98 protein-coding genes, 2 tRNA genes, 3 rRNA genes and 6 pseudogenes (2 of these 109 only partly in view) are annotated in these 114,873 nt (G+C 53.8%); 60 read left to right on the top strand and 49 right to left on the bottom strand.

Annotated elements, in window-relative coordinates; genetic code table 11:
- Positions 1–583: the 3' portion of an ArsR/SmtB family transcription factor gene (locus ACYZT4_RS17755; protein WP_461981782.1), read on the top strand. Its footprint begins 152 nt before the window's first position; 583 of the gene's 735 nt are visible here — the last part of the coding sequence; the start codon falls outside the window, past its left edge; its stop codon occupies positions 581–583.
- Between the two features lie 123 nt (positions 584–706).
- Here the strand turns inward: ACYZT4_RS17755 and ACYZT4_RS17750 are convergent, their stop codons facing one another.
- From ACYZT4_RS17750 to ACYZT4_RS17740, 3 genes are all read right to left on the bottom strand, one after another.
- Positions 707–1,660: an adenosine deaminase gene (locus ACYZT4_RS17750; protein ID WP_461981780.1), complete on the bottom strand. Its 954-nt coding sequence runs from the start codon at positions 1,658–1,660 to the stop codon at positions 707–709.
- 80 nt (positions 1,661–1,740) lie between these two features.
- Positions 1,741–2,706, bottom strand: coding sequence for an isopenicillin N synthase family dioxygenase (locus tag ACYZT4_RS17745; protein WP_461981778.1), 966 nt, complete (start codon positions 2,704–2,706; stop codon positions 1,741–1,743).
- A 143-nt stretch (positions 2,707–2,849) separates the two neighbouring features.
- Complete coding sequence (locus ACYZT4_RS17740) at positions 2,850–3,932, bottom strand: BMP family ABC transporter substrate-binding protein (protein WP_461981776.1); 1,083 nt, start codon at positions 3,930–3,932, stop codon at positions 2,850–2,852.
- Between the two features lie 311 nt (positions 3,933–4,243).
- On the opposite strand from ACYZT4_RS17740, the pseudogene ACYZT4_RS17735 reads away from it, so the two are divergent.
- Positions 4,244–5,089: pseudogene (locus ACYZT4_RS17735) on the top strand (calcium:cation antiporter); the annotation flags it as partial.
- A 425-nt stretch (positions 5,090–5,514) separates the two neighbouring features.
- Positions 5,515–5,793, top strand: a complete 279-nt coding sequence (locus ACYZT4_RS17730; RefSeq protein WP_461981774.1) for a hypothetical protein — start codon at positions 5,515–5,517, stop codon at positions 5,791–5,793.
- A gap of 401 nt (positions 5,794–6,194) precedes the next feature.
- Here ACYZT4_RS17730 and ACYZT4_RS17725 read toward each other — a convergent pair whose 3' ends face one another.
- The 3 genes from ACYZT4_RS17725 to ACYZT4_RS17715 are packed head-to-tail and all read right to left on the bottom strand — an operon-like array spanning position 6,195 to position 9,951.
- The gene (locus tag ACYZT4_RS17725) at positions 6,195–8,168 is read right to left on the bottom strand and encodes an AAA family ATPase (protein ID WP_461981772.1); all 1,974 of its coding nucleotides are present in this window, start codon (positions 8,166–8,168) and stop codon (positions 6,195–6,197) included.
- 2 nt (positions 8,169–8,170) lie between these two features.
- Complete coding sequence (locus tag ACYZT4_RS17720; protein ID WP_461981770.1) at positions 8,171–8,743, bottom strand: ABC-three component system middle component 4; 573 nt, start codon at positions 8,741–8,743, stop codon at positions 8,171–8,173.
- The gene (locus tag ACYZT4_RS17715; RefSeq protein ID WP_461981768.1) at positions 8,740–9,951 is read right to left on the bottom strand and encodes an ABC-three component system protein; all 1,212 of its coding nucleotides are present in this window, start codon (positions 9,949–9,951) and stop codon (positions 8,740–8,742) included. Before ACYZT4_RS17715 ends, ACYZT4_RS17720 begins: the two co-directional genes overlap by 4 nt.
- A 561-nt stretch (positions 9,952–10,512) precedes the next feature.
- Between ACYZT4_RS17715 and tnpA the strand changes: the two genes are divergently transcribed.
- From tnpA to tnpC, 4 genes are all read left to right on the top strand, one after another.
- Positions 10,513–10,830 carry an IS66-like element accessory protein TnpA gene (tnpA, locus tag ACYZT4_RS17710; protein WP_461981766.1) on the top strand — a complete coding sequence of 106 codons (318 nt, stop codon included), beginning with the start codon at positions 10,513–10,515 and terminating at the stop codon, positions 10,828–10,830.
- The gene (gene tnpB, locus ACYZT4_RS17705; protein ID WP_461981764.1) at positions 10,827–11,027 is read left to right on the top strand and encodes an IS66 family insertion sequence element accessory protein TnpB; all 201 of its coding nucleotides are present in this window, start codon (positions 10,827–10,829) and stop codon (positions 11,025–11,027) included. The genes tnpA and tnpB overlap by 4 nt, the downstream gene beginning before the upstream one ends.
- The gene (locus tag ACYZT4_RS17700; RefSeq protein WP_461981762.1) at positions 11,024–11,161 is read left to right on the top strand and encodes a transposase family protein; all 138 of its coding nucleotides are present in this window, start codon (positions 11,024–11,026) and stop codon (positions 11,159–11,161) included. Before tnpB ends, ACYZT4_RS17700 begins: the two co-directional genes overlap by 4 nt.
- Positions 11,162–11,223: 62 nt before the next feature.
- Complete coding sequence (gene tnpC, locus ACYZT4_RS17695) at positions 11,224–12,771, top strand: IS66 family transposase (RefSeq protein ID WP_461981760.1); 1,548 nt, start codon at positions 11,224–11,226, stop codon at positions 12,769–12,771.
- Between the two features lie 332 nt (positions 12,772–13,103).
- Here the strand turns inward: tnpC and ACYZT4_RS17690 are convergent, their stop codons facing one another.
- Positions 13,104–16,199 (bottom strand): TrlF family AAA-like ATPase, encoded by a 3,096-nt coding sequence (locus ACYZT4_RS17690; RefSeq protein ID WP_461981758.1) that lies wholly within the window; start codon positions 16,197–16,199, stop codon positions 13,104–13,106.
- Between the two features lie 297 nt (positions 16,200–16,496).
- On the opposite strand from ACYZT4_RS17690, the gene ACYZT4_RS17685 reads away from it, so the two are divergent.
- Complete coding sequence (locus ACYZT4_RS17685; RefSeq protein ID WP_461981756.1) at positions 16,497–17,054, top strand: lipocalin family protein; 558 nt, start codon at positions 16,497–16,499, stop codon at positions 17,052–17,054.
- Between the two features lie 337 nt (positions 17,055–17,391).
- Positions 17,392–18,150, top strand: a complete 759-nt coding sequence (locus ACYZT4_RS17680; RefSeq protein WP_461981754.1) for a restriction endonuclease — start codon at positions 17,392–17,394, stop codon at positions 18,148–18,150.
- Between the two features lie 157 nt (positions 18,151–18,307).
- Here the strand turns inward: ACYZT4_RS17680 and ACYZT4_RS17675 are convergent, their stop codons facing one another.
- From ACYZT4_RS17675 to ACYZT4_RS17660, 4 genes are all read right to left on the bottom strand, one after another.
- Positions 18,308–19,240, bottom strand: a complete 933-nt coding sequence (locus ACYZT4_RS17675; RefSeq protein WP_461981752.1) for a hypothetical protein — start codon at positions 19,238–19,240, stop codon at positions 18,308–18,310.
- Complete coding sequence (locus ACYZT4_RS17670; RefSeq protein WP_461981750.1) at positions 19,156–19,776, bottom strand: hypothetical protein; 621 nt, start codon at positions 19,774–19,776, stop codon at positions 19,156–19,158. The genes ACYZT4_RS17675 and ACYZT4_RS17670 overlap by 85 nt, the downstream gene beginning before the upstream one ends.
- 11 nt (positions 19,777–19,787) lie before the next feature.
- Positions 19,788–20,066 (bottom strand): hypothetical protein, encoded by a 279-nt coding sequence (locus tag ACYZT4_RS17665; RefSeq protein ID WP_461981748.1) that lies wholly within the window; start codon positions 20,064–20,066, stop codon positions 19,788–19,790.
- Between the two features lie 285 nt (positions 20,067–20,351).
- Entirely contained in the window at positions 20,352–21,344 is a 993-nt protein-coding gene (locus ACYZT4_RS17660; RefSeq protein ID WP_461981746.1) for an abortive infection family protein, read from the bottom strand.
- Positions 21,345–21,823: 479 nt separating this feature from the next.
- On the opposite strand from ACYZT4_RS17660, the gene ACYZT4_RS17655 reads away from it, so the two are divergent.
- Both ACYZT4_RS17655 and ACYZT4_RS17650 read left to right on the top strand, forming a co-directional pair.
- Complete coding sequence (locus ACYZT4_RS17655) at positions 21,824–22,894, top strand: hypothetical protein (protein WP_461981744.1); 1,071 nt, start codon at positions 21,824–21,826, stop codon at positions 22,892–22,894.
- 49 nt (positions 22,895–22,943) lie between these two features.
- Entirely contained in the window at positions 22,944–24,101 is a 1,158-nt protein-coding gene (locus ACYZT4_RS17650) for a hypothetical protein (RefSeq protein WP_461981742.1), read from the top strand.
- 174 nt (positions 24,102–24,275) lie between these two features.
- On the opposite strand, the gene ACYZT4_RS17645 is transcribed toward ACYZT4_RS17650, so the two are convergent.
- Complete coding sequence (locus ACYZT4_RS17645; RefSeq protein WP_461981740.1) at positions 24,276–24,971, bottom strand: SOS response-associated peptidase family protein; 696 nt, start codon at positions 24,969–24,971, stop codon at positions 24,276–24,278.
- 97 nt (positions 24,972–25,068) lie between these two features.
- Here ACYZT4_RS17645 and ACYZT4_RS17640 point away from each other — a divergent pair, with 97 nt between their 5' ends.
- Positions 25,069–25,500: a LexA family protein gene (locus ACYZT4_RS17640; protein ID WP_461981738.1), complete on the top strand. Its 432-nt coding sequence runs from the start codon at positions 25,069–25,071 to the stop codon at positions 25,498–25,500.
- On the top strand, positions 25,487–26,767 hold the full coding sequence (locus ACYZT4_RS17635) for a Y-family DNA polymerase (protein WP_461981736.1): 1,281 nt from the start codon (positions 25,487–25,489) through the stop codon (positions 26,765–26,767). Before ACYZT4_RS17640 ends, ACYZT4_RS17635 begins: the two co-directional genes overlap by 14 nt.
- A gap of 53 nt (positions 26,768–26,820) precedes the next feature.
- Here the strand turns inward: ACYZT4_RS17635 and ACYZT4_RS17630 are convergent, their stop codons facing one another.
- Complete coding sequence (locus ACYZT4_RS17630; RefSeq protein ID WP_461981734.1) at positions 26,821–28,002, bottom strand: hypothetical protein; 1,182 nt, start codon at positions 28,000–28,002, stop codon at positions 26,821–26,823.
- 630 nt (positions 28,003–28,632) lie between these two features.
- On the opposite strand from ACYZT4_RS17630, the gene ACYZT4_RS17625 reads away from it, so the two are divergent.
- Complete coding sequence (locus tag ACYZT4_RS17625; protein WP_461981732.1) at positions 28,633–29,187, top strand: hypothetical protein; 555 nt, start codon at positions 28,633–28,635, stop codon at positions 29,185–29,187.
- A gap of 659 nt (positions 29,188–29,846) precedes the next feature.
- On the opposite strand, the gene ACYZT4_RS17620 is transcribed toward ACYZT4_RS17625, so the two are convergent.
- Positions 29,847–30,050, bottom strand: coding sequence for a DUF3606 domain-containing protein (locus tag ACYZT4_RS17620; protein ID WP_461981730.1), 204 nt, complete (start codon positions 30,048–30,050; stop codon positions 29,847–29,849).
- A gap of 294 nt (positions 30,051–30,344) precedes the next feature.
- Complete coding sequence (locus tag ACYZT4_RS17615) at positions 30,345–30,737, bottom strand: nuclear transport factor 2 family protein (protein WP_461981728.1); 393 nt, start codon at positions 30,735–30,737, stop codon at positions 30,345–30,347.
- Between the two features lie 348 nt (positions 30,738–31,085).
- Between ACYZT4_RS17615 and ACYZT4_RS17610 the strand changes: the two genes are divergently transcribed.
- A complete protein-coding gene (locus ACYZT4_RS17610; RefSeq protein ID WP_461981726.1) occupies positions 31,086–31,835 on the top strand; it encodes an SDR family NAD(P)-dependent oxidoreductase in 750 nt (249 codons plus the stop codon).
- Positions 31,836–31,912: 77 nt separating this feature from the next.
- Positions 31,913–32,542, top strand: a complete 630-nt coding sequence (locus ACYZT4_RS17605; RefSeq protein ID WP_461981724.1) for a glutathione S-transferase family protein — start codon at positions 31,913–31,915, stop codon at positions 32,540–32,542.
- Positions 32,543–32,557: 15 nt separating this feature from the next.
- Here ACYZT4_RS17605 and ACYZT4_RS17600 read toward each other — a convergent pair whose 3' ends face one another.
- Positions 32,558–33,457 carry a LysR family transcriptional regulator gene (locus ACYZT4_RS17600; protein WP_461981722.1) on the bottom strand — a complete coding sequence of 300 codons (900 nt, stop codon included), beginning with the start codon at positions 33,455–33,457 and terminating at the stop codon, positions 32,558–32,560.
- A 316-nt stretch (positions 33,458–33,773) separates the two neighbouring features.
- Here ACYZT4_RS17600 and ACYZT4_RS17595 point away from each other — a divergent pair, with 316 nt between their 5' ends.
- Positions 33,774–34,988 carry an MFS transporter gene (locus ACYZT4_RS17595; protein ID WP_461981720.1) on the top strand — a complete coding sequence of 405 codons (1,215 nt, stop codon included), beginning with the start codon at positions 33,774–33,776 and terminating at the stop codon, positions 34,986–34,988.
- A gap of 47 nt (positions 34,989–35,035) precedes the next feature.
- Positions 35,036–35,717, top strand: a pseudogene (locus ACYZT4_RS17590) (dienelactone hydrolase family protein).
- Between the two features lie 158 nt (positions 35,718–35,875).
- Here the strand turns inward: ACYZT4_RS17590 and ACYZT4_RS17585 are convergent.
- Positions 35,876–36,652, bottom strand: a complete 777-nt coding sequence (locus ACYZT4_RS17585) for an alpha/beta fold hydrolase (protein WP_461981718.1) — start codon at positions 36,650–36,652, stop codon at positions 35,876–35,878.
- Between the two features lie 299 nt (positions 36,653–36,951).
- Between ACYZT4_RS17585 and ACYZT4_RS17580 the strand changes: the two genes are divergently transcribed.
- The 3 genes from ACYZT4_RS17580 (at position 36,952) to ACYZT4_RS17570 (ending at position 37,726) form a co-directional block, all read left to right on the top strand.
- Positions 36,952–37,215, top strand: a complete 264-nt coding sequence (locus ACYZT4_RS17580) for a hypothetical protein (protein WP_461981717.1) — start codon at positions 36,952–36,954, stop codon at positions 37,213–37,215.
- Positions 37,216–37,328: 113 nt separating this feature from the next.
- Complete coding sequence (locus ACYZT4_RS17575) at positions 37,329–37,514, top strand: peptide-methionine (S)-S-oxide reductase (protein WP_461981715.1); 186 nt, start codon at positions 37,329–37,331, stop codon at positions 37,512–37,514.
- Complete coding sequence (locus tag ACYZT4_RS17570; RefSeq protein ID WP_461981713.1) at positions 37,511–37,726, top strand: peptide-methionine (S)-S-oxide reductase; 216 nt, start codon at positions 37,511–37,513, stop codon at positions 37,724–37,726. Before ACYZT4_RS17575 ends, ACYZT4_RS17570 begins: the two co-directional genes overlap by 4 nt.
- A 194-nt stretch (positions 37,727–37,920) precedes the next feature.
- Here the strand turns inward: ACYZT4_RS17570 and ACYZT4_RS17565 are convergent, their stop codons facing one another.
- The gene (locus ACYZT4_RS17565; protein ID WP_461981711.1) at positions 37,921–38,853 is read right to left on the bottom strand and encodes a LysR family transcriptional regulator; all 933 of its coding nucleotides are present in this window, start codon (positions 38,851–38,853) and stop codon (positions 37,921–37,923) included.
- A gap of 107 nt (positions 38,854–38,960) precedes the next feature.
- Here ACYZT4_RS17565 and ACYZT4_RS17560 point away from each other — a divergent pair, with 107 nt between their 5' ends.
- Together ACYZT4_RS17560 and ACYZT4_RS17555 are read left to right on the top strand one after the other, a co-directional pair.
- Positions 38,961–39,836, top strand: coding sequence for an NmrA family NAD(P)-binding protein (locus tag ACYZT4_RS17560; RefSeq protein WP_461981709.1), 876 nt, complete (start codon positions 38,961–38,963; stop codon positions 39,834–39,836).
- A gap of 82 nt (positions 39,837–39,918) precedes the next feature.
- Positions 39,919–40,116 (top strand): hypothetical protein, encoded by a 198-nt coding sequence (locus tag ACYZT4_RS17555; RefSeq protein ID WP_461981707.1) that lies wholly within the window; start codon positions 39,919–39,921, stop codon positions 40,114–40,116.
- 100 nt (positions 40,117–40,216) lie between these two features.
- Here the strand turns inward: ACYZT4_RS17555 and ACYZT4_RS17550 are convergent, their stop codons facing one another.
- Together ACYZT4_RS17550 and ACYZT4_RS17545 are read right to left on the bottom strand one after the other, a co-directional pair.
- Positions 40,217–40,993 carry an alpha/beta fold hydrolase gene (locus ACYZT4_RS17550; RefSeq protein WP_461981705.1) on the bottom strand — a complete coding sequence of 259 codons (777 nt, stop codon included), beginning with the start codon at positions 40,991–40,993 and terminating at the stop codon, positions 40,217–40,219.
- Between the two features lie 160 nt (positions 40,994–41,153).
- Positions 41,154–41,405 (bottom strand): NmrA family NAD(P)-binding protein, encoded by a 252-nt coding sequence (locus ACYZT4_RS17545; protein ID WP_461981703.1) that lies wholly within the window; start codon positions 41,403–41,405, stop codon positions 41,154–41,156.
- Between the two features lie 208 nt (positions 41,406–41,613).
- Between ACYZT4_RS17545 and ACYZT4_RS17540 the strand changes: the two genes are divergently transcribed.
- The 3 genes from ACYZT4_RS17540 to ACYZT4_RS17530 all read left to right on the top strand — a co-directional run bounded on the left by ACYZT4_RS17540 (position 41,614) and on the right by ACYZT4_RS17530 (position 44,303).
- Positions 41,614–42,366: an SDR family NAD(P)-dependent oxidoreductase gene (locus tag ACYZT4_RS17540; protein ID WP_461981701.1), complete on the top strand. Its 753-nt coding sequence runs from the start codon at positions 41,614–41,616 to the stop codon at positions 42,364–42,366.
- 296 nt (positions 42,367–42,662) lie between these two features.
- Entirely contained in the window at positions 42,663–43,673 is a 1,011-nt protein-coding gene (locus ACYZT4_RS17535; RefSeq protein ID WP_461981699.1) for an alpha/beta fold hydrolase, read from the top strand.
- A gap of 87 nt (positions 43,674–43,760) precedes the next feature.
- Positions 43,761–44,303 carry a cytochrome P460 family protein gene (locus tag ACYZT4_RS17530; protein ID WP_461981697.1) on the top strand — a complete coding sequence of 181 codons (543 nt, stop codon included), beginning with the start codon at positions 43,761–43,763 and terminating at the stop codon, positions 44,301–44,303.
- Positions 44,304–44,873: 570 nt separating this feature from the next.
- Here ACYZT4_RS17530 and ACYZT4_RS17525 read toward each other — a convergent pair.
- Complete coding sequence (locus tag ACYZT4_RS17525; RefSeq protein ID WP_461981696.1) at positions 44,874–45,137, bottom strand: DUF2790 domain-containing protein; 264 nt, start codon at positions 45,135–45,137, stop codon at positions 44,874–44,876.
- A 225-nt stretch (positions 45,138–45,362) separates the two neighbouring features.
- Between ACYZT4_RS17525 and ACYZT4_RS17520 the strand changes: the two genes are divergently transcribed.
- From ACYZT4_RS17520 to ACYZT4_RS17470, 11 genes are all read left to right on the top strand, one after another.
- Positions 45,363–46,097, top strand: coding sequence for a response regulator (locus ACYZT4_RS17520; protein ID WP_461981694.1), 735 nt, complete (start codon positions 45,363–45,365; stop codon positions 46,095–46,097).
- Between the two features lie 227 nt (positions 46,098–46,324).
- Positions 46,325–46,849 (top strand): DUF3833 domain-containing protein, encoded by a 525-nt coding sequence (locus ACYZT4_RS17515; protein WP_461981692.1) that lies wholly within the window; start codon positions 46,325–46,327, stop codon positions 46,847–46,849.
- A 141-nt stretch (positions 46,850–46,990) separates the two neighbouring features.
- The gene (locus ACYZT4_RS17510; protein ID WP_461981689.1) at positions 46,991–47,386 is read left to right on the top strand and encodes a YfeK family protein; all 396 of its coding nucleotides are present in this window, start codon (positions 46,991–46,993) and stop codon (positions 47,384–47,386) included.
- 114 nt (positions 47,387–47,500) lie between these two features.
- On the top strand, positions 47,501–48,682 hold the full coding sequence (locus ACYZT4_RS17505) for an MFS transporter (RefSeq protein ID WP_461981687.1): 1,182 nt from the start codon (positions 47,501–47,503) through the stop codon (positions 48,680–48,682).
- A 608-nt stretch (positions 48,683–49,290) separates the two neighbouring features.
- Positions 49,291–51,327: a bifunctional DedA family/phosphatase PAP2 family protein gene (locus tag ACYZT4_RS17500; RefSeq protein ID WP_461981685.1), complete on the top strand. Its 2,037-nt coding sequence runs from the start codon at positions 49,291–49,293 to the stop codon at positions 51,325–51,327.
- Between the two features lie 291 nt (positions 51,328–51,618).
- A complete protein-coding gene (locus ACYZT4_RS17495) occupies positions 51,619–51,960 on the top strand; it encodes a hypothetical protein (protein WP_461981683.1) in 342 nt (113 codons plus the stop codon).
- Positions 51,961–52,059: 99 nt separating this feature from the next.
- Complete coding sequence (locus tag ACYZT4_RS17490; protein ID WP_461981681.1) at positions 52,060–53,316, top strand: TolC family protein; 1,257 nt, start codon at positions 52,060–52,062, stop codon at positions 53,314–53,316.
- Positions 53,313–54,797: an efflux RND transporter periplasmic adaptor subunit gene (locus ACYZT4_RS17485; RefSeq protein WP_461981679.1), complete on the top strand. Its 1,485-nt coding sequence runs from the start codon at positions 53,313–53,315 to the stop codon at positions 54,795–54,797. The genes ACYZT4_RS17490 and ACYZT4_RS17485 overlap by 4 nt, the downstream gene beginning before the upstream one ends.
- Positions 54,794–57,952 (top strand): efflux RND transporter permease subunit, encoded by a 3,159-nt coding sequence (locus ACYZT4_RS17480; RefSeq protein WP_461981677.1) that lies wholly within the window; start codon positions 54,794–54,796, stop codon positions 57,950–57,952. The genes ACYZT4_RS17485 and ACYZT4_RS17480 overlap by 4 nt, the downstream gene beginning before the upstream one ends.
- Positions 57,949–58,299 (top strand): copper-binding protein, encoded by a 351-nt coding sequence (locus ACYZT4_RS17475; RefSeq protein WP_461981675.1) that lies wholly within the window; start codon positions 57,949–57,951, stop codon positions 58,297–58,299. The genes ACYZT4_RS17480 and ACYZT4_RS17475 overlap by 4 nt, the downstream gene beginning before the upstream one ends.
- A 450-nt stretch (positions 58,300–58,749) precedes the next feature.
- Entirely contained in the window at positions 58,750–59,115 is a 366-nt protein-coding gene (locus ACYZT4_RS17470; protein WP_461981673.1) for a histone-like nucleoid-structuring protein, MvaT/MvaU family, read from the top strand.
- 398 nt (positions 59,116–59,513) lie between these two features.
- On the opposite strand, the gene ACYZT4_RS17465 is transcribed toward ACYZT4_RS17470, so the two are convergent.
- From ACYZT4_RS17465 to ACYZT4_RS17455, 3 genes and pseudogenes are all read right to left on the bottom strand, one after another.
- Positions 59,514–59,642 (bottom strand): hypothetical protein, encoded by a 129-nt coding sequence (locus tag ACYZT4_RS17465; protein ID WP_256214295.1) that lies wholly within the window; start codon positions 59,640–59,642, stop codon positions 59,514–59,516.
- Between the two features lie 1,356 nt (positions 59,643–60,998).
- A pseudogene (locus ACYZT4_RS17460) lies at positions 60,999–61,244 on the bottom strand (type II toxin-antitoxin system CcdA family antitoxin).
- Positions 61,245–61,366: 122 nt separating this feature from the next.
- The gene (locus ACYZT4_RS17455; protein WP_461988718.1) at positions 61,367–61,639 is read right to left on the bottom strand and encodes a helix-turn-helix transcriptional regulator; all 273 of its coding nucleotides are present in this window, start codon (positions 61,637–61,639) and stop codon (positions 61,367–61,369) included.
- Positions 61,640–61,772: 133 nt separating this feature from the next.
- Between ACYZT4_RS17455 and ACYZT4_RS17450 the strand changes: the two genes are divergently transcribed.
- The 3 genes from ACYZT4_RS17450 to ACYZT4_RS17440 are packed head-to-tail and all read left to right on the top strand — an operon-like array spanning position 61,773 to position 63,275.
- Entirely contained in the window at positions 61,773–62,186 is a 414-nt protein-coding gene (locus ACYZT4_RS17450) for a hypothetical protein (protein ID WP_461981671.1), read from the top strand.
- Positions 62,179–62,775 carry an MbcA/ParS/Xre antitoxin family protein gene (locus ACYZT4_RS17445; RefSeq protein ID WP_461981669.1) on the top strand — a complete coding sequence of 199 codons (597 nt, stop codon included), beginning with the start codon at positions 62,179–62,181 and terminating at the stop codon, positions 62,773–62,775. The genes ACYZT4_RS17450 and ACYZT4_RS17445 overlap by 8 nt, the downstream gene beginning before the upstream one ends.
- On the top strand, positions 62,772–63,275 hold the full coding sequence (locus ACYZT4_RS17440; protein ID WP_461981667.1) for a hypothetical protein: 504 nt from the start codon (positions 62,772–62,774) through the stop codon (positions 63,273–63,275). The genes ACYZT4_RS17445 and ACYZT4_RS17440 overlap by 4 nt, the downstream gene beginning before the upstream one ends.
- 318 nt (positions 63,276–63,593) lie before the next feature.
- Here ACYZT4_RS17440 and ACYZT4_RS17435 read toward each other — a convergent pair whose 3' ends face one another.
- The 5 genes and pseudogenes from ACYZT4_RS17435 to ACYZT4_RS17415 all read right to left on the bottom strand — a co-directional run bounded on the left by ACYZT4_RS17435 (position 63,594) and on the right by ACYZT4_RS17415 (position 66,023).
- On the bottom strand, positions 63,594–63,734 hold the full coding sequence (locus ACYZT4_RS17435; RefSeq protein WP_461981665.1) for a DUF2256 domain-containing protein: 141 nt from the start codon (positions 63,732–63,734) through the stop codon (positions 63,594–63,596).
- Between the two features lie 55 nt (positions 63,735–63,789).
- Entirely contained in the window at positions 63,790–64,095 is a 306-nt protein-coding gene (locus ACYZT4_RS17430) for a DUF6482 family protein (protein ID WP_461981663.1), read from the bottom strand.
- Between the two features lie 14 nt (positions 64,096–64,109).
- The gene (locus ACYZT4_RS17425; protein WP_461981661.1) at positions 64,110–64,820 is read right to left on the bottom strand and encodes an SDR family NAD(P)-dependent oxidoreductase; all 711 of its coding nucleotides are present in this window, start codon (positions 64,818–64,820) and stop codon (positions 64,110–64,112) included.
- Positions 64,821–64,856: 36 nt separating this feature from the next.
- Complete coding sequence (folE, locus tag ACYZT4_RS17420) at positions 64,857–65,417, bottom strand: GTP cyclohydrolase I FolE (RefSeq protein ID WP_461981659.1); 561 nt, start codon at positions 65,415–65,417, stop codon at positions 64,857–64,859.
- 169 nt (positions 65,418–65,586) lie between these two features.
- Positions 65,587–66,023, bottom strand: a pseudogene (locus ACYZT4_RS17415) (thiol-disulfide oxidoreductase DCC family protein).
- A 504-nt stretch (positions 66,024–66,527) separates the two neighbouring features.
- Here ACYZT4_RS17415 and ACYZT4_RS17410 point away from each other — a divergent pair.
- On the top strand, positions 66,528–66,992 hold the full coding sequence (locus ACYZT4_RS17410) for a DUF3429 domain-containing protein (RefSeq protein ID WP_461981657.1): 465 nt from the start codon (positions 66,528–66,530) through the stop codon (positions 66,990–66,992).
- Positions 66,989–68,308 carry an ABC1 kinase family protein gene (locus ACYZT4_RS17405; RefSeq protein ID WP_461981655.1) on the top strand — a complete coding sequence of 440 codons (1,320 nt, stop codon included), beginning with the start codon at positions 66,989–66,991 and terminating at the stop codon, positions 68,306–68,308. Before ACYZT4_RS17410 ends, ACYZT4_RS17405 begins: the two co-directional genes overlap by 4 nt.
- A 745-nt stretch (positions 68,309–69,053) precedes the next feature.
- Here the strand turns inward: ACYZT4_RS17405 and ACYZT4_RS17400 are convergent.
- The 3 genes from ACYZT4_RS17400 to ACYZT4_RS17390 all read right to left on the bottom strand — a co-directional run bounded on the left by ACYZT4_RS17400 (position 69,054) and on the right by ACYZT4_RS17390 (position 71,300).
- Complete coding sequence (locus tag ACYZT4_RS17400) at positions 69,054–69,653, bottom strand: hypothetical protein (protein ID WP_461981653.1); 600 nt, start codon at positions 69,651–69,653, stop codon at positions 69,054–69,056.
- A gap of 145 nt (positions 69,654–69,798) precedes the next feature.
- Positions 69,799–70,677, bottom strand: a complete 879-nt coding sequence (locus ACYZT4_RS17395) for a hypothetical protein (RefSeq protein ID WP_461981651.1) — start codon at positions 70,675–70,677, stop codon at positions 69,799–69,801.
- Positions 70,678–70,679: 2 nt separating this feature from the next.
- The gene (locus ACYZT4_RS17390) at positions 70,680–71,300 is read right to left on the bottom strand and encodes a hypothetical protein (RefSeq protein WP_461981649.1); all 621 of its coding nucleotides are present in this window, start codon (positions 71,298–71,300) and stop codon (positions 70,680–70,682) included.
- 336 nt (positions 71,301–71,636) lie between these two features.
- Here ACYZT4_RS17390 and ACYZT4_RS17385 point away from each other — a divergent pair, with 336 nt between their 5' ends.
- Complete coding sequence (locus ACYZT4_RS17385; protein ID WP_461981647.1) at positions 71,637–72,542, top strand: DUF808 domain-containing protein; 906 nt, start codon at positions 71,637–71,639, stop codon at positions 72,540–72,542.
- Positions 72,543–72,577: 35 nt separating this feature from the next.
- Here ACYZT4_RS17385 and ACYZT4_RS17380 read toward each other — a convergent pair whose 3' ends face one another.
- From ACYZT4_RS17380 to ACYZT4_RS17365, 4 genes are read right to left on the bottom strand one after another with little or no spacing between them, the layout of a single operon-like run.
- A complete protein-coding gene (locus ACYZT4_RS17380) occupies positions 72,578–74,005 on the bottom strand; it encodes a tyrosine-type recombinase/integrase (protein ID WP_461981645.1) in 1,428 nt (475 codons plus the stop codon).
- Complete coding sequence (locus tag ACYZT4_RS17375) at positions 74,005–74,565, bottom strand: hypothetical protein (protein ID WP_461981643.1); 561 nt, start codon at positions 74,563–74,565, stop codon at positions 74,005–74,007. The genes ACYZT4_RS17380 and ACYZT4_RS17375 overlap by 1 nt, the downstream gene beginning before the upstream one ends.
- 1 nt (position 74,566) lies before the next feature.
- Complete coding sequence (locus tag ACYZT4_RS17370) at positions 74,567–76,765, bottom strand: hypothetical protein (RefSeq protein ID WP_461981641.1); 2,199 nt, start codon at positions 76,763–76,765, stop codon at positions 74,567–74,569.
- A 2-nt stretch (positions 76,766–76,767) separates the two neighbouring features.
- Positions 76,768–78,882 carry a hypothetical protein gene (locus ACYZT4_RS17365; protein ID WP_461981639.1) on the bottom strand — a complete coding sequence of 705 codons (2,115 nt, stop codon included), beginning with the start codon at positions 78,880–78,882 and terminating at the stop codon, positions 76,768–76,770.
- 136 nt (positions 78,883–79,018) lie between these two features.
- Here ACYZT4_RS17365 and ACYZT4_RS17360 point away from each other — a divergent pair.
- Positions 79,019–79,264 (top strand): annotated as a pseudogene (locus ACYZT4_RS17360) (calcium:proton antiporter); the annotation flags it as partial.
- A gap of 78 nt (positions 79,265–79,342) precedes the next feature.
- On the opposite strand, the gene ACYZT4_RS17355 reads toward ACYZT4_RS17360, so the two are convergent.
- The 5 genes from ACYZT4_RS17355 to ACYZT4_RS17335 form a co-directional block, all read right to left on the bottom strand.
- Positions 79,343–80,701 carry an 8-oxoguanine deaminase gene (locus tag ACYZT4_RS17355; protein WP_461981637.1) on the bottom strand — a complete coding sequence of 453 codons (1,359 nt, stop codon included), beginning with the start codon at positions 80,699–80,701 and terminating at the stop codon, positions 79,343–79,345.
- A gap of 165 nt (positions 80,702–80,866) precedes the next feature.
- Positions 80,867–81,553, bottom strand: a complete 687-nt coding sequence (locus ACYZT4_RS17350) for an SDR family oxidoreductase (protein WP_461981635.1) — start codon at positions 81,551–81,553, stop codon at positions 80,867–80,869.
- A 124-nt stretch (positions 81,554–81,677) separates the two neighbouring features.
- On the bottom strand, positions 81,678–82,604 hold the full coding sequence (locus ACYZT4_RS17345; protein ID WP_461981633.1) for an ABC transporter permease: 927 nt from the start codon (positions 82,602–82,604) through the stop codon (positions 81,678–81,680).
- Positions 82,604–83,710, bottom strand: coding sequence for an ABC transporter permease (locus ACYZT4_RS17340; RefSeq protein ID WP_461981631.1), 1,107 nt, complete (start codon positions 83,708–83,710; stop codon positions 82,604–82,606). Before ACYZT4_RS17340 ends, ACYZT4_RS17345 begins: the two co-directional genes overlap by 1 nt.
- Before the next feature lie 11 nt (positions 83,711–83,721).
- Complete coding sequence (locus tag ACYZT4_RS17335; protein WP_461981629.1) at positions 83,722–85,299, bottom strand: ABC transporter ATP-binding protein; 1,578 nt, start codon at positions 85,297–85,299, stop codon at positions 83,722–83,724.
- Between the two features lie 24 nt (positions 85,300–85,323).
- Between ACYZT4_RS17335 and ACYZT4_RS17330 the strand changes: the two genes are divergently transcribed.
- Positions 85,324–85,605 carry a hypothetical protein gene (locus ACYZT4_RS17330; RefSeq protein ID WP_461981627.1) on the top strand — a complete coding sequence of 94 codons (282 nt, stop codon included), beginning with the start codon at positions 85,324–85,326 and terminating at the stop codon, positions 85,603–85,605.
- 226 nt (positions 85,606–85,831) lie between these two features.
- On the opposite strand, the gene ACYZT4_RS17325 is transcribed toward ACYZT4_RS17330, so the two are convergent.
- The 3 genes from ACYZT4_RS17325 to ACYZT4_RS17315 form a co-directional block, all read right to left on the bottom strand.
- On the bottom strand, positions 85,832–86,413 hold the full coding sequence (locus ACYZT4_RS17325) for an IMPACT family protein (RefSeq protein ID WP_461981625.1): 582 nt from the start codon (positions 86,411–86,413) through the stop codon (positions 85,832–85,834).
- Positions 86,414–86,420: 7 nt separating this feature from the next.
- Positions 86,421–87,071: a TetR/AcrR family transcriptional regulator gene (locus ACYZT4_RS17320; RefSeq protein ID WP_461981623.1), complete on the bottom strand. Its 651-nt coding sequence runs from the start codon at positions 87,069–87,071 to the stop codon at positions 86,421–86,423.
- An 81-nt stretch (positions 87,072–87,152) separates the two neighbouring features.
- A complete protein-coding gene (locus tag ACYZT4_RS17315) occupies positions 87,153–88,073 on the bottom strand; it encodes a LysR family transcriptional regulator (RefSeq protein WP_461981621.1) in 921 nt (306 codons plus the stop codon).
- Positions 88,074–88,196: 123 nt separating this feature from the next.
- Between ACYZT4_RS17315 and aptA the strand changes: the two genes are divergently transcribed.
- From aptA to ACYZT4_RS17250, 13 genes are all read left to right on the top strand, one after another.
- Entirely contained in the window at positions 88,197–89,546 is a 1,350-nt protein-coding gene (gene aptA, locus ACYZT4_RS17310; protein ID WP_461981619.1) for an omega-aminotransferase AptA, read from the top strand.
- A gap of 65 nt (positions 89,547–89,611) precedes the next feature.
- On the top strand, positions 89,612–91,105 hold the full coding sequence (locus ACYZT4_RS17305; protein WP_461981617.1) for a CoA-acylating methylmalonate-semialdehyde dehydrogenase: 1,494 nt from the start codon (positions 89,612–89,614) through the stop codon (positions 91,103–91,105).
- A 570-nt stretch (positions 91,106–91,675) separates the two neighbouring features.
- A 16S ribosomal RNA gene (locus ACYZT4_RS17300) occupies positions 91,676–93,212 on the top strand.
- A gap of 81 nt (positions 93,213–93,293) precedes the next feature.
- Positions 93,294–93,370 (top strand) — tRNA-Ile (locus ACYZT4_RS17295).
- 28 nt (positions 93,371–93,398) lie between these two features.
- Positions 93,399–93,474, top strand: a tRNA-Ala gene (locus ACYZT4_RS17290).
- Positions 93,475–93,722: 248 nt separating this feature from the next.
- Positions 93,723–96,614 (top strand): 23S ribosomal RNA (locus tag ACYZT4_RS17285).
- 151 nt (positions 96,615–96,765) lie between these two features.
- Positions 96,766–96,881, top strand: a 5S ribosomal RNA gene (gene rrf / locus ACYZT4_RS17280).
- The 16S, 23S and 5S rRNA genes sit together here with 2 tRNA genes alongside, the layout of an rRNA operon.
- A gap of 154 nt (positions 96,882–97,035) precedes the next feature.
- Positions 97,036–100,488: an exodeoxyribonuclease V subunit gamma gene (gene recC, locus ACYZT4_RS17275; RefSeq protein ID WP_461981615.1), complete on the top strand. Its 3,453-nt coding sequence runs from the start codon at positions 97,036–97,038 to the stop codon at positions 100,486–100,488.
- Positions 100,485–104,177 carry an exodeoxyribonuclease V subunit beta gene (gene recB, locus ACYZT4_RS17270; RefSeq protein WP_461981613.1) on the top strand — a complete coding sequence of 1,231 codons (3,693 nt, stop codon included), beginning with the start codon at positions 100,485–100,487 and terminating at the stop codon, positions 104,175–104,177. The genes recC and recB overlap by 4 nt, the downstream gene beginning before the upstream one ends.
- A complete protein-coding gene (gene recD / locus ACYZT4_RS17265; RefSeq protein ID WP_461981611.1) occupies positions 104,174–106,282 on the top strand; it encodes an exodeoxyribonuclease V subunit alpha in 2,109 nt (702 codons plus the stop codon). Before recB ends, recD begins: the two co-directional genes overlap by 4 nt.
- 118 nt (positions 106,283–106,400) lie before the next feature.
- The gene (locus tag ACYZT4_RS17260; RefSeq protein WP_461981609.1) at positions 106,401–106,976 is read left to right on the top strand and encodes a YfiR family protein; all 576 of its coding nucleotides are present in this window, start codon (positions 106,401–106,403) and stop codon (positions 106,974–106,976) included.
- Entirely contained in the window at positions 106,973–108,241 is a 1,269-nt protein-coding gene (locus tag ACYZT4_RS17255) for a diguanylate cyclase domain-containing protein (protein ID WP_461981607.1), read from the top strand. Before ACYZT4_RS17260 ends, ACYZT4_RS17255 begins: the two co-directional genes overlap by 4 nt.
- A gap of 46 nt (positions 108,242–108,287) precedes the next feature.
- Positions 108,288–108,740, top strand: a complete 453-nt coding sequence (locus ACYZT4_RS17250; protein ID WP_461988716.1) for an OmpA family protein — start codon at positions 108,288–108,290, stop codon at positions 108,738–108,740.
- Positions 108,741–108,856: 116 nt separating this feature from the next.
- Here ACYZT4_RS17250 and ACYZT4_RS17245 read toward each other — a convergent pair whose 3' ends face one another.
- The 4 genes and pseudogenes from ACYZT4_RS17245 to ACYZT4_RS17230 all read right to left on the bottom strand — a co-directional run bounded on the left by ACYZT4_RS17245 (position 108,857) and on the right by ACYZT4_RS17230 (position 112,051).
- Positions 108,857–109,333, bottom strand: a complete 477-nt coding sequence (locus tag ACYZT4_RS17245; RefSeq protein ID WP_461981605.1) for a hypothetical protein — start codon at positions 109,331–109,333, stop codon at positions 108,857–108,859.
- Between the two features lie 22 nt (positions 109,334–109,355).
- Positions 109,356–109,628: a bacteriocin immunity protein gene (locus tag ACYZT4_RS17240; RefSeq protein WP_461981604.1), complete on the bottom strand. Its 273-nt coding sequence runs from the start codon at positions 109,626–109,628 to the stop codon at positions 109,356–109,358.
- A 7-nt stretch (positions 109,629–109,635) separates the two neighbouring features.
- Positions 109,636–110,979: pseudogene (locus tag ACYZT4_RS17235) on the bottom strand (S-type pyocin domain-containing protein).
- Between the two features lie 124 nt (positions 110,980–111,103).
- The gene (locus ACYZT4_RS17230; RefSeq protein ID WP_461981602.1) at positions 111,104–112,051 is read right to left on the bottom strand and encodes a LysR family transcriptional regulator; all 948 of its coding nucleotides are present in this window, start codon (positions 112,049–112,051) and stop codon (positions 111,104–111,106) included.
- Between the two features lie 187 nt (positions 112,052–112,238).
- On the opposite strand from ACYZT4_RS17230, the gene ACYZT4_RS17225 reads away from it, so the two are divergent.
- Positions 112,239–113,783: a CoA-acylating methylmalonate-semialdehyde dehydrogenase gene (locus tag ACYZT4_RS17225; RefSeq protein WP_461981600.1), complete on the top strand. Its 1,545-nt coding sequence runs from the start codon at positions 112,239–112,241 to the stop codon at positions 113,781–113,783.
- Between the two features lie 10 nt (positions 113,784–113,793).
- Positions 113,794–114,681 (top strand): 3-hydroxyisobutyrate dehydrogenase, encoded by an 888-nt coding sequence (mmsB, locus tag ACYZT4_RS17220; protein ID WP_461981598.1) that lies wholly within the window; start codon positions 113,794–113,796, stop codon positions 114,679–114,681.
- 76 nt (positions 114,682–114,757) lie between these two features.
- Here mmsB and ACYZT4_RS17215 read toward each other — a convergent pair whose 3' ends face one another.
- Positions 114,758–114,873 carry the final stretch of a cupin domain-containing protein gene (locus tag ACYZT4_RS17215; RefSeq protein WP_461981596.1) on the bottom strand. It continues 229 nt past the right edge of the window, so the window shows 116 of its 345 coding nt (coding positions 230–345); the start codon falls outside the window, past its right edge — the gene reads right to left on this strand; the stop codon is at positions 114,758–114,760.

Raw genomic sequence — 114,873 nt, 5'->3', positions numbered from 1 at the left:
TTTGGGGCGTTTGTCCGCCGGAGGTCTGTTGAAAGTCGAAACCCGCGGTCGCAAGCGATTCTTCCGCCTGGCCGCACCTGAAATCGGCGCCGCGATAGAAGCGCTGGCCAGTGCGACGATTGCCAGCACACCCCGGGATATTCCCGATATTTTCAAACGCTCCGCACCCATCCCCAAACCACAGGCCGCGCCTTCGTCGTTGTTGCGCGCCCGACTCTGCGACGATCACCTGGGCGGCACGCTGGCCGCCGATCTGTATCAGCGGCTGCTGGATGCCGGCTGGATCGAACAGTTCGATCATCGGGTGTCGATCACGCACAAGGGCGCCACGCAACTGGCGGCACGCGGCGTGTTTGTCCAGGCGCTGGCGCACAGTACCAGCCGAGCCGCCTGTGCCTGCCCCGACTGGAGTGAAAGACGTTCGCACATGGGTGGTTCACTGGGGGCGGCGTTGCTGCAATTGTTCATGCAGTCCAACTGGCTGAGCCTGCCGAACGATTCCCGCGCTTTGCACATCACGGCGACGGGGCAGCGAGAGATTCAGCGGTTTGCCAGGGAGGCTGAGTTGGAGATGGCGTTGTAGGCGACTAAACGCGGGCCCTTTGTAGAAGCTGGCTTGCCAGCGATTAAGCCATCACATTCAAAGTTGAATGTGAGCCTGCCATCGCAGGCAAGCCAGCTCCTACAAAGGATATCGCGGTGAGACTTATGGTTTGACCAACCGCGCATCCAGGCTGTTTTGCGCCAGGCGCTTGGCCTGATCCTGAGTCATGCCCAGATCGGTATACAGCGCGTGGAAGTTCTCGGTCACGTAACCGCCAAAGTACGCCGGGTCATCCGAGTTCACGGTGACTTTCACGCCGCGTTCCAGCATGTCGAGAATGTTGTGCTGGGACATGTGATCGAACACGCAGAGCTTGGTGTTGGATAACGGGCACACGGTCAGCGGGATCTGCTCGTCGATGATCCGCTGCATCAAACGCTCATCTTCTATGGCGCGAACGCCATGGTCGATGCGCTGGATTTTCAGCAGGTCGAGGGCTTCCCAGATGTACTCGGGCGGGCCTTCTTCACCGGCATGGGCGACGGTCAGGAAGCCTTCGTGACGGGCACGGTCAAACACGCGCTGGAACTTGCTCGGCGGGTGACCCATTTCCGAGCTGTCGAGACCGACGGCTACAAACGCGTCGCGGAACGGCAGGGCCTGGTCCAGGGTTTTCTGTGCTTCGTCTTCGCTCAAGTGGCGCAGGAAACTCAGGATCAAACCGCTGCTGATGCCCAGTTGCTGCTCGCCATCCTTCAACGCGGCGGCGATGCCGTTGAGCACCACTTCGAACGGAATGCCACGGTCGGTGTGGGTTTGCGGATCGAAGAACGGTTCGGTGTGAATCACGTTCTGCGCCTTGCAACGCAACAGGTACGCCCAGGTCAGGTCGTAGAAATCCTGGGAGGTACGCAGCACGTCGGCGCCCTGGTAATACAGGTCGAGAAACTCTTGCAGATTGTTGAAGGCGTACGCCTTGCGCAAGGTTTCGACGTCGTTCCACGGCAAGGCGATCTTGTTGCGTTCAGCCAGGGCGAACAGCAGTTCCGGCTCCAGCGAACCCTCCAGGTGCAAGTGCAGTTCTGCCTTGGGCAGGGCGTTCAGCCAATCGTACATGTTCAAATCTCATCAGGTGCAATGGCGGCATTCTACAGATGCTGACTGCAACAATTGGTAAAACCTGACCAAGAGGTTCATCAACCCGCCTCCTGCTCCCGCCGGTAGGCGTAGGTATCGGCGAAGCGCGAGAGCAGGAATTCGGCGCAGGTGGTCGCTGGGTATTTCGCGGTGTGCAGGGCATCCTGGCAACCGGGCAGGCATTCGATGCGGGTGTCGGGATGCGGCTCGGCGAAGAACGGCATCGAGTAGCGATCAACTCCCAACGGGCTGATCACCCGGTGCGGCGTCGACAGGTAACGGTCGTTGCTCCAGCGCGCCATCATGTCGCCGAGGTTCACCACGAACGTGCCGTCGATAGGCGGCGCGTCGATCCATTCGCCCTTGACGTTGCGCACTTGCAGGCCACCGGCATTGTCCTGGTAGAGCAGGGTGATGCAGCCGTAATCGGTGTGGGCGCCGGCGCCTTGCTGTTCGGCGGAGCTGGCGGTGTGGCGCGGCGGGTAGTGAATCATGCGCAGCACGCTGACCGGCTCACGGAACCGGGTGTCGAAGAAATCGCGTTCAATGCCCAGCGCCATTGTCATCGCGCGCAACAGCGTTTGGGCGAGGGCCTGCATGTCGACGTAGTGCTGTTCCATCAGCGCTGCCCAGCCGTGCATCGACGGATGCCGGTTGGGGCCGCGCAGCGGTTTTTCCGCGAGCACTTCGGGGTGATCGGCCGGCAAGTGCAGGCCCATGTCGAAGGTTTCTTTGAGATCGCTGGGGGTGTTGGGGTCGAGTTGTTCGGTGGCGATGGCGCCGTAGCCACGATGGTGTCGGGTCTGGGTGATGTCGATGCTGAGCTTTTCGGCGGTGGGCAGGGCGAAGAAGCGTCGAGCGTGATCGAGTACTTCGTGGATGCGCTCGGCCGAAATCGGATGGCCCTTGATATAGAAAAAGCCCCATTCGCGGCAGGCGCGGTCGATCCGGGTGGCGACGGATTGCCAGGCGGTTTGATCGTCGGTGTAGAGCGGGCTGATGTCGATGATGGGAAGGCTATTCATGCGCAGTCCTTGATAACGCTGAGGTTCCTTTGTAGGCGTGAGCCTGCTCGCGAAAGCGGTGCGTCAGTCAGCGAGGATGTTGAATGCGCCGACGCCATCGCGAGCAGGCTCGCTCCTACAGGGTTTTGGGTAGGGCTTGGGGGTTACTTCGGAATCTCGGCCTTCATGCCTTCAACGTAGTAATTCATCGACGCCAGTTCCGCATTCGTCGCCATCACCCCCGCCGGAATTTTCTCGACACCGGCCTGATCCTTGATTGGCCCGGTGAACGGATGCAGCGCGCCGCTCTTGATGTCCGCAATGATCTGCTCGGCTTCGGCTTTCACCGGCGCGGGCACCAGATCGCTGATCGGCAATTCCACCGTACCTTCCTTCAAACCGCCCCAGTAATCCTGCGATTTCCACGCGTGGTCGATTACGCTTTGGGTCGCCTGAATGTAATGCGGCGCCCAGTCGTTGACGATCGACGTCAGCACGGCTTTGGGCCCGAAGTGTGCCATGTCCGAAGCGTAGCCGACGGCATACACCCCGCGACGTTCGGCGGCCTGAATCGGCGCCGGGCTGTCGGTGTGCTGGAACACCACGTCCACGCCCTGGTCGATCAGCGCGTTGGCGGCGTCGGCTTCCTTGCCCGGATCGAACCATGAGTTGACCCACACCACTTTGATCTCGGTGCCGGGGTTGTATTTGTTCAGGGCCAGTTGAATGGCGTTGATGTCACGGATCACTTCCGGGATCGGGAACGAAGCGACGTAGCCGATCTTCTTGGTCTTGGTCATTTTCGCCGCGAGGAAACCGCCAACGTAGCGACCTTCATAAGTGCGCGCGAGGTAGGTGCCGAGGTTCTTGTCCTGCTTGTAGCCCGTGGCGTGCTCGAAGGTCACTTTTGGAAATTGCTTGGCAACTTTCAGCGTCGGGTTCATGTAGCCGAAGGACGTGGTGAAGATCAGGTCGTAGTTGTCCTTGGCCATGTTGCGGATCACCCGCTCGGCGTCGGCGCCCTCGGCGACGTTTTCCACGTAGTTGGTGGTGATCTGGTTGCCGAATTTTTCCGCCAGCGCCTTGCGCCCCTGCTCATGCTGATACGTCCAGCCGTGGTCGCCGATCGGGCCGATGTAGACGAAGCCAACTTTCAGCGGGTCGGCGGCACTGGCGCTCAGGCCAGCGCCCAAACCGATGGCCGCGGCAACGGCGCACAGCAGCTTCTTCAACGGACGTTTATGCATGAATTCCAACTCCATTTTGTTTTGAGGTTGGAAGGGCTAATGCAAATTGCTGACCAACAGGACAATAAAATGACGGGTTTAAGGATTTGTGGTGATTGGAAGTGCGCCATCGCCGGCAAGCCGGCGCCTACGGGAGCGGGGTGATCATGCTTTTGTAGGAGCCGGCTTGAACGGCGATGGCGCACTGCGGTGCGCCGCCCAATCTTCCTGCCTACCCGTGGTGCGCTAAGGTGTAACGAAACGTTAGCGCCGCCCCGCAGTCAGTAGCTCATCACACTGATTTCGCTCCACTCGGCAAAAAAAGGCCCGCAATGCTCACTATCCTCAAGCAAGAAAAGTTTTTGCTGCTGGCCCTGATCGCCGCGTTCATCGCTTACCCGATGGAACACTGGATGCTGCACAGCGGCCAGACCATCGCGCTGATCTCCGGTCTCGTGCTGATCGCCTTCATCGTCGTCGCGTCCATGCGCGTCGCCCATCACGCTGAACTGCTGGCGGAAAAAGTCGGCGATCCTTACGGCACGATGATCCTGACCCTCGCCGCGGTGCTGGTGGAGGTGGTGATCCTGGCGATCATGATGAGCAACGAAGCGTCGTCGACGCTGGTGCGCGACACGATCTATTCGGCGGTGATGCTCGACATCAACGGCATCCTCGGCCTCGCCGCGTTGATGGGCGGGATCAAGCACGGTGAACAGTCCTACAACGATGACTCGGCGCGCAGCTACAGCGTGATGATCCTCACCGCCATGGGCGTTTCGATGGTGGTGCCGGAATTTATTCCAGAGGCCAACTGGAAGATTTATTCGGGTTTCACCATAGGTGCGATGGTTGTGCTCTACGCACTGTTCCTGCGCATGCAGGTCGGGCCGCACAGTTATTTCTTCAGCTACAGCTACCCTGAAAAACGCCGCAAGAAAGTCCCGGAGGAAGAACCCGAACCGGTCAATCTGGGACTGAGTATCGGCACATTAGTGTTTGGTGTAGTGGTCATCGGCGCATTGGCCGAGGTGATGTCCAAGACCCTTGACCTGGGCCTTGAAGGGACGGGCGCGCCGCCGGTGATCACAGCGATTCTGGTGGCGGCGATTTCCGCGGCGCCGGAGATTCTCACCGCATTACGCGCGGCACTGGCCAACCGCATGCAGTCAGTGGTCATTTTCCAGACAGACCCTTTTTCAGTGTCAAATTCCATAAGGCTCTGACGCTCTTGATCTGCCTTGGGAAACCTTAGAAAAGGGCTTGTGATTGGGAGTGCTCTAGGCTTGATCGTCCTGACAAAACACCAGCTTAAGCATTCTGGAGCGCCGGTTCAGTCCATTGATTCCCGGCGTGCCGTTTTCTTTATGAACGCTTATCTCTGGTGGAAACGTCGCACGGTGTGAAGGCACGGATGCATAGGCTTGGAAGCTTTAACACTCCACCTCGCGCATCAGACCGAGCTTTATACGGTGACCTACGTTCATCGAATCGAGCGGAAAGCGCTTGCGCCTGACGGTGCAGGAACGGGGACGGGTTCGGCTCGACTACCCAGACATGGCTCGCTAGCCTCTGCCGTAAATATTATCAACTAAATGGTGAAATGATGATTAAACAAAATGTGAACGTTAACCACATAAGTACCTATTCCTTTCGCGCTGAATGCCGCGACGATGTACTTAGCTTTCTAGCGTTGCTTGAAGCCAATTCGCTGAATAAAATCACGATAATCCCAGATCCTACTTTTCCAGACGTGGAAGTCGAAATTGAAACCAAACTCACCGTGCAGGAAGTTATTCGCGCACTCGAAATGGTTGTAGATGGTCATGTGATGGTCGAGACATTGAAAGCGTGTGCGCTAATCTCAAATGGCCTAGATTAAGATCCACGTTGCGGATGGCAGAATTTCATTATTCAAGAAAGGACCAGTTCAGCGTTTCGGCTCTGCCAATACTACCAGCGCTCAGCTTCATTCGCGTTGCAAACCGCACTAAGACTTAAATGCATGAAACAGATTGGTTAATCGCACTAGCTGGCGAGTTGTTTGCATGCAATCAGACTGTTGTGAATATCTAGGTGAATTGCGTGCTTAGGTTGGATCGGCAAAGATCGGCAATAAGCAGTCGGTGAAATTTTATTTCCTCAAACCGTCCCCCCTCCCGCCGAATTAGGAGAAACTTGGTCTGGACCGACGAGTGCAGTCGACCCTGATGAGATGGAAAAAAGGGGAGAATATATTATCATTGAGAAATAAATCCGCCCCTTCATCCTTAAGTCAATTTTTTATTGTTCAATATCGTCGATCAGCCCCACGCTTAGCCCGTTTTCTCCAGTGGAACTGTAGTGAGCAACGATATAAGCCTTATACCGATTAATAAATGTATCAGGCACGTCGTTGTCTACCAAAATAATCTGGCATGGGACTTCTTTTTCTTCGGCTCTGGTCGCCACACTGAGCAGATACTCATAGATGTTTTGGTATTTCAATGGGTCGGAAATACCTTCGCGGGTATCCTCCTGTACATTAGTCTGATCCTGATATTTCTCTTTGGTCGTTTTTCCTAGATACTTACCTACGGTGTCGATCATCAGTAATCTAGGATGGTTTATTTCTGAATCAACCGCATATTCTAGGAGAGAAATCATAAAGCCAACAGAGGATATTGTTCTAAGTCCTCCCGAAGTTATGTTTAGGTAGTCGCGATCTCGGATTATAGGCGCGAAGCTTTTAGGGCTGATACTGATCCCTTCTTGTCTTTTAATGTTTACTTTTTTGAGATATTTGCTCAGGTAATCTCCGAGCGTCTCTAAAACCTCTGCAACACTGGGTGCTGTCTCCCGAAGTTCAGCTAGGCGTTCGTTTAATTGCCTGATTATGAGGTTTAAGTTTTCGTAAGCATCATGGATTTTTTGCTGTTGATTTCTAACTCGGATGTTATTAACTAGAAAGTCACGAGCTTTTTTGTTGGATGCTATTTCCTTAACTAGAGTATCTCGTTGCGTGAGATACGGCGTGATCATTGCCTGACTTTCGGTGTCTAACATTTCTCTGGCGCGCGACAGGTCCGAATTGGATGCTGCATGATCTTTAGACAAATCACGCGATTTAGAAGATAGTTGATCAATGAGCGACTGTATGCTTTTCTTCTTTTTCTGAATGGAGTTTAGCTCATCTGACAAGGTGTCTCTGTTAACTGCTTGGAAACTATTCGTTGCTTGCGTTGGCTCTATGGGCGCGTCGCAGACAGGACAAGGGTTAGCGTGCGATGTGATTTGTCCAATTCTAGTTTGCGCATGAATAATGCCATTTATTTTCTCAATGTCATTTTCGTAATCATTTTTCAATCGTGAGTATTTTTCTATTTGCGCTCTCGTCTTGATAATTTCTTGTGTTGCATGTTTTTCATTCAATGATAGTTCATTGAAAATAGCTTTAAGTTCAGTATGGTTTTGAGAGCTGGCGACCATAGATTTGTTGATTTTTGTAAATTCGATTTCTAATGTATCAATTGTTTTATCTATTGTTGTAATCGAGTCGTCAATGGAGGTTTGACTGTCGTAGCCTGTCTCTCTCAAAAACTCAGAAACAGATGTATATTTGTTGAGAAGTTTCTTACTTTCGCGAGTATGTTCTGCAATTTGGACCTCTAGCTCTGCTATGCTTGAGTCCAGAACATTGAAAATGTATTTAATGACTTCACGATTTGTACTGGATTTTATCCAGTTATTCAAATCTAAGAAGCTTTTGCTTCCGACATCGTCTTGGTTGACATACACATATTTAAATAGGTTTCGAAAGCTGAGCCGTTTTACTTCAGAATCTGCTTTTGATGGTGAAACTTTAATTTTTACTTTCGGGAAGCCTAAGCTATCCAGCAAGAAATCGGAAAAAAAACCATCAGGGGATTGTGTGTCTGTGAAATTAGGTGAATATTTTTTTGGAAAGAAGTCTTCGCATTTTTCAAATACACATGGATAGACTTCTATGTATTCTTTTGGATCATAAATGTTCCGCTTTATAGTGAGAGAGGTTCCATTTATTTCCAGCTCCAGAGCGGCATATTCAATGGACGCCTTAACTTCATCTGAGAGTTCGATGCTGCTGGCGCCAAGTAAATAGTTAATAAACTCTAAAATACTCGACTTACCGGTATCTGAATCACCATAAATAATGTTTACACCTGGAAAAAAAGGTATCGAATATGTTTTTCGATAGCCGACTAGATTCAGGCCGCTAATGCTGATGTGAGATTTCAATTTCAATTCCTTTTGAAAGCTTCATTGAGAAATGAATAAAGTTTGCTATTTGTTTGCGTTCGCAAAGCTGAGAGACTTTCTATTAATTCTTGAACTGAAGAGAAGTAGGTTTGGCTATCTTGACTGACTGAGGTCGATTGCGACTTTGCTGCTGCCTCGTAGAGGGTTGGGCTAATCAAGCTTTCTACAAAAGAACTTCCTGTCGGGCTCAGTAAATATTTAATTGCACCCGGATCTGTTTTGTCATCACATGCTAACATTCCACGTGCCGCTAATTCTTTGATTAGAGCTTTAAGCTTTGACCGGTCGAAGAGTATATCAACATTTGTTGATAGGCTCTCAATGGTGTAGGTGTATTGAGAGTTTATTGGTGAAAATTTTTTTCCTGCTAACCGCAGTACATCATTTATCTTTGATGGGTTTTTTGTAAGATATATAAATACTTGTATTTTTTCAAAGTCTAGTACTGCATTTTTCTTAGAGGATAGTCCTAATTTGTAAATTATAAGTGCAAGCAAAGTGTAGTTTAACGAAAAATCATCGTCTATCAGTATGTATGGTAGTGTTTCGTTCATTGTGATGATCCTCGTTTAGCTAGAACATCCTCAATGCACGTATTCGCTGACCATACAACATCAATGTCCTCTTTGTTGGCAAGTTGGTGGATCATACCTTTTTTGTGAACGCCATCTAACTCGGCTAACAAAGTTTTGAGGTATGAACCATCTTCGCTCATTATTTTGGCATGAACTCTTTGCACAAACTGATCTGGAGTGGTCTTGTTCGCAATATGGTGTTCGTGTTCTTGACGATAAATTTCTCTTACTTTTCCGTATAGTACACTTAGAAGCTTTTTGTCATGGTCGCTGGTAAACAGTTTTCTGGCTTCTTCCGCGTTGAAGAAATATCCCTTTGCGTTGCCTGTAATGCCCTCATGAACGTCTGCTATGACCATCTTAAGAACAAAAAAATGATCATCATATTGATTGTTGTCTTTAAAGTCCTGCACCGCGAGTGGAGCTTTGTATGCCGCTTCAAATTCCAGAATATACTTAACTACCGCTTTATAGACTGTTTCTTCTTTACTTTTAGGTTTGCAAATGCTTGTGTGATCTTCATCCACCGCTCTAGAGTCTTTTTTTAGACTTTCAATTGCTAGTGCGCTTTTTTTGTCAACAAATTTATCATGGGCACCGTAGATGTATTTCGTAGGGGGCGGGGTGGACGTATTAATCCAGTCGCGGCTGAATTGGTAGACCGCATCACTCAAAACATTTAGATCACTAAGTTGTACGTTCGAGGATATAAAGGACGCCATGTTTGCGATTTTCGCCCCCGTGTGGGGGACTGCCAGAGAAATGAACCCCTTAACAGCCGTTGATTGGGTTTCCTCTAGCTGGCCAAGGATGCATGCTTTAGATATCAGGCCGCCCATGCTGTGTGCTATGACCATAACTTTCTCGTAATCACCGAGATTGACTTCAAATTCTGTGCGCAGCAGTTGAGCAATTTCAGTGATCGGAAGATTTGTTCTGATGCTTTTTCGTGAGCTAAACAGACGTGCAAATAAGCCTTTGGTAACACCGTACGATGAGGTGAATGTGGTGAAGTAATTGAAACAACCGATATCGTAACGGTCGATAAGCTGTGGGTCGGCCGCTAAAAGACTTGGAAATGAGACGTTATCGTCAAAAGACCATGTTTCTTGTCCACCTTTTAGCCCGTGTACGAAAATCACCGCGTTGGGTTTGTTCTCTTTTTTTACCCATGTGATCATGCTCATCTGGATGTCCTTTTCCTGAGTGGACGATGGCCGTAGCCACGAATATTGATGGGAGTCGACAGATAAATAGTTTCGGGAGGCGGTGTTGGCGAGTTCCCCATAACACGTTACCGGCCATACGAAGGCACGAGCATAGTGCTCTTTGGGGGAGAATTGCCATCAGAGAGTCGAGTCGACATCTAGATTTTTATCCCTAAGACCACTTCGACTCGTTACGAGTCTCTAATTGGTTGAGCATCCAATCTTTCATGCTATTGATTATCGCACGCGCTTCAGTTGAGCCCATGTAGCCATTGGGACCAGGATTTTTATCAGACCTGACTCGTAGGGTTGATGTCGAGCTGCTCGACTCGCATTGCGAGCTACAGGGTCATCGCCGCCAAGCAACCAGTGGGTCAATCAGTTCTGACTCCTGATTCCCCACTTTTTGCACCTCCTTACCAACCGGATACCAGCCGACGGTAAGCGTCCAGCCAACACACCTTCCGAACTCCAGCATTAAGGGCGATGGTGTCCGCGTATTTTTAAGCGGACGCGATCGCCCTTAACGTCAGGATTTCCATGCGCCAACGAAGCTCTTACCCGAAACCCTTCAAGGCCCAGGTTGTTCAGGAATGCCTGCAACCGGGCGCAACCCTATCCAGCGTCGCCATCAGCCACGGCATCAACGCCAACGTGATCCGCAAGTGGCTACCGCTTTACCGAGATCAGTCACCAGCGGCGTTGCCAGCTTTCGTTCCGTTGAGAACTACGCCCAAACGGCAGACGGAAGCATTGGCGATCATCGAGCTGTCGCTTGGCGAGCAATCGATCACAGTGAAATGGCCAACGTCCGATCCTGACGGCTGCGCCCGCTTTGTCCGTGGACTCACGCAATGATTCGCATCGAGGCCATCTGGCTTGCCACCGAGCCCATGGACATGCGTGCCGGCACTGAAACGGCGCTGGCCAGGGTGATCGCGGTGTTCGGTGCGGCGAAGCCGCACTGCGCTTATCTGTTCGCCAACCTCCGCGCCACTCGTATGAAAGTGCTGGTGCATGATGGATTGGCGTCTGGCTGGCTGCTCGCCGGTTGAACCAAGGCAAGTTTCACTGGCCCGGCATTCGTAATGGCTACGAGATAGAGCTGGATGCTGAGCAACTTCAAGCGTTGGTGCTCGGCCTACCTTGGCAGCGCGTTGGGGCTGGCGGTGCAATCACACTGCTTTAAAAAGCTGTAATTAGCTCCTTGGCCTACTGCCGCAAGCGACCTGCTTTGGTAAAATCCAGTGCATGACTTCCTCGCCCAACCTCGATCAGATGACCCCCGACCAACTGCGTGTATTCGCGGCGCAGTTGCTGTCGCAGGTTGATTCTCTCGGGCTGCAAGTCGCCAGGATGGGCAAGAAGAACGACCGCGACCAAACCATCATCGAGCAACTCACCCACGAAATCGCCTGGTTCAAACGTAACAAGTTTGCCAAGCGCAGTGAGCAATTGAGCCCTGCTCAAGGCAGCCTGCTCGATGATCTGCTCGACACCGACATCGCGGCCATTGAAGCCGAGCTGAAGGCGTTGAATCCGCCGGCTGCGTCGGCCGAGCCACGCAAGCAGCCCAAGCGTGTTCCTTTGCCTGCGCAGTTTCCGCGTACCGTGATTTATCACGAACCCGACAACACCCAATGCCCCTGCGGCTGCCAGCTCCAGCGGATCGGCGAGGACGTCAGCGAGAAGCTGGATTACACGCCGGGCGTGTTCACCGTGGAGCAGCATGTGCGCGGGAAATGGGTCTGCCGCGAGTGTGAAACTCTGACTCAGGCCCCGGTTCCGGCCCAGGTAATCGACAAGGGTATACCGACCGCAGGGCTGCCGGCTCACGTGATGGTGGCCAAATTCGCCGACCATTTGCCGCTGTATCGCCAAGAGAAAATCTTTGGCCGCGCTGGCCTGGCTATCGCCCGCTCGACACTGGCGCAATGGGTCGGCCAGACCGGCGTGCAGCTCCAGCCGTTGGTCGATGTGCTACGCGAAACGGTACTTGCCCAAAGCGTGATCCACGCCGACGAAACGCCAGTGCAGATGCTCGCGCCGGGCCAGAAGAAGACCCACCGTGCTTACGTCTGGGCCTACTGTACTACGCCGTTTTCGGCGGTCAGGGCAGTCGTTTACGACTTCAGCCCGAGCCGTGCGGGCGAGCATGCACGCAACTTCCTTGGCCAGTGGGATGGCAAGCTGGTGTGCGACGATTTCGCCGGCTACAAGGCAAGCTTCCAGCAAGGCATCACCGAAATTGGCTGCATGGCCCATGCGCGCCGCAAGTTCTTCGATCTGCACGCGACGAACAAAAGCCAACTGGCCGAACAGGCGCTGCACTCAATTGGCGGCTTGTACGAAATCGAACGGCAAGCGCGGGAAATGACCGACGAAGATCGCTGGCGAATACGTCAGGCAAAAGCGGCACCCATTATCGACGCACTACATACCTGGATGATGGCCCAGCGCGATCTTGTGCCCGAAGGATCGGCTATTGCCAAAGCTCTGGATTACAGCCTCAGGCGCTGGACGGCACTGGCTCGATATCTCGAGGACGGCGCTGTGCCCATCGATAATAACGCGGTCGAAAATCAGATAAGGCCATGGGCACTTGGACGCTCGAACTGGTTGTTCGCCGGGTCACTACGCAGCGGTAAGCGGGCAGCCGCGATCATGAGCTTGATCCAGTCGGCACGCATGAATGGGCATGATCCGTACGCCTATCTCAAAGATGTACTGACGCGTCTGCCGACGCAGCGTGCCAGTGAGATTGATCAACTGCTGCCGCATCGGTGGATGCCCGCCTGAGTCACGCAAGGTGACTTCGGCGGACGCTTACAGCCGACGTTCCCAACCTTCCGACAGCACTGCGAGTGCTAGCTCCGAAGCTCGTAGCGGTGAGGCATTCGGATCAACTTACTCCGAGCATGCTCTGCGCTCAGTACGACGGGATGGCGGTCATGAATGTTGACCATCCATTGGTCGCTGTCAAAGGGGCAATACTGTTAGAGACTCCACCGTTGATCAAAACATGCACCGAGCATTACGTCGCTGAGTCGGCAGTAATGCCGGGTAGATTCCAGTGAAGGAAGCACCCGGCACAGTTTGCATCGGTATCGATACATTATGCCGGGCGCTCATCAATGATATTTGAACCTGCGATTATCGAAGGCAGGCTTCGTCCCCTCAAGCACCTTCACCACATGCCCGTTGATAGCAGGGCTCTCAATGGCTCCTGCGGTGTAGGAGATTTTTTGGCTGTTCGCTCGATCAAAATGAGACCAGATGATTTGCTCCGCGTCGCAGACAACGGCAAGGTTCGGGTTGTGCGTGACCATAATGATTTGCCGACGCTTCTTAGCCTCGGTGAGCACTGGCACAAGAAGACTCACCACAGTTTCGTTATCGAGGTTTTCTTCCGGCTGATCCAGAATGATCGGGTTGCGCCCCCTGTCCACCAGCAGATAGAAGATCAAGAGCAGAGCACCCCGCTGACCGGGTGAGAGCTGCTCGATCTCAGCATCTTGAAACGTCAGTGAATACCGGGGTTCTAGGTAGGAAAGATCAAATAGGAGGTCATAAACCTCATTCGCACTTTTGTCCTTACGCAGCATTGAGTCGATGCCGTATTCAACCCTGTCGCCAATCGTAGCGGCCGCAGCCGAGATCCTGTCGTGCAGCGCTTGAGCAAAAGCAACAGCCTCTTCACGGTTGTCGAAATCAGCAGCTTCACCCAATCGGCGCACTGTGTTGAGGCTCTCGTCCTCGCCTCGAAACTCGCCGACGTTTTGCTTCAGCAGAGTGAAAAGGCTGGTGGCAAAAGCGTCAATTGAGCCGCCGAGCTTCGCCTTGAATTGGAGCTTGTACTCCTCGCGAATCAGACTGTTTCCCTGGATTAGTTCTTGAACCGGCTTGAACAGCGCCTCCCTAGCTCGTCGCTGAGCATCGAGGATGTCGTAGACCTCGCCTGCCAACGCCAGTCGAGCGCTTCGATGAGCTTTCAACAACTCTGGCAGAGCATCTATTTGAGCGATCCTGGCCTCCAGTCCTTTCACTGTTTCTGGAGAGTCACTAGAGCCAATAAGCTCCAGATACTTCCTCTGCCAATCTTGAACTGCGAGCAGATGATTCTGATAAAACAGCTGAGGTTGATCCAACTTCGCTTTAGCTTCGACTTGCTTCCCTAAGAGTTCCTGGCGTTCACCTTCCGCTGCGGTGGCTCTAATACCAATGGTCGTTTGCTCAGCTAGAAACGCTTCTTCGAACTGGACCAACGTACCAAGATTTAAGTCGATTTTCGCCACGTCGGTGACAGCCAGGCCCAATAGTTTGAGATCTCTACTGGTGTCGTTCACGAACTGGTCGTAGGTACGCTGGAGCAACCGGACTTGCTCCTTCACGTCCTTGACGGCCTTGCTCTTGGCCGCTAGCTGTGAGGCCTTCTCATTAGATTTGTTGTGTTCATCTTCCAAACGTTTGAGATTTGCGGCGATTGCCTCAATGGCCTCGGCCGTCCTTTTTTGCTCAGGTGACAGCTCAGCAGAAGGCTTTTCAATCGCCGCTGGCCTCACGGCCTCATGCTCCGTAAGCTGCCGTCGCTTGAGGGTGAGTTGTTCCGTTAAGCTCTTTCTGACTAAAGGATGGAGTTGGTTTTCGTAGGTGGCGATTTCAAGATTGACCCGTTTCAGATCCTTACGAAACTCGTTCAACTGAAGACGGTACGTGCTCTCCTGCTGCTCAATTAACTGGTCAAAATCCAGAGCACCTAAACGGATTGCATCATCGGTATGGGAGAAAATGACCGCCCTAAGCTCATTTTCAAAGGCGTTAGATTGGCCCGTAACATGCGCGTTGCATAGATCTTCGAAGTGTCCTTGAGGGATATACCTCACCATCTCAACCATCTCGGCGGGCGGGTCGGCGTTGAGATTGCAGGTGTTAATGGTTCCATCATGCCAGATGATGAAACCCTCGAACTGTCGAGCAGGCTCTCCAGCCTTTCCCCGGAACCGCTCCTTTCGAAGGAAGGAGAAGTGATTGGTCTGGCGCGAATGGCCCAACAGAGCCAGTACGTCAGCCAGAGCGCTTTTGCCACTTCCCTTGTTGCCAATTATGGCGACAAGATCGGAGTTCAACGGAAGCTGGACATCGGCCAGCCAGTGCGAGGCCAGTGCAGATCCCTGCACTTTGCTGATCATCACATGGTCGATGAAATACGTCCTGTTGGCCGCGATATGATCTAGCTTGGGCGGTGAGATGCCTATGAATGAGCGCTTTGCGGGCTCTAGTATCGCTTGCTGCAACCCACGAAATGTGGGGTCGGCCTTGATCCAAGTTTTTTTGTCTGACGGAAAGTCGCCGTACCCACGACGATCATTGCTTCCATGAATACCAACAAAGCAGTGCGCATCACTTCCGGCCACAACTAGGCGGGAGACGTCTTTTAATCCATCTCGGATACCAGCATAAAACTTGGCATTACCGGGTGTTTCTTCTCCGACAAAAGCAGCACGGACATCCAGATTTCGACTTTCGAAAATCGGAGAACATCGTACCAATCCAATGAAATAAGCGTAGTGATCTGTCCATTTCACATCGCTCAGGCCATCGTTCGTATCGTATGGCATGAACCCAATAGCTTGTTCATCAGGAACTTTTGCTATGGCCTCTTTGTAGCTGTCACAAGTCAACTCGGCAATTTTAGCGCCAGCTATGTAGGCCTGCGCATCATCTGCTGCCACCTGCTCAGGCTTGAAACCGTGATGCCTGAGAAGTGCGTCCGGAACTTGCTTGGCGAAATCAATGAGAGCCCCATCTGACAATGGCCTGCTGTTTTCGGCGAGTCGGAGGTGGGATAAAAAATCTTTGAGGATCTGATCATTTAGCTCGTTGGAGAACAGAACATGGGCGTTAAGGCGCCCCTTCATAGGGGCAGCAAGCCTCAGCTCAATCCCAGGGAAGACAGTTTTCGTCAACTTCGGGGCGTCCGGCTCACTCAATCTGCGTTTCAGCGCAAACCAGCCGTCAAACGTCCAATAATCCATCAGCGCAAAGACATCGGGCTCCGCCTCATTCAGCGCCTTAATCATCTCGTCCACAAGGGCGTTGTTAGCAGGTGAACCTAGGTTCTTCCGGTCAAACTTCTTCCCGCCCCACTCAAATGACGCTGGAGTGTGAATATGCAAATCCCACTGCCGCCACTCTGAACCGCGCTCACTGCCGCTCTGAATCGCCATTGCTCGCCTTCCTTTGTCTGGAACTGCCGATCCATTTGGTTCATTGCGCCAATGGATACCAGATGGTATGTCGAGTTCCTATTACCGACAAGTCGACGATTTTTTACCTGAAATGCCTGTTTTGGATCGCTAGCAACCGCTCATGACTAATCGCATCTGGCCTAATGCTGCCGGTCGCGAAAGGCAGCAATCGGCCCCTGCCAACAGTGAACGCCGTCATCCAGAAATTGCTAGCACTTTTCACTCTCACCTACCTCCAATGAGATGTGCGTTTCTCCTGACAACCTGGAGGTCTATATGTCGATTCGCAAGATCGTTTTACTTTCCTACCTGGGTTTAGCACTTGCTGGATGTGCAGGCTCAAGCCAGGAGCCCCCTCCCACGACCATGCAAGTCGACCTTCAGAAATACCAAGGCACTTGGTACGAGCAGGCCAGGTTACCTATGTTCTTTCAGCGGAATTGCCAGCAGTCAGAGGCGCGTTATGGTCTACGTGATGATGGCCGCATTGACGTCACCAATCGTTGCAGGGAGGAGGGTGGCGATTGGAAAGAGGTTCGCGGAATCGCCGAACCGCAGCAGGCAGGTAGGACAGACAAACTGTGGGTGCAATTTGATAACTGGTTCAGCCGCATCGCACCAGGGATAACCAAAGGTGAGTATTGGGTGCTTTATCACGACTCCGCCTACCAGTTCGCACTGGTCGGCCACCCGAACCGTGAATATCTATGGGTGCTTTCACGCGCTTCTGAAATTAACGGCGTCAACCGCGAACAACTGCTAAAGATTGCCCAGCGACAGGGGTATGACACCAGCAAACTGATCTGGCGTCCGGCAGATCCGACCAAGCCCTAGTCAACTTTTAATGGTGCGTAGGCAGCAGTCTACCGATTGTTGCCTGACGTGAGTTTCAGGGGACGGCCAGCAACAGCCCTCGTCACGTGTCTGAAGCATCTTGCCCATTCACCTCATAGATGCATTCTGCTGAGTTAATGCGGGGCGCAATGTAACGCATATAAAATACAGGCATGCACTCCGGCGTTATGGCGTCGGTTTCCAATGGCTTCCAATTCGAACCTTGCCCACCATGTCTAGAACAATCCAACGGTCGATGTTAGGCCTCATAGAAACCCTCGAACAGCAACGTGCCGACCCCTCCAGCTCGCTAAATTGGAGGGATTTTGAGGATCACGTGCAATATGTTTATCAAACACTTCTGAGCCTTGGTGGCCACAACGTCGTGGTTGCGAAGGATGCTTGTTTGATGGGCCGAGAAGGCGCCGAGTATCAGATTGATGTCTATTACGAGTTTGAGGTGGCTGGAATACGCCATCGAGTTGCTATTGAGTGTAAAAATACAAAAAGACGCGTAGAACGCAACGATGTCTTGGCGTTCAAAGCCAAGATCGGCGAGTTTTCAGATGTAATAGGCGTCATCGTTTCTGCCAGCGGTTTCCAATCTGGAGCCAAGGATTTCGCTGAGCGAAACCGAATTTCAGCTTTGAGTATCGAAGAGATTCCCTCAATTGGACAGCTGTTAGGGATGCGGCTTCGTCATAATGCAATACCAACCGAACTCTGCGTGGGAACCCCTTTCTGGACTTTCTTCGACTTGGAAACCGGAGCACCTTTTGGTTTGGGCCATGATAGGGGTATCCATGCGTTGCTTTTTTGGTCTAAAAATCAAGCCGCTAAATACCATGCTCGCAAACAACTTGCGGCGAACTGGCAGGTTCGTGGGCTGGAAGCACGGCATCTCTTTTCTTATATCCTTGTCGTAGATGCAATGAATGGAAGTTTTGCGACGGCCCCACCACCAAATCATGAACTTGCCAACAGTGGCAACATGTTTAGCGATATGCCTCGGCAGATTCTGATCGATGAATATTGTGAGGAGTACAAGGAGCAGCTCCGAGTTCGACGCGTGATGCCAGGCGCAACCGAAGGATAAGTCAACAAAGACGTGATGTGGAAAGGTTCGAAAGCGGTCATCTTTCGCCGGTCGCTCAAGACCGCATACGGCCCTAAGCTGCCGCCGAAACATACCAATTCGACGAAAGCGTCCATGAGTGATCGCTCCCGCCTGACCTAATCTGTTTGTACATGTGTTACACGGGCCTCGAAGGCAGGCCGCAGCGGCCTAGCAGATCGCTCAGGGCAATATCCGTCGTCCCGCTCGTGAGGGCGCTGTCCCACTGAGATAGCGTCGCTTGTTTGAAGTTTTCGAGGAGAGTTCGAATCACAGTGCTTCTAACATCAATGACCCACTTTGCATGCAGGCCGCTTCGCTCTGCGGACGGAAGCTCATGATGATGGTTGAGTAGTAGTGATGATAGGACGCGTCTTAGTGAAACCATGTTTTGACCAATCTGCGTCGTTTTCGCTCGACGTGACACGGGACGAAAACCAGTCGCATGAAGGGTGGGATTGTCATTGGGTAGTGTCTTGCCGTTGAGATAGATCCACGCTAGGGCTAACCAGATCATGGCGCGCGATGTGTCAGAATCAAGGCTGAAAATGCGGTTCACTTCTCTTTCGGCCTCGTACTCTTTTAATGCCGCACTTGCGAGCACTGCATCGCTCTGCGCATCAAGTGCTTCGACGACAGTGGGTGTTAGGCCACTTCTGTGGTTCGAAAGAGAATGCTGGAGCATGCTCCAGGCAAGATCACGGTGACAGATTTTCCCCTCAATTCGGTGCTCATCGAGCATCTGAACTAGTCCTTCAGGAGCAGTTTCTTCAAGCTCTGATAAAAAGCCTGAGTGAATTTCGGCCACAGATCGGGTGCGCTTTTCGAACGCCCAGTTCTCCAAAATAAAGCGATTGAGAGCAGCATTGATCAGCAGTTTGGCGAACAATCCATCTTGGCTTGGTAGCGTGTTGAGGAGGTCAGAGCGCCAAGTACTTTCAGAGACGCTCTGTGTCATAGATGCAAGAATTTTGGCCTGAATGCCTTTTATATCTTCGTTACTGTATTCCCGAACGCTCTTTCTCTTCGCTGGGCGCGCTTTATTTCGGAGGCATACACGAACTGTTGGCATTTGGTCACAACCTCCCAAGCCCCTGACTCCATGACGACTTCTAACCGATCTGTCGTTTCTGCCGCGTCTTCATTTTGGTTGAACAGCGACAGCAGGTGCGGAAAGGTTTCCAACTCGGATTCAGGAACACACATCCATAGCCATTTGAGAAAGTAGTTGCGAAGCTGCATGTCCGACAACATGCAGGAGCCTACGACCTCATCGGGAACCGTGCGTACCGGTACCTTGGCTTTCAACTGCGCATCTTTTGGGTGTAGCTTCGAGGTGAGCCGGCTGTATGGGATCGCAACCTGAATTTCACTCAGCCACTTTCTGTTATGAATGCTTACCAAGCAGATGATACTTTCCAGCAAGCTATGCTCGTCCGCTGTACCGGGGACTTTTGCGTGGGGTGGCAAGGACAAAATTTCGCGGATGACCTTTCGGACGATACCGTCCTCAATGGCTGTCTTAATCTCTCGGTCCGGGTACTCTCGCCCAATGCGTTCGAACTCATCTTTGAGCGCACGCTCTATAGGCTGGAACGTGCGATCCATTTTTCGTCTCCTTAAGTCAACAGTGGGTCGCCCTTTGGGCGAGTTTTGAGATTGTCACGGGTGCGCTGCATCACCCGCTCTCCTTCTTCGGTGCTGCGGTAGGCGGTGATATTCGCACCAGCCAGAACCATGCCTTCAGCTATGGTTCGCACTCGACCGACCTCTTTATACACGTTGGCCATCTCGCAAATCACTATCTCCTCAGGGTTTTCGAGCAAGGCGTTATGGAGGTGCCAAAGTTGATGGCCTTGACGAATGAGCAGTTTTTTCTCGTCGAGGTAGTCTTTCATTTTTCGTCTCCCGATGGTGTCTTTGATGTCCTCGGAATGAGGGCGACGGAGAGTGTCAGCCAGGAGGTTTAAAAGATGAAGGCCGAATCTCCCGCGAAATTTGAGGGAGCTATTGAAGTCGGAAATGGGCCACGCGCTACCAGCGCGGGAACCTTAAAGATCTGTCTTTTCTCCCGGGGAACTCCGGTATCAGACCGGATTTTGAAGCTAACGACCACGAAGAAGCACATGTCAGCAGCGTCAGAGCAAGTCGCTAAAGCTGTGAGATTCGGGCGATCTTCACTTTTAGTATGTGTTGAGCTTGTCCAGCATGTACCCAGCGACTACGCCAGCTACCTCTACCGCCGCTTCTGCTTCAACCTTTGTAATGCCAGAGGACCAAGGCCGGCCGTGGCCGGCGCCTTCTTTATTCCGAAGACGATTAACGCCTACTGCAACGTGATACATGCCCCGTTCCATCACTCGACATGGACCTTCCGTCGATGATGGCGGGTCTTCCGGGGTAGCCATGCCGAGAGCAACAAAGGCTTGGCCAAGCAATGCTGGAAAATTGGCTTGCTGAGGGTAGGCGCCGAACTTCACCGTTATGACGTGAGCCGCCGTCGCTTCTAGTAAGTCTTTGCTGGTGCCGGAGAGCAGCGCTGCGTCTTCCGAACCTTTCTTCGCGCGTCTAGCATATGCTCGTAGCGCCTCGGTGAGGTTCCGGCCACTTAGTGATTCCAAGTTCTTGGATCGTAGATCCCCATCCATTGCGAGCACATAGCCTTCGGAATTGAAGACGTCTACGGCTCGCAAAATGACATCATTTCCTACATAGTTTTCGGACGTTTCCCTGAAACCCCCGGAAGCTCTTATTTTGGAAATCAAGCTCTCGACCAGCTTTCCTCCGGCAGCTTGGTCGTTATCGAGTGCCCAAGACAGTACAGCCCGAACACGCTTCGCTTTGCCCACCGTTTGACCCTGTACCTTTGGGTCAATGTTCGATAATCCCGCGCGGCTAATGTAGAAATCCAGATCCGAATGACTTGGCTCTCTGTACGCCCCCGATTGGGAGTCATCGACCATCTTACTGACTGCCGCCACGATCAAGTCTGTGATTGGAAGTGCCATTCTTTTTTTGCTCTCTTTTTTTGTTTTGGGCAGCGTTGCAAGCATAGTGATCCATTGTTCATTCGTCCAAGCACTCTGCTGGAAGCCCATCTGCTGCACATACGTTGTTTTTGAAAGCAGCACGGATCTCGGCAGCTTGAATCCGATTGGCAGGCCGAATAGCGTCACTTAGAGCACACACCGCCCTTTGATCACTTGGGGAGTGTCCTGTGGTTGAGCCTCACAAATGCATGGTGGGAAATTGCGCTCCACTTGACCACCCGTTCGCATTCGACCTGACCAGTCACTTGCATTCGTTCTGCCCAGCGATTGCATCGGATTTGACCAACACGCGTTGTAATCATGATCGGCGGAGAACGGCCAATTGCGAACCATGGATTCGCTGCTAAGCTACGGATTGTGGCCAAAAACTATCCTTCTCGTAACATGTCGTGTTCCTGATAGGACACACAGACGGCATCGGGAGTTACGCATCGGCAAGGAGCGCGATTAGACGCAAGCTGCTGAAAGTATTACGCCACACTGTCGTCTACTTGCAGATGTGTAGATCTGCAATGGTATGCATGCGTGCTATTGGATGGGCAGTCCAAATGATGCGAAATTACGAACATTGCATCCATTTCGTGAGATTTTGTTGCGGATTTGCAATGCTCGTTTGCAGCCTCGCGCCTTCACAGGCATTAGCCATTGAAGGCCTCGGCCTAGGGGCTGACGTCGACGCAGATCCCAAAATCATCGATCTTGCAGATACATCCTTATGGCTGACGTTGCTCCGAGAAGCAGCGCTCGTGGTCAAGGATGCAGGCATCGAAAAACGAATATCAGATGAAAGCCTGGAGCTGGAGCCATTGCTTTCGAAGTCAATTGCATCTGAGCACGCTGGAGTTCTCTTGTATGCAACTTTGGTTGTAGACGACAACGGAGACATATTTGCTCCAGCCGGAAGCATGCTGGGAGTGACTGGAGTTGGAGCGGAGCCGATTGATGCCCTGGCTGAGAGCCTCAGACAACCATCCATCCGGCAACTAGTTACGGGAAGAACGAAGCAGGTTTACTTCTGGGTCCAGAAGCGACGTGATGGAACACTTTTCGCTCGACAGATTCCGGTCGCGGGCAATGCTCTGCTAAATAGTGCTGCCAACGCTGAGGCAATAAGGCGTAACGAATTAGTGCAAATCGTTGGTCCGTCTATAACAGCGAACATCGAGGCTTTCAAACTTAGTGACTATTGGTCAAAGATTGAACACGAGCGCTTGGCTAACGTGACAGAGAAAGCGTATCGCGACGAAATAACGCGATTGACAAGCTTGCTGGAGGGACAAAATGCTCAGATCGACCAGAAATACAAGGAGTTTCAGAATATTTACGATAGCTATAAGGCCGCCGCTCAATATCAAGCGACACTTCAAAGTGCTAGGTCTGTATTGAGCCTAATCGAAGGAGCCATGTCCGTCAGTAAGTTATATTGCGAGGACAAGCCGATAGGCTCCAAAGAGACCGCGCAGGAGTCCACATTGGATGGACAGATTGAGATCATACGCACCAAGAATCAAATTATGCTTCAGAACGCAACTATGATGCGCGATTCCTTACAGATCAAATACAATGGCATTTTGGTCTACGAGCAACAGTTGAACTCTCAGTGGCAGCAGTCTGGCGTCCCGCTGCCGACTAAACCTATTCAACCCAATCCTTTTCAACGCTTCACGTTGCCTTAACATGAACCGACGAAACTTTCTAAAGGGTGCAATGGGCGGCGCGCTTCTCATGCTGACTCCGATCCGAGAAACCAATGCTAACCCGATGGTCGTCCTAACATGCATTCAAATGGGTTTGACGGCCGCATCCTTATTTGGCCCAAAGGGAGCTGATATAGGGGATTTGATCAAGGCACAAACGGAGATACTGCTTGGGATATCGCATAAGATCGATACAATAATGGCAGCAATCAAGGTTCTCGATGCAAGGCTTGCCGAGTTGAAGCAATTGGTGCGCGATGTTCCAGACGAGACCGTAAAAGCTTTGAAGGTTGTGGAAATTTATGGTTCCAGTAATCGCTTGTTCCTAGAGGTACTACCGGGCTACGAAATGGATCGTAACGCCCTCGGAATCGTAGAAGCGAATAATATATGGGTTCCAAGAGTTCAGAGTGAGATTTTACCAACTCTCGCCAGTGCCCGATCTCAGCTTATGACGTTGCAAAACCCTTTCGCAATTCCGGCTCTGTGTAGCGCACTTATTGCAGAGCGAACGGCTCTAGCGTTTGTTAGTGCCTCCGAAGGCCAAAAGCGTACTACGCTAGACGTGTACAAAAGTCATTTTCAAGAACAAATTAAAGTGTGCAGCGGAATGCGTGCGAATATTGCTCAAGAGCATGCCGCTATTTGGAGAGAAATAGAGGATTATGTGCCCGAAGAGCGCATTTGCTACCGGCCGGAGACAGCTAAAGGTAGCTCGGTGGAGGGATGCGTTCGGGGTGAATACATGGTTCAAGTCGCAGGCTACGGTAGAACTGCACCCCTTCCTCCAGACATCAGACTATTTGAACAGCCGGAATATTCGGCTTTGGCGAAGGCAGGCTACTTAGTCCAGGAGAATCTTCCGCCAAAACTGGATGATGTGTATCGTCGGTCCTCCGTCACTGACGTTGCTATTGATTACTTCTTTGGATGTCCTGGATCCGGAGGGCACGCCACCCCAATTGGCTGGGATAAATTAATCGTACTCGTTGGCAACCGCTATGGATCTAATATAGCGCGAACGATGTATGAGGAGGGGCGTTTCTGTCCAACTCCCGATTCGGGAAATGTAACGGACATTATAACTTCAAAAGTCGAAGTGCTCAAAAATAGCTTTGATGAAAACTGCTTTTACTGCGCCATGCAGTTTGCTGCCGAACAAGCGGCCGCTTCGTTGATCAGTTGAACGAAAAACGCTAATACGAGCAGAGTTTGGTGAAAGACTGCAAAGGGTCATTTTCTGCCGGTTATGCCCACGAATCGTGCTGGTCAAATCCGATGCAAATGACTGGTCAGGTCGAATGCAAATGGGTGGGCAAGTCCGTGCAATTACCCACATTGTGAGTGACTGTGTAGATTGCTATTCAGCAACCAGCGGTTCAATCAGTTCAGCCCACTGATTCCGCACATTCCCCACCTCCCTGCCAACCGGATACCAGACGAACTCCGAAACATTCAGGCAGAACTCCCTGGCAAGCTCCTCAGCGCGTAGTGCTGAGGTATTCGGATCAACCCACTCCCCAGCATGCTCGGCGCTCAGGACAACGGGACGGCGGTCATGGATGTCGACCATTCCTTGGTCGCTGTCAGCCGTGATAATCACAAAACCGTCTCGCTCGTCCGGTTCGAGCCCTGGTCGAACTTGGCCGAGTGCAGCGAAGAACATCGGGCGCTCATCCCTGAGCCTGATGAAATACGGCTGTTTCTTTTTTGGATCGGTAGGGTCTTTCACCCACTCGAACCAGCCATTTGCCGGCGCAAGCATCCGGCCATGTGGCCAAAGCTCTTTGAAGAACTTTCCTGTCATCACTGTCTCGACTCTGGCGTTTATTGGGTCAGGCCGCTTCCCCTTTGCCCAAAATGGCGACCATCCCCAGCGCACCTTGTCGATGCTTAGCCCATCCTCCACCGGCCGAATAATCTCCACGCGGGTCGTTGGAGCAACGTTGTAGCGCTCTATCGGCCAGAGGTCGTAGCCGTTGATGATGAGCTGCTTCGGCGCCAGCTCTTTGAGGTAGTGATCCATGGACTCGTAGATCGAATATCGCCCACACATGCTGTCACCCGTCAAATTTCCTAGATATGAGATTGACCTCAGACGAGGCAAATCGTTAACTGTATAGATATACAGCAATCTTATGCGAGCGTGTGTCATGAGCTTCACCATTCTCGGGCCACTGTCAGTCGGCGGCGAAAAGCTCCCTTTCTACTCGTTCCACGTGCCCGCAGGCTTTCCATCACCTGCGGCCGATCACATCGAGAAGCACATCTCGTTGGATGAGCTTTTCAACATTCGGGCGCCTCATGTGTACTTAATCAAGATTGAGGGCGACAGCATGCAGGGTGCAGGCATTCATGGGGGAGACCTGGTGATCGTCGACCGCAGCGTAACGGCGGAGCATGGAGACATCGTTATCGCCGCGCTGAATTCCGAGCCCCTTTGCAAACGTCTGCACATGCGTCAGCACCAGGTAAGCCTGATGTCCGAAAACGCAAAATACCCTGCACGGCATGTGATGGAGGGCGACGAACTTTTAATCTGGGGTGTGGTGAAGTACAGCGTGCGCAGTCATGAAAAAACCTGAACCGGTCTTTGGACTGATCGACTGCAACAGCTTCTACGCGAGCTGTGAGCGTGTCTTTCGACCAGATCTCGCAAAGACGCCCATCGTGGTGCTGTCGAATAACGACGGCTGCGTCATCGCGCGTTCGTATGACGCTAAGCCCTTTGTGAAGATGGGCGCGCCGTACTTTCAGATCAAAGACCACCTTCGTCGTAATGGGGTGGTCGCGTTCAGTAGTAACTATGCGCTTTATGGAGACATGAGCGAGCGCGTGATGACCATCATCGAGAGCATGGTGCCCGCGCTTGAGGTTTACAGCATCGACGAGGCATTTGCCGATCTCACCGGGGTGCCCGGTGATCTGACTGCATTCGGCCGCAAAATCCGAGCAATGATTTACAAGCAGACAGGCATCCCAGTTGGAGTGGGCATTGCCCGTACGAAGACTCTAGCGAAACTGGCCAACCACACCGCTAAACGCTTGCTCGATAAGACCGGCGGCGTAGTGGATCTTTGCGATCAATTTAAATGCGATTGGACACTGCGTAACACTGATGTAGGTGAAGTCTGGGGCGTTGGCAAACGTATGAAGGCACACCTCGAATCTCTCGGAATCAAGACGGCGATGGACCTAGCCAGCGCTGATCCAACGATGCTTAGGCAAAAGTTCAGCGTGGTCATCGAGAAGACCGCACGCGAGCTTGCCGGCACTCCTTGCCTGGAGCTTGGGGAGCTTGATCCGCCTAAACAGGAAATTTGTTGCAGCCGGATGTTTGGCACTCGCTTGACCGACATCGAGCCGATCAAAGAGGCAGTGGCAACGTACACCCAACGCGCCGCTGAAAAGCTTCGGGCGCAGAACTCTCTTTGCAAAAAGATCCGAGTCAGTATCCGTACTGGAATGTTCAACCCAGAAGAAGCTAAGTACGCCAACGGCGCACTGGTCGAGCTACCCTATCCCACCAATGACGTGAGGCTGATGACGAAAGCTGCAACTGAGGCGATCAATAGGTTATTTCGGCCAGGGTTCAAATACAGCAAGGCAGAGGTATTGCTCATGGATCTGCGTCAGCCAGGTGAATTTACTGACGATCTTTTTGCCTGCTCCCAACCCGCTGCCGCCAACAAGGTGATGGACGTTCTTGATGAGATTAACGGCAGATGGGGGCGAGGGACATTGCGTTCAGCAAGCGTTCCAACAGATCCACAGTGGTCTATGCGACGGGATCTAATGAGCCAGAGTTTCACTACAAAACTTGATCAGTTATGGATCGTCAAATCTCTATGAGCTATAGGCGTTCGAGTCGTTTACAACCATATTGACTATGTCGCAATGGCTCGCTAATCATCGTACCCAGACATGTAGAAAAAGACCTCCAGGCGGCGTGTCAGGGTTTCACACGCAGCGGTGCAGGCCGCCTCGTCCACATATCGTGACATTGAATTATGCATCCCATGTAGATCTAAAATTGCATAATCATCGTACGTTTCAGCTAGCCCGCTCCGGATCATATGCTGAACTATTGGATGTGTGATCTCAAAAGTTTCTGCATGCGCTCCGCCACAGGGCCAGCTAAATTCACCATGAGCTTTAAGGAAATCATTCGCAGCATTCTTGCCATCTTTTATTGCTTCTTCTATGGCCTCAGAAATTTTTGCATCAATCTTTGAATCAAACACTGTCAGATTGTCTACCGCTTGGACTATGGCGTTAGGGTGATATTGCTCTATTTCTTCTATGGACAATGGCTGCTCTGCCGGAGAAAGCAGTTCATCTGTGATTATGATTCTTGCGTCTAAAAGTCTCAATTGAGAGAAAGCTAATCCCGAGTAGTTTGCGCGCGCATGATAAATTCCAGTTGCCAGCTTTTGAATAGATTCTGCGTAAGCCCGTTCATCGACTATAAAGTACACTTTTGATATGTGGCATTCTTCTTCACCTGTACCGAATAATCGAATAGCGGGCAAACGCAATTTATGAAATAAGAAACTCAATGCATTGTAGAGAGTAATGGGGTTTTGGTTCTCGATTGAGGTAGGCTGCCAGTACAACAACTGACTCTGGTAGGTGACCGCTGATTGTTGTGGGCGGTTTTGGATATCAGCAATAGCATTGATCTCGGATTGTATGTACTCAATAGCAGTATCCTGACTAATATCCTGGTCACGTAGTTCGTCAGTTACTAATTCCGAGCCATAGTTTCTAATGATAGATTGAGGTTCCTCCAGCGCTCCCGCATTGATCAATTCTGACTTGAGCAAGGCAATTGCCATTGGCTTGTATGGCAACCTCTCACGCAAGATGTATTTGCCGGTAGAGTAGATTCCACCTGCTTTGAAGAGCAATGCAGCACTATAGCCATAGCCGCTGAAATCTCCATGTACTAGAGGGTATAGCGGAGATAATCCACCAAATTTCATTACCGAATATAAGGCAAGGAAGGCTTCCCCTTCGTAGTCCAGAACCAGTATTTCCGCCGCCTCGTTATACCAAGCTGGAGCGGTTCTAAAATCGGTGTTCACGTCAAGGTCATGGAAGTGATGAAGCATCCATATAGAGCTACTCATCTTCTTCGCTACCTTGAATGGCCAACAAGAAGTAAAAGTCCAGATTCTGTGGCGCCCTGTGTCCAGTCATACGGCTAATTTTTTGGTTGATGTCTGAGTGTTGCATTGGGAGTTGGAGTGCGAGGCGGCGTGTTGATTCGAAGTCTTTGATGGAATTCCGGGTATCATGCGTTTGCGGTTTTTTTGGGAATGTCATGTCAGTCACTCACTGGTAGCCAGTATGCTTTTGAATGAAAGTTCAGTGTGCGCGAATCGTCAAGGTGTATTCAAAGACAAAAACCAAGAGTTGATGTTTTCTGGTTTATTAATTGGTTCGTGATTTTGTTAATTTGAGTTTTGTCGTGATATGTAACTAGTTGATCTCCATAATAGTCGCGGTTATCTCGATGCACGGAAAAAGCGGGGCGTTTATCAGATAAACAATTTGCGTTGTTTTTGGGTGCGCAATAAAAAGCGGAGTATTCATGATTTCCCGATAGCCGGTGTCGGGAGACATGCACGCCGAATGATCTGGTTGAACATGCTTGAATTTTCTCCAGCTGTGGTCTTGTATTGCTCGTAGCTATCAAGAACAGGCACGAAGATATGTTAATCAGAAGTGAATATTCTCGTTATTCCAGATTTTTCTACACAGAGTACGAGCAAAGCGGGCCTTTCATTGATGAAGAACACTGTGGCTACAGTATCTTGCAGGCTATTCAGTGGCAAACTGTGGACGGGAAACCGTTAATGGTCCGGAGTATTCAGCGTATGGGAGTGGCTTGGTGCGCACTCAGTGAGCCCAATTTTCTCCTGTGGCTGGAGGATGGTTTAGCGAGAGGAATTTTGGCTCCAGTACTTTTTGCCTGCGCGCGATCGGGCAGCGTGACATTGGTGGTTGATGCTACAAGTGATTTGGTGAGAACAGAGCAATTCAAACGGGAATGGGATGATGTTTTCGGCGTCGCAGAAGACCCTTATTGGTGGAACGTCAGTTTTGAATGCTTTGACAGGGATAGGTTCCAAGTGGAAATGATGCCAGTGATAACCGATGAATATGTGAGGAACATAAATCATCACTGGAAGCTTGGAATGCGCAGGTACGAATCCGCAGGGCTAGTTTCTCCTGGAGACGTTCGCCCTAATTATTTTGTTCCATGATGTTCGTTCGACAAACGAAAGCTACGCTATAGGCGAATTTATAGGCGCGAGCATCATGGTCCCAGCGGCACGGCATTATGCGGCTTCCTTCTCTCATCCATGTGTGTGATTGATTAGCGCTAAACAAAAGGCTCTCGGTAATCCGAGAGCCTTTTCATAGGCCCCGTTTGTAGACCATCATGATCGACAAAATTTGTAGAGTGCGACATCTCTGCATTGTCTTGAGAGCAGCGCAAGCGCTGAAGGTTCCCGCGTGTGTGCGGCGTTACAGGAACTTGGATCGGTTTTTTGGGGGGGGGCATTCAGCCGAAATTTGCAAAGTACGCCGAGCGTAGAAAATGCATCTGGGACGAATTCAGGGCGCTCGTTGACTTCGCTGAATCGAATGAGGTTTACCCTTCTGATATCGCTGGCTCGGGGGCGCTATACCCCATTGACGCATGCTGGATGTCTCGGTCAGCCCCATCAAGCAGTAACCAGCGTTGTTGACGACTACATCTATGTCGCCAAACTTCGTAATTGACGACAGAGCAACAGCTTCTACCTGTGTAAGTCAGTCACGTCCAACTCGTAAAGCGAGACATTGGATGCCTTTTGAACAGATCACCGTGTGCTGACAGGTCGCGTACCCCAGAGAGTGTAGAAACGAAAACCGGTTACTAGTCGGGCATTCCATCCCGGACATGTCGCATCTTTTTGATCTGCTTCTGTACTGCGGTTAGCGAATCTCCCGCCTGATCGACAGCAGATATCACTTCATTCTCAGACACTCCAAATTTATTAGCCCAATACGTAAGCTCGGAGCTGTCTTTGATGTTGACTCTGATCTCGTCGGTGCCGTGAGTAAGCTTTGGCGGTTCCATAGGGCTGTCCATGTCTAGTAAGCGTGCCCGGACAGGTTATTCTAGGCAGACTGGTTGCGTGGTTTTGGGTGAAAAAACAATCGCTCATTAGCGGTCGATGCCTATCACTATTTGCCTCCTTCAGCGGAACTCGGCGAGTGACAATTTTCTGCGAATTGATCGCATTAGGCTGTTTAGCGTCTGTCACTACACGGCGCCTTTGACCCGAGGGGCATTAGAGCGCATTACCGACTACTAGAATAATCTGCTTAATATAGTTGGTTAACTGATGCTGAACTTAAGATCTGCATCATTCTATGGAGCAAAGGCATTCGCTACAGCGACCGTGTCTAGCGATTCACGCAGCAGCTGGATCTTGCCATCACGTGCCACGAGGCGTCCGGCATATGATTGATGATAGACACGACCTGTCGCCGGGATTTCAGCCTCCACATCGTACTCCGCAAACACCTGGTCAGGAGTTTCAATCAGAAAACGAATCCGCTGAAATTTGAATGTAGGTATTTTTTTGAGCAGCGAGGCGATGAAGTCTTCAATTTCCTTCGGCCCTTGGGCTCGGTGGGTAATTCCTAGCGTTTTAAGATAGGGGATTTCTAAAGCGCCATCGTCGGCGAATAGGGCAGCGGCGTCCCTTGGATTTTGTATCGACTCCAAATACAGCTGCAAAAGTTCTACGGCATTTTTCATGATGCGTTCCTTAAGCCTGTTGATGATAGTACCCAAGCCTCGGTTTGTCTTAGGTAGCTGTGATCGAACCATTGAGTGTATGTATCACGCGTGCAAATGGCTGAAGGAGCCTGAGCAGAGCTTACGCGCTGACGTACCGGGCAATTCTAACCCCTCCTGTGATAGATGAGTTCAACCTCCACGAGCTAGAAGGATTAAAGGATCTTGACGGTTTCGGATTATCCATCCGTATGGATAGACTTAACATATTTGCCCTATTTTTCTGTTGAATCCGTAAGCCTAAAGTGGATTCACCGGTTCGAGACATCGAGCTGATCAAACCACTACGAAGCTAATCGGAGACATCAAATGAGCGACAAATTGGCAGGTAAAGTTGCACTGGTTACTGGCGGCACCACCGGTATCGGCCTGGCATCCGCGCAAGAGTTTGCATCGCAGGGCGCGACGGTATTCATTACCGGCCGTCGCCAGGCAGAATTGGACGCGGCTGTGGCATTGATTGGCGAGAGAGCGATTGGGATCCGTGGCGATGTTTCTAGCCTGGCCGATCTGGACTTCGTTTTTTCAGAGATCGCGGCAAAAGCCGGGCATCTCGATGTTGTATTTGCCAACGCAGGTGGTGGTGACATGCTGCCGCTGGGTTCCATTACTGAAGAGCATTTCGATCGTATTTTCAGCACTAACGTGAAGGGCCTGCTCTTTACCGTGCAGAAGGCGTTGCCCCTGCTTAAAGACGGCGGATCGGTGATCCTCACTGCATCTACTACAGCCACCTCGGGCACCGAAAATTTCAGCGTATACAGCGCCAGCAAAGCCGCAGTCCGAAACTTTGCCCGCTCTTGGCTCCTCGACCTGAAGCCTCGCAACATCCGTGTCAACGCTATTAGCCCTGGTCCAGTTGCAACGCCTGGGTTGGAAGGCCTTGTTCCTGCTGAGTACGTTGAAGGTCTTTACGCTCACCTGGCCTCGCTGGTTCCAATGGGTCGTTTGGGTGACCCGAAAGAGGTTGCTAAAGCGGCTCTGTTCCTAGCCTCAGACGACAGCAGCTTCATCAACGGCATTGAACTGTTTGTTGATGGTGGCGCTGCACAAATCTAAAACCCATTGGCTATAGTGGAAACATCGGCGAGGTGTTTCCACTATGCGTCTTCATACTCTGAAAAGGCGAACCCGCTATGATTTCTCTCTATACTTGGATGACCCCAAACGGTCGTAAAATCTCGATTATGCTTGAAGAACTGGGGATTGCTTATGAAGTACACCCAGTCAATTTGAGCCAGCGGCAGCAATTCTCTCCAGAATTTGAAGCCATTTCTCCAAATAATCGCATTCCTGCAATTGTCGATTCCGAAGCCGGTGATCTGTCCGTGTTCGAGAGCGGCGCAATCCTGACGTACCTTGCGGAAAAGTATGGTCAGTTTCTGAGTGCGGCTGGTCCGGAGCGTTACAAAGCTTTGGAGTGGTTGAACTGGCAGGTAGGTGGTTTGGGGCCAATGCTCGGCCAGCTATCGTTTTTTGAAAAATTTTCCAATGAAAAGTCTGCACTGGCGAGTGCACGTTTTACCTCAGAAGCTGAGCGCCTATTGACGGTTTTGGAGCAACGTCTGTCCGCGTCTCCGTATCTGGCAGGTGAGGAATACACAATTGCGGACATCGCCGCATACCCTTGGGTGTTTAGCGCGACCACGTTCCTCAAAGATGTTTTGGCTACGCAGTTAGCTGGGAAGCCAAATCTGTTCGCGTGGCTGAACAGAGTTGGCAGCCGCCCAGCCGTGCAGCGGGGTATGGCAATACCACGTCTTTGACACAGGTGAAATTGCTTACTTCAACGTTGAAAAGTGCTCTACCAGCCAATCAATGAACACGCGCACTCTATTGCTGAGATAGCGGTTGGGCGGGTAAGCGACATGGAATGGATAGGGGGCTGGTCGCCAGTCTTCAAGGATGGGCACTAATCTCCCTGTCTCAATGTAGGGCCGCACTGCATAACTGAATGTATGGATCACGCCTAGGCCTACAAGTCCGGCAGCGATGTGCGCATTGCTCTCATTGACCCCCAATATCCCCCGGCCGACAACTTCCAATTTCTCATCGCCACGCTGAAACATCGCAGGAATCACTCGGTTGGTTTGAGCAGAGTGATAACAGATGACGCGATGATCGTTTTCCAGTTCCCATGGGTGGGCTGGTGTCCCGAAACGCTTCAGATACGCAGGTGCTGCACAGGTCGTCCACGAAGCTTGGCCAAGTGGTCTCGCGGCCAGTGACTGTTCCATGATGGCGCCACCACGAATGACACAGTCAAAGTTTTCACTGAACAAATCCACGTGTCTATCGCTTACCCCTAGGTCGATCTCAATGTCGGGGTATCGCTCAAAAAAATCAGGCAAAGCTGGAATGATCAGTGAGGTCGCGACGGACCCACCGACATCAATGTGAATTTTCCCGCGAGGATTGAATTGAGCGCTCTGGAAGCCCGCGTCGATCTCCTCCATATCTCGCATTATCCGCGCAGTTTGTTCGTAGTACCTTGCACCATCAGCGGTAACGGTGACACTGCGGGTGGTTCGTTGCAGCAACCGTACGTGCAGAAAGCTTTCCAGGTCCTGTATGAGCTTACTAACCGACGCCTTTGGCATATCCAGGGTGTCGGCTGCTTTGGTGAATGAACCTGTTTCGACAACCCGCGCAAATACACGTATAGCTAAAAGTTGGTTCATGCTGAATATTGCCCAAGGTGAGTTCAGTCGCGGTTTTTCGGGAGCAGGAATCCGATCCATCAGGCCTGATTGAATAGTTGCCTGGGGCCGTTTTTCGGTCCACTACTCTCCGTTCCATTCAGTAATGAACGATTTTTCAAGTTAATGTGCATTGATGCACTTCGCTATGGAAAATTTTCGAATCCAAGCGGAGAGAGTCCCAAGGGGACATTTTTTCCCGGTCTATAGCTTTGTTTCTGTGACCAATTTGTACTGCTCACCGCGTGGATTGGCGGCGTTAACTACACTCAATCCAAGAACCGAGTCGAGTTGCGCCATGTCAACCGCCGATCAAAAGCTAGAAACCAAATCGACCACAAGCAAGGCTTGGTTTGCTGTCCTTTCTGTTGCCGCGGGAACGTTCCTGCTCGTCACGAGTGAGTTTTTACCGATTGGTTTATTGACCTCGATGGCTGCGAGCCTTCGCATTACCGAAGGCGTCGCAGGTATGAGCGTTACCGTGCCTGGGCTGGTTGCGGCGTTCGCTGCTCCTGGTTTGACTCTGCTGGCAGGACGCTTGGACCGCCGGCTGATGTTGTTGGGTATGACCATATTAATCTGTGCGTCGAACTTGATTGTGGCGTTTGCAAACGATGTTACTACGTTGTTGGCGGGCCGGTTTTTTCTGGGTGTAGCGGTTGGCGGCTTCTGGACATTCGCAGTTTCCGCGGGGCGAAGATTGGTCGAAGAAGAGTCAGGCGCACGTGCTACGGCGTTGATTTCTGCGGGCATATCAATCGGGATGATTCTCGGAGTACCAGCAGGATCTCAGCTAGGCGAGTGGCTAGGTTGGCGCCAAGCATTTCTTGCTAATGCCAGCTTGGGTCTCGTTGTATTGATCTGCCAGTTTGTACTGGTGCCGTCGCTACCCGTCACCCAGGCTCTTGGCATTCGCGATATGCGCTCTTTGCTTTCGGTCGCTAGAGCGAGGCTTGGACTGCTGGCGACCTTGTTTGTCTTCGCTGGGCAATTCGCGGGGTACACCTATTTTGAGCCCTTTCTGCGCGGCATTCCGGGAATGGATCAGCTAACTGTCACGCGCTTGTTATTCACCTATGGGCTATTCGGCATTGCCGGCAATTTTTTTGCCGAGTTTGCGGCAGCTAAAGGTATCCGACGTGCGTTCATTGGTTTGGCTGCGTTGTTAGGTACGACGATTTTGCTGGGTGGTCTCTTCGTGCACGGAGTATTGCCGGCTTTCTTATTCGCAGCCGTCTGGGGTTTTGCTTTTGGCTCTATTCCCGTGTGTATGCAAATTTGGATGTACCAAGCCGCCCCCCAGTTTTACGAAAGTGGCGCAGCGCTGTTCGTCAGTGTGGCGCAGATTGCGCTCGCTCTGGGGGCCTTCAGTGGTGGCCTGATGGTGGATTCGATAGGACATGCGGGAGCGTTGATAGGTGCCGGTGTGCTTTGTTTGATCGCAGCCGGCTTGCTGGCTGGGTTTGGCCAAAAAACCACGAAGATCAACCAAACATTTGTTCCCACAGAATAAAGGGAGGCCATATGTCCACGAAAGAAAAAAACCGTACCGAAGGTCGAATGATTGAATATCCGCGCCCTGATGGATTGCAAGTTCAGGGCTATCTAGCGGAGCCGCAGACGCTTGAGGCGCACCGGCAATTGTGGTGATCCAAGGAATGGTGGGGCGTTAACAAGCAAATCACGGATGTCGCCGATAGATTGGCAGAATGTGGATACCTAGCCTTAGTTCCAGATCTTTATCGAGGAAAGAAAACCGCGGAGGAGGAAGAGGCGAGCCATCTGATGAACAGCCTGGATTTTGAATCCGCGATTTCCCAAGATATCCAAGGAGCCGTCACCTACCTCAAGTCATTTTCGAGCAAAGTGGGAGTCACCGGTTACTGCATGGGAGGCGCTTTGACGTTGCTCGCGTTGAATGCAATCCCTGGATTGTCGGCTGGGGTCGTCTGATGGATTTCCACCTAGCGAGGCGTTGAGCCGTTCCAAAATCAACGTACCGGTGATCGGACATTGGGCTACGCAGGATGTGTTTTTTGATATTGAAACGGTGAAAAAGCTTGAAGAAAAATTGCGGGATGCCGGAGTCGATGTGAAATTTTACCGATATTTGGCTCACCATGCATTTGCAAACGAAACGGCGATAGGTACTGGCCGTATTGCCGGAACCCAATATGACGCTATATGGGCGCAGCAGGCTTGGGATAGGACGCTTACATTTTTTGGCAAGACCCTGTGGTAAGCGTGAGTCACCTTATTCACCACTTAGAATCGAATTGCCCAACACAGCATTTATCACTGATTGAAGTGATGTGCTCTTCCAAATCGAGCATCCGGCCATGAGGCCAGATGCTCGTCACACGAATCAGCGACAATCAAATTAGATATCGCTAATCAACGTCATTTGGCATTAGCTGCGGTTTCGATCAGGCTAGCAACCACCTTTGGATTGGACACCATCACGACATGGCTCGCGCCTTTGACCACAACGGTCTGCTTGGAGTGCGCCCGTTCAGCCATGAATGCCTGGGCTTTCGCAGGGATATTTTTATCTTGGTCACCGTACACGAACCAGGATGGGATAGTTTTCCATGCAGGCTCGCTCGACGCTTCGTTGAGCGCTGCCACGGTCACTGGACGTTGCGTAGCGGCCATCAGCCGGGCGTCGGCTTTCGATACGTCTGCTGCGAACTGATCATGGAACTTGTCTTGTTGGATGTAGAGATCCTTGCCTCCATCAGCTAATTCAACAGGGGGCGCAAGGGTAGGGCCAAGAGTGTTGCCAGGGAAACGATTAGCCAAATCAGCCGTAGACTCACCTGCTTCAGGTGCTACTGCTGCGACGAAAACCAGTGCTTTTACATTCGTTTTGCCGTAACCCGCCTCGCTAATTACTGGCCCCCCGTACGAATGTCCAACGAGCACTACTGGGGTCTTAATGCCTTCCACGACATCCGATACCGATTGTGCGTCACCCTTGAGAGAACGCAGCGGGTTAGAAGCAGCGATGACGGGGTAGCCATCTTTTTCTAATATTTTTACAACGCCGTTCCAGCTGCTTGAGTCAGCAAAGGCGCCATGCACCAGAACTATCGTCGGCTTAACTGGAGCAGCCAGTGCTGCGGTAGTACCAAACATTGCTGCGCTAAGTGCCAGACCTGCAAATAACTTGTTCATCGGGTGTTCCTGTAGGTAGAAAGGTAGGGTGAAGCGACAGGACCATTTGAAACAAAACCTGTTTCCTACATGTGTCCACTTACCTCGTCATACGCATGGAAATGTGTCTGTCGGTACCTCAGCTACAAACAGATACAAACTCCCCGAAAACTCTTCGAGCGGACCTCGGTTTTTTTGTTCTTCAATCTGCTGAAGGAGAAATACAAAGGAGCGGCGATTGATCAAGGCTTCCCGAGCACGAACTTAATCCGTTTTGGGTTTCGCTTACGCTCCTTAATGAAACGGGCAAGCCTCCGAGGATGGGATCATCCGAATCGGTAGAGAAGGCGGTACGCGTAGCGGTCGATTTCGGCGCCAAGGCGTTGGTGTTCAATTGCAGCCAGCCTGAAGTAATAGCAGCCGCATTTACTGAGGCGTCCGATGCCATTCAGGGTCTCAACCAGTCCGATGAGCTTGCGGAGTATGCGAACGAGTTCCCTCCCGCTGGCAAAGAGGCAAAGGCCATCAGCACTGTTCTGGAAATACGTCGAGATCTAGGTCCCGACTCATATCTCCGCTGGTAGAAGTCTTGGGTCGCAGCAGGAGCCAAAATTGACGTTGGATGTTGCGAAATTGGGCCAAAGCATGTTGCGCAACTACACTCGCACTTGTGGCCACATTTGAAGGATTTCAGCGCATGATTGATTTACGAAAAAAGTTGAGTGTTGAGCAGACGACTTTTGGCGTCGGCTGTTTTTGGGGGGTTGAGGCGTCCTACAGGGCGTTGCCCGGGCTGGTCGGCAGTCGCGTGGGGTTTGCAAGTTCGTCGAGAGACGAATCAGAATGGATTGACGTGGTGAAGGTCGACTTCGATGCTAGGTGATCACCTACATTCGTCTGATCCAACACTTCTGGACGTTGCACTACCCGAAATCGGTAGATCTTCAAGGAGCGGATGTTGGGGTTAAATATCGTTTGGCCTTGTTTTTCAATTCAGTTCAACAAGCTCGGTTGGCGCTTGGCGCGAAACTGCGGCTGGACGCTTCGGGGAAATTGAGCAAAACCGTCGCAACCGTGATATTGCCGTTGGGTTAGTTCCAGCTGGCGGACGCGGATCAGCAGCAGTATCTAGAGAAGCACGGTAGCACGGTCTGCTTTATCTGAATCTCGCATTGATACCAATATGAACGAAGAGGGAAGCGCCAAAGAATGGCTCTGTGGCGCTTTGCCGGTGACGTGTCACTTTATGTAGCACGTGACATTCAGTGCGTATTAACTTTACTGGCTGCTCACTTTTTCTCAGCGTCTGCACGGAAGCGATTGCTGAGAGGTCCTTGAAAGTGTTCCATTAGAAAATCGATGAATACTCGTGTTTTTGCCGGGAGCGATTTACGCGCAGAATAGTAGACTGAGATAGGACCCAGATCGACGTACCAATCGGGCAGGACGCGAATCAGATCGCCACTTTGCAACCATGGCCAAGCGCGGTCCAGAGGTACCATGGCTACCCCCAAGCCCATGAGGGCACATCTACACAAAGCTTCTGGATCGTTCATTATCGCTGCTGGTTTGAGATTCAATTCAAATGTCTCACCCTCCGCGTTACGCATCGTCCAGTAGCGGAGTCTTCCTGTATCAGTTGAGCGGGAAACGACTCCGTCCAGTCCCTGCACATCCGACGGCTCTACAGGCATCTCTCTTCCGACCAACCAATCCGGTGCAACCACTGCCACCAAATGAAGTTTTCCCAGTTCGCGAGCAACGACAGCGGGAGACAGTTCCATACCTCCACCGATAGCCACATCAAAACCATCTCCGATCAAATCTACGCGACGTATTTCCAAGTGCCAGTCTGGAATTATCGCCGGGTACTTTTGGAGGAAAGGCTTGAGTAATGGAAGAACGTAATCGTATGCGAAAGATGGCGCTAAATTGACCCGCAAGCGACCGGCTGGAATTATGCGCGACTCGCCTAATTGCGCGATGGCCGCCTGGATGCTGTCGAGGTTGCCTGCAATTTGTTGGTAGAAGGCCTCGCCAGCCTCTGTGAGCGTCAGGCGTCGAGTGCTACGTTGAAACAAACGCGTGCCCAAATTAGCCTCAAGGCGAGCTATGTTTTTACTCACCGCCGCAGAGGAAATACCCATGCGGCGCGCAGCTTCAGAGAAGCTGCTGGCTTCCGCAGCTCGCACGAACGATTCCAGATTGCCGAGCGTTTCCATTGTTTATCTCAAACTTTTGGTTGAAGTTGATTCTACCCAAAATGGGCTAATTTACAGCCGCTTTTGTATTCATAGTGCGGGTTTCGATTGCATAAAGGCGACGCTCTATGACAAAGATTTTGGTCACCGGCGCAACAGGCAGACTCGGCAGCGCAATAGTGCGTTCCCTGATAAAAAAAGTACCTGCGTCTAATGTGATTGCGCTGGCTCGTGATGCTCGCAAAGCTCTCCCACTCAAGTGGTTGGGGGTCGATGTACGCTATGGTGACTACACCGATTACGAATCATTAGTAGCCGCATTTACAGGTGTCGATAAAATCTACTTGGTGTCGGCGAGCGCTTTCAGTGATCGCTTCGCGCAACACAAAAACATTTTCGACGCGGCTCGCATAACAGGTGTTCGTCATGTGTTTTACAACAGTATCCAGCGGGACAATGATGACTTGAGCACGATTGAAGTGTTCACTGACACTGACATTGCAACTGAAGATCTGCTAAAGGTGTGGGGTATCGACTACACCATCGTCAGGCATCCTATTTACGCTGAAGAGCTACCCAGCTTTATCGGCAACAATGCGGATATTCAGAGCTTCAGTGCGCCGGCAGGCTCGGGTCGTGTAGCGCTGGCAAGCATTACCGAACTTGCCGAAGCTGGCGCAGTTCTTTTAAGCCAAGCAGGTCATGAGAATCGTTGTTACCTCCTTAACAGTGGCCAAGCTTGGTCCTTCAACGAAATCGCTCAGACACTTTCGCGTTTAACTCACAGGGCAATTGATTACCAACCGATTTCTGCTGAGCTATTCAAAAGCTCGTGTAGGGAATCAGAGTGGTCCCCGAAGGTTACGAGCTTTATCAGCGGGTTGTTCGCTGCGATTGAGAAGGGCGCTTTTGACCAAACCAGCAGCACGCTGGAGAACCTCCTTGGTCGCAAGCCAAAAGATCTCGAAACCATTCTCAAAGACGTATTTAATTTGGAAAAATAGTCCGATAGGCTCGACCACTAAAGCTAAATATATTCAAAATTCCTAAAGCATTTTTTCGTTAGGTTCATGGAGGACTTTGTTTATGCTCATGGACGACAACCATCTGAAACCTTACATAGAAGCAGTCAAAAAAACCCGATTAGTGCTTAAAGCTAAATCGATGAAGGCCACCCCAGGGCCAGAGGGAAATGAAGACGTGCTCCGCGCCGCGGAAGCTTACGAGCGGGCGCACAAGGCGCTGGCGGGCATCACAGGCTGCTGGACTGAAATTGAAGAGTAAGTGGAACCGTTGAGGAACCAAAAAATTGATCGCCTTCTGGTTATCCTCAACGGTTTTCAAACGCAAATCAGGTCTGTTCATCCTCAATCGTTTGAATATTTCATTTTGCAGTTGCCGCTGATTCGATAAGCTTGGCAACTACTTTCGGGTTCGAAACCATCACGACATGCGACCCGCCGGGGACTGAAACTGTCTCTTTAGCATTAGCCCTTTTCGCCATGAAAACTTGCGCTTGTGCAGGAATGTTCTTGTCTTTGTCTCCATACACGAAAAAGGAAGGAATCGTCTTCCAAGCTGGCTCACTCGACGCTTCATTGAGTGCTGCCTCGGTCACAGGACGTTGTGTTGCCGCCATCAGCTTCGCGTCTCCGTTCGGCACGTCCGCGGCGAACTGATCGTGAAACCTATCTTGCTGAATGTAGAGATCCTTGCTGCCATCGGCCAAGGTAACGGGGGGGGCGAGGGTAGGGCCTAATGTGGCGCCTGGAAATTTGCCTGCCATTACTGCTGTGGACTCACCAGACTCAAGCGCAACGGCGGCCACGAAAACAAGCGCTTTGACGTTACTGTTTCCAGAAGCAGCTTCTCCGATTACTGCTCCGCCGTAGGAGTGTCCGACCAACACAATCGGGGTTTTGATATTCGCTAGTAGATCCGTTACCGATTGCGCGTCGGATTTAAGACTCCTGAGTGGGTTCGATGCTGCAATCACTGTGTACCCGTCTTTCTCTAGAATTTTGACAACCCCATTCCAGCTACTTGAGTCGGCAAATGCACCATGTACGAGCACAATGGTCGGTTTCACGGGTGCTGCCAAGATAGAGGTGGCAATTGCCATTGCTACTGCGAGAGTCAGACCTGCTATTAGCTTTTTCATTGGGCATTCCTACGTGTGGGAAAATTACAGGTCGGCAGTGCCTATTTCCGAATGGGTCGCCACCGTTTCCAGAACCGCTCCACATCCAAAAAAACCTGATTCGTGCCCGTAGCAGTGGTGTGCGGAACATGGTTCAAATTGAGTATTGTTCTGACCAATCCTACCTGCGATCCGTAAAAGCGACCGCTGAAACAAAGTAAATTTTTTCAATATTAGCGAATGCGGATACTAAGGATTCGTAGTTGGAATAATCACCTTGACGCACTTCTTTGCCCAACGATTTCAAAGGCTCAGCTCTGGATGCATCCCGTGCAAGCGCTACCACATCGGAGGCTGGAATTTTGCTTACCAAAGAACGAATTACTGCGTCACCGAGGTTGCCGGTCGCGCCCGTTACCAAAATCTTAGCCATAAAAACAAGTCGCCTATCACAATCGGAAACACCACAGATCGCAAAACTATGAGTTCAAAGCAGGCGCTGAACTAGTGGACACGGAGTAGTTTTAGTTTCAACCAAAAGTTGAAAGTGGTTGGCTGTTCACCCATACCCCATCTGCTACGCTGACTGTGTAACTCAATGTTGCTCAACGTCTCTAAATTCTGCTTCGCAGGAAGACATCATGGCTCGCAAACTAGAGAATAAAATTGCCGTAGTAACGGGTGGTACGTCGGGCATCGGCCTAGCCACTGCAAAACGTTTCGCTGAGGAGGGTGCTCACGTTTACATCACCGGTCGTCGTCAGGCCGAGCTGGATGCCGCAGTGGCTGCGGTGGGCACCGCAACCGGCGTTCAAGTCGACTCAACCAAGCTAGACCAGCTGGATACGCTGTTTGATAAGGTGAAAGCCGGGCATGGCCGAATCGACGTGCTGTTCGCCAATGCAGGGGGAGGGACGATGCTGCCTCTGGGCGGAATTACCGAGGAGCAATACGACGATACTTTTGATCGAAACGTTAAAGGTGTGCTTTTCACTGTGCAAAAAGCGTTGCCGTTATTGGCAAAAAACGCGTCTGTCATTCTGACCGGTTCAACAGCCGCAAGCTCCGGTACTCCGGCTTTCAGTGTATACGCGGCCTCAAAAGCCGCGGTTAGAGCGTTCGCTCGCAACTGGATCCTGGACTTGAAAGATCGCAATGTGCGCGTCAACACCTTAAGCCCAGGCGCAACCCGAACACCTGGCTTGGTGGAACTAGCTGGTCCCGATGCAGCTCAGCAGCAAGGCTTGCTGGACTATATGGCTTCGCTTATACCGATGGGCCGTGTCGGCGAGGCGGAAGAGATCGCTGCCGCAGCGCTGTTTTTAGCTTCGGATGACGCCAGTTTCGTCAATGGGATCGAGCTGTTTGTCGACGGCGGTCAAGCTCAGGTGTGACAAACAACTGAAGCTAAAGTTGATATTTGGCACAGGGTAACCAGTTTTGCCTGCATCTAGGCACATATGTTCGAAAGGTAGAGGGTAGTGCTACTCCGTACTTTTCGCAATATTGGCTATGTTGCAAGGGAGATTAGATTCGGATTTGTTCGAATTGCTCTCTTCTGTGACTGGAGTTCGATTCGGCTGAAGGAATCTTTCCTTCGACCGAGGATGACTAGTTTGAAGATGTGAGTTTGTTAGAGAATTGGTTTCCAGTAACTGAGTTTAATTAATAATATCACCTGGCAATAATCATGAACATGAATATGTTGAAGAAAACTATTTGCATTGGAGCGTTGGTGATAGCTAGCTCGATGAGTTTGGCTGCTGCTATTGCAGGGAGCGTGAGCCAAGATTCAAGTAAGGACACAAGCGATTCCGCGTTATTAGAAACGCTGCCAGGATTCGTAAGTGAGTTTGCGACGGTGAACGGCACGAAGATTCACTATGTTACAGGAGGGAAGGGTAATCCAATTTTCTTGCTTCCTGGATGGCCCGAAACTTGGTGGTCTTACCACAAAATCATGCCGCAACTCGCCAAAGACCATCGCGTGGTTGTGGTTGATATTAGGGGTATGGGCTCCTCGGATAAACCCGATGCTGGCTATGAAAAAAAGAACATGTCCAAAGATGTATATGAGCTGGCCAAAAAAATGGGGTATGAAAAAATCGACGTGCTGGGTCATGACATCGGCGCGCAAGTAGCTTATGCGATCGCGGCAAATTATCCTCAGATGACTAAGACACTAACATTGCTTGACGTGCCGCCTTCTGACGAAGGCCTTTACAAATGGCCCATCCTGCCTAGTGTAGGAACCTTTGGAGACAAGATAGACGCAGATCATCCATTTGCGTGGTGGTTCGCTTTTCACCAAGTGAAGAAGATGCCTGAAGAACTGCTGGCTGGGCGTGTTCAAATTGAGCAAGAGTGGTTTTTCCGTTACTTGCTGAAGGACGAAAACGCAATAGATGCCAGAGATCGGGCGGTGTACGCGAATGCCTACAATACAAAAGATGCGATACGTGCCGGGAATGCTTGGTATCAGGCTTTCCCACAGGACATCGTCGATCACAAGGGGTATGGCGATTTGTCGATGCCCGTTCTTGCTATAGGTGGTCCTGGATTCAACTGGTTGAAAGGCACCCTTGAGCCGAAAGTGCCGAACCTCAAGCTCGTTCACATGGAAGACAGTGGTCATTTTATTGCGGAAGAAAAACCAGAGGAAACCGTTAAAATTTTAAAAGAGTTCCTTGGCGGAAAATAAAGGGCGGGCCGGGATGGCAGGAAACTGCCATCCCTTTAGCGCCGAACCTTATAACAATGTCGTTGGATTACTCGTAGAGCGTTCATCATGAACTGGAAATTGCTCCTCGTCCCGCTGGCAGCTGGTTCTATCAGTCTATTGTTTGAACTTACTGCGTCCTCACTCGCAGCCTCCACTGAAAATTCAAATGCAGAAGGATCTCCAGTATTCGGTGTGACATTGCCGCCAGGCTACCGCGACTGGCAGTTTGTGAGCCTTGCCCACGAGGAAGGCAAGGTCCCAGACATTCGCGTAATTCTCGGAAATGACATCGCTATGAGGGCTTTCAGAGAAGGGACTCTACCATTTCCGGATGGCGCGATCATAGCGCGTCTGGCTTATCAACACGTTTCGTCCCCACAAAACAACGCAGTCTTCGGTAGGGAACAGTCTTACATTGCTGGCGATCCTACGAATGTTCAAATATCAGTAAAAGATTCGAAACGTTATGCCAGCACGGGAGGTTGGGGTTACGGACAATTTGAAGATGGAAAGCCTAACCCCAGTGAAACTCTCGTAAATACCTGCTTCGCATGCCATACAAAGCTGCCTCCCGCAACCGATCTGGTCTTCACCAAGTACTCCAAGTGAGGAAATTATTCTGAAGGTGTGAAATTGAGGGGCGTTGCCAGCGAGACAACACCGTAATGACTTTTCATTAGGTCTACAACGGATTGCAGTACTACTTGCTGCGTTCCTCATCCAACCACAATTTTTAGTGTCAGTTAATTTTAAAAAAGTACCTTCATGCTCCTGATTATGGATCTGCCAGGGTAATAGTATTTATTAACATTTTTTAATTCTAGCTTTGACTATAGTGCGGTATTGCGTTGCGTGAATGACTCATCTATATATTCCAAATGCCTCAATTAGCCATATGCAGAGTGGTCAGCTTTCAATAAGCGCCGAAATCCGACAGGCACCGCAGTCACGGCGTGCGCACTGGCAACGCTGAGTACCGTGGAAAACTTTCGCGCGAACGAGAGAGTTGGAGGGTCTGGAATGTTTAGACGACGGTAGTCGAATCCATTGTTCAAACATGATTTTTCAAATTGATTCACCAGCGTTTAATAAACAGATAGCTCTTAGGTCGTCCGTAGCCGCCGTCGGTGCGCAACGCTTAGGTTTCCGTGCTTCCAAACATCTGAGCCTGATAAGGCTTCAGTTGCCTTGATTGGCACACTCCGCGAATTTGCGGTAATCGAGCACCTTTTGCACGTCGTTGGAATCAAGGTAGGTCATGCGAGCGTCGATGATGCCGCACGAACCGTTGTCGTTATCTACAATTGAAATAACTTTTTTGAAGTCCAGGTGAATACCGTGATTAATCCTCTGCGACGCAGTCTGGGTATCGGCGTGAGCCGAAAGCGCGGCAACGTTCAGGATCGCGAAAAAGCTGGCAGCAACAAGATTTTTCCAATTCATCTTTTTTTCCTCGGATATCAATGGGTGGTTGGTTCGAGCCAAGTCGTCTTGTCTCGATGGAGCCCATTTAATCGATCCGAGTTGTCTGAGATGTGTCGTGAAGCCGCGTTTACGAGACAGAAGTTTTCCAACTGGACGCCAGATACAGAGCGATACAAAAACGCAGGGAAATCGCTCCTTGGCTTCTTGAGATGCGCACCGAGGTAACCGTAAGAGGGCTGGGCGATGGAACATGTGAGCCATATTCTCATCGTCGATGATGATCGAGAAATTCGCGAGTTAGTCGGCAATTATCTCAAAAAGAATGGTTTGGCCGCGACAGTCGTAGCCGATGGCAGACAGATGCGCAGCTTTCTTGAAACCCATCAGGTTGACATGATTGTGCTGGATCTCATGATGCCTGGAGACGACGGCCTAGTGCTTTGTCGCGAGTTACGCTCGGGCAAGCACAAGGCGACGCCCATCCTGATGCTCACAGCACGAACCGATGAAGCTGACCGTATTCTAGGACTGGAAATGGGAGCGGATGATTATTTGACCAAACCCTTCTCCGCCCGCGAGCTGCTTGCTCGTATCAACGCTGTACTAAGACGCACGCGAATGCTTCCGCCAAATCTGCTCGTCACTGAAAGCGGACGATTATTGAAATTCGGTCGATGGCGCCTGGATACAACAGAGCGTCACTTGCTTGATGAAGACGACACGGTAGTAACTCTCAGCGGTGCTGAGTACCGTTTGCTACGTGTGTTTCTTGATCACTCTCAGCGGGTGCTCAGTCGCGATCAATTGCTCAATCTGACCCAAGGACGCGACGCCGACCTGTTCGACAGATCCATCGACATACTCGTGAGCCGTTTGCGTCAACGTTTGATGGACGAATCACATGGTTCGACTTACATCAAGACGGTGCGCAATGAGGGCTATGTGTTCGCATATCCAGTGGAGATGCTCGGCTCATAGTGAGAGCATCGTAACTGTCAGGGTAGGTGACCGCATCACCGGAGGCTATAAGTCTGGAGAGGGCGCGCGTTTTACGTCGGCGAGAACCTACAGCATGTGGTGAGGGACGAGGCGTTCGCCAAAGCCTTTTTTGCTATCTGGCTGGCTTGACCCTCGAACTCCCAACCCGGAGTTGCGCGCCCAATTTCTGAACGCAGCTAAACCCTGAGGCCTTTGAGGAAATGCACATGTTGAAGGTCTGGATAATTCTGCTTTGTATTGGCCTTGCGAGTTGCAGCCGGGTGGATGTGCACACCTATAGCCAGGAGACGCCGACGCTTGAGTTGCGCGAGTTCTTCGAGGGCCGGGTCGAAGCCTGGGGAATTTTTCAAAAGCGTTCAGGCGAGGTAACCAAGCGCTTTCACGTGGTGATCGATGGCCACTCCGAAGGCAGCAGGCTGATCCTCGACGAATCATTTACGTACAGTGATGGTACTAAGCAAAAACGGGTGTGGACGTTAACCCCCGATGGCCCTAGCCAATGGCGCGGAACCGCTGGCGACGTGGTTGGCGAGGCGCGTGGTGAGATGGCAGGTAATACATTGCGCTGGAAATATGTACTGAGCCTTCCGGTGGATGGCAAGGTGTATCAGGTTCAGCTAGACGACTGGATGTACCTTATGGACAAGAACACCATGATCAATCGTTCGTTCATGACCAAGTTCGGGATAGAGGTAGGCCAGATCACCTTGTTCTTCCGTAAGCAACCCTGAATCAACGGCAATGCTGCCCAGCAATCAACTGCAACGCCGGTCGCTTGGATGCATGGGTTAAGGTTAATTGAGTTAGAAGCGGCAGTTCGTGGTTGTTTGTAGCTAAATGCTTCATTCCACTTTTCAGGACGAGGATGAATCATGCGGATGTGGATAGTGGCGGCTCGCCCCATCAGCCAATTGCTGATTGCAGCTGGTATCAGCGTTATCGCAATCGTTACCAATGCGCAGTCTCAAGCCACACCTCAAGCTACTCAAGAGATAAAGGGCTTGCTGGACTTTGTCGAGCACAGTGAGTGTCAGTTTGTGCGTAACGGGAGCGAATACCCAGGACCCCGGGCTCGGGCGCATCTGGAGAAGAAGCTGAGTTATCTCGAAGGCAAGAACATGGTGAACAGCGCAGAAGACTTCATCGATCTTGCTGCCACTAAAAGCAGTATGAGTGGCCACGCCTATGAGGTGCGATGTCCAGAAGGCGCACAACCAGCAAGCACCTGGCTGAAGGGGGAGCTACAGAGGCAACGGCAGCTTCATTGATTTTGTCTCAAGACGGTTTGAGCGGCCGTGCTGGCGGGAACTTAGTTCGCTTGCAAGCACTACTAAACAGCTTTCTCAGTCTCTCCTTGATGCCGATGAGTACAGGATGAAAATATGAGTAGTGACACCAAAGCTGAGCCTTTTCGTATTCCGCGCACGATTTGGGCTCTTGGCTTTGTCAGCCTGTTCATGGATCTATCATCCGAGCTGGTACACAGTTTACTGCCCGTGTTTTTGGTCACCACACTGGGTGCGAGTGCATTGGCCGTCGGAGTGATCGAGGGTATTGCCGAGTCGACCGCCATGCTCGTCAAGATGTTTTCTGGCGCTATCAGCGACTTTATCGGTCGGCGCAAAGGATTGCTGTTGCTTGGATATGGTTTAGCCGCGCTGAGCAAACCACTTTTTCCTCTAGCTCATTCGGTGGAAGTGGTCTTTACCGCACGATTGCTGGATCGCATTGGCAAAGGCATTCGTGGGGCGCCACGAGATGCTCTGGTCGCAGATGTGTCGCCACCAGAAATACGTGGCGCCTGCTTTGGGCTGAGGCAGTCGATGGACACCGTAGGGGCTGTTCTTGGCCCAGCTCTGGCCATCGTGCTTATGTTATGGCTCGCAGATATACAGCTTGTCCTGTGGTTTGCCGTGATTCCGGCAGCAGTGGCGGTGGCGCTCATTGTCACAGGAGTTAAAGAGCCCATACACCGCGCCAGCGAACACAAATTTCGATCTCCAATTCATTGGAGAGTCCTTCATGACTTCTCCTCTGGGTATTGGTGGGTCGTCATAGTGGGAGGGGTGTTTACGCTTGCTCGTTTTAGCGAGGCTTTTCTGGTATTACGAGCGCAACAGATAGGCCTGTCGATCACTTGGACTCCGCTCGTGATGGTGGTAATGGCACTTTTTTATACGCTGTCTGCTTATCCTGCCGGCTGGCTATCTGATCGCATCCCTCGCACGAAATTGCTCTGCGTAGGGATGGGGATACTCGTTCTGGCGGATCTGGTGCTCGCTCAATCCAGTTCTGTCATTACGTTGATGCTGGGCGTTGCCTTGTGGGGGCTTCATATGGGATTTAGCCAAGGCATTCTTGCGTCGCTGGTAGCTGATAAAGCTCCCACAGAACTCAAGGGCACGGCCTTCGGTATGTTCAATCTTGTCAGTGGTATATGCATGCTGATCGCCAGCGTTCTTGCGGGCTGGCTTTGGCAAAGCATTGGGTCAGACAGCACTTTCCTCATGGGGGCACTGCTTGCCACAACAGCTTTGTTCTTACTGTTAATCAAGATGCGGTAAGAACAGCGAACCATCGAAAAAATGGTTCTGAACGAACAACTCATCGTTTGAGCAAAGTGTTATCGCAGCAGGTCGGTCCAACATAGCCAACTAAAAGGACTTTGCTATCCCAATTGACATTTGCGGTTTTTCGTTTCTAGACAGCAACCAGTGTGCTCCATGAGGTAATCACGTAATGCTGTGTCGACGTTAACGTGACGAGGGACAGGGGATGATAAAAAAGCGTTCGTAATCGACGGGCCACAATCGAAGCACGAGGAAAGAACTGGTAAGTGCGTCACCACTATTCGGTCGAGTAAGAGTCAGACTCCGGAGGCGACCACTTGTGAAAAATGGTATGCCGGAAGATCTGAAGGGTTAGCCTGTACTGAATGCCAATTCAGGGCCTTCAAGGGTGTCCAGACCGCTAAGCCGCGCCACCCGTTGTACCGGTTCTATGCGTTTTAGACCTTTGCGGTGAAAGGCTGCTTTTGGCTTTGGATTCCTGCCCAACACGACCGGCAAGTAGCTATGCTTGATTTGTTGCAGAAAATGTTTTTGCAGCTGGGAATTGCAGAAACACGCGTCAGTGGCCTCATCACCGGCACTCTATGGGCAGCCCGCCAATTATGACGTCCTTGGTCTCATCGGTCATCGAGTTCCTGACGGCGCATCCGCATGTCACCTATCTGGCGGTGTTTCTCCTGGCACTTTCCGAGTCAATCCCGATCATCGGCGCCGTCGTTCCCGGTACAGCCGTGATCCTTGCCCTCAGCACCTTGGTGCCGAGCGGCGTCTTATTGCTCTGGCCGTTGCTGGTCGCCGCCACGTTAGGTGCAATCGCGAGTGATGGTCTTTCGTTCTGGCTCGGGCATCGATACCACCGCGAAATTCTTGGCCTCTGGCCATTGAGCCACCACCCTGAACTGATTCAGCGTAGCGAGGCCTTTTTCGAGCGTCACGGCGCCATGAGTGTGTTTCTCGCGCGCTTCGTACCAGGCGTCCGTGCCTTCATTCCGCTCCTTGCCGGTATGCTGGGAATGGCGGTCAGTCGGTTCTATATCGTCAATGTTGCCTCTGCGTTCGCTTGGGCTGTGGCCCATATCCTGTCAGGTGTTCTCTTAGGCGCGACGTTCAGTATTCTCGGTGCGGCCGCAAAACCGCTCGCGATTTTGCTGGTCGTTCTGGCTGGGGCGGGTTGGGCAGTCCTGCAAATCGTGCGCTGGACGTTGCGTTACGGCATCCCGTACCTCATCGTCGGAGTGGCGCGGCTACGGAGTTGGGCCGGCACCCACGACACCTGGTTGAGCCGGCGGCTCAGCAGCTTGCTCGACCCTTCACGGCCCGAAGGACGGGCTCTCGTACTACCAACTGTCTTTCTCGTCGGTGCCGCCTGGCTTTTCTTCGGTGTCCTTGAAGATATCGTCAGCGGTGACCCGTTGCTGCTCGCAGACAGAGCGATATATCGTGCGCTTCAGGATCTTCGTACAGCGCCAAGTGATGCGGTGATGATCGCCATTACAGAACTCGGCGACACCAAGGTCGTGGTGGCGGTCACGATTGTTGTCTTGCTGTGGCTCATGTGGACACGCGCCTGGCGTACAGCAGCCTATTGGCTGGTTGCAGTCAGCGGTGCTTCGGTGCTCAACACTGTCATCAAAGTAGCATTGCATCGAGCGCGACCCGGTGAGCTTCTCTACTCCGGGTGGAGTGCATTTTCCTTCCCCAGTGGCCATAGCACTATCAATGTCGTGCTATACGGTTTCCTCGCTATCCTCATCGCGCGTGATAATCGCCCGGCATGGCGCCTCGCGGTCGCTCTTGGCGCCGCAACCCTGATATTTCTGATTGCATTCTCGCGGCTCTACCTCGGTGCGCATTGGCTTTCCGACGTGCTCGGGGGGCTGGCATTTGGGTCCGCTTGGCTGGCGTTGCTCGGACTCTCCTACTTGCGGCGGCAGGCCGAGCGCATCAACCCAAGGGGGCTGCTCGCCCTCGGATGTGCGGCGCTTATCCTTGCCGGCGGCTTCAATATCTATCGTAGCCATGCGACCGACAGCGGTCGTTATGCCGTCAAGGTTGGGACGCCAAGCATGAGGGCTACTGATTGGTGGGCGTCGGATTGGCAGCAACTGCCGGCGCGGCGTATCGATCTCACGGGCGAGACGAATGAGCCACTGACGTTCCAGTGGGCCGGTGGCCTGCCGGACTTGCAAAATGTCCTTCAACTTAACGGGTGGCGCGACTCAGCGGCCTGGACACCGTTGAATGCCCTTAATTGGCTTACCGCCCAGACCGACCCTACCGTTTTTCCAGTTATTCCTCTTTTCGCAAGTGGTCGTCTTCCCAGTCTGACCCTCGTCCGACCGTATAGCGATGGTGCACCTGCCGGTTCGCGCCTCGTGCTTCGATTGTGGGTCGTCGATTTTCAGCTCACAAACGGACGAACTACACCGCTCTGGATGGGCTCGATTGTCGAGGAGCGTTTTTATCATCCCCTATCTCTCGTCACATTGACGTCGACACAGCCCGATGTGAATGCACCGAGGAGCACGCTCGCTGCCAGTCTTGACAGTGGACGGCTCCTCTCTCGGACCGAAGGAGTGGCAGATGCGGATTGGGATGGGCAGGTCTTGTTAGCTCGCCATAGTGAGAAACAGAAATGAATGACCGTTTCGAGGCGGTTTCTGTCCTTCAGACCCTGCTTGCCATCCGGGATGATTGAAACGCCGACGTCTTGATGCTATTCGAGTCGTGGGTCAGTGGCTTTGAGTGCGCAAAAATGCGCATGGATCATCAACAGACCTAGAGTCTGCTCGGAATGAGCTTCTATTTTGTGCCAGATAATGCTGACTTAATTCCGGTTCGGTGTTATCCCTCAATCAGGGCATTCCGGTAGGCTGCTGATGACGCGAGTCCAATTGTAAGAGCCATTTTCAGCGACTACACTCCAGCCCATGAAACGCTATCTGCGGTTTTGCATCATCTTCATGATCAGCTTGGCGCTTCCCCTCAGCGGGATGGCGGGCGTTCAGGCAGCGACAGAACCTTGCCCAATGAAGACGATGGGCATGGCGATGATGGACGACATGGGGATGGACTGCTGCACCGATATGAAAAGCCCTTCGGAGCACGGTAAGCCCTGCAAACCGGGCCAGGAATGCAAGACGGGCGGCATGTTGCAAGTCTCAATCATCAAGCCTCCAGTCACTCTATCCATCCCAGTTGTACTTTCTATCTCCGGTGATTTCCTGCCCGTACAAACCCCTTCAGGGGTATGGCGACCGCCCCGCGTTTGATTCCTGTCCCACATTGAGCCTCATTCCGCGTTAGCGGGATGGACTAGCTGCGCGCATGTCTTTTGACGCGTGCAGTGGATGATCACAGGAATCGTAAACATGAACTCCAAGTGCTATTGCACAGGTTGGTCCCTCGTGGCCGGTCTGGCGGCAAGCGTACTGGCATTGCCGGGCTTCTCTGCCGCATTGACACTCGATGAAGCGTTGCAGCTGGCCGAAAACAATGCACCGTCGCTGACCGCACAAGACGCCAAAATTCAGGCTGCCAGCAGCGCGGCTATTCCAGCCGGGGAGCTACCTGACCCCAAACTACTGCTGGGTGTGCAGAACTACCCCATTGGCGGTCCGGATCGCTGGAGCGTCGACCAAGACTTCATGACCATGCAAATGGTCGGAGTCAGGCAGGAGATGCCCAACAGCGACAAGCGCAAAGCGCGCATCGAAGTCGCCGATGCGGCCGTTGATCGCGCCGCTGCGGAGCGTCGAGTCGAACGTCTGAAGGTACGCCAGTCCACGGCGTTGGCCTGGATCAGCAGCTACTCGGTTGAGCGCAAAGATGCGCTGTTCCAGGACTTCTACAAAGACAACCGCCTGTTGACCGATACCGTCCGGGCCCAGATTGCCGGTGGCCGCGCTCAACCCGCCGATGCGGTGACGCCTAAGCAAGAAGCGGCTCAACTGGCGGAGCAACAGGATGATCTGATTCTCCAGAGAGCGCAGGCCCGAGCAGCCCTCAAACGCTGGATTGGCTCAGCCGCCAGCGACAAGCCTGTGGGTAGCTTGCCTGAATGGCCCGTCGATACCTCCGGCTACGCCCATAAACTGCAACATCATCCCGAGCTGGCAGCGTTTGCGCCGATGACCCGCGAAGCGCAAGCCAAGGTTCGTGAAGCCGTGTCGGAGAAGCAGTCGGACTGGAGCTGGGAACTGGATTACCAGCACCGTGGCCGTGAGTTTGGCGACATGGTCAGCGTGCAGTTTTCCTGGGATTTGCCGCTGTTTCCTGACTCTCGACAAAATCCCAAAATCGCAGCCAAACAGGCTGAACTCAGCCAGCTTGAGGCAGAGCGCGAAGCCCTGTCACGCGAGCACACTCAGCAACTGGAAAACGAGCTGGCTGACTATGAACGCCTGAATCGTGCCGTGCGCCGAAACCAGGAAAGCCTGTTACCACTGGCCAAGGAAAAGGTCGAACTCAGCATGGCCAGTTATCGGTCCGGCAAAGGCGATTTAAACGCCGTTGTTGCCGCCCGACGTGAACTCATCGAAGCCCGCCTCAAACAGATCGACGTGGAAGAGCAGCGAGCGCTGACCAGTGCGCGTCTGTATTTTGCTTATGGGGAGTCCAGCCAATGATCCTTAAAAAATGGAACGGGGCATTGCTGGTAGGTATCTCGATGGCATTGGGTGTTGCCGGTGGCTACTGGTTCGCTCACGAGCGCATGAGCGGAGTACCAGGTACCGCCCCGGAACAGAGCCTCAATTCACCGGATGAACGCAAGGCTCTGTATTGGTACGACCCCATGTACCCGCAGCAAAAGTTCGATAAGCCGGGGAAATCCCCCTTCATGGACATGCAACTGGTTCCTCAGTACGCCAGTGGGGAAGGGGATCGGGCGACAGTCAGAATCGATCCAGGTCTGACCCAGAATCTCGGTCTGCGTTTTGCGACAGTCACCCGTGGGATCTTTGATTCCAGCCTCGACGTGACAGGTGTGTTGGCGTTCAACGAACGTGATGTCGCTGTGATTCAGGCACGCACCACTGGCTTTGTGGAGCGGGTCTATGCCCATGCTCCCGGCGATGTACTCAAAGCCAACGCGGCGTTGGCAGATATCCTCGTGCCTGAGTGGGCCGCTGCTCAGACAGAGTTTCTTGCCCTCAAGCGCAATGGAGATGCTGACTTGTTGGCTGCGGCCCGCCAGCGACTGCGGCTCACAGGGATGCCGGCAACACTGATTGCTCAGGTAGAGCGTGGCGGTAAGGTTCAGCCATACCTGACGCTGACCAGTCCCATTGCCGGTGTGCTGCAAGAGTTGAACGTACGCGCAGGAATGACCGTGGCGACTGGCGATACTCTGGCACGCGTCAATGGCTTGAGCAGTGTCTGGCTAGCCGTGGCCGTTCCAGAATCGGATGCCGGATCAATCACCGTGGGGCAGGCAGTCGAAGCGCGTCTGCCAGCCTTCCCAGGGACAACGCTTAGTGGCAAGGTCAGCGCGATTTTGCCCGAGACCAATCCGGACAGTCGCACCCTTCGTGTGCGGGTGGAACTACCCAATCCAGACGGACGCCTCAGGCCGGGTTTGACGGCCCAGGTCCGCCTGAATCGTTCGACCGGGCAAAGTGTGTTGTGGGTGCCGAGCGAGGCGGTCCTTCGCACGGGCCGACGTGCCTTGGTGATGCTCTCCGAAGACGCCGGTCGCTACCGTCCAGTGGAGGTGCAACTCGGGCAGGAAAGCGATGGCAAGACGGCGATAGTGAAAGGTCTGGAGGAAGGCCAAAAGGTGGTTACCTCTGGCCAGTTCCTGCTCGACTCGGAGGCCAGTCTTAAGGGCATTGTTGCCCGCTCGGAGGAAGAGTCACCACCCCGCGCAGCAGCCTCCAGCTTTCATGAAGCAGAGGGGCAGATCGTTGAAATCAACGATAAAGAAGTCACGCTTGCCCATGGTCCTTTCAAGACTCTGGGTATGCCTGGCATGACGATGACGTTCCCACTCGCTAGTCCGGCGTTGATGCAGGGCCTCAAAACGGGCGACAAGGTTCGGATTGCGGTGAGCCAGACCGACGACGGTTTGCGTGTTGAGCGTCTGGATAAATCGGGGAGCCAGCCATGATCGCTGCCCTGATTCGTTGGTCAGTGGCCAACCGATTCCTGGTGTTACTGGCGACGCTGTTTGTCACGGCTTGGGGCGTCTGGTCGGTGCAGAGCACGCCCATCGATGCGCTGCCGGATCTATCCGATGTTCAGGTGATCATCCGCACCCCTTTTCCGGGACAAGCGCCGCAGATTGTCGAGAACCAGGTGACCTATCCGTTGGCCACCACCATGCTCTCAGTACCGGGCGCCAAGACGGTGCGTGGTTACTCCTTCTTCGGTGACAGCTTCGTTTACGTGCTGTTCGAAGACGGCACTGACTTGTACTGGGCCCGCTCGCGGGTGTTGGAATACTTGAGCCAGATACAAAGTCGCTTGCCGGCCAGCGCCAAGCCGGCATTGGGGCCGGATGCTACGGGAGTGGGTTGGATTTATCAGTACGCACTGGTGGATCGCAGTGGCGGACACGACCTGGCGCAGCTACGCGCACTTCAGGATTGGTTCCTCAAGTTCGAACTCAAGACCCTGCCCAATGTTGCAGAAGTAGCCACCGTGGGCGGCATGGTCAAGCAGTACCAGGTGCAGCTTGATCCGCTCAAACTGACCAGCCTCGGTATCACTCAGGCAGAGGTAACCGACGCTATCGGTAAGGCCAATCAGGAAACTGGTGGCGCGGTGCTGGAGATGGCAGAGACCGAGTTCATCGTGCGCGCTTCCGGCTACCTGAAGACGCTCAATGACTTTCGGGCGATCCCGCTCAAGCTCGGCTCGGGCGGCGTGCCGGTGACCCTTGGCGATGTCGCCACGATTCAGTTGGGACCTGAGATGCGGCGCGGTATCACCGAACTCGATGGGGAAGGCGAGACCGTCGGCGGCGTAGTCATTTTGCGCAGTGGCAAGAATGCTCGCGAGACCATTGCGGCGGTCAAGACCAAACTCGATGAACTGAAGAGCAGTCTGCCGGCCGGCGTGGAAATCGTCACCACCTACGACCGCAGCAAGCTGATCGACCGCGCGGTCGAAAACCTCAGCCACAAGCTGATCGAAGAGTTCATTGTTGTCGCGCTGGTGTGTGGGATTTTTCTCTGGCACTTGCGTTCCTCGCTGGTGGCGATCATCTCGCTGCCTGTGGGTGTGTTGATTGCCTTCATCGTCATGCGATACCAAGGGATCAACGCCAATATCATGTCCTTGGGTGGGATAGCCATTGCCATCGGCGCCATGGTCGATGCCGCCGTGGTGATGATCGAGAACGCCCACAAGAATATCGAGGCTTGGCACGCGGCCAATCCAGGGGAAGAACTGAAGGGGGAGCGTCATTGGCACGTGATGACTGAAGCAGCGGCGGAAGTTGGGCCTGCGCTGTTCTTTTGTTTGTTGATCATCACCCTGTCGTTCATTCCGGTATTCACCCTGGAAGCTCAGGAAGGACGGCTGTTCGGCCCTTTGGCTTTCACCAAAACCTACGCCATGGCCGCAGCGGCGGGATTGTCAGTGACCCTGGTGCCAGTGCTGATGGGCTATTGGATTCGGGGACGAATTCCCAGTGAACAACAGAACCCGTTGAACCGGTGGTTGATCCGGATCTATCAACCAGCACTGGACGTAGTCTTGCGTCGGCCAAAGGTCACGCTGGTGGTGGCGCTATTGGTTTTTGTCAGTGCGCTATGGCCAATGTCTCGCTTGGGTGGCGAGTTTCTTCCGCCGTTGGACGAGGGCGATCTTCTCTATATGCCTTCAGCTCTGCCGGGATTGTCGGCGCAGAAGGCCGCGCAACTGCTGCAACAGACCGACCGCCTGATCAAGACGGTGCCCGAAGTCGAACACGTCTTCGGTAAAGCCGGGCGTGCCGAAACCGCTACCGACCCGGCACCATTGGAGATGTTTGAAACCACCATCCAATTCAAGCCGCACGAGCAATGGCGTGCAGGCATGACCCAGGAGAAATTGGTGGAAGAACTGGATCGAGTGGTACGAGTCCCTGGGCTGACGAATATCTGGATACCACCGATTCGCAACCGTATCGACATGCTGGCCACGGGGATCAAGAGTCCCATCGGAGTGAAAGTTGCTGGCACCAACCTGACGGAGATCGATGCCGCAACTCAGGCGGTCGAGCGAGTGGCCAAGGGTGTACCCGGTGTCAGTTCTGCTCTGGCCGAGCGACTGACCGGTGGCCGCTATATCGATGTGGATATCGACCGCAAAGCCGCGGCTCGCTACGGACTGAATATCACCGATGTGCAATCCATCGTGGCCGGCGCTATTGGCGGTGAAAACGTCGGCGAGACCATTGAAGGGCTCGCCCGCTTCCCGATCAACGTACGTTATCCACGGGAATGGCGTGACTCGATTGGCGCCCTAGAGCAATTGCCAATCAACACCCCGCTAGGGAGCCAGATCACCCTCGGCACTGTGGCGAAGGTCAAGGTCACGGACGGTCCGCCGATGCTCAAGAGCGAGAACGCACGCCCCTCGGGTTGGGTTTACATTGACGTGCGTGGCCGGGACATTGCCTCGGTAGTCGCCGATCTACGCCAGGTGGTCAACGAGCAGGTCAAGTTGCAGCCTGGCATGAGCCTGAGCTACTCGGGACAGTTCGAATTTCTCGAACGGGCCAACGCACGACTCAAACTGGTGGTGCCTGCCACGCTGTTGATCATTTTCGTGTTGCTCTACCTGACGTTCGCCCGCTTCGATGAGGCCTTGCTGATCATGGCCACCCTGCCATTCGCCCTTACTGGCGGGGCATGGTTCCTCTATCTGTTGGGGTTCAACCTGTCAGTCGCCACCGGGGTCGGCTTTATCGCCTTGGCCGGTGTTTCCGCCGAGTTTGGCGTGATCATGCTGCTCTATCTGAAGAACGCCTGGGCCGAACGTGAAGACCTCGGCGACAGCACTGAGCGTGGATTGGTCGCGGCGATTCGTGAAGGGGCTGTGCAGCGCGTTCGCCCCAAGGCCATGACCGTGGCCGTCATTATTGCCGGCCTGCTGCCCATTCTGTTGGGCAGCGGCACTGGGAGCGAAGTGATGAGTCGCATCGCCGCGCCCATGGTGGGCGGCATGGTCACGGCCCCCTTGCTTTCCCTGTTTGTCATTCCGGCAGCTTATCGCCTGATGCGTCGCCGGCACCTCCAAGTTGAACCCAACACTCATCAAGGAAAAGTCGTATGAAACTGACCATGATTGCAGTTGCTAGCACCGTAATTACGTTGTCTCTTTCTGCCCTGGCAGAGGACATGCCGGGCATGAAAATGGACGGTATGGAGAGCATGAAAATGGAGCAGGAACCAAAACAGGCCACGGTTGCCGAAGCCGAGGGAACAATTAAGGCCATGGATACTGCCAAGCATACAGTGACCCTATCCCATGGGGCTGTTCCAGCTGTGCAATGGCCGCCGATGACCATGGCCTTTTCCGTTACGGAAGATCAACTGAAAGGGCTGACGGCCGGGGACCATGTATCGTTTTCGTTTCGGTTAGATGGTGGTAGAGCCACCATTGTGTCCATCAGAAAATAAAGTAGCGGCAGTGACCGGCATGCTTTCTCATGTCGGTCACTATCGGTAAATTCGCTTGGGTAGAAAACGGTATGTTTGGAGCTGCTCGAATGACCGCTTTTGGCTGTCAACTGCCGGTCGTCACGACGGCATGTGCTGATTAAGTCAAATGCCAACGGTTGGTTAGCAATGAGTGAAACGCTGAAATCTCATCCCACCGTATCCCGAACTCTCTAACTAATGGCAACTGACATGAATGCGTATCTGTAGCGAATGCTTTCTGAAGATACGCGTCCTGTCGCTCGCATCATTTCGCTAGCCAATCAGATTGATGTTGACTCAACACGCCGCTTGGCGGTGGACAAATAAATCAGGGCCGCGAACCTGGACGCATGCATGAGGCCCCATCATCCTAGATTCAAATTGTTGATTTGGTGTATTGTTGGGTGACTAACTACACAGAGAACTAACATGTCAAAACTCGCCGAATTTCGTCAGCTCGAAAAGCACTTGGCTGAACAGCTCCAAGCTCTTGAAGCCCTGAAGGGTGATGTTGGGCTCAAGAAAGAAATCGAGTTCGAGACCAAATTGCGTGCACTGCTGGCCGAGTACAGCTACAGCCTACCGAACGTGATCAACCTGCTAGATCCGCAAGCGAGCCGTCGTGCTCCTGCCGTCGACTCCAAAGCTGGCACCCGTAAGCCACGCCAATTGAAGGTTTACAAGAATCCTCACACCGGCGAAGTCGTCGAAACCAAAGGCGGCAATCACAAAACGTTGAAAGAATGGAAAGCAGAGTATGGCTCCGCGACCGTTGAGTCTTGGCTGACCAAGTGATTTTGGTTTGAGTACAAAAGGGCCCTCCGAGGGCCCTTTTTTCATCTCATTCAAGAGTGACGGTTAAAAGCCTTCGTCAGCTTGCCTGCGCGCGAAAGCTGGTACTTCAGTGACGGGCACTCAACGGTCAAAAGCGGTCACTCAGTTTATTTGCGAAACAGGGGCAGTTCAGTTATCGGTAGAGTTGAAAAAAATCGTATGCAGCGAGCCTAGAGATTATCTGGAAAACGCAGGGTAATTCAACTCTAAGGAAATACCGCAATGATACATTCGATATGTAGTTGTAGCGTTTATAGAAGGGTGTGATCGTCAGATAAAGCTAATCACAGGCTATGCATTCATCCCCTACAGCTCCAATGACAAAAGCTACCATTGAAGTAGCTTCTGTCAGCGAAAACCTATTTTTTTGAAGACTTGCTAGGTTTTAAATCGGGATTATTTCCTTGCGTGTCTTTATTGTCACGACGACGCTTATCAACTTCGCCGGTTGATTTAGCAATTGGTTTTGGGCCTGGTTTAAGCGCCATAAGATCTCTCCTTGATGTTAATATTGATTTGGTTGTTGCAGGGTCATCCTATTGGTACTGACGGATACTTTCAATAGACATGGGGTGCTTGATTTTAGCTATATCAAAAATTGAATTAGCTTTGGCGGCATCTACTGAAAATCTATCAGCGGGCAACGTTGTTGAGTTACGTCCATTGGTGCGACGGTACAGGTAGCACTGCACGTCCAGAGTCATTCGAGCATCGCCCAGGGCTCGGTGGGTACCGACCTCCAGCACACCGCATTCGCTGGCGGCCTCGATCAGCTTGATCCAGCGCCATTACCCTACCCACTCACCATTCCATGAGCTATACAGCAGCATTGCGCATGCGGTAGTCAGCTTCGGGACGGTTAGTCCGTGGCGCTGGTGGGTCAGTGATAGCAGGCGCCGATCAGAGGAGTAGCTGTAAGCAACTGCACGATAGCCGCCTATTGCTCGGCCACCTCGCTCGGTCGGTGCGATGGCTACCATGTCGTCGGTGATACCCTGACACGATCTTGAGAGAACCAGATCGAGGCCACCTGATAAGGTCATTAGCAGGCCCTAACTGATGTTCACGTAAATGAGGTTCGAGAGACGGCAGTCAGAACATTGAGCCAAAAAGCCGTTCTGAGTTTCTAATTGCACAGTCTGCTTCAGCATCAGCTCGCGATGAAAATGACACGGCAAGGCGACACTTTTCCTCGTTGTCGTAGATGCTGAAGCCACAAGGAGCCATGCTGGAATAGAAGCGAGGACCGTGACGCACCGATCCCGTTTCCGTGGGTATCGCTGGTACGACAACATATCTCGAAGCCATGTCCAATCCCTATATTTTTGGTTCTATTGCTATCTTTTAGCGGCATATAGCCATCGTATCAAGCTCGCCAAAAAACGAATCGATGAGGGGGGGAGCTTGGGCTACTTAATGGTCGTATCGAATGAGTAAATGATTGGGCATTGAAACAGCAGGGGCAGGATAGGTCCAAAGCACGCAATGGAGCTGCCGAGAAAGCCAAATAAAGTTACTTCTCAATGACTGCTTTTGGCTGTGGATTCATGCCCTTGGCAAGAGGCGAAAACGACCCCTGGCTGACGTTCACAACGACATCAGTTTACATTTAGCCAACCGTAAGACTTGAAGCAATGAAAGTCTGAACATGGTTCTGCGACCGTCGATTCGTGGCTCAAGAAGTAATTGTTCCGTAGCAAAAAATAAGGTCCAGTGAGGCAAGTCGTTCGCTCAAAGTTTTGAAATTTTGGAGCGCATTACCTGACCGGATTCTGTGCGCTTCATCATTCCAAGCATGCACCTTTGGGAGTATTTTTTGTTCCTATGAGCGGCGAACTGAGGCGTCAGAACCTCCGTACGTCGTCGCTAAAAACACCCTGGGTTTCGACATATTCGTTGTATGCGTTTATGGCGTTACGGTTCTCTTCTAGCCATTTCTAGCGCTGATTCAGTTTAACTATCTCAACCAGGGCGCGCTCCAAAGTCGCAGAGACGTTGATATCTAACTCCTTGGCTTTGTTGAGCAGGTCACCATTAATGCTGAGATTGACAGCTCGTTTGGGGGCCTGAAGGTCGTAGGCAGGGAGCATGAGTCTTCTCCAGTGTTCGTACGCACGTATTCCGGGCTTTTCCAAAATCTTAAGCGAACGGCTTGCCCTGCTATGGGTCTTACCCACACCCCAACACGACGTAACTACCAGTTTGAGCAGGTCTAGCTATCTCCATCATCTCTGAGCCCGCCTGGGATCATTTCTGTTCTGATTTCCCGCGCCGCCTTTGAGATAAGCGCGTCAAAACTGGTGTTTGGATCGCGGTGGAGATAGCACTGGAGCACCAGTGCCAAGGGCGAAATGCCCATGACATGAGCCAAGTCGTCAATCGTATTCAAGCTGGGCGATCGCATTCCTCGCTCCATCAAACTGACGTGCTCTCGGCTTACCATAGGCGGAAAATCAGTCTGAGAAAGATCGGCCCTGTGCCTCATGTCTCGCAAAGCTTGCGCAAAAGCGGCGTTCAGATCCCTCACACGGCTACCTCCAAAAGGGAGTATATAGCCACAATGAGCTGCGTTTAGCAGCGTACTATAGTACGCTGTTAAGAATTACTGGAGAATTAATATGTTTGAAACTCACGAGCAAGCACGTGTGGAAAATCCCTTCTTCGTGCTTGAGGAAGGCACACGCCGCTGGAAGTACGTCTCGCAAACGTCGAATGACGAGTGGTTTTTTGTCACCTATGAAGTAGCAGGCGAGGAGGGTTCTTCGCAGCAGCAGTTCTTGATTTCGAAAGTACAGTTTCTCTTGGGTTTGGTCTCAAGAGACGGTCCCGATCAATTTGTCCGCGAGGTGCAACTCGTATCGCCACCGTGGTTGAACCAAAAAGGTAGGTGGTTGATGGAGCCAATTCGTGAGATCCAGACAGTGGGAGAACTTTTCTGTTATGAGTTGATGGGCGGACAAGTTTACCCCTCGAAAATGCAGGGCAAGAGCCGCGATCCCGTGTGGTCAAAGGAAGCCAGGACGAATGAATAATTTCATCGAAAAGCTTCTTGCAGCTCAGTACCGCACACTGCTCTTTTCGAAAGACTTTTCCGAGGGTGCAATCTTCGGTTTTGAATGCAATGACGGTTGGGCTGATGTCATCGAAGCGACTCTGTCGCTGGTTCAGCAACGTGCCAGGGTTAGCGCGCTCGAAGTGAAGGTCTCGCAGGTGAAAGATAAATTTGGTCAGCTCAGGATCTATCATCGAGGAGGTGACGAGAGCATCGGTGCCGCTTTCGATATCGCGGAGCTGGTATCAAGGAGTGTTTGTGAGCTATGTGGGATGCCAGGTGAAGTGATAAGTGTCGAGGGGTGGCTTCAAGCTCGATGTGGTCAACATTCCGGGCCGGAGCCGATAGATCGGGCTGAAGACCCTAAGAGTGACGAAGACTACATCGCCAGCTACATAGAAGCCGTGAACTTGATTTTGTCATTTTTCGGAGAAGGCGCAGTGTTTTGGGTGCAAGAAGAACGCACCGCCCTTGCAGGGCGGCGACCCTGCGAAATGCTCGCGACGCAGGAAGGGTGCCAAGCGATTTACCTTTTGCTAAAACGGCTTGAGTATGGGGTTGGGGTGTGACGTTGCAATTGCTTAGAACGAAATGTGTGGTGATGGCTAGCTACCCAAACCTACACGATCATTTGCGCCGTGAATTGGAGTGGGAATTTAATCAAGGGTTGGTGGATTTACGCCACGTTAGGAGCCTCGTATCGTCGCCTCGATTGAGGTCGCTATGCGTTCGCGCTTTCAGCCATCCTGCGCTAGCCGAGGCTGGCGACACGTATTTGGATTCGCGCTCGATGCTAGCGGACGACCCTCAAAAAACCATGGCCATATCGTTCACTAATTACCGAACTCTGGTGGACTCGGTGGAGGTGGTCGATGAATACCATCCCCATGATGCGTCAGTAATGAAGCTCCAAATTTGGCCCTACGAGCCAGGAGACTTGAGTGATTTTGCGATGACGGTCGCGGTGGCATTGAGTTACACCCCTGTGGAGCTGATGGCTGAATCGAGGATTTCGCTTGCGATACATGAATTAGTCAGTAAATGGGGCTTCTACACGGATGAGTTCTAATTCCCGCTTCACTTAACCGCCCTCTCGTCTAGTCAAAATGGAGGCGCATATTGACCAATCCCCATTTGCTGTTTTTTCATTGCTTGATGGCGAAGCTAAAGCTGAATGTTGCAAGGCTGCTTTTTCTACCCTTTTAGAAGCTCAACAATAGTGTGAACGGCTGAATATTAGGGACTATAAATTGATATTTCATAGCAGTCCTCGCGTTTGAATCTTGTATTTATCTAATGCCTTTTAGCCATAAAGCGTTGGGCTCAACTACGTAGATTTGAGGTTTGTTTGCGATGCGGCATCTGTTTTCGTATTCAGTATAAATGCTCAGTTTTCACTGCGTCTGCGCCGTCGACATCGCTCCGAGCAGTAGCGCACCTCAGCCCAGCAGCGCGCCCATTTCTTGCGCCAAGCGAAAGGCAATCCGCAGACCGCACAGGTTTTGACCTTGAGTTCGCTCTTCTTCAAAACGACTCCCCGATATCCAGTTTTGCGAGCAAGACACCGCCCAGCGGAAGGTTACTCACCAAGGCGCATTCAGCGAGAAAGGAATGCGTAACGACTCAATGGGCCCTTCACGTGAGCCGCACATCTCGTCATGGACGCACTGCTGCACAAGCACGCAGGGAAAGGGCGGCACAAGCTGCAACAGCTCACGCAGGTGATTGATGGAGCGAAGGTGCATAGGCTTCGCTGCATCGTCCAGCAACGTGAACTGGCCGTGATCCAGCCTGACTCGCGCCAGATAAAAACCGCCTTCCAGAGATAGCAGCTCCAACTCTCGTACTTCGCCATTAGCAGCCCGTTCGATCAACGCTTGCAGATTCAAGGTTCACTCCCTGCCTACCACGGTAGGCGTTCTCCGTTATAAGAAAAGAAATTGCCGCTGTCGGCAGGCACCAAGCGGTCAATCAGTGATAACAGTTCGCGGGCAGCGAGGCTTGCGGGCCGCGCGGCAGAAGCGCCTTTAAAGGGCTGGGACAGGCCCGAAATCACGGTGCCTGGATGAAGACTCAGCAGACGAGACTGAGGGCGTGTTCGCGCTAGTTCGATCGCAGCCGTTTTAATCAACATGTTCAACGCAGCCTTGGAGGCACGATAGGCGTACCAGCCGCCCAAACGGTTGTCGCCAATGCTGCCTACCTTGGCGGAGAGCATCGCCATAGCGCCATGAGGGTCAAGCAAAGGCAGAAAGTGCCGCAAAACCAGCGCAGGCCCGAGCGTGTTGACTTGGAATATCGCCTGGAGAGCATCCGCTTCAATGGAGGAGTAACTTTTTTCAGGCTTGATGTCTTCGCGGTGGAGCAGACCGGCAGCATGCAAAATCAACTGGTACGGGGCTTCTTCAGCTAATTCGGCGGCCGCCCTGGCAATACTGTCGGGCTTTTCCAGATCCAATTCTGGAGCACAATTGCGCGCCAGCTCACGAACACCCGCACACCGTGGATCCTGATTGAGCAACTCACAAAAAGCCGAGCCGAGCCCTCCATTGGCGCCTATCACCAAGGCACGATAGCCTTCGCCAAGGGAGTTCATCTTGAAGGAACTGTTCATCTTGCCTCTCCCACAGTCTGACTGGATTTTTTGTTATTAACCCAGTCGCCCTATCAGTTGCAGGAACTCGTGACGCGTAGCGGACGAATCGCGAAAGGCGCCCAGCATCACTGATGTGGTCATCACTGAATTTTGCTTCTCCACGCCTCGCATCATCATGCACATGTGCTTTGCCTCAATCACCACAGCCACGCCGGCCGCATCGGTGACGTGCTGAAGGGCGTCAGCAATTTGTTTGGTCAGGTTTTCCTGGATCTGTAAGCGGTGCGCAAACATATCGACCACTCGTGCGACCTTGGACAGGCCCAGTACCCGTCCTGTGGGGATATACGCGACATGAGCTTTGCCGATGAAGGGCAACAGGTGGTGCTCGCACAATGAATACAATTCGATGTCGCGTACGATGACCATTTCATCGTTTAGCGATTCGAACAGTGCACCGTTGATCACGTCCTCCAAACTCATCGTGTAGCCATTGCACAGGTACTGCATCGCTTTGGCTGCGCGCTTGGGCGTGTCCAGCAGTCCTTCACGCTCAGGGTTCTCGCCTACGTCGACGAGAATTTCACGATAGTGCTCGGCTAATGATGGGTTCATTACTATTCCTCGCAGCCATGCTGCGATTCATGTGAGGGCAATCCTTTGCGGTAGGGGCTTTTCAGTTGCGCCCGAACCACGAGCTTCGCCAGAACACCTGTGGCTCAAGTTCGTCGTCAGGCCAAAACTGAAATTAGGCGTTCTAGGGCTGCTTAGTTTTGAAAGTGAGCTATTCGTCGGGTACGGGTTTTAATTCCGTCATTGCGCAACGGTTACCGACACATCGACGGCTTCCATCCGGGTGAGGCAGCCACGCCAAATGGGGACGTAAGCGGCAGAACAAGCGGTAACCGAGGGCAAGCAGCGGTTGCAGTGCCCGCCATGTCAGCGGCGTGGCCCAAAATCCAAGGCCGGCGGCACGCCAGCTCCACAGAGTGGCATCCAGGCCGTTAACCCAGCGACCATCGGCGAAACAGGCATGAAGCGACGACTGCATTTGCTCAAACGTGAAACCAAGTGCTTTGGCGTCGAACTCAACATTATTGATGTCAACAAACAGCACTTGGCTCGCAGCGGCGTGTCGGCGCAGGACCCTGATTCACGAGCACACAACGGACATTCACCGTCAAAGTACAGCGTCAGTGGCCAATGCTCTTGGTTGTACATGGTCGATGTTCTTGTATAGGTTTTGTATAAGATAGGCGCAAAAAAACGACCTGACAACTTGCGCCAGAGCTATTTATTCAGCATTAGCCCACGCCGCCAGTAGCTCAATGTACGCATTCGTCGGACCTTCGGAGCAGCCTGAGGTGGTCTGGGGAACCTTAGAGTTTTGCGAGCCTTGGTTGGCCTGGCGAGCCTGACGTAGATTTGCCTAACCCTTGAAAGCCAAATTCGTCCCGTAGTAACTGCGACCAGGCTGTCTATAGCCAGTTGTTGGCGCAGCGGGCGAGTTAGATTGACCAACATGCTGCCTGTCAGCGGGTATCGGCCTGAGTAATGCAATGTGAGATCGGCGGACGCTTAGACTATAGGTAGCGATGGGGCAATGATCTGATCCTGCAACGCGACTCATTACGCTGACCCCCGCTTCGGATCCCATCAATATCTCGCCCATGCGGGGGCTTTTGGGCCTACAGTCTTGAGCGTCGCTCACTGCAAGGAATACAAATGAACGTGTCGCCTTCAACCTCTCTGCCAAAGCACGTCAGCCTGCTGGGTTATGGCGGTCTGTTGCCGTTTATTTTTCTGGCGCTGTTGATCCCGTTCTCTCTCGACTATCGGCCGTTGTTTGCGATTGCGCTTGTTAACTATGGCGCAGTCATCCTGAGCTTCGTCGGCGCCTTACACTGGGGCTTCGCCATGACCGTGCAAGACATGAGCGCCGAGCAGGGCAGCGACCGGTTCATCTGGAGTGTCATTCCTGCGCTTATTGCTTGGATTGCCACGTTACTGCCAATGCCATTGGGTTGCTTGCTGTTGGTCGTCGGCTTAGTTGTCCACCTCCGGCAGGACAGGCAGCTGTTGCGGGGTACGAGCTTGCCCGCCTGGTACCTGCCGATGCGATTACGGCTTACCCTCGTGGCGAGCGTCTGCTTGCTGCTTGCCGCGATCGTTGAGGCGCTTCATTCATGAAGCCTCGTGTGCCCGGCTCGTTGCCCGTGCCTGGCAGCCGCTTATCGCGGTTGATGCGTTTTGGCAGTTTGGCCTCGGGCATCGCGGGCGGCATGCTAGCCGAAGGCGCTCGGCAGTGGGTTCAGGGCAAACGTCCGGCGCTCAGCGAACTGCTGTTGACATCGGGCAATGTGCATCGGGTGGTCGAGCAACTGTCGCAACTGCGTGGCGCCGCCATGAAGGTTGGACAGTTGTTATCGATGGATGCAGGTGATTTGTTGCCGCGTGAGTTCAGCGAGATCCTTTCTCGTCTGCGTTGCGACGCACATCCGATGCCCATGAGCCAGTTGGTGGTAGTCCTCAACGAAAGCTGGGGAAAGGGATGGGAAGGGCGCTTCGAACGGTTTTCCTTCACGCCATTGGCGGCAGCGTCCATCGGCCAGGTGCATGCGGCGAAAGGTAAGGACGGTCAACGCTTGGCGATCAAGGTGCAATACCCTGGTGTGCGCGAGAGCATTTCCAGTGACGTCGATAACGTTGCAACCTTGTTGCGCATGTCCGGGTTGCTGCCTAATGGCATGGACGTTGCCCCACTTCTCCTAGAGGCCAAGCGTCAGCTCCAAGATGAAGCAGACTACCTGAAGGAAACCGAGCACTTACGGCGCTTTGATCAACTGTTGGCCGACAGTCCTGACTTTCTGGTTCCTCGCGTGTATGCCCAGCTCAGCACGACAAATATTTTGGTGATGTCCTTCGTTGACGGAGTTCCCGTGGAGTCACTAGAGCACGCGCCCCAAGCAGAACGCGACCGGATCATCATGCTGCTGTTCGGCCTGTTTCTGCGCGAGGTGTTCGAGTTCGGATGCGTGCAGACCGACCCTAACTTTGCGAATTACCGATATCAGCAAGACACCGGACGGCTAGTGTTGTTCGATTTCGGCGCCACGCGCCTTTATGACCGCAACAGTACCGAGGCTTACCGCCGCTTGCTGATTGCAGGCATGCATGAAGACCGTAACTCCATCACTAAGGCCGCGCTGGACGTCGGCTACTTTCAGCCTGAAACGCTGCCCAAACATCGCGCGGTGCTCACTGACCTCATTACACAGGCCTGCGAGCCACTGCGGCATCAAGGCTCCTATAACTTTGCGACGTCTGACCTAGCCGTACGCTTGCGTGATACCGGTTGGGAACTGGGTGTTGACCGCGACTTCTGGCACACGCCACCGGTAGATGTGTTGTTTCTGCATCGCAAGGTGGTAGGTTTGTACCTGTTGGCCGCGAAGCTGAAGGCGCGGGTGAATGTCCGAAGGCTGTTCGAGCCTTACGTGATTTGAGCGTTCTATGGAGGAAAAATGGTTGCCTTAGGTATGGCGGCTATCTGTCCCCGCACAAATCCTTACGTACGCAATAACCGCATACGGCTCTTGCCTCGACTTTCATTGGGGTGATGGGTAAGTACACAGCGCAAGCGAAATTCACCGAGAAGTATTACTGCGCGGGGCTGGTTTCAGGGATGAAGCACATCGTTATGATGTAGATTATTCCTCACTGCTGCCGTCGGGCGCGGCCCTTCGATTACAACTGCAACGGCCGGTTGAACATCGTGGACAAGTTGGTCGGTAACCGGGATTTTTACCAATGAGTTTTGAGTCCGATTCTTCAGAACACATATCGTCTGGCTAAAAAGTCGTTCGCGCATCGGACAGGTCGCGAGAATCTGATACCGAGTCCTCTACAGGGCTGGCGATATTCTTAATCAGAGTTCGTTTCCCACTGATGCCATTTTTTCCCAAGCATCGTCTCGACTGTTCTCAGGTGTTTCCGCTAACAGGCTTTCCAAGGAAGGCTTCGTGGCTTTCAATGGCGCTTCAGAATGGACCTGACTCGATGAGTCCGTGGACGGCTTAACTACCAAGTCTTGAGGGTGGATTTGTGATGTTTTTTGGGTCATGAGTTTCCTCCATTGTAACTCATACGAGTTTAGTGTCCCGCCGGGGGAGCAGGGCTTCAAGGGGATGAATGAATGAGCCGCTCGGCCACTTTCCCTTCGGCGAACCAACGGCCAGTGGTGCGAAAGCATTAGGACGCTACTGGCACATCCAGATACTCAGGCGGTACCAAAGCGCCCGCGCAGATAAACCTCATTTTCATCTGGAGACGGCTCCAAACCTCGCTTTCCCAAGGCGACGCCTTGAGCAAATCACAATACTCGCGGAGTGATATTTCAAGCGCAGCGAGGAATCGTGTGGCATCAACGACTAGGTTTTCGGCATCAAACAGTTGAGACGTATCCCTTCGAATTCGCCATCCTCCGGTTGTTTCGCCTTGATGCATGACTCCGCAACGGACGTGCTTGTAGAAGAGTCTGCCGTGCTCTCGCAGGGATGAAAAATGATCAACACGGTCGAAGAAGTGGCAGAAAGCAACTCCGCTGAGACCCGACTTTGCGGAGCCAGTCCAGAAAGCCTCTAGCGTTTCGATCATCAGGCACGCACATGCCATCATCGCAAAGCCATGCTTATGCTCCTTAGACTCGAAGGGCTTGAGATAGCGCTCCTGAAATCGTTGATATACGAAATCAGCAATGCTTTCCTTGTCCTTTGCCCGTTTGAAAACACGGTAGTCGGCGACGGTGACCGTACTTGAAAGCAAAACATCCGAGGGCGCGCGTTTATCCATGATGAGCGAATCCGAAGAAGACTGATGAATGTAGGAATTACGTCGGCAAGGAGCCCTGAAGCTGAAGACCTACAGGGCGATCTTTTGAAGGCCTGAGTCGTGTGGGCGACGTGGGGCTTTGCTTCTCATTACCCACTGGTTTAAATCAGGTCTGACTCAGCACACGGGCTCGGGATTTCGTCCATAGAGTGGGAATAGGAACGAATAATAGTGATACTGCTTTCAAAAATAATGGCAACTTCTTCCCGAACGGAGTGATCGGCTCGCTCGCAATGTGCATAGCGAATAGATAGCGATACACTCGACGTCTACTCAGGGGTAATAGTCCAGCTTGCTCCAGTATAGAAGGTCCAATTTGACCTACCATCCCAGTAACCATAATCCATAGAAGTATTAGTTCGGCGAGCAAAACGGTCGAAATTAGAATGTTTGCCACAATCGTTTTCCAGTCTTGCAGCGCTTCGAAGAATGAGTCGATGTTGCTTCCGAGTGTCACTACCGTGGCAAAAATTGCGGCAATAGCAGTCAACAAACCGATGAATCTCGCTGGGTCGGGAAGTCTTAGGAATGCAGCGAAGCGCGGCCCCATTGTGTCGTCGCTAGCCAAGTTCCGGATTTCCTCGCGCTCCTCCCACAGGAGTCTAATCTCCCGTGCTTTTTCTAAGAGCTTTTCTGGCGTGCATTCATAGCGAGCGCACAGCCACTGTTGCTTTAAGTGCAAACGTTCGGTAAGGGAGGTGGTAGGGCCTGCTCCGAGGCGCGTTGCGCGCACCTGTGATGATACCTCCCCCATGTGAATCGCGCATATCATCGTGATGATCAATATCGGGAGTAGAGTAGGGATAAAATCAGTAAGCATTACATTAGGAACAGTTACCAAAGCCCATAGAAGAGCTATCAAGACCGTTCCCGTCCAAATCAAACAAACCTTTGCATCTCGCCTCTGCCAAGCAGCTCTGAGCGGAACACGCTCAAATAGCTGAAGATGTTCATCAATATCTTTCTCAAGCTGCTTTATATTCATTACTATTGATCTCTGGATTGATTATGCTTTGGGAAGTAGAAGTCCAAGCTAATATCCGGGTCGTTTGCGCATACTTCTAAAGCGAAATCGTTAAGAGTTTTCATGGATTTCTTTACATAATGATCGCGGGGGTGAGGATCTATGAAGGTTTCGATGTTAGAAGAGCTTATTTCTTGAGTTTTTGGATGTGCCAATTTATTCCTTCGCTGAAATGTTTCTAGTACGCTTTGCGCCAAGAGATCACTTGGAGGTTCTCCAAAGACTGTGAGGAAGATTTTTTCAAGTTTCTTAGCAATAGGTAATCTTTCGATTTCAGCTTTGTAATATGTTTCACCGAACCTCCTCACGCCATAGAAATTGAGAAAGCCTTCCATTGCTAGACATGCGTAAAGGTGAGTCGACGTGGCTGCACGATATGAAGCTTCGTGTAAATCAGAGGTTAGGTGAAAGATGAGGCTCTCACAGGTATGCCCCTTTTTTTGGTGCCGTTTTTCGGATTTGGTAAGTCTCTTAGTCAGAGTGGCGTAGTCGCTATAGTAGTGCCACGCATTCTGATGGTGTGACATGTACTCGCTGTTCCATGCGCCGCTCTCGGTCATGCTATAAATTTGCGGTTTTTCCATTTTATCCTCCTCAAGAAAATTCAAGGAATGCATGATTTATTAGTTTTTAATTTATTTCAATCTGTACTAAATATTTTTTGCAGATGTGAACGACTAGTCTCTAGTCATCTTTATATGTTGGTAGATCGAAAGCTGGTAAAAATTGAAGCGGAGTTGTTGCAATCAGTGACGATCTTCCACACCGCTCATTTTGTAACCGCCTGGCCTGGTGCTACGTAGGAATGCGATTGGGCGAATGGGCAGCCCCTGGATTCGCTAGCAGATGGTGCTTCAACTTGATGATCAGAACGTCCAGCCGCCACCGATGTCTAGGGATTGGGCCCAAGGAGTTAACTGATGGCGAGCAGTTTTTTTGCGTTATTTGACGACATAGCAACGCTGCTGGACGACATCTCCGTGATGAGCAAGGTGGCGGCAAAGAAGACGGCGAGCGTCCTCACCGATGACTTGGCAGTGAATGCGGAGAAGGTGGTTGAGCTTAAAGCTGATCGCGAACTGCCTGTGGTGTGGGGCGTCTGCAAGGGCTCGCTGGTAAACAAGGCCATCCTGGTCCCGTTGGCGCTCGGGCTGAATTACATCTCTCCAGTCATCGTCCATGGGCTTCTGGTCATTGGCGGCATATACCTCTGTTACGAGGGCATCGAGTCCTTGATTGAGAAGCTCACCCCCAAAGACAAAGGGGATGGTGCGCGCAAGGTGAAGGTGCTCAGCGAAGAAGAGGCGAAGAGGTATGAAGCCAAGAAGATCAAAGGCGCTATCACCACGGATTTCGTGTTGAGCGCTGAGATCGTAGTAATCACACTGAATGTGGTTTCGGAAGCGCCATTCCTTCAGCAAGTCGCTACGTTGAGCCTGATCGCCCTGTTGGTCACGTTTGGTGTTTATGGCCTGGTCGCCGGCATCGTCCGAATCGACGACTTAGGCCTACGCATGATTAAGACCACCACCCGTGGCATCTTCGCGCAAGCGGTACGGAGCATAGGGAGTGGGCTTGTTGCCGTCGCACCCAAGCTGATGAAATTGCTCTCCTGGATAGGAACAATTGCGATGTTCTTTGTTGGGGGATCCTTTATCAGTGAAGCAGCTCTGTCCTTGCCAGATTGGTTTTTGAGCGCCAATGTTAAGTCGTATCTGCACGGCTACATTGCCCAAGCCGTTTTGGGCTTAGGAGTGGGTGCTGCGGTGTCTTGCACGGTAAACGGTATCAAATACGCGAGATCGTCCACCAATCAAGACGCATAGCCCTCACATGCATAGACTCAAGGGTGAGAGGACGGTCAATCAAAAATATTCATTTTCGCCCTGATGGCGGCCATTCCCTTTTCAATGTCAGTAAGCTCTTTACTGAGTAGTGCCTCATTCCCGTAAGCCTTCCTTTGATCATATTTCAATCTTTGAAGGTTATCTTCCGCGTCACCTATTTGCTCCATGTTGGCTAAGGCTCTGTCCACAGACTTCCAAAAATCTATCGCTTCAAACGCTTCATCAAAGTAGTGCCAGATTGAATCGCCAAGTTTGTGTCCAGTTTTTTTTCTGATCCTATTTTCTATGTTTTTAACTACCGGCACCGTAAGCATTTCCGTGGTTGGGCGGTTGCTTCCGAATAACTCTTTAAAATGTGATAAGATTTCAAGGGTTATGAAACGGTGGCGAAACATGGAGAAGCATACCCTTACATCTGTTAGTCCAGCTCGTTTCGCCACCCGGCCAAAGTCTTTAGCCATTGAATCTGCGCTGAGGGGACGGCCGGTTTCTGTCAGAAAAAAAGACGTTGATGAGATCGGTTTGTTCGTAGCTTCGCCGTATTCAGCTATAAAATTTTCGCGTGCATCGAGATAATATTTGACAGTCAAGGCACCATCATTCGTAGTCTTGAATGGCCGTAATACTACTGAATCTGTACGTAGCTTTTTTGTCGGTAGATATAGAATTAAAGAGTTAACCACGTTCAGGTTGTCATCCAGTGGCATCTCGATCAGCTCGGATGGTCTGAGCCCTGCTCGCTTAAAGGCCCACATGATCATGATGCGTCTTTGATACAAATATGTTTGTTGGATTAAGGTTTTTTTGTTCGAATTATTGTATCGGTGCTTATAAATGCTTGGATATAACTCTGGGTCGCTTTCTAAAAAAGTCTGATCTTCAATAGATTGAATGAACTCTCGGGGCATCGCGTCTTTTTTGTGGAGTGGAGCACGGGCCTCTAAGAATGATTCGTGATGCAGATATGTTTTTCCGTATTTATTCTTTTTTTCGATCACGCAAATATTCGGCGAGCCAGCTTTAAACCCTACGAGATTGCTATGATTGGTCGGGTTGCCATGAAATTGAATCCATGTAAGGAATTCAATAATATTGCTGAGGATAGAATTTACATAATCGTTTTGTTTTTTTCGGCTACCGTTTTCTAATTTTTCAGCTGCGAGCGTAAATGAAAGATCATTCATGTGCTCGTCGTTGAAGTCAACGAGCGATATCTCTTTGTCATAGCAGTAACGCACAAAAGGGGTCATGCCGACACAATATTGTTTTACTGTTTTACCCGTAGTTCGTGTTGCCAAGTCGGTAAGCCAATAGTTTACTAAGGTGCACGGCTTTCCGTTTGGCCAAGCTAATAAGGCAAACCATGGTTTCGTTTGAGATCCGCTTCTTCCGGTCCGGGGCAGAAGACAATTTTGGTATTCCGAATAAAGCTGCCGGCTCATTATGTGTTGGCCTTTACGATTGTTAGCTTTGGTATAGGTCTGTCTGGTTCGGATGAGATAATTTGCTTATAGATAGACCAAGATTTTTTAAGTGCTTTTTCTAATCTTTTGTAATCCAGTTCGAGATCGCCGCTGGTTTTCAATATACCCTGAACATCTCTCCTAAGTTGCAAGTAAGCATTAGCGCACAGGTTAGCGTGCCATAGTGCGTTTCGGTGCGCGAGCTTATAATCAATAGGGACGTCCGATGCACGTGCCGTTTTTGATCTTCCTGCCCTTGCTAACAGCAGCGAATGCGCTTTCTCGCGAAGAGATAGAAAGTATGACCAATTGTCATTAAATGTATGATTTCTAAAGTGGTTGTTGGGGGCAGTTTTTAGGCACGATTTCAATGTGTTATATGAGAGTGCGGTAAATAAGCTCTCAATTTCAAGCGAGCAGAAAGATTTAGCATCTTGAAGTTGCTCTGGCTCGATTGCGTACGTATTCTTTTTTTCATTGAGAATATCTTGGAGCCAATTGATTCGGTTCTTTGCGTTTTGTAGTTTGCTTAAGCTCATTTTAACCATCCTTGCCAATAATTACGGCGAGATCAGTGAACTCTTTATCTCCAGGGATTATACTTCGAATTTTTATTAGCTTTGCCGAGAGATGCCCTGACGCTACAGCATTCCTCACATAGGATGAGAATTTATCAGGAGCTAGGCTAGATATCGAATCAACTTTTAGCTCTTTTAGAATTTTCCGGTATGTGGCCACGGTTGGAGAGTCCAACCTGTTTCCGCTAGATAACTCGATGTCAATTATCTTGCTTTCGATATACCTAGCCTCTAAATCCGACAATTCTGCACCATCGATATTTGCATCTGTGTAGGCTCGCGTATAATCAGCGTCTCGATGGGCTGCCATCCAGGCTGCCAATTCATCACCGTGATATTTCTCATCCCAAGACAACGTTAAGAGAAAAAACTTTCGAAGCTCATGAATTCGAAAGTATTGTCGACGGCCGTGCTCGTCCAAAGCCAAATTTAAATGGTCGCAGAAGTAGTCCATGCACCTCGTAATAGCAATCCCCAAAGCGCCACTTGAAGTTCCCTTGGTGGGTGGGGACATACCATCATTCGATGAGGGGAAATAGAGCAATCTTGTAGGCTTGGCATCAAGGCCAAAAAAATGCTTGGCTGTCATAATCCCCAATTTTTGTAACAAAAATACGGCTTTATATGTTAAATAGGGTACAGGGCGCTCGACTTGCGTTGAGTAGCCGAGTACGGCTGATTTTTCGTTAGGCACTCTAATCCAGCAACCACTCGTTAGGTTGTTGCGAAGTATGCAGTTATATGGGATTGTCCCTATTTCACCTTCGCGCATGGGCTTCATCATGCCAAGTGCATACGTGCAGGCTCCTATTAGAATATATATCGCTTGGGCTAAGGTGAGATCGCCAGAGATGATTTCACGGTTGTGTTTCTTAAATGCTAGATTTAATCCTGCAAATTCTATGATTTTGGGAGAGCCTGAGTTGTTGCCTAGTAAATCTTTATATTTGGCAATAAGCAGATCAAATGCTTGTTTTTTTTCTGCCGCCATAATATTGTAACCTTCAGTGGCCATGCGATTATCTATAGCTTTGCAGTTGGTTAGGTGTTGGCTGTATATTTCTAATAGGTTATCTCCGAAATTTATGATCCACCTTGCAGCTTCGTTCAATACGGCTAAACCGTCGTCTACGGCTATCAGGCGCTGATGCTGAGAGGGTGCTATATTTTGATTAAGCTCATGAACTACATCCCTAGCTGTTCTTTCAATGTATGGAATTAGCGAATTATCGATCTGGCATCCTGCAAGAAAGTAGTCGAAATGCGTACTATGTGCGAGCATGGATTTTTCAGTTACCTGAGTGTCCCCCACATCTTCAATCGGACGAGCCTTTAAAGTTGGGTGATTTGTAAGAGTTTTACCGCGTAATAAGAGAGGTTCTTCAGCTAAGCCCCCTTCGAACTGTCTCAAAAATGCTCTGACCTTTTCACTGCGGAAACCTTCTGGCGTATGTTGTATCAGATTCGCTAGAAAAACTCTGCTTATAAGTGACTCCGGCGTGCGGGTGTAAACTGTATATAATCCTTCGGATCTCAATTTATTCTTGATTTGTATTGTTGTCACGGTGTCTACATAAGGCAATGCAGCCAGTGATTTTTTGGTTGGCTTCCGATTGAATGTGAACTTGTGAAGAGCGGTGAATAGCCTGCTGGTGATTTGAAGAGCCTCCGACCAATTATCTAGCGAAAGCTGGTACGCCAATTCCTTTACCTCTTCGAGGTCTAATAGGTTAAAACCAAATTTTTGAGGTTCCAGTGTGTCGGCATGCAGATATGCCCATGACGTCAGACTGAGTGCCCACCGAACTGCCCTTTGCCAACCTGTAGGTCCTGGGAAGTAGCCAAGGAGCCCAGACCTTAGAGCGAAAGCCCATCTTTGCAAAGCATGCAGGGGTATCGAATTTTCAGGGTCCGTAAGCAACGTATTGTCGGGCAGCCGATGTGCAAAATTTATGTTTATGGTTCCTTTCCACACGCCGTTTTCCAGATGCTCATGGCCAGCATTCTGGGTTCGCCATATATGCGAACCGATGCCTCCTTCTAGTAACCAAGATGCTTGAAGGTCGGTTACTTTGGGTTTCGGTGCGTACAGCGCACTGGCGGCCTCCAAAAGTTTTTTCACGTCACTGGGTGAGTACTCACGCGTTGTGTACTTGGCCATCGCTATTGCGCGTCATCAGCAATGATCTTGGAATTATAAACTTCAACGAGCCTGCGTGATTTTTGCCAAATAAACTTGAGTTGCGCCATAGAGGTTCCACGAAGTAGATCGTGAATTGCTTCGTCGATAGGGGATTCTGCTGAGGAATGGACTGCACTCGAAATAAGTTGGAATATACCGAGAAGGTATTCTGGATTAAGACCGCTTTCCGTGTGGCTGTCTAACTCGTTCGTGCTGTCGTAATTTGTGCAAAATACTTCCAGGGATGCAATTGCTTCTGGCGACAAGCAAATATATAGGTCTTCGTTGCGCAAAGGGCCGCTTTCATCGTTGTTGCCTGAGCCAAAGTCTTTGGAAAACCTATGGTGGAATTCATCTGAGAATGGGTTGCCATATTTATCCTCAGTTAATATCTGAACTATGAATGCATGCAACTGATCAATGGTTTCGAAGTCCGATGCTGCCAGTTGCCAATCGGATCCAGCAGTTGCAAGTACAATCGTTTTTTGTTGAAATTTTCTTATGATCCGGGCATGCATTCGACGTAGCAGCCACGGTGGCAGATAACAGGATAATACGGTCGCAATGGAATTGCCCATTGCACTTGCCATTGCAGCTACCGATGTCGTTTTAATCCAAATAAGGATGCCTTGGGTATTTCGAATCCTGCTGAGATTGAATGTTTCACGGCTAATCCCGGCCTTCTCGAACTCCGCTTTCTTAAGGTAGTAGAGATTTGTGCGTTGTTTTGAATTTAGCCCATCCTTCAGCGGGCCAACACGGCCATAACCATCTCTTGTAGCAACTAAGAAAAGTTTTCGGGATGTAGCAGGCAAACTCCGATCTGTTTTCATACGTAGCTTGGTGTTATTTTCCCATACTTTTTCAATAACATCAGATGCAAGATCCGTCAGCATCCCGCCTTTGCGTTTATGTGCTCTTCGCTTATCAACTGTGAATGTATATTTTCCTCCCGATGCAGCGGAAACTGACAATAGAAGTTTGCCGTTTTTATCATACAGGTCCGCGTCTTCTAAAGCGTCAGGGGTGAACTTCGGCTGTTCATGTATTAAAATGGCAGCAGCTACCGAACAGTCCATTGTACTGAATAAAGCCAGTGATCGGCCAAGGATCTCAGGGAATTGAGCCCCTGCTAGTGTGTTTTCAGTTTCTACTATAATCTTCGCCTTCAATATTTTTTGAATACTGTAGCTTGTTGTGATTGGTGCCAAAAAAGGTATGTTTTGTAGACTTACCCAGTTAAGCTCATTGAGGTAATTTGTCTCTAGGAAATAATAGTTCACTGCCGCAAGAAAAAAGGCTACTCCTCGTTCTGTACGAGGGTCAGCGATGTGGACCTTTTTGCCATACTGAATTTCCTGCCACTTTGGATCCGCAAGAGCACTAAGTAATTCGGCACGGGATATTTGATTGATTAGCGATCTACTTAGATCATGGGTGTTGAGCATTTCCTCCCAATATTCAAGGCAAATTTTATGGGTTGCAGCTAATGGTGTACTTAGCTCTCTAGCAATATCGTCAAAAAAGGTCTCACTATCCTCTGTATATGAAAGGTCCGTGATAAAGGACTTGGGCCAGGCTAGATCTTCAAGCTCTCCTGGTGGAGGCACTGACTCATATTTCTCCCCAATAACAAGATTCTCAGCCGATTCACTCACCGGTATTCTGGCCGGGAGTGACGCAGCAGGAACTGGGCACGAGGGGATGACGCCATCTCGCATGAGTCGAAACAGTAGGCTGCGGATACCGCTCCAGCTCGAACGGCTTGATTGCACTGTCCTTCCTGCCTCAACGGCACCTTCACCATAGTAATGACAGTAGAAGTCGAGAATGGTCGTGGGCCACTGGTCGTCGCTGGGCCAGTTTGGGGAACGGTGTTTTAAAAAACTAAATGTCGAGCTAAGGGCGTTTAGGTAAGCCGACTCTGAGTGAAACGGAATGCCTGCTGACCAACCCACTAGCGCTTCGCCGACCCTGCTCAGTTGGGTGCTGGAGGAGTTAGCTGGACCTGCGACGACCTTCTTGCCCGATCCGCCTCTGAATCGGACATCCTCCCGGATCAAGATCAGCCTGTTGTCTTCTATGACAAACCTCATACGCCCACCACCCCAGAGTCATTGGGGTAAACGTAGTAGGTCTTTGGACGGTGTCAAAAGCTGGTGTCATAGATATTTCTATCTATCTGAAAATGCAGATAAAAATATAGACAGACGGTTGACAGTACGGAAAAGTATCAACATCGCCATGGGCGCGTCGTTGTCGACGGTGATCCTGACGGTGCCGGTGATGGAAGCGATGGCGCTCTACACCGGCCAGCCGTTTCAGATGGCGATGACGCCGGTGCAGACGGTGATGATCTTCCTGACCCTGATCGTCAGCGCGATCAACCTTAATGACGGGGAGACCAATGCCATCGAAGGCATGACCCATTTTGTGTTGTTTGCGACGTTCATCATGTTGTCGGTGTTGGGCTTATAAAAGTATCGCGGGCAAGCCCGCTCCCACAGGTGCAGCGCAAATCCCTGTGGGAGCGGGCTTGCCCGCGATGGCGTCCGTTTAGACGCCAGCGATCAACTGCCGAGCGGCCTGGCTGTGATCAGCGATCAATCCTTTCAGATCCAGCCCCTCAACCTGCCCATCAATCACTCGCCACTTGCCGCCGATCATCACCCGGTCCGCCCGGTCCGCGCCACACAGCAGCAACGCCGACACCGGATCATGACTGCCGGAAAAACGCAGCTCATCGAGCTTGAACAACGCCAGATCCGCCTGCTTGCCCACGGCCAACTCGCCAATGTCGGTACGCCCGAGCAAGCTCGCCGAACCCTTGGTCGCCCAACCCAATACCAGTTCCGGGGTGATCTTCTCCGCGCCATAACGCAGGCGTTGAATGTACAGCGCCTGGCGGGTTTCCAGCATCATGTTCGACGCGTCGTTGGACGCCGAACCGTCCACGCCCAGCCCGAGCAACGCGCCGGCGGCGGTCAGGTCAAGTGTCGGGCAGATGCCGGAGGCCAGGCGCATGTTCGAACTCGGGCAATGGCAAATGCCGGTGCCCGCGGCGCCGAGGCGGGCGATTTCGTCCGGATTGAAGTGGATGCCATGGGCCAGCCAGGTGCGCGGGCCTAGCCAGCCGACGCTGTCCAGGTAATCGACGGTGCGCAGGCCGAAGCGTTGCAGGCAGAAGTCTTCTTCATCGAGGGTTTCCGCCAGGTGCGTGTGCAGGCGTACGTCGAGTTTGTTCGCCAGTTCGGCGCTGGCGGACATGATTTCCGGGGTTACCGAAAACGGCGAGCACGGCGCCAAGGCGATCTGGATTTGCGCGCCGTCGCCACGCTCGTGGTATTCGGCGATCAGGCGCTGGCTGTCGTCGAGAATCACTGCGCCCTGCTGCACGGTCTGCTGCGGTGGCAGGCCGCCGTCCTTTTCGCCGAGGCTCATGGAACCGCGGGTGAGCATGGCGCGCATGCCCAGTTCACGGACGCTTTCGACTTGTACGTCGATCGCATTTTCCAGGCCTTCGGGGAACAGATAGTGGTGATCGGCCGCCGTGGTGCAGCCCGACAGCAGCAACTCAGCCAACGCGACTTTGGTGGCGAGGGCGAGTTTTTCCGGCGTCAGTCGCGCCCAGACCGGGTACAGGGTTTTCAGCCACGGGAACAACGGCTGGTTGACCACCGGCGCCCAGGCGCGGGTCAGGGTTTGATAGAAGTGGTGATGGGTGTTGATCAGCCCCGGCAGGATCACATGTTCGCGAGCGTCGAACACTTGTCCACAGGGCGCGGAGGGTTGCTGGCCGACGGCGAGCACTTCGACGATAAGACCTTCTTGCACGACCAGGCCGCCACGGGCATCGAGGCCATTGGCAGTGAAGATCGCGAGGGGGTTTTTTAACCAGGTACGGGTCGCAGGCATGGTGGCCGGCTCCTCTGAAAGTTGAGTTCAGGTTAGCCAGCTCAGTGATTACCCTGTCTGCTGATCCAGGGTCGCCGCGGGGCGAGGTGCGGAGTTTCAGACAAAACCGCTTCGCCGGCAACCCCGCCCCGACCGAACGGCGCTCCCACACTGAATTTGTGCTGGTTACCAGGGAATGGTTTCGCCCTTGTAGTTGATGAAATGGTGCCCGCCTTTGCCGGTGAACGCCTTCACCTGATCAACCAGCCCACGCGTGCTCGTCTCCACATCCAAGTCCGCGCCATCACCGCCCATGTCGGTCTTCACCCAACCCGGATGCAGCGACAGCACGGTGAGTTTCTGATCGCCCAACTGCGTCACGAGGCTGTTGGTCATCGAGTTCAACGCCGCCTTGCTCGCCTTGTACAACGCCAGTTCGGGCGCGTCCGGCACGGTCACGCTGCCGAGCCCCGAACTCATGAACGCCAGCACGCCGGCCTCTGAACGAATCTGCCCGACAAAACGCTGCGCCAGGTTGATTGGCGCCACCGCATTGGTGAAGAACAGCTGACCGACTTCAGCCAGCGTCGCGCCGCCCGGCGTTTGCACGGCAGGGCCTTTGACCCCGGCATTCACGAACAACAGGTCCAGCACTTCGCCCTTGAGCTGTTGGCTCAACGCGATGACGGCTTGCTGATCGTCCATGTCGAGTTTTTCGATTCGCACTTTGCCCAAGGCCTGCAAGGCCTCGGCCTTCTGGGGGTTGCGCACGGTGGCGATGACTTGCCAGCCGTCGGCCAGCAGGGTTTTCACCAGACCGAGGCCCAGGCCGCGGGAGGCGCCGATGATGAGTGCGGTTTTTGCCGTAGACATGAGTGGCTTCCTGGATAAGTGAGGGTCATGGATTCAAGGGACAACGCTGACCGAGTCGTTGCTGCAACTCGCTGCGTAACGCCCCAAGTTATACTCCAGGCTTTAGCTTTTTTGCTCCCGGAATTTAATGCCCGCCCTGCCACGGCTGCCCCAACGACACCGGCGCATACAACCGCGTGCGCAGCGCATCCCGGGACAACAGCACCAACACCACAATCGTCGCGACGTACGGCAGCATCGCCAACAGGCTCGACGGAATCGCCAGCCCCAGTCCTTGCGCCACCAGGTGCAGGATGCTGGCGAGTCCGAACAGATACGCCCCGAGCAGCAGCCGCCACACCCGCCAACTGGCAAACACCACCAGCGCCAGGGCGATCCAGCCGCGGCCGGCGCTCATGTTTTCCGCCCACATCGGCGTGTAGGCCAGCGACAAATACGCCCCGGCCAACCCAGCCATCGCCCCGCCAAACAACACCGCCAGCGTACGCACGCCCAGCACAGGCAAGCCCATCGCGCTGGCCGCATCCGGGTTTTCCCCGACGGCCTGAATGATCAATCCGACACGGCTTTTCACAATTACCCATGCCACCAGCGCAAACAGCGCGAACGACAGGTACACCAGCAAATCCTGGGCAAACAGCATTCGCCCGATCAGTGGGATCTCACTCAAATACGGAATCGCCACCGGCTCAAAACCCGCCAGCGGTTTGCCCACCCACGCCGCGCCGACAAACGTCGACAAGCCGACACCGAAAATCGTCAGGGCCAGACCGGTCGCGACCTGATTGGCGTTGAACACCAGCGCCACCAGTGCAAACAGTGACGACAACAGCATCCCGGCGAGCATCGCCAGCAACACGCCGAGCCACAGGTTGCCGCTGTTCAGCGCGACGATAAAACCAACCACTGCGCCAAACAGCATCATCCCTTCCTGACCGAGATTGAGGACGCCGCTCTTCTCGCAGATCAACTCGCCCAGCGCCACCAACAGCAACGGTGTGCCGCAGCGGACCATGGCGTAGAAAATATTGCTCAGCAGATCGATATCCATCACAGCACTCCTGCGTACATGGCGGTGGCGGGGGCGCGACGAGTCCAGCGCAGGTTCAAACGCGGGCGGTAGAGAATCAGCACGTCGCTGGCCAGCAGGAAAAACAGCATCATGCCCTGGAACAATTGCGTGATCGCCTGCGGCAGATTCATGCTCATTTGTGCGCTCTCGCCGCCGATGTACAGCAGCGCCATCAACAGGCTGGAAAACAGAATGCCGATGGGATTGAGCCGTCCAAGAAACGCCACGGTGATCGCGGCATAGCCGTAACCGGGAGAGACCTGCGGCACCAATTGACCAATCGGCCCGGTGACTTCACTGACGCCGGCCAGCCCTGCCAGGCCGCCGCTGATCAGCAGCGCCAGCCAGATGAGGCGCTTCTCGCGAAACCCGACGAAACCGGCAGCGCGCTTGTCCAGCCCGAGCACTTTGATCTGGAACCCGACGAAGCTTTTCTGCAGCAAGACCCACACGGCTACCAACGCGAGCAGCGCGAAATACACCCCCGCGTGAACCCGGCCGTCCTCCATCAGCAGCGGCAACCGGCTGGCATCACCGAACACCGCCGACTCCGGAAAATTGAACCCGGCCGGGTCCTTCAGCGGTCCATGCACGCAATACAGCAACAGGTTCAGGGCGATGTAATTGAGCATGATGCTGGTAAGGATTTCGTTGGCGTTGAAGCGCGTGCGCAACCACGCCGTCAGCCCGGCCCACGCCGCGCCGGCGAAGGTGCCGACGAGCAGGATCAGCACCAGCGCCCAGCGACTTTGCAGGTCAATGATGTTGACGGCCAGCGCGCTGCCGGCCAATGCACCGAGCAGCAGTTGGCCTTCGGCGCCGATGTTCCAGATCCGCGCCTGATACGCCACGGCGAGACCCAGCGCACAGAGCAGAATCGGCAGCGCCTTGACCAACAACTCGGAGACGCCATACAGGTCGCTGACCGGGGCGATCAGCAATGTGTGCAGCGTCAGCAACGGGTCATGGCCCAGCGCAACAAACAGCAATGAGCCGCAGCCCAGCGTCAGGATTGCCGCCAGCAACGGCGAGCACCACAACATCAGGCGTGATTGCTGGCCACGGGGTTCGAGAGAAAGCAGCATGTGAAACTCCGTTAAACCGTTGCCGGTGCAGGTGATTGAGGGGGGGCGAACTGGCCGGCCATCCAGCCGCCGACGTCGCTCAGGCGGGTATCGACCGTGGCCCTGAGCGGCGACAAGCGACCGCTGCACAAGGCGCCGAGCCGATCGCTGATCTGGAACAGTTCGTCGAGGTCTTCAGAGATCACCAGGATCGCCGCGCCGGCATCGCGCAAGGCAATCAGCGCGCGGTGGATGGTCGCGGCGGCCCCGACGTCGACACCCCAGGTCGGGTGCGCGGCCACCAGCAAGGTCGGTTGCTGGAGGATTTCCCGGCCGAGGATGAATTTCTGCAGGTTGCCTCCGGACAGGCTGCGGGCCGGGGTTTGCGCGTCGGGCGCCTTGACGCCGAAGCGGCGGATGATTTCATCGGCCAACGCGGCGACCTTGGCCCGCTGGATCAGTCCTTTGCTGACCAGGCCTTTTTGAAAAGCTGTGAGCAGGGCGTTGTCTGCCAGGCTCAATTCCGGCACTGCGCCGTGGCCCAGGCGCTCGGCGGGGACGAACGCCAGGCCGAGTTTGCGGCGAGCGTCCGGTCGTAAGTGGGCGACCGCTTGCCCGTCGAAACTGACGGTCGCGGCGTCCTTGCGAAGCAGGCGTTCTTCGCCGCTGAGCAACGCCAACAACTCGTCCTGGCCATTACCGGCGACCCCGGCGATGCCGACGATTTCGCCGCGACGCACCTCCAGATCAATGCCTTCAAGCGAGCATCCAAACGGGTCCGGGTTGTGCCACGACAATCCGTTCACTTTTAAACATTCTTCACCGCCCGACAGCTTGGGATACACGGTCATCAGGCCGGCCGCTTCACCGACCATCAACGTCGCCAGTTGCTGGTCCGTGCACTCGGCGGGCACGCAATGCCCGGCCACCCGACCGCCGCGCAACACTGTGGCGCTGTGACACAAGGCCCGAACCTCGCCGAGCTTATGACTGATAAACAGAATGCTGCAGCCCTCGGCCGCGAGCCGGCGCAGGGTGACGAATAATTCGTCGGCCTCTTGCGGTGTCAGCACCGAGGTCGGTTCATCGAGGATCAGCAGGCGGATGTCCTGCATCAGGCAACGAATGATTTCCACCCGTTGCCGTTCGCCGATCGACAGGCTGTGGACAAGTCGCTCCGGCTCCAGCGCCATGCCGTAGCGCCGCGATACTTCTCGGATCTGCGGCTCAAGTTGTTTCGGCGTTCCAGCCGCCGCGCCCATCGCCAGCGCGATGTTCTGCGCCACGCTGAGGGTTTCGAACAACGAGAAATGCTGGAACACCATGCCGATCCCCAAGCTGCGGGCCTGGGCCGGGTTGCGCATGTCGACGCGCTGGCCTTGCCAGATCATCTCGCCGGAATCAGCGTGGGTGACACCGTAGATGATCTTCATCAGCGTACTTTTACCTGCACCGTTCTCGCCAAGGAGTGCATGGATTTCCCCAGGAGCGATATTCAGGTCGATGGCATCGTTGGCCAGGCAACCGGGGTAGCGCTTGCTGATTCTGCGCAGTTGCAAGCGCGCCATTGGATTGGGGACAGGATCGGGGATCGGCACGGGGTTGGGCATGACAGGCTCGGGTCGATTGAAGTTATGCCTGTGGATAAAGCAATTTCCTGGCCATTGAGTCAGGAAAACTTCAAATTCCCGCCAGTCGAGGTGTTGGGGACGCGGTTTGGCGATTTTTCGGTCCTGCAATGGGCACCAGATCAGGGCGTGGCGCCTGATCAGGCTCCGGTTTTGCGCATCGGCAATTGCTCAAAAAACGAACAACTCACTGCAAGCCATGCCGGGCATGGGGCCGCGAAGGTCATAAACGGGTTATCCACAGATTGCTCCACAGTATTTGTGCGCAAGCTTGAAGCTCGGGCATAAGCACTGCTGCGCTTTCTTCTAAAGGCTCTAAACCGCGCTAACTGATTGTTTTCGCGTGGGTTTGAGCTTTTCGACAGCGGATTGGGTGAAAATTGAACAATGGCCGCAAAGCCGCATGACAGAAGGGTTACAGCGGTATGTGCTCAGGTTATCCACAGCCGGGTGCACAGCAGATGTGGGCAACTGCGCCGGCGGGACGCAAGGGCTGTGGACAGTGTTGGTGCGGTCAGCGCTGCAACACAATGCGCCCGCGGCTCAGGTCCGCCAGCACGGTTTGCAGGGTATCGATCTGCGCTTCGCCCATCGCCAATTGCAACTCGACGCCATTGGCCGTGAAGGTTTCCTCCACTACCAGTCCGCCCCACTCCGCCACGCGAAGTTTCACCAGCGTTAACTCCGCAAAACCGCAGTTGCAACTCACCGGCACCCGGCTGATCAACTCGATCTTGGGCGCGGCTTGCAGGCATTTGTTCGCACCACCGCCATACGCCCGGGCGAGGCCGCCGGTGCCGAGTTGAGTGCCGCCATACCAACGAATCACCAACACGGCGACCTGATCGCAATCCTGGGCGTCGATGGCCGCCAGAATCGGACGGCCCGCGGTGCCACCCGGCTCGCCGTCATCGGTGCTGCGGTACTGAGCGCCAAGTTTCCATGCCCAACAATTGTGCGTGGCATTCAAATCACTGTGCTGCTCGATAAACGCCTGGGCCTCAGCAGGGCTGCTGATCGGCGCGGCGAACGTGATGAAGCGGCTCTTGCGAATATCTTCGCGAAACTCGCAAAAGCCGCTGAGGGTAAAAGGCATAGGTGTCTTATGGCGCTGGAGTGAGGCCGCAGCCTTTGAGAATGATGCGGATCAGGTTGTTGCCGGCATCTTCCATGTCTTGCTTGGTCAACTTGGTGCGGCCGCTGACCCGACAGATTTGCGTGGCGAAATCCGCGTAATGCTGGGTGCTGCCCCATAGCAGGAAGATCAGGTTGACCGGGTCGACCGCATCCATTTTGCCGGCGTCGATCCACGCTTGGAACACCGCCGCCCGACCTTGGAACCAGGTGCGGTAATCCTGGTTGAAATACTCGGTCAGGCACTCGCCGCCGCTAATGACTTCCATCGCAAAAATTCGCGAAGCCTGTGGCTGACGACGGGAGAATTCCATTTTGGCGCGAATATAGCGCGTCAGCGCTTCGGCCGGATCATCCTCGGCAGTGAGGGTGTTGAAGGTGCTGTCCCACAATTGCAGGATGTTGCTCAACACCGCCACGTACAAGCCGAGTTTGTTGGTGAAGTAATAATGCAGGTTCGCTTTCGGCAACCCTGCATTCACGGCGATGGTGTTCATGCTCGTGCCTTTGAACCCGTGACGGGCGAACTCGTCTTCTGCAGCTTTGATGATGGCCTCTTCGTTCTTTTGACGAATGCGGCTGGCGGGCTTGCCGCCGTGAGCGGGGACTTCAAAGGTCATAGGCACTTCCAGACGAGTGAGTGGGTGCAACCAGTGCGTTGATAGCGCACCCACAGGCTACAGACAAGTCCTGAAGCAATTTCAACGTGTCGCGGCCAGGCTCTCGAGAAAGCTTTCCAATACCAAATGCGGGCGACGTCCCTTGCGCGTCACCGATGCCAGGCTCAAATCATAAAACCGTGCGCTCGGTTTCAGCGCACGCAGCCGGCCTTGCTGCACCCAGAGGCTGGCGTAGTGGTCCGGCAGATAGCCAATGTAACGCCCGGTCAAAATCAGGAATGCCATGCCTTCACGGTCCGATGCGCTGGCGGTGCAATTGAGTGCCTGGTAATACGCCTGGATTTCCGCCGGCAAACGGAAGGTCGGGGCAATGGCGTCCTGACTGTCGAGGCGCTCGTCGTCCAACTGTTTGTCGTCGACATAAAACAAGGGATGCCCGACTGCGCAATACAACAGCGAGCGCTCGCTGTAGAGCGGTTGATATTCCAGTCCCGACAGCGCACTGGCCTGTGGCACCACGCCAACATGCAGGCGCCCGTCGAGCACGCCTTGTTCGACTTCATTAGGCGCGATCATGCGGATCTGAATTTGCACATCCGGCCCGCGCTCCTTCAATTGTGCCAGCGCATGAGTGATGCGCATGTGGGGGAGGGTGACCAGGTTGTCAGTCAGGCCAATGGTCAGTTCACCGCGCAGATGCTGATGCAGGCCGTTGACCTCGGTGCGAAAACTTTCCAGCGCACTGAGTAACTGCAACGCCGACTGGTACACCTCACGACCTTCTTCGGTCAGGGAAAAACCGGCGCGACCCCGTTGGCACAAACGCAAACCGAGGCGCTGCTCCAGGTCGCTCATCTGCTGACTGATCGCAGAGCGACCAATCCCCAAGACCGATTCGGCTGCGGAGAAGCCGCCGCACTCCACCACGCTGCGGAAAATCCGCAACAGGCGGATATCAAAGTCGCTGACTTGCGCCAGTGGATCGGGGCGACGAGTGCTCATAGTTTAGTAACGGCCTGACTGAACGTTAGAAGAGTTGGATTTCACCGACTTTATCTCCGTGGCAATTTAGCTGCAAGAACGCTTTCATCTCCACGCCGCTTATTGCCCTGCGAGGTTTTGCCCATGAACTTGCCCGAAAACGCCCCGACTTCCCTGGCCAGCCAGCTCAAGCTCGATGCTCACTGGATGCCGTATACCGCCAACCGCAATTTCCAGCGCGATCCGCGACTGATCGTGGCGGCTGAAGGCAGTTGGTTGACGGATGACAAGGGCCGCAAGGTCTACGATTCGCTGTCCGGTCTGTGGACCTGCGGCGCCGGGCATACTCGCAAGGAAATACAGGAAGCGGTCGCCAAGCAGTTGGGCACCCTCGATTACTCGCCGGGCTTCCAGTACGGCCACCCTTTGTCATTCAAGCTGGCAGAGAAAATTACTGACCTGACGCCGGGCAACCTGAATCACGTGTTCTTCACCGACTCGGGTTCCGAGTGCGCCGATACCGCGGTGAAAATGGTCCGCGCTTACTGGCGTCTGAAAGGCCAGGCGACCAAAACCAAAATGATCGGCCGTGCCCGTGGTTATCACGGTGTGAACATCGCCGGCACCAGCCTTGGCGGCGTGAACGGCAACCGTAAGATTTTCGGTCAGGCGATGATGGACGTCGATCACCTGCCGCACACCTTACTGGCAAGCAATGCTTACTCGCGTGGCATGCCGAAAGAGGGCGGTATCGCGTTGGCCGATGAGCTTCTGAAGCTGATCGAGTTGCATGACGCGTCGAACATTGCTGCCGTATTCGTCGAGCCAATGGCTGGTTCCGCTGGCGTATTGGTACCGCCAGAGGGTTACCTCAAGCGTCTGCGCGAAATCTGCGATCAGCACAACATCCTGTTGGTGTTCGACGAAGTGATCACCGGTTTCGGCCGTACCGGCTCGATGTTCGGCGCTGACAGCTTCGGCGTGACCCCGGACCTGATGTGTATCGCCAAGCAAATTACCAACGGCGCGATCCCGATGGGCGCGGTGATTGCCAGCTCCGAGATCTACCAGACCTTCATGAACCAGGCGACGCCTGAGTACGCAGTCGAATTCCCGCACGGTTACACCTACTCCGCGCACCCGGTGGCTTGCGCCGCTGGCCTGGCTGCACTCGATCTGTTGCAAAAGGAAAACCTGGTGCAGAGCGTGGCCGACGTCGCGCCGCATTTCGAAAACGCGCTGCATGGCCTGAAGGGCTCGAAAAACATCCTCGACATCCGTAACTACGGCCTGGCAGGGGCAATTCAGATTGCGCCTCGCGACGGCGACGCCATCGTGCGTCCGTTCGAAGCGGGCATGGCGCTGTGGAAAGCCGGGTTCTACGTCCGCTTTGGCGGCGACACCCTGCAGTTCGGCCCAACCTTCAACAGCAAGCCGCAAGACCTTGACCGTCTGTTCGACGCGGTCGGCGAAGTGCTGAGCAAGATCGACTGATTTTTCCCTTCTATATAGAGTCGCCCTTTGATGGGCGCCCGTGGACAACTTTTCTGGAGCCCTGCATGAGCCTTATCCCGCATTTGATCAATGGTGAACTGGTGACCGAAGACGGTCGCACAGCCGACGTGTACAACCCGTCGACCGGCCAGGTCATCCACAAGCTGCCATTGGCCAGCCGTGAAACCGTTCAGAAAGCTATCAATTCGGCCAAGGCTGCGTTCCCGGCCTGGCGTAATACCCCGCCGGCCAAACGTGCGCAGGTGATGTTCCGCTTCAAGCAACTGCTGGAACAGAACGAAGGGCGTATCGCTCAACTGATCAGCGAAGAACACGGCAAGACGCTTGAAGATGCCGCCGGTGAATTGAAGCGTGGTATCGAGAACGTCGAGTTTGCCTGTGCTGCGCCGGAAATCCTCAAAGGCGAATACAGCCGCAACGTCGGCCCGAATATCGATGCCTGGTCGGATTTCCAGCCGCTGGGTGTGGTTGCCGGTATCACGCCGTTCAACTTCCCGGCGATGGTGCCGCTGTGGATGTACCCATTGGCAATCGTTTGCGGCAACTGCTTCATCCTCAAACCGTCCGAGCGTGATCCGAGCTCGACGCTGTTGATCGCTCAATTGTTGGTGGAAGCCGGTCTGCCTAAAGGCGTGCTGAGCGTGGTTCATGGCGACAAGGCTGCAGTGGATGCATTGATTGAAGCACCGGAAGTTAAAGCCCTGAGTTTTGTGGGTTCGACACCGATTGCCGAATACATCTACGCCGAAGGCACCAAGCGCGGCAAACGCGTTCAGGCACTGGGCGGCGCGAAGAACCATGCCGTGCTGATGCCGGATGCGGATCTGGATAACGCCGTCAGCGCGCTGATGGGTGCGGCTTACGGTTCTTGCGGTGAGCGTTGCATGGCGATTTCGGTGGCTGTGTGCGTTGGCGATCAGGTGGCGGACGCGTTGGTGGCCAAACTGACGCCTCAGATCAAAGCCTTGAAGATTGGTGCCGGTACTAATTGTGGCTTGGACATGGGGCCTTTGGTCACCGGCCAGGCTCGTGACAAAGTCAGTGGCTATGTAGAAGACGGCGTGGCCTCCGGTGCCACCCTGGTGGTGGACGGTCGTGGTCTGAGCGTGGCCGGTCATGAGGAAGGTTTCTTCCTGGGTGGCTGCCTGTTCGATAACGTCACCCCGGAAATGCGCATCTATAAAGAAGAGATCTTTGGTCCGGTGCTGTGCGTCGTTCGGGTGAATAGCCTGGAAGAGGCGATGCAACTGATCAACGATCACGAATATGGCAACGGCACCTGCATCTTTACCCGCGACGGGGAAGCTGCACGGTTGTTCTGCGACGAGATCGAAGTCGGTATGGTTGGCGTCAACGTGCCGTTGCCGGTGCCGGTGGCTTATCACAGCTTTGGTGGCTGGAAGCGTTCGCTGTTCGGCGATCTGCATGCGTATGGCCCGGACGGCGTGCGGTTCTATACCCGTCGCAAGGCCATCACCCAGCGCTGGCCACAGCGTGCGAGCTATGAAGCATCGCAATTCGCATTCCCTAGCTTGTAAGTAGAAGGTAAGAAGGCCGAGCCCGTTAGGGCTCGGCCTTCTTGTTTTCAGGCTTTTTTGACCTATATGACAGAAATGTGAAAGTAGGGCTTGACGGCAGATTCTGGAAGTCTATAATTCGCCCCACTTCCGGCGCAGTCGAAACGGAAAACTCCTTGGTAAACAAAGAGTTACGCGGTTTTCGACAGCGAGTTGCTTCAGGTTATCGAAGCCGAAAGGGAGTTGAAAAAGAGGTGTTGACAGCAGCGAGTAACGCTGTAGAATTCGCCTCCCGCTGACGAGAGATCGGAAGCGCAAGTGGTTGAAGTTGCAAAGGAAACTTTGAAAACTTCTGAAAATAACCGCTTGACAGAAACAGAGGACGCTGTAGAATGCGCGCCTCGGTTGAGACGAAAGATCTTAACCACCCGCTCTTTAACAACTGAATCAAGCAATTCGTGTGGGTGCTTGTGGAGTCAGACTGATAGTCAACAAGATTATCAGCATCACAAGTTACTCCGCGAGAAATCAAAGATGTAACCAACGATTGCTGAGCCAAGTTTAGGGTTTCTTAAAAACCCAAAGATGTTTGAACTGAAGAGTTTGATCATGGCTCAGATTGAACGCTGGCGGCAGGCCTAACACATGCAAGTCGAGCGGTAGAGAGAAGCTTGCTTCTCTTGAGAGCGGCGGACGGGTGAGTAATGCCTAGGAATCTGCCTGGTAGTGGGGGATAACGCTCGGAAACGGACGCTAATACCGCATACGTCCTACGGGAGAAAGCAGGGGACCTTCGGGCCTTGCGCTATCAGATGAGCCTAGGTCGGATTAGCTAGTTGGTGAGGTAATGGCTCACCAAGGCGACGATCCGTAACTGGTCTGAGAGGATGATCAGTCACACTGGAACTGAGACACGGTCCAGACTCCTACGGGAGGCAGCAGTGGGGAATATTGGACAATGGGCGAAAGCCTGATCCAGCCATGCCGCGTGTGTGAAGAAGGTCTTCGGATTGTAAAGCACTTTAAGTTGGGAGGAAGGGCAGTAAATTAATACTTTGCTGTTTTGACGTTACCGACAGAATAAGCACCGGCTAACTCTGTGCCAGCAGCCGCGGTAATACAGAGGGTGCAAGCGTTAATCGGAATTACTGGGCGTAAAGCGCGCGTAGGTGGTTCGTTAAGTTGGATGTGAAATCCCCGGGCTCAACCTGGGAACTGCATTCAAAACTGACGAGCTAGAGTATGGTAGAGGGTGGTGGAATTTCCTGTGTAGCGGTGAAATGCGTAGATATAGGAAGGAACACCAGTGGCGAAGGCGACCACCTGGACTGATACTGACACTGAGGTGCGAAAGCGTGGGGAGCAAACAGGATTAGATACCCTGGTAGTCCACGCCGTAAACGATGTCAACTAGCCGTTGGGAGCCTTGAGCTCTTAGTGGCGCAGCTAACGCATTAAGTTGACCGCCTGGGGAGTACGGCCGCAAGGTTAAAACTCAAATGAATTGACGGGGGCCCGCACAAGCGGTGGAGCATGTGGTTTAATTCGAAGCAACGCGAAGAACCTTACCAGGCCTTGACATCCAATGAACTTTCCAGAGATGGATTGGTGCCTTCGGGAACATTGAGACAGGTGCTGCATGGCTGTCGTCAGCTCGTGTCGTGAGATGTTGGGTTAAGTCCCGTAACGAGCGCAACCCTTGTCCTTAGTTACCAGCACGTTAAGGTGGGCACTCTAAGGAGACTGCCGGTGACAAACCGGAGGAAGGTGGGGATGACGTCAAGTCATCATGGCCCTTACGGCCTGGGCTACACACGTGCTACAATGGTCGGTACAGAGGGTTGCCAAGCCGCGAGGTGGAGCTAATCCCAGAAAACCGATCGTAGTCCGGATCGCAGTCTGCAACTCGACTGCGTGAAGTCGGAATCGCTAGTAATCGCGAATCAGAATGTCGCGGTGAATACGTTCCCGGGCCTTGTACACACCGCCCGTCACACCATGGGAGTGGGTTGCACCAGAAGTAGCTAGTCTAACCTTCGGGAGGACGGTTACCACGGTGTGATTCATGACTGGGGTGAAGTCGTAACAAGGTAGCCGTAGGGGAACCTGCGGCTGGATCACCTCCTTAATCGACGACATCAGCTGCTCCATGAGCTCCCACACGAATTGCTTGATTCATTGAAGAGACGAAAAGAAGCAGCCCGAAATTGGGTCTGTAGCTCAGTTGGTTAGAGCGCACCCCTGATAAGGGTGAGGTCGGCAGTTCGAATCTGCCCAGACCCACCAATTTTTGTGTGGGAACCTGTAGCAATACGGGGCCATAGCTCAGCTGGGAGAGCGCCTGCCTTGCACGCAGGAGGTCAACGGTTCGATCCCGTTTGGCTCCACCACTACTGCTTCTGATTGTGTAGAGTTTAGAAATGAGCATTCCATCGAAGGATGGTGAATGTTGATTTCTAGTCTTTGACTAGTTCGTTCTTTAAAAATTTGGGTATGTGATAGAAAGATAGACTGGACGTTACTTTCACTGGTAACGGATCAGGCTAAGGTAAAATTTGTGAGTTGCTCTTAATTGAGTATTATCGAATTTTCGGCGAATGTCGTCTTCACAGTATAACCAGATTGCTTGGGGTTATATGGTCAAGTGAAGAAGCGCATACGGTGGATGCCTTGGCAGTCAGAGGCGATGAAAGACGTGGTAGCCTGCGAAAAGCTTCGGGGAGTCGGCAAACAGACTTTGATCCGGAGATGTCTGAATGGGGGAACCCACCTAACATAAGTTAGGTATCTTAAGCTGAATACATAGGCTTAAGAAGCGAACCAGGGGAACTGAAACATCTAAGTACCCTGAGGAAAAGAAATCAACCGAGATTCCCTTAGTAGTGGCGAGCGAACGGGGACTAGCCCTTAAGTGGCTTTGAGATTAGCGGAACGCTCTGGAAAGTGCGGCCATAGTGGGTGATAGCCCTGTACGCGAAAATCTCTTGGTCATGAAATCGAGTAGGACGGAGCACGAGAAACTTTGTCTGAATATGGGGGGACCATCCTCCAAGGCTAAATACTACTGACTGACCGATAGTGAACTAGTACCGTGAGGGAAAGGCGAAAAGAACCCCGGAGAGGGGAGTGAAATAGATCCTGAAACCGTATGCGTACAAGCAGTGGGAGCCCACTTTGTTGGGTGACTGCGTACCTTTTGTATAATGGGTCAGCGACTTATTTTCAGTGGCGAGCTTAACCGAATAGGGGAGGCGTAGCGAAAGCGAGTCTTAATAGGGCGTCTAGTCGCTGGGAATAGACCCGAAACCGGGCGATCTATCCATGGGCAGGTTGAAGGTTGGGTAACACTAACTGGAGGACCGAACCGACTACCGTTGAAAAGTTAGCGGATGACCTGTGGATCGGAGTGAAAGGCTAATCAAGCTCGGAGATAGCTGGTTCTCCTCGAAAGCTATTTAGGTAGCGCCTCATGTATCACTGTAGGGGGTAGAGCACTGTTTCGGCTAGGGGGTCATCCCGACTTACCAAACCGATGCAAACTCCGAATACCTACAAGTGCCGAGCATGGGAGACACACGGCGGGTGCTAACGTCCGTCGTGAAAAGGGAAACAACCCAGACCGTCAGCTAAGGTCCCAAAGTTATGGTTAAGTGGGAAACGATGTGGGAAGGCTTAGACAGCTAGGAGGTTGGCTTAGAAGCAGCCACCCTTTAAAGAAAGCGTAATAGCTCACTAGTCGAGTCGGCCTGCGCGGAAGATGTAACGGGGCTCAAACCATACACCGAAGCTACGGGTATCACTTAGGTGATGCGGTAGAGGAGCGTTCTGTAAGCCTGTGAAGGTGAGTTGAGAAGCTTGCTGGAGGTATCAGAAGTGCGAATGCTGACATGAGTAACGACAATGGGTGTGAAAAACACCCACGCCGAAAGACCAAGGTTTCCTGCGCAACGTTAATCGACGCAGGGTTAGTCGGTCCCTAAGGCGAGGCTGAAAAGCGTAGTCGATGGAAAACAGGTTAATATTCCTGTACTTCTGGTTATTGCGATGGAGGGACGGAGAAGGCTAGGCCAGCTTGGCGTTGGTTGTCCAAGTTTAAGGTGGTAGGCTGGACTCTTAGGTAAATCCGGGAGTCTAAGGCCGAGAGCTGATGACGAGTTACCCTTTGGGTGACGAAGTGGTTGATGCCATGCTTCCAAGAAAAGCTTCTAAGCTTCAGGTAACCAGGAACCGTACCCCAAACCGACACAGGTGGTTGGGTAGAGAATACCAAGGCGCTTGAGAGAACTCGGGTGAAGGAACTAGGCAAAATGGCACCGTAACTTCGGGAGAAGGTGCGCCGGTGAGGGTGAAGGACTTGCTCCGTAAGCTCATGCCGGTCGAAGATACCAGGCCGCTGCGACTGTTTATTAAAAACACAGCACTCTGCAAACACGAAAGTGGACGTATAGGGTGTGACGCCTGCCCGGTGCCGGAAGGTTAATTGATGGGGTTAGCTAACGCGAAGCTCTTGATCGAAGCCCCGGTAAACGGCGGCCGTAACTATAACGGTCCTAAGGTAGCGAAATTCCTTGTCGGGTAAGTTCCGACCTGCACGAATGGCGTAACGATGGCGGCGCTGTCTCCACCCGAGACTCAGTGAAATTGAAATCGCTGTGAAGATGCAGTGTATCCGCGGCTAGACGGAAAGACCCCGTGAACCTTTACTATAGCTTTGCACTGGACTTTGAATTTGCTTGTGTAGGATAGGTGGGAGGCTTTGAAGCGTGGACGCCAGTTCGCGTGGAGCCAACCTTGAAATACCACCCTGGCAACTTTGAGGTTCTAACTCAGGTCCGTTATCCGGATCGAGGACAGTGTATGGTGGGTAGTTTGACTGGGGCGGTCTCCTCCTAAAGAGTAACGGAGGAGTACGAAGGTGCGCTCAGACCGGTCGGAAATCGGTCGTAGAGTATAAAGGCAAAAGCGCGCTTGACTGCGAGACAGACACGTCGAGCAGGTACGAAAGTAGGTCTTAGTGATCCGGTGGTTCTGTATGGAAGGGCCATCGCTCAACGGATAAAAGGTACTCCGGGGATAACAGGCTGATACCGCCCAAGAGTTCATATCGACGGCGGTGTTTGGCACCTCGATGTCGGCTCATCACATCCTGGGGCTGAAGCCGGTCCCAAGGGTATGGCTGTTCGCCATTTAAAGTGGTACGCGAGCTGGGTTTAGAACGTCGTGAGACAGTTCGGTCCCTATCTGCCGTGGACGTTTGAGATTTGAGAGGGGCTGCTCCTAGTACGAGAGGACCGGAGTGGACGAACCTCTGGTGTTCCGGTTGTCACGCCAGTGGCATTGCCGGGTAGCTATGTTCGGAATAGATAACCGCTGAAAGCATCTAAGCGGGAAACTAGCCTCAAGATGAGATCTCACTGGGACCTTGAGTCCCCTGAAGGGCCGTCGAAGACTACGACGTTGATAGGTTGGGTGTGTAAGCGCTGTGAGGCGTTGAGCTAACCAATACTAATTGCCCGTGAGGCTTGACCATATAACACCCAAGCAATTTGCTTGCTCTAACGAGCACCAGATTGCGGTGTGTGAAGACGAAACGAACCGAAAGTTCGATCTCGCAAAAACACCGAAAGCTATCACATACCCATTTGCTGAAACGTCGAAAGACGCGTCGGCACACCGAATTTCTTGACGACCATAGAGCATTGGAACCACCTGATCCCATCCCGAACTCAGCAGTGAAACGATGCATCGCCGATGGTAGTGTGGGGTTTCCCCATGTGAGAGTAGGTCATCGTCAAGATTAAATTCCGAAACCCCAATTGCGAAAGCAATTGGGGTTTTGTTTTGCCCGCAGGAAAGTTCGTACAGCAACATCGGACCGCTCCCGGCTGTCACAGTCTCCCGACAATGCTAAGGTTCGGCCCTAGCTTTTGTATTTTTCCAAGGATGCCTTTATGCCGGACGCGACGTCCCTCAGTGCTGGTTTTATGGTGGTTCACGGCAACCGTCTGGACGAGCTACGCAGCCTGGTGGTTAGCTGGATGCGGCGTTACCCGCTGGCACCCCTGGAAAATGAAATCGCCCTGGTACAGAGCAACGGCATCGCACAGTGGCTGAAGCTGGCACTGGCCGAAGACCCGGAGGAGGACGATATGGGAGGCTGCGGTATCGCCGCTGCCATCGACGTGCAGTTACCGGGCAGTTTCATGTGGCAGCTCTATCGCATGGTCCTTGGACGCGATGAAATCCCGGTCAAGTCCTTGCTCGATAAAGCCCCGCTGACCTGGCGCCTCATGCGCCTGCTTCCGCAGTTGATCGATCAGCCACACTTCGAGCCACTGCAACGCTTCCTTACCCATGACACTGATTTACGCAAACGCTATCAACTGGCCGAGCGACTGGCTGACTTGTTCGACCAGTATCAGGTGTACCGCGCCGACTGGCTCGAAGACTGGGCTGAAGGTCGTCATCAATTACGCAACGGTCGCGGCGAAGCCAAATCCCTGAGCCCGGCCAACTGCTGGCAAGCAGAACTGTGGCGTGCACTGCTGCTGGATGTCGGTGAACTAGGCATGGCGCAAAGCCGCGCCGGCGTCCATCAACGGTTTATCGAACGCATTAACAGCCTCGATACCGCGCCTGCCGGGTTGCCTTCACGAGTGATCGTTTTCGGGATTTCGTCACTCCCCGCTCAAGCGCTGGAAGCCTTGGCCGGACTGGCCCGTTTCAGCCAGGTTTTGCTATGCGTCCATAATCCCTGTCGGCACCATTGGGCGGACATCGTCGCCGATAAAGACCTTCTACGGCACCAATACAAACGTCAAGCTCGCAAAAGCGGCATGCCGGTAGTGCTCGATCCGCAAACATTGCATCAGCATGCCCATCCGCTGTTGGCCGCGTGGGGCAAGCAGGGGCGGGACTACATAAATTTGCTCGACAGCTACGACGATCCCAACAGCTATCGCTCAGCGTTTCGAGACGGTCGGATCGACCTGTTCAGTGACAACCAACCGCTGAACATGCTCAATCAACTGCAGGACGACATTCTGGAATTGCGCCCCCTGAATGAAACCCGGGAGCGCTGGCCCGCAGTCGACTTGATATCGGATCAGTCGATCCGTTTTCACATTGCCCACAGCGCGCAGCGTGAAGTGGAAATCCTCCACGATCAATTGCTCGCACGTTTTAGCGCCAATCCTCAGTTGCGTCCGCGCGACATCATCGTGATGGTCCCGGATATCGACAGCTATGCACCGCACATCCGCGCTGTTTTTGGCCAGCTCGAACGCAATGACCCGCGCTTCATTCCCTTCACTCTCGCGGATCAGGGCCAGCGCGGCCGTGATCCGCTCCTGATCGCGGTCGAGCATTTGCTCAAGCTGCCCGACAGCCGATTCCCTGTCAGTGAAATCCTCGATCTGCTGGATGTTCCTGCCCTGCGCGCGCGCTTCGGGGTGGAAGAGCGGGACCTGCCAACCCTGCATCGCTGGATCGAAGGTGCCGGTATCCGTTGGGGTATTAACGCCGGTCAACGAGCAGGCTTGGGGCTGCCGCAGGAGCTGGAACAAAACAGTTGGCGTTTCGGGCTGCGCCGGATGTTGCTCGGCTATGCCGTCGGAAGCGGAAATGCCTGCGAAGGCATTGAGCCCTACGATGAGATCGGGGGGCTGGATGCTTCGCTCATAGGACCTCTGGTGGCATTGCTCGACGCGCTGGAGATTGCCCATCTGGAGCTTTCGCAGCCGGCTCCGCCCAAGCAGTGGGGCATGCGGTTACAGGCGCTGATGCAGTTGTTTTTCCAAGCCAGTAACGAGCATGACGACTACCTGCTGGCCCAACTCGAAGAGTTGCGCGAAACCTGGCTGGACACCTGCGAGTCTGTCGGCTTGCATGACGATTTACCGTTGACAGTAGTCCGTGAAGCCTGGCTCGCCGGTCTCGATCAGGGGCGCTTGTCCCAGCGTTTTCTCGCCGGCGCGGTTAACTTTTGCACCTTGATGCCGATGCGCGCAATCCCCTTCAAACTGGTCTGTCTGTTGGGCATGAATGACGGCGATTACCCGCGCGCGCAACCGCCGCTGGATTTCGATCTCATGGGCAGTGATTACCGACCGGGCGATCGATCACGCCGCGAAGATGATCGCTATCTGCTGTTGGAAGCGCTGCTGTCGGCACGGGATCAACTCTACATAAGTTGGGTCGGCCGCAGTATTCGCGACAACAGCGAGCGCCCCGCATCCGTACTGATAGGCCAGCTTCGCGATCATCTGGCCAGCGGTTGGCGATTACACGATGTCGATGAGGACCTGCTTGAGGCGATGACTCAGAAACATCCGTTGCAACCGTTCAGCCCCCGTTATTTCCTTGAAGGCGATGAGCTGTTCAGCTTCGCCAACGAATGGCAGGTGCTCCATCAAGCTGTCGAGCCAACAACCGATTACAACATCCTTGCCCCATACGTTCAGGAAGAACCACTAAGTCTCGGTCAGTTGCAGGATTTCCTGCGCAACCCTGTGCGACATTTCTTCAGTCAGCGGCTGAAAGTGTTCTTCGAAGCCGCTGAAGTGCCGCTTCCCGATGAAGAACCCTTTGTCCTCGATGCACTGCAACGCTACAGCCTCAGTGACAGTTTGCTCGGCGCGGCGCTGGGCCAACTCTCGCGTGCAGATGAGGTGCTGGAAGCACAGGCCAAGCGCCTGCAAAACAGCGGGCTACTGCCCATGGCGGGTTTCGGCGAATGTCTGCAACGCGAGTTGATCGAACCGTTGCCGGATCTGCTGCAACGCTATCAACAGCTTCTGGCGTTATGGCCCACACCGCTCACCAGCGCTCTGCCCATCAATCTTGAACTGCAAGGTCTGCGCCTGGAAGGTTGGCTCAGCGGTTTGCATCAACGCGCCGACGGCAGCTTGCTCTCGGTCACCACGATTCCCAACAGCATCGGTTCGATCAAGGCCCGCAAATGGCATCGCCTGACACGGCCATGGGGCAATCATCTGGTTGCCTGCGCCAGTGGCATGCCAATGACCACCGCACTTGTCGCCAGTGACGACAGTTTGCTTCTGGGTCCGATTGAAAAAGAGGCTGCCTCACGAATGCTGGGCGACTTGTTGTTGGCTTGGCAGGCGGGAATGCGTCAGCCGCTGCCCATTGCCGTGAAAACAGCGTTCGCCTGGCTCACCCAGACAGACCCCGCCAAAGCCGATGCTGCGGCCCGCAAAGCTTATGAAGGCGACGGCCTGACCACGGATGGCGAGCGCCGGGAAAGTCCCGCGCTCGCCCGGCAGTTCGCGGGCTATGACGCACTGATGGCCGACGAGACCTTCCCCGATTGGTGCAATGCCTTGTACAAGCCGATGCTCGAAGCGCCCTGGCGTTCATTGGCCAGCGAGGAGGCGCACTCATGACTGCGAAAACACCGCTGGCCCTGGCATTCCCGTTGCGCGGCAGCCAACTGATCGAAGCCAGCGCCGGCACCGGAAAGACCTTCACCATCTCCGCACTTTACCTGCGCCTGGTCCTGGGCCACGGCGGCGAATCGAGCGGCTTCGGGCGTGAATTGTTGCCGCCGCAAATCCTCGTCGTAACGTTCACCGACGCCGCGACCAAGGAGCTGCGCGAACGTATCCGCACACGTCTCGCAGAGGCCGCGCGGTTTTTCCGCGATGAAATGCCGCCGCCGGATGCGCTCATCGCGGAGTTGCGTGAGCAGTACCTTCCCGAACAGTGGCCCGGGTGCGCAAACCGTCTGGACATCGCGGCCCAGTGGATGGACGAAGCGGCCGTGTCGACCATCCACAGTTGGTGCCAGCGCATGTTGCGCGAACACGCGTTCGACAGCGGCAGCCTGTTTACCCAGACACTGGAAACCGATCACAGCGATCTGCTGGGCGAAGTTTTACGCGATTACTGGCGATTGTTCTGCTACCCGATGCAAGGCGATGCACTGGGCTGGGTGCGCGCCAATTGGGGGGGTCCTGCAGCCCTGCTGCCACGATTAAGAGGTTTGTTTGCCAGCGAGCGCGATAGCGCTGAAGGCAAAGAACCTGCCGAACTGATCGTCGACTGTTTGCACGAGCGGCGGGCAGCCCTGGTCGCGCTCAAAATGCCTTGGCGTCAGTGGGCAGACGAGTTGCTCGCCATCTGTCATGAAGGCATCGCGAGCAAGAGCGTCGACGGTCGGAAGATGCAGGCACGCTATTTCGAGTCCTGGTTTGAAAAGTTGAAAACCTGGGCCGAAGACGAAACGCTTGAACAATTGGATATCGGTACCGGCTTCACGCGTTTGACGCCGGACGGCATGGCTGAAGCGTGGAAAAACGGCCCAGTCCCCAATCACCCGGGACTGGACGCCATGCCCGGCCTCAAGCTCCGTCTCGATGGGTTGCCGACCCCCGACGCCGCGGTTCTGCAACACGCCGCTCAGTGGGTGGCAGCACGGTTCGAAGAGGAAAAACGCCGCCGAGCGGAAATGGGTTTCGACGACATGCTGCTGCGTCTCGACGCCGCGTTGCAATCAGAGGGTGGCGAACGCTTGGCCACCCTGATCCGCGAGCAGTTTCCGGTGGCGTTGATCGATGAATTCCAGGACACCGACCCGGTGCAGTACCGGATCTTCGAAAGCATCTATCGCATTGAAGACAACAACCCGGAGTGCGGCCTGTTCCTGATCGGCGATCCAAAGCAGGCGATCTATGCCTTCCGTGGTGCCGACATCTACACCTACCTTCGCGCCCGCCAGGCCACCACAGGGCGGTTGCATACGCTGGGAACCAATTTCCGGTCCAGCCATGGCATGGTCGGTGCGGTAAACCACGTATTCGAGCGTGCCGAAGTGCGCGAGAGCGGTCGTGGTGCCTTCTTGTTTCGCGAAAAAGATGGCGTGAACCCTGTGCCATTTCTGCCGGTCGCTTCGCAGGGCCGCAAAGAAATTCTGAACATTGAGGGTCAGCCTGTCCCTGCGCTGAACATCTGGCATCTGTCCGCTGATCAACCGCTGTCCGGTGCGGTTTACCGGCAGCAATTGGCCGCCGCATGCGCCAGTGAAATCACCGCGTTGCTTAACGGCGGGCAACAAGGCCGTGCGGGTTTCGTCCAGGACGGCAAGGACTTCAGAGGTCTGTTGCCGGCGGATATTGCGATTCTGGTACGCGACGGTAAAGAAGCGCAGGCCGTACGTGCCGAGCTTTCCGCGCGGGATGTGCGCAGCGTCTATTTGTCGGACAAGGACTCGGTGTTCGCCGCCCAGGAGGCCCGCGATCTGCTGACCTGGCTCAAGGCGTGCGCCGAGCCGGATGTCGAGCGTCCGTTGCGTGCTGCGTTGGCGAGCATCACGTTGAACCTCTCGCTGGCAGAGCTTGAGAGGTTGAATCTGGATGAGCTGGCCTGGGAAGCGCGAGTCATGCAGTTTCGTGGTTATCGCGAACTCTGGCGCAAGCAGGGCGTGCTGCCGATGCTGCGACGCTTGCTGCATGACTTCCAGCTGCCCCAGGCATTGATCGCGCGCAGTGACGGCGAACGGGTGCTGACCAACCTGCTGCATTTGTCCGAGCTGCTGCAACAGGCCGCCGCCGAGCTTGATGGCGAGCAAGCGCTGATCCGCCATCTATCCGAGCATCTGGCGCTGTCCGGTCAGGCTGGGGAAGAACAGATACTGCGTCTGGAGAGCGACGAGCAACTGGTCAAGGTGGTGACCATTCACAAGTCGAAGGGGCTTGAATACCCGTTGGTATTCCTGCCATTCGTGTGTTCGGCGAAACCAGTGGACGGCAGCCGTTTGCCGCTGCATTACCACGATGAAACCGGCAATGCCCAAGTAACCTTGCGGCCAACTCCGGAGTTGATTGCGCTGGCCGACGATGAGCGCTTGGCCGAGGATCTGCGTTTACTCTACGTGGCGCTCACCCGGGCGCAACACGCCTGCTGGCTCGGCGTCACCGACCTCAAGCGCGGCAATAACAACAGCTCGGTGCTGCACCTTTCGGCGTTGGGTTATCTGCTGGGCGGCGGCGCTTCGTTGGCCGAATCACAAGGCTTGAGGCGTTGGCTGGAAGACTTGCAGCAAGACTGTCCCGCACTGAACTACCGCGAGATGCCGGAAAAAACCGACGAGCATTACCATCCGCCGCAGAACGTTGCGGCATTGCTCGCACCGCTGATCCCGAAACGCAAGGCCAGCGAAAACTGGTGGATCGCCTCCTACAGCGCCTTGCGTATCGGCGATATCCTGAGCGTGGGCAGCGACGAAGCGCCGGAAAACCCGCAAGCGCAAAAGCTATTCGACGATGAGCGCCTCGATCCAGAAGCACCGCGCGAAATGGTCGCCGGCGGTGCCGATATACATCGATTCCCGCGTGGTCCGAATCCGGGCACCTTTCTCCATGGCTTGCTGGAGTGGGCCGGTGACGAAGGGTTTGCCGCCACGCCGCAAGCCGTGGAAGACGCCATTGCCCGCCGCTGCAATCGGCGCGGCTGGGAAGGCTGGATCACCACGTTGAGCGATTGGCTGCAGCACTTGCTCACGTCACCGCTGCAGATCGGTGCCGGCCATTCGCCTGTCATCTTTGAGCAGCTGAAACAGTACCGCGTCGAGATGGAGTTCTGGTTCGCCAGCCATAAGGTCGATGTGCTCAAGCTCGATGAACTGGTCCGCCAGTACACCCACAACGGTGTTGCCCGGGTCGCCGCCGAACCGGTCTTGCTCAACGGCATGTTCAAGGGTTTCATCGACCTGACGTTCGAGCACGATGGGCGTTATTACGTCGCCGATTACAAATCCAACTGGCTGGGTGTCGATGACATGGCTTACACCGAGCAGGCCATGGAGCAGTCGATCCTGGATAATCGCTACGATCTGCAATACGTGCTGTACCTGTTGGCCCTTCATCGCCAGCTCAAAGCGCGGCTTGCCGATTACGACTACGACCGGCATGTCGGTGGTGCCTTGTATTTGTTTTTGCGTGGCACGCGTGCGTCCAGTCAGGGCGTATATTTCGCCCGGCCACCACGGGAATTGATCGAGCGCCTTGACCGGCTGTTCCAGGGCAAACCGGAACCCAAGGCCGAACCCGCGTGGGAACAGGGAGTATTGCTATGAGTCGCACCTTTGCCGAGTTGTTGCCGACCCCGTTGGCAGCGGAAAGCCTGGCCGGTCTGGCGCCATTGAGCCGTGCCGATGACTTGCTGTTGTTGCTCACGCGCTGGGTCGAACGCGGCTGGTTGCGAGCGCTGGACAAGGCCTTTGTCGCCTTCCTCCACGAACTGGCTCCCGACGATGATCCGTTGGTGTTGCTGGCGGCGGCATTGACCAGTCATCAACTGGGCCACGGTCACGTCTGCCTGGATCTGTTCGAGACGCTCAGGGAACCGGACTTCGCGCTGTCATTGCCACCGGAAGGCGACGTGCAAAGTGACGCGATGTTGCTGCCTTCGCAATTGCTCGAGACGCTGGACGGCGCCCATTGGTGCAAGGTTCTGGCCTCCAGCCGTCTGGTCGCTTTGGCAGCTGATGGCAGCGAATCGGCGCAACAAGAGCCGTTGGTGTTGTCGGGAAAACGCCTTTACCTGCGCCGCTATTGGGCGTACGAGCGGCGCATCGACAACGCTTTGCGCCTGCGCCTCGCCGAGCACGAATCGACACCGGATGATCTGCCCCAACGCCTCACTGGCCTGTTCGGTCCGGCTCGGCCCGGCGAGGTGATCGACTGGCAAAAACTGGCGTGTGCCCTGGCGACCCGCAGTGCATTCAGCATCGTCACTGGTGGCCCCGGGACCGGCAAGACCACCACGGTCGTGCGTTTGCTGGCATTGCTCCAGTCTCCGGCGGTGGAGGCTGGCAAACCGCTGCGTATTCGTCTCGCTGCGCCCACCGGTAAAGCCGCGGCACGGCTGACGGAGTCCATCAGCCAGCAAGTCAGGACGTTGCAAGTCGCTGAAGCGGTGCGAGAAAAAATTCCGTCCGACGTCACCACCGTTCACCGGTTGCTCGGCAGCCGTCCCGGTACCCGACACTTTCGGCATCACGCCGGCAATCGCTTGCCGCTGGATGTGCTGGTGGTGGACGAAGCGTCGATGATCGACCTGGAGATGATGGCCAATCTGCTCGATGCAATGCCAGCGCATGCCCGACTGGTGTTGCTGGGTGACAAGGACCAGTTGGCCTCGGTGGAAGCCGGCGCCGTACTGGGCGATTTGTGTCGTGACGCCGAGGCCGGTTGGTATAGCCCTCGAACGCGTCAATGGCTGGAAACGGTCAGTGGTGAGAACCTCGGCAGCAGCGGTTTGCACGAAGACACCCACGACACTCATCCACTGGCGCAGCAGGTGGTGATGCTGCGTCACTCGCGGCGGTTCGGCGAGGGCAGCGGCATAGGCCTGCTGGCGCGCTGGGTCAACCAGCAACAGCCTGAAGAGGCGCGCAAGTTGTTGGCCGCCCGAAGCCACGACGATGTGTTTTCGCTGTCCCTCAAAGGTGAGCACGACCAATCGCTGGAGCGCTTGTTGCTCGAAGGTCATGACGCTGGGCCGCAAGGTTATCGGCATTATCTGAGCCTGCTGCGCAATCGACGACCGCCGCTCGATAGCGCCCTCGACGATCCCCGCTGGACCGATTGGGCGCGCGAAGTGCTGCAAGCCTTTGACGCCTTTCAGTTGCTGTGTGCCGTACGCAAGGGGCCGTGGGGTGTGGAAGGCCTCAATCAGCGAGTCACGGACGCGCTGCTCAAGGCCCGGTTGATCGAGAGCAATCAGCAGTGGTACGAAGGTCGGCCAGTGCTGATGACCCGCAACGACTATGGCCTGGGCTTGATGAACGGCGACATCGGCATTGCCCTCAAGCTGCCGGAGCGCGAGGGGCCCGAAGCGGGACGTCAGGTGCTGCGCGTGGCGTTCCCGCGTAACGACGGACAGGGCGGCGTGCGCTTTGTCCTGCCGAGCCGGCTTAATGATGTGGAAACCGTGTACGCCATGACCGTGCACAAATCACAGGGCTCGGAGTTCGCGCATACGGCGTTGATTTTGCCTGACGCCCTCAATCCGGTTCTGACCAAAGAACTGATCTATACCGGCATCACTCGCGCCAAGCATTGGTTCACCTTGATCGAACCTCGAAACGGCGTGTTTGAAGACGCAGTGCGACGCAAGGTCAAGCGCTTGAGCGGGCTGATGCTGGAGTTGGAAGAGGTGGCGCCACCCGCGGACTGAGGGTCGCCGTTCCGACGCCAAAAAAATGGCTGTAACCCCCGGCCGGTGCGGCCTCGCGGGTGTCCAGACGCTGTGCTATCGTGCCGCATTATCCTGTTACGATCGAAGGGAATCCTGCATGAAGGTGGCTGTCTGGACGACAGAGCGCATCGATTTCTGCCAGAAAATCATGCTGGCAGGCTTTCTCTGTTTGCTCAGTGGCTTCGCTTTTGCGCAAGCGCAAACTCCGCCCGGCATGGCCGATCAGCGTGCCCAATCGGTCACGCAAGTCGTCCTCGGCATCCTCGGTTATGCCCGCTGGCCTGTTGAGCCGGCACAACTGCGCTTTTGCATCGTAGGCCCTACCGAATACACCGATGATCTGGTCAAAGGCACGACCCAGGCCACCGGCCGCCCGGTGACCGTCAGCCGCTTGCTGGCCGACAACCCGTCCATCGTCAGTGACTGCGACGCGGTGTACATCGGCAAACTGACCAGCGAAGAACGCAGCCGGCTGTTCGCTTCCCTGACAGGCCACCCGGTATTGAGCATCAGCGAAAGCGATGACCCGTGCACCGTCGGCAGCCTGTTCTGCCTGCGTGTCGGCGATGACCAGGTGTCCTTTGAGGTCAACCTCGACTCCGTCGCCCGCAGCGGTGTGCGCATTCACCCCAGTGTTCTGCAGCTGTCCCGCCACAAGCCGGCGGCGCCATGAGTTTATTTAAACCGGACAGTCGCCCGACCTTGCGCTCAGTCATCGGTCGCGGGCATTTGATCGTTGCACTGGTGGCCGTCGCCATGGCCAGCGTCTCGCTGACGCTGCTCGGTGTCCTGGCTTTGCGGGTGTATGCCGACCACAACCTGCACCTGATCGCACGCTCCATCAACTACACCGTGGAAGCGGCGGTGGTGTTCAACGACAAGACGGCGGCCACTGAAGCACTGGCGTTGATCGCCTCCACCGAAGAAGTCGCCGATGCCCAGGTGCTGGACCGGCATGGCATGGTGTTGGCGCGTTGGCAGCGGCCTGAAACCGGATTGTTCCCGGATCTGGAAATGCAGTTGGCCAAGGCCTTTCTGGAAAAACCGATCAGCCTGCCGATCGTCCATCAGGACCATGAAATCGGCAGCATTCAGCTGACAGGTGGTGGCGGCAGCCTGATGCGCTTCCTGCTCAGCGGCCTGGTGGGTATCGTTCTGTGCACGGCGGCTAGCGCCTGGGTGGCGCTGTATCTGGCGCGCCGACAACTTCGCGGGATTACTGGGCCACTGCGAAGTCTGGCTTGCGTGGCTCACGCCGCGCGCAGCGAACGGGCCTTCGACCGTCGCGTACCGCCCGCCGCCATCGCCGAACTCGACAACCTCGGCAACGACTTCAATGCCCTGCTCGATGAACTCGAAGACTGGCAGAGCCACCTGCAAAGCGAAAACGAAGCCCTGGCCCACAAGGCTAGCCACGACAGCCTCACCGGGTTGCCGAACCGGGCGTTTTTCGAGGGTCGATTGATGCGCTCACTGCGCAATGCCAACAAGCACAACGAGCGCATGGCGGTGCTGTTTCTCGACAGCGACCGGTTCAAGGAAATCAACGATAACTTCGGGCACGCCGCCGGTGACGCGGTGCTGGTAGCCGTGGCCAATCGGGTGCGTGCGCAATTGCGCGAAGGGGATCTGGTGGCGCGTCTGGGCGGCGACGAATTTGCCGTGTTGCTGACCCCGTTGCACAAGACCGAAGACGCCGAGCGGATCGCCGATAAAATCCTCGCGAGTATGGAAATGCCCATCCCGATGCCGGGGGCAGCGCACGTGGTGACGTCTCTCAGTATTGGCATCGCCGTGTACCCCGATCATGGCGCGACGCCTGGGGCTTTGCTTCACGCTGCCGATGCAGCCATGTACCAAGCCAAGCGCCTCGCCCGAGGTGCACAACACACCTCAGGGTCGAAGTCACCTGTTGCCCATATTCAGATCAGGAGCTAATACCGTGTTCTCAGTTTCCCTGCGATTTTTCACCCTCACCCTGTTCATGGTGCTGCTGGCATTGACCGGCTGCCAGACGGCACCGCAAAAAGGCCTGACCCCGGCGCAAATCGCGGTGCTCAAACAACAAGGGTTCGAGTTGACCGACGAGGGCTGGGCGTTCGGCCTGTCCGGCAAAGTGTTGTTTGGCAGCGACGTCGAAAGCCTCAACCCGCAGAGCACCGAGATCGTCGAACGCATCGGCAAGGCGTTGCTCGGTGTCGGGATCGAGCGGGTGCGCATTGATGGTCATACCGACGCATCGGGCAAGGAGTCCTACAACGAAACGCTGTCCCTGCGCCGGGCAAAAAGCGTCGGTATCGTGCTGAACGCGGTGGGAATGAAGGAACAGAACATCCAGCTACGCGGACTCGGCAGCAGCCAGCCGGTGGCCTCAAATGACAGCGCAGCGGGGCGGACCGAGAATCGCCGGGTGGCGATTGTGGTGAGTGCGGATTGATCGGTCAACAGCATGTCCCGGCGTTCACCCATCATCTGCCTCTGATTCTGATTCTGATTCTGATTCTGATCAGTGACGGTGCAGGATGACTGAACTCCCGTGTATGTGGGCCATTACTAGAGCAAAACATCTCTATCATTCAACGCAATTTCTACCACCTGCTCTGGCGATAGTGTCTGCGAATAACTCACATCGTTGAAGTATTCGTCTGGCCAGAAAATCAAATCGGATACGCGTTCATTGGGTACGTTGATTGCCAGCATGGTCAACCAAAATTCGACTTCATGGTCAGCGCCATCACCTTCCATGACCCTTCGAGCCAACTCTACCAACTCTTGCTTTGTCACATCTGCCACGCGCCGTTCATATGGCTTGGCTAGGACTTTGCGAACCCAGGTGTCATGGTCTTGTCCTCCATAAATCCCCTGAAAGTCGATGAACTCTAGCTTGGTCATGGCTTCTCGATTGAACGCGGCCAACTGTTCCCGAGTTTGTTCGGGATGTCCGCAATCAATTTGTTCAGAATGTATCGTCAGCCGGGCGACCAAGGCCTCATCCAGCAACGGAGGCATTAACTCGGGACGAAGCTCCATATGTTCTCTCACAGTCCATTGATTATTTTTTGAATCCTGGCAAGCCTTGAGCGGCACGCCATTCTTTTACAATCTGCGTCACGCCTTCAGGGGAACCATCTGTTCCCGTTTCCGGGTAGTAGATCAAGTCTGACCCTGCCGGGTGCTCGCTTACCTTCTCGAAGTGCAACAAAAGCAAGTCTGCACGGTCATCGTTTTCGGCTTGTTCGTCTTCCTTGGCGAGCTCCTGCAGCAGCTTGATAAATTCCGCTTCTGTGTACTCAGAGAAGCTGTTTTTCAGTAGTGTGTCCGTCATGTTTGGCCTATTTGTTCCGGTGAAGATCGATGTGGTTTTTCGGTGTGTTAACTCGCAGGTTATCCACGTCGTACAAGCCACCGCCCTCTGATACTTTTTCGATGTGGTGCAGCTCGTAAGACAATCTACCTCCGACTCTATCGGCTTTCCGAACACGCGGAGCCCGACCTGTAAGCATACGGCCAACACTTTGCTTGACGAACTGATCCGCTGCTGCTGATCCTGAGACAGCTTTCCAAAGTGCGGCTCTGAATGTGTCAAAGCTTTTGAATTCGCGTTCCCTCAGTGCGTCCGCCACGTCCGTAGGTATCGGAACTCCTACTCCCGAACTCGCCCCAATAAGCCAGATACCAACCACATCCTCGCCTTGACCTGTTGCAGTTCCGGGGGTCTTGCGAACATTCATCACGATGTAAAGCGGCTGCACACCAGAATCAGCCGGGAACACCAGAATGAAATCTTTGTAAGCGTCCGGGTAAATCGGGCTGACGATGATGTTATCAGCCTGTTCGGTGGGCGGATAAATCCAGATATGGGGCACCTGTGGTGCGCTTTCTAACGTTGGAATCCCTAAAGTGCTGGACGGGTCAGCGGCTGGTGTCCATACCAAGGTTACACCGTCACCCAAGTCAGCCACTTGCTGCGAACCTTGGGCAACGAACCGTACTACTGGAATCATTTCCCAGTCGCGGCGCTTTTGGGTGTTGTACCCGTATCCTTTCAAGGTGCCATCGGCTTGTTATTCGACGTGCAGGCGGACACGTGTGCGAGCTTGCTTGAGTGACTTGAACTGTTGTTCTGTACACAGGCTGCTGTCGCCCATGCTGGAAGGCCACAGTAATGCAACCACTCCCGTCAATGCACCAGCAACAACACTAGAAGTAGCGCCAGACGCCACAGCGCCAGCCGCACACAAACCACCACAAGACACACCGCCAGCGCTGGCAGTAGCAGCGCCGCCTAATAGAAGTGTTCCCAGTGAAGCGGGTAGGGAGCCACTGATTTTCTTGAGGGGAATGTTTCCTTGTGCATCCGTTTCACGGCCACCCAGCAAGGCAAACTCGCCATACTGGCTAATCGGATCGGTGGGAATGGCTCCGCTGGGACTGGTGTAGTTAATGGTCCCATCTGGCAGCGTGCAACTCTTGGCGAAGACGCATCCGCGTGGGGCCACTTCATCCCGTTTCTTGATCGCATTCCTGCGTGCGTCCGCTTCCCGCTCGTTCCTTTCGTTCGTCGCCACTGTTCTGTTCCAAGCCGCCTGCGCTGCCTCTGTAGCCTCGGCATGCAGCCTATTGGCATCTTGCCCATTTGCCCCCAGATAATTCGGGAAAAGGTTTTCAACCGGCATAACCCCTCCTATAAAAACTGACTCGAGCCCTGTTTGGCCGATGAGGCGCGACAGGACGCTATCCCATGCTGGCTTGGCGTGTCTGTAGGACGGTCTGTAGGAGAGTTCTTAAATGCCACAACAGTCAGTCGGCGAACAGCATGTCCCGGCGTTCGCCCATCAACAACCCCTGATTCTGCTCAGTCACCGCACGAATGTAATCCCACAACAGGGTAATCCGCTTGAGCTTGCGCAGGTCTTCGCGGCAGTACATCCAGAATTGCCGCGTGATGTTGATTTCCTCCGGCAGCACCGGCAGCAAGCGCGGGTCCTGCGCCGCGAGGAAGCATGGCAGGATCGCCAGCGACCGGCCTTGCTGCGCCGCCACGAACTGGGCGATCACGCTCGTGCTGCGCAGGTTGGCGCTGGCGCCGGGGAGTACGTTGGCCAGATACAACAGCTCCGAACTGAACGCCAGGTCGTCGACATAACTGATAAATGAGTGTTTGCCCAAGTCTGCCGGGCGGCGGATCGGTGGGTGTTTGTCCAGATAGTCCTGGGTCGCGTACAGCTGCAATTTATAGTCGCAGAGTTTGCAGCAGACGTACGGTCCATGCTCCGGACGCTCCAGCGCGATGACGATGTCCGCCTCGCGCTTGGACAGGCTGATGAAGTGCGGCAGCGGCAGGATGTCCACCGAGATTGCCGGGTAGGCATCGACGAAATGGCTCAGTTGCGGGGTGATGAAAAAGCTGCCGAAACCTTCCGTGCAACCCATCCGTACGTGACCGGACAGCGCTACGCCGGAACCTGAAACCTGCTCGCAGGCCATGTGCAGCGTGCTTTCGATCGACTCGGCATAACCGAGCAGTCGCTGGCCCTCAGCGGTCAGGACGAAACCGCTGGTCCTGGATTTCTCGAACAGCAAAGTGCCCAACGCTGCTTCCAGCGAACTGATGCGCCGCGACACGGTGGTGTAGTCCACCGCCAGGCGTTTGGCTGCGGTGCTGGCCTTGCGGGTGCGGGCGACCTCGAGGAAAAACTTGAGGTCATCCCAGTTCAGCGAACCTAAGGACGTGATGTTTTTTTGCATGATGGACCGGCTTTTATGTGCGTTCTTATTAGAAGTTTGCACATCTATACTCCAAAAACAGCCCGACAACCAATTCGCGACACACGCCTCAGCTCACACCGGTCACGGCGACATTCTCGTCCTGGCTCCCTAGATAGCTCTCTAAATTAGAACAATGCTAAATAAGAACAATGTCCCGGAGACCGTCATGAACGCATCGCTTACGCCCAACGAAACCACTGTGGAAACTGCGCAAACTGTGCAAAAGGTCAAGCTGTTGATCGACGGCGAGTGGGTCGAGTCCCAGACCACCGAGTGGCACGACATCGTCAACCCGGCGACCCAGCAAGTGCTGGCCAAGGTTCCGTTTGCCACGGCGCAGGAAGTTGACGCGGCGATCAGTGCCGCCCACCGCGCTTTCCAGACCTGGAAACTGACGCCGATTGGCGGGCGGATGCGCATCATGCTCAAGCTCCAGGCGTTGATTCGCGAACACTCCAAGCGCATCGCCGTGGTGCTCAGCAACGAGCAGGGCAAGACCATTGCCGACGCTGAAGGCGATATCTTCCGCGGCCTCGAAGTGGTCGAACACGCCTGCTCCATCGGCACTCTGCAAATGGGCGAGTTTGCTGAAAACGTCGCCAGCGGCGTCGATACCTACACCCTGCGTCAGCCGATCGGCGTCTGCGCCGGCATCACCCCGTTCAACTTCCCGGCGATGATTCCGCTGTGGATGTTCCCGATGGCCATCGCCTGCGGCAACACCTTCGTGCTCAAGCCGTCCGAACAGGACCCGCTGTCGACCCTGCTGCTGGTGGAACTGGCGATTGAAGCGGGCGTCCCGAAAGGCGTGCTCAACGTGGTTCACGGCGGCAAGGACGTGGTGGATGCGCTGTGCACTCACAAAGACATTAAGGCGGTTTCCTTCGTCGGTTCGACGGCCGTCGGTACCCACGTCTACGACTTGGCCGGCAAACACGGAAAGCGCGTGCAATCGATGATGGGCGCGAAGAACCACGCCGTGGTACTGCCGGATGCCAACCGCGAACAGACGCTGAATGCACTGGTCGGTGCCGGTTTCGGTGCCGCCGGCCAACGCTGCATGGCTACTTCGGTGGTGGTGTTGGTGGGCGCGGCCAAACAGTGGCTGCCAGACCTGAAAGCATTGGCGCAGAAACTCACAGTGAATGCCGGCAGCGAGCCGGGCACTGACGTCGGTCCGGTGATTTCCAAACGGGCCAAGGCGCGGATTCTCGATCTGATCGAAAGCGGCATCAAGGAAGGCGCCACACTGGAGCTGGACGGTCGTCAGATCAGCGTGCCGGGCTTCGAGCAAGGCAACTTTGTCGGCCCGACGCTGTTTTCCGGCGTGACCACCGACATGCAGATCTACACCCAGGAAATCTTCGGCCCAGTGCTGGTGGTGCTGGAAGTGAATACCCTCGACGAAGCCATCGCGCTGGTCAACGCCAATCCGTTCGGCAACGGCACCGGCCTGTTCACCCAGAGCGGGGCGGCGGCGCGCAAATTCCAGAACGAAATCGACGTCGGCCAGGTCGGCATCAACATCCCGATCCCGGTGCCGGTGCCGTTCTTCAGCTTCACCGGTTCGCGTGGTTCGAAACTCGGCGACCTCGGTCCGTATGGCAAGCAAGTGGTGCAGTTCTACACTCAGACCAAGACTGTCACCAGTCGCTGGTTCGATGACAACAGCGTCAACGACGGTGTGAACACCACCATCAACTTGCGTTAAGGAGGCGGACATGAAAATCGCTTTTATCGGCCTCGGCAACATGGGCGCGCCGATGGCCCGCAACCTGATCAAGGCCGGCCATTCGCTGCGCCTGGTCGATCTGAACAAAACCGTCCTGGCTGAGCTGGAGCAACTGGGCGGCAGCATCAGCGCGACCGCCCGTGAAGCGGCGCAAGGCGCGGAACTGGTGATCACCATGCTGCCCGCCGCGGTGCATGTGCGTAGCGTGTGGCTGGGCGAAGACGGCGTGCTCGCCGGCATCGGCCAAGGTGTGCCAGCCGTTGATTGCAGCACCATCGATCCACAGACGGCGCGGGAGGTGGCGGCGGCGGCTGCCAACCAACGCGTGGCCATGGCCGATGCGCCAGTTTCCGGCGGCACTGGCGGTGCAACGGCCGGGACGTTGACCTTCATGGTCGGCGCCACTCCGGAGCTGTTCGCCACCCTGCAACCGGTGCTGGCGCAGATGGGCCGCAACATTGTGCATTGCGGTGAAGTCGGCACCGGGCAAATCGCCAAGATCTGCAACAACCTGCTGCTCGCGATCTCCATGGTCGGCGTCAGTGAAGCCATGGCGCTGGGGGATGCTCTGGGCATCGACACGGGCGTGCTGGCCGGGATCATCAACAGTTCGACGGGGCGTTGCTGGAGTTCGGAAATGTACAACCCGTGGCCGGGCATCGTTGAAACGGCACCGGCCTCGCGCGGTTACACCGGCGGGTTCGGTGCGGAATTGATGCTCAAGGATTTGGGGCTGGCGACGGAAGCGGCACGTCAGGCGCACCAACCGGTGGTGCTCGGCGCGGTGGCCCAGCAGTTGTATCAAGCGATGAGCCAGCGTGGGGAAGGTGGCAAGGACTTCTCGGCGATCATCAACAGCTATCGCAAACCGCAATAAACCCTGCCTGCACGAATTGTGTTTGCATCGACATTTACCGGGAAATCACGTCGCGTGATTCCCCGGTTTTTTTGCATCAGGCAAACACGAAATACTTGCGCACGGTTTCAACGACTTCCCACGTGCCTTTCATGCCCGGCTCGATGACGAAAATATCACCCGCACGCAGATGGATCGGCTCTTTGCCTTCCG

Source organism: Pseudomonas sp. GB2N2 (assembly GCF_054897705.1).
This window is presented reverse-complemented; position numbering and strand designations above follow the sequence as displayed.

Coding starts and splice junctions, on each gene's coding strand:
- ACYZT4_RS17750 (WP_461981780.1), bottom strand. CDS start 1,660: ATGTACGATTGGCTGAACGCCCTGCCCAAGGCAGAACTGCACTTGCAC.
- ACYZT4_RS17745 (WP_461981778.1), bottom strand. CDS start 2,706: ATGAATAGCCTTCCCATCATCGACATCAGCCCGCTCTACACCGACGAT.
- ACYZT4_RS17740 (WP_461981776.1), bottom strand. CDS start 3,932: ATGCATAAACGTCCGTTGAAGAAGCTGCTGTGCGCCGTTGCCGCGGCC.
- ACYZT4_RS17730 (WP_461981774.1), top strand. CDS start 5,515: ATGATGATTAAACAAAATGTGAACGTTAACCACATAAGTACCTATTCC.
- ACYZT4_RS17720 (WP_461981770.1), bottom strand. CDS start 8,743: ATGAACGAAACACTACCATACATACTGATAGACGATGATTTTTCGTTA.
- ACYZT4_RS17715 (WP_461981768.1), bottom strand. CDS start 9,951: ATGAGCATGATCACATGGGTAAAAAAAGAGAACAAACCCAACGCGGTG.
- tnpA (WP_461981766.1), top strand. CDS start 10,513: ATGCGCCAACGAAGCTCTTACCCGAAACCCTTCAAGGCCCAGGTTGTT.
- tnpB (WP_461981764.1), top strand. CDS start 10,827: ATGATTCGCATCGAGGCCATCTGGCTTGCCACCGAGCCCATGGACATG.
- tnpC (WP_461981760.1), top strand. CDS start 11,224: ATGACTTCCTCGCCCAACCTCGATCAGATGACCCCCGACCAACTGCGT.
- ACYZT4_RS17690 (WP_461981758.1), bottom strand. CDS start 16,199: ATGGCGATTCAGAGCGGCAGTGAGCGCGGTTCAGAGTGGCGGCAGTGG.
- ACYZT4_RS17685 (WP_461981756.1), top strand. CDS start 16,497: ATGTCGATTCGCAAGATCGTTTTACTTTCCTACCTGGGTTTAGCACTT.
- ACYZT4_RS17675 (WP_461981752.1), bottom strand. CDS start 19,240: ATGCCAACAGTTCGTGTATGCCTCCGAAATAAAGCGCGCCCAGCGAAG.
- ACYZT4_RS17670 (WP_461981750.1), bottom strand. CDS start 19,776: ATGGATCGCACGTTCCAGCCTATAGAGCGTGCGCTCAAAGATGAGTTC.
- ACYZT4_RS17665 (WP_461981748.1), bottom strand. CDS start 20,066: ATGAAAGACTACCTCGACGAGAAAAAACTGCTCATTCGTCAAGGCCAT.
- ACYZT4_RS17655 (WP_461981744.1), top strand. CDS start 21,824: ATGCTCGTTTGCAGCCTCGCGCCTTCACAGGCATTAGCCATTGAAGGC.
- ACYZT4_RS17650 (WP_461981742.1), top strand. CDS start 22,944: ATGCTGACTCCGATCCGAGAAACCAATGCTAACCCGATGGTCGTCCTA.
- ACYZT4_RS17645 (WP_461981740.1), bottom strand. CDS start 24,971: ATGTGTGGGCGATATTCGATCTACGAGTCCATGGATCACTACCTCAAA.
- ACYZT4_RS17640 (WP_461981738.1), top strand. CDS start 25,069: ATGAGCTTCACCATTCTCGGGCCACTGTCAGTCGGCGGCGAAAAGCTC.
- ACYZT4_RS17635 (WP_461981736.1), top strand. CDS start 25,487: ATGAAAAAACCTGAACCGGTCTTTGGACTGATCGACTGCAACAGCTTC.
- ACYZT4_RS17625 (WP_461981732.1), top strand. CDS start 28,633: ATGTTAATCAGAAGTGAATATTCTCGTTATTCCAGATTTTTCTACACA.
- ACYZT4_RS17620 (WP_461981730.1), bottom strand. CDS start 30,050: ATGGAACCGCCAAAGCTTACTCACGGCACCGACGAGATCAGAGTCAAC.
- ACYZT4_RS17615 (WP_461981728.1), bottom strand. CDS start 30,737: ATGAAAAATGCCGTAGAACTTTTGCAGCTGTATTTGGAGTCGATACAA.
- ACYZT4_RS17610 (WP_461981726.1), top strand. CDS start 31,086: ATGAGCGACAAATTGGCAGGTAAAGTTGCACTGGTTACTGGCGGCACC.
- ACYZT4_RS17605 (WP_461981724.1), top strand. CDS start 31,913: ATGATTTCTCTCTATACTTGGATGACCCCAAACGGTCGTAAAATCTCG.
- ACYZT4_RS17600 (WP_461981722.1), bottom strand. CDS start 33,457: ATGAACCAACTTTTAGCTATACGTGTATTTGCGCGGGTTGTCGAAACA.
- ACYZT4_RS17595 (WP_461981720.1), top strand. CDS start 33,774: ATGTCAACCGCCGATCAAAAGCTAGAAACCAAATCGACCACAAGCAAG.
- ACYZT4_RS17585 (WP_461981718.1), bottom strand. CDS start 36,652: ATGAACAAGTTATTTGCAGGTCTGGCACTTAGCGCAGCAATGTTTGGT.
- ACYZT4_RS17580 (WP_461981717.1), top strand. CDS start 36,952: ATGGGATCATCCGAATCGGTAGAGAAGGCGGTACGCGTAGCGGTCGAT.
- ACYZT4_RS17575 (WP_461981715.1), top strand. CDS start 37,329: ATGATTGATTTACGAAAAAAGTTGAGTGTTGAGCAGACGACTTTTGGC.
- ACYZT4_RS17565 (WP_461981711.1), bottom strand. CDS start 38,853: ATGGAAACGCTCGGCAATCTGGAATCGTTCGTGCGAGCTGCGGAAGCC.
- ACYZT4_RS17560 (WP_461981709.1), top strand. CDS start 38,961: ATGACAAAGATTTTGGTCACCGGCGCAACAGGCAGACTCGGCAGCGCA.
- ACYZT4_RS17555 (WP_461981707.1), top strand. CDS start 39,919: ATGCTCATGGACGACAACCATCTGAAACCTTACATAGAAGCAGTCAAA.
- ACYZT4_RS17550 (WP_461981705.1), bottom strand. CDS start 40,993: ATGAAAAAGCTAATAGCAGGTCTGACTCTCGCAGTAGCAATGGCAATT.
- ACYZT4_RS17545 (WP_461981703.1), bottom strand. CDS start 41,405: ATGGCTAAGATTTTGGTAACGGGCGCGACCGGCAACCTCGGTGACGCA.
- ACYZT4_RS17540 (WP_461981701.1), top strand. CDS start 41,614: ATGGCTCGCAAACTAGAGAATAAAATTGCCGTAGTAACGGGTGGTACG.
- ACYZT4_RS17535 (WP_461981699.1), top strand. CDS start 42,663: ATGAACATGAATATGTTGAAGAAAACTATTTGCATTGGAGCGTTGGTG.
- ACYZT4_RS17530 (WP_461981697.1), top strand. CDS start 43,761: ATGAACTGGAAATTGCTCCTCGTCCCGCTGGCAGCTGGTTCTATCAGT.
- ACYZT4_RS17525 (WP_461981696.1), bottom strand. CDS start 45,137: ATGAATTGGAAAAATCTTGTTGCTGCCAGCTTTTTCGCGATCCTGAAC.
- ACYZT4_RS17520 (WP_461981694.1), top strand. CDS start 45,363: ATGGAACATGTGAGCCATATTCTCATCGTCGATGATGATCGAGAAATT.
- ACYZT4_RS17515 (WP_461981692.1), top strand. CDS start 46,325: ATGTTGAAGGTCTGGATAATTCTGCTTTGTATTGGCCTTGCGAGTTGC.
- ACYZT4_RS17510 (WP_461981689.1), top strand. CDS start 46,991: ATGCGGATGTGGATAGTGGCGGCTCGCCCCATCAGCCAATTGCTGATT.
- ACYZT4_RS17505 (WP_461981687.1), top strand. CDS start 47,501: ATGAGTAGTGACACCAAAGCTGAGCCTTTTCGTATTCCGCGCACGATT.
- ACYZT4_RS17500 (WP_461981685.1), top strand. CDS start 49,291: ATGACGTCCTTGGTCTCATCGGTCATCGAGTTCCTGACGGCGCATCCG.
- ACYZT4_RS17495 (WP_461981683.1), top strand. CDS start 51,619: ATGAAACGCTATCTGCGGTTTTGCATCATCTTCATGATCAGCTTGGCG.
- ACYZT4_RS17490 (WP_461981681.1), top strand. CDS start 52,060: ATGAACTCCAAGTGCTATTGCACAGGTTGGTCCCTCGTGGCCGGTCTG.
- ACYZT4_RS17485 (WP_461981679.1), top strand. CDS start 53,313: ATGATCCTTAAAAAATGGAACGGGGCATTGCTGGTAGGTATCTCGATG.
- ACYZT4_RS17480 (WP_461981677.1), top strand. CDS start 54,794: ATGATCGCTGCCCTGATTCGTTGGTCAGTGGCCAACCGATTCCTGGTG.
- ACYZT4_RS17475 (WP_461981675.1), top strand. CDS start 57,949: ATGAAACTGACCATGATTGCAGTTGCTAGCACCGTAATTACGTTGTCT.
- ACYZT4_RS17470 (WP_461981673.1), top strand. CDS start 58,750: ATGTCAAAACTCGCCGAATTTCGTCAGCTCGAAAAGCACTTGGCTGAA.
- ACYZT4_RS17465 (WP_256214295.1), bottom strand. CDS start 59,642: ATGGCGCTTAAACCAGGCCCAAAACCAATTGCTAAATCAACCGGCGAA.
- ACYZT4_RS17455 (WP_461988718.1), bottom strand. CDS start 61,639: ATGAGGCACAGGGCCGATCTTTCTCAGACTGATTTTCCGCCTATGGTA.
- ACYZT4_RS17450 (WP_461981671.1), top strand. CDS start 61,773: ATGTTTGAAACTCACGAGCAAGCACGTGTGGAAAATCCCTTCTTCGTG.
- ACYZT4_RS17445 (WP_461981669.1), top strand. CDS start 62,179: ATGAATAATTTCATCGAAAAGCTTCTTGCAGCTCAGTACCGCACACTG.
- ACYZT4_RS17425 (WP_461981661.1), bottom strand. CDS start 64,820: ATGAACAGTTCCTTCAAGATGAACTCCCTTGGCGAAGGCTATCGTGCC.
- folE (WP_461981659.1), bottom strand. CDS start 65,417: ATGAACCCATCATTAGCCGAGCACTATCGTGAAATTCTCGTCGACGTA.
- ACYZT4_RS17410 (WP_461981657.1), top strand. CDS start 66,528: ATGAACGTGTCGCCTTCAACCTCTCTGCCAAAGCACGTCAGCCTGCTG.
- ACYZT4_RS17405 (WP_461981655.1), top strand. CDS start 66,989: ATGAAGCCTCGTGTGCCCGGCTCGTTGCCCGTGCCTGGCAGCCGCTTA.
- ACYZT4_RS17400 (WP_461981653.1), bottom strand. CDS start 69,653: ATGGATAAACGCGCGCCCTCGGATGTTTTGCTTTCAAGTACGGTCACC.
- ACYZT4_RS17395 (WP_461981651.1), bottom strand. CDS start 70,677: ATGAATATAAAGCAGCTTGAGAAAGATATTGATGAACATCTTCAGCTA.
- ACYZT4_RS17390 (WP_461981649.1), bottom strand. CDS start 71,300: ATGGAAAAACCGCAAATTTATAGCATGACCGAGAGCGGCGCATGGAAC.
- ACYZT4_RS17385 (WP_461981647.1), top strand. CDS start 71,637: ATGGCGAGCAGTTTTTTTGCGTTATTTGACGACATAGCAACGCTGCTG.
- ACYZT4_RS17380 (WP_461981645.1), bottom strand. CDS start 74,005: ATGAGCCGGCAGCTTTATTCGGAATACCAAAATTGTCTTCTGCCCCGG.
- ACYZT4_RS17375 (WP_461981643.1), bottom strand. CDS start 74,565: ATGAGCTTAAGCAAACTACAAAACGCAAAGAACCGAATCAATTGGCTC.
- ACYZT4_RS17370 (WP_461981641.1), bottom strand. CDS start 76,765: ATGGCCAAGTACACAACGCGTGAGTACTCACCCAGTGACGTGAAAAAA.
- ACYZT4_RS17365 (WP_461981639.1), bottom strand. CDS start 78,882: ATGAGGTTTGTCATAGAAGACAACAGGCTGATCTTGATCCGGGAGGAT.
- ACYZT4_RS17355 (WP_461981637.1), bottom strand. CDS start 80,701: ATGCCTGCGACCCGTACCTGGTTAAAAAACCCCCTCGCGATCTTCACT.
- ACYZT4_RS17350 (WP_461981635.1), bottom strand. CDS start 81,553: ATGTCTACGGCAAAAACCGCACTCATCATCGGCGCCTCCCGCGGCCTG.
- ACYZT4_RS17345 (WP_461981633.1), bottom strand. CDS start 82,604: ATGGATATCGATCTGCTGAGCAATATTTTCTACGCCATGGTCCGCTGC.
- ACYZT4_RS17340 (WP_461981631.1), bottom strand. CDS start 83,710: ATGCTGCTTTCTCTCGAACCCCGTGGCCAGCAATCACGCCTGATGTTG.
- ACYZT4_RS17335 (WP_461981629.1), bottom strand. CDS start 85,299: ATGCCCAACCCCGTGCCGATCCCCGATCCTGTCCCCAATCCAATGGCG.
- ACYZT4_RS17330 (WP_461981627.1), top strand. CDS start 85,324: ATGCCTGTGGATAAAGCAATTTCCTGGCCATTGAGTCAGGAAAACTTC.
- ACYZT4_RS17325 (WP_461981625.1), bottom strand. CDS start 86,413: ATGCCTTTTACCCTCAGCGGCTTTTGCGAGTTTCGCGAAGATATTCGC.
- ACYZT4_RS17320 (WP_461981623.1), bottom strand. CDS start 87,071: ATGACCTTTGAAGTCCCCGCTCACGGCGGCAAGCCCGCCAGCCGCATT.
- ACYZT4_RS17315 (WP_461981621.1), bottom strand. CDS start 88,073: ATGAGCACTCGTCGCCCCGATCCACTGGCGCAAGTCAGCGACTTTGAT.
- aptA (WP_461981619.1), top strand. CDS start 88,197: ATGAACTTGCCCGAAAACGCCCCGACTTCCCTGGCCAGCCAGCTCAAG.
- ACYZT4_RS17305 (WP_461981617.1), top strand. CDS start 89,612: ATGAGCCTTATCCCGCATTTGATCAATGGTGAACTGGTGACCGAAGAC.
- recC (WP_461981615.1), top strand. CDS start 97,036: ATGCCGGACGCGACGTCCCTCAGTGCTGGTTTTATGGTGGTTCACGGC.
- recB (WP_461981613.1), top strand. CDS start 100,485: ATGACTGCGAAAACACCGCTGGCCCTGGCATTCCCGTTGCGCGGCAGC.
- recD (WP_461981611.1), top strand. CDS start 104,174: ATGAGTCGCACCTTTGCCGAGTTGTTGCCGACCCCGTTGGCAGCGGAA.
- ACYZT4_RS17260 (WP_461981609.1), top strand. CDS start 106,401: ATGAAGGTGGCTGTCTGGACGACAGAGCGCATCGATTTCTGCCAGAAA.
- ACYZT4_RS17255 (WP_461981607.1), top strand. CDS start 106,973: ATGAGTTTATTTAAACCGGACAGTCGCCCGACCTTGCGCTCAGTCATC.
- ACYZT4_RS17250 (WP_461988716.1), top strand. CDS start 108,288: ATGGTGCTGCTGGCATTGACCGGCTGCCAGACGGCACCGCAAAAAGGC.
- ACYZT4_RS17245 (WP_461981605.1), bottom strand. CDS start 109,333: ATGGAGCTTCGTCCCGAGTTAATGCCTCCGTTGCTGGATGAGGCCTTG.
- ACYZT4_RS17240 (WP_461981604.1), bottom strand. CDS start 109,628: ATGACGGACACACTACTGAAAAACAGCTTCTCTGAGTACACAGAAGCG.
- ACYZT4_RS17230 (WP_461981602.1), bottom strand. CDS start 112,051: ATGCAAAAAAACATCACGTCCTTAGGTTCGCTGAACTGGGATGACCTC.
- ACYZT4_RS17225 (WP_461981600.1), top strand. CDS start 112,239: ATGAACGCATCGCTTACGCCCAACGAAACCACTGTGGAAACTGCGCAA.
- mmsB (WP_461981598.1), top strand. CDS start 113,794: ATGAAAATCGCTTTTATCGGCCTCGGCAACATGGGCGCGCCGATGGCC.